This is a genomic window from Gottfriedia endophytica, from assembly GCF_017814275.1.
Taxonomy (GTDB): domain Bacteria; phylum Bacillota; class Bacilli; order Bacillales; family Bacillaceae_G; genus Gottfriedia; species Gottfriedia endophytica.
The window spans coordinates 1-115,343 of the sequence record NZ_JAGIYQ010000008.1; the positions used below are offsets into that span (position 1 = coordinate 1).

At 34.5% G+C, this 115,343-nt stretch carries 101 protein-coding genes, 1 pseudogene, 1 riboswitch and 1 other annotated feature (1 of these 104 running past the window's edge); of the genes and pseudogenes, 65 read left to right on the top strand and 37 right to left on the bottom strand.

What is annotated here, in order from left to right:
* The first annotated feature begins 720 nt into the window (after positions 1-720).
* Positions 721-822, top strand: a riboswitch (purine riboswitch).
* A 114-nt stretch (positions 823-936) separates the two neighbouring features.
* The 12 genes from purE (at position 937) to purD (ending at position 13,698) form a co-directional block, all read left to right on the top strand.
* A complete protein-coding gene (gene purE / locus J5Y03_RS12490; protein ID WP_209406144.1) occupies positions 937-1,422 on the top strand; it encodes a 5-(carboxyamino)imidazole ribonucleotide mutase in 486 nt (161 codons plus the stop codon).
* Entirely contained in the window at positions 1,419-2,567 is a 1,149-nt protein-coding gene (purK, locus tag J5Y03_RS12495; RefSeq protein ID WP_209406146.1) for a 5-(carboxyamino)imidazole ribonucleotide synthase, read from the top strand. The genes purE and purK overlap by 4 nt, the downstream gene beginning before the upstream one ends.
* On the top strand, positions 2,564-3,862 hold the full coding sequence (gene purB, locus J5Y03_RS12500) for an adenylosuccinate lyase (protein ID WP_209406148.1): 1,299 nt from the start codon (positions 2,564-2,566) through the stop codon (positions 3,860-3,862). Before purK ends, purB begins: the two co-directional genes overlap by 4 nt.
* A gap of 29 nt (positions 3,863-3,891) precedes the next feature.
* Positions 3,892-4,614 (top strand): phosphoribosylaminoimidazolesuccinocarboxamide synthase, encoded by a 723-nt coding sequence (gene purC / locus J5Y03_RS12505; protein WP_209406150.1) that lies wholly within the window; start codon positions 3,892-3,894, stop codon positions 4,612-4,614.
* On the top strand, positions 4,602-4,856 hold the full coding sequence (gene purS, locus J5Y03_RS12510) for a phosphoribosylformylglycinamidine synthase subunit PurS (RefSeq protein WP_209406152.1): 255 nt from the start codon (positions 4,602-4,604) through the stop codon (positions 4,854-4,856). Before purC ends, purS begins: the two co-directional genes overlap by 13 nt.
* Positions 4,853-5,536: a phosphoribosylformylglycinamidine synthase subunit PurQ gene (gene purQ / locus J5Y03_RS12515; RefSeq protein ID WP_209406154.1), complete on the top strand. Its 684-nt coding sequence runs from the start codon at positions 4,853-4,855 to the stop codon at positions 5,534-5,536. The genes purS and purQ overlap by 4 nt, the downstream gene beginning before the upstream one ends.
* Entirely contained in the window at positions 5,520-7,739 is a 2,220-nt protein-coding gene (gene purL, locus J5Y03_RS12520) for a phosphoribosylformylglycinamidine synthase subunit PurL (RefSeq protein WP_209406156.1), read from the top strand. The genes purQ and purL overlap by 17 nt, the downstream gene beginning before the upstream one ends.
* Positions 7,724-9,136: an amidophosphoribosyltransferase gene (gene purF, locus J5Y03_RS12525; RefSeq protein ID WP_209406158.1), complete on the top strand. Its 1,413-nt coding sequence runs from the start codon at positions 7,724-7,726 to the stop codon at positions 9,134-9,136. Before purL ends, purF begins: the two co-directional genes overlap by 16 nt.
* A gap of 82 nt (positions 9,137-9,218) precedes the next feature.
* A complete protein-coding gene (gene purM, locus J5Y03_RS12530; protein ID WP_209406161.1) occupies positions 9,219-10,256 on the top strand; it encodes a phosphoribosylformylglycinamidine cyclo-ligase in 1,038 nt (345 codons plus the stop codon).
* Positions 10,256-10,822 carry a phosphoribosylglycinamide formyltransferase gene (gene purN, locus J5Y03_RS12535; RefSeq protein ID WP_209406163.1) on the top strand — a complete coding sequence of 189 codons (567 nt, stop codon included), beginning with the start codon at positions 10,256-10,258 and terminating at the stop codon, positions 10,820-10,822. The genes purM and purN overlap by 1 nt, the downstream gene beginning before the upstream one ends.
* Before the next feature lie 55 nt (positions 10,823-10,877).
* The gene (gene purH / locus J5Y03_RS12540) at positions 10,878-12,413 is read left to right on the top strand and encodes a bifunctional phosphoribosylaminoimidazolecarboxamide formyltransferase/IMP cyclohydrolase (RefSeq protein ID WP_209406165.1); all 1,536 of its coding nucleotides are present in this window, start codon (positions 10,878-10,880) and stop codon (positions 12,411-12,413) included.
* A gap of 19 nt (positions 12,414-12,432) precedes the next feature.
* A complete protein-coding gene (purD, locus tag J5Y03_RS12545) occupies positions 12,433-13,698 on the top strand; it encodes a phosphoribosylamine--glycine ligase (RefSeq protein ID WP_209406167.1) in 1,266 nt (421 codons plus the stop codon).
* A gap of 142 nt (positions 13,699-13,840) precedes the next feature.
* On the opposite strand, the gene J5Y03_RS12550 is transcribed toward purD, so the two are convergent.
* Positions 13,841-14,092 (bottom strand): YgaP family membrane protein, encoded by a 252-nt coding sequence (locus J5Y03_RS12550; RefSeq protein WP_245208885.1) that lies wholly within the window; start codon positions 14,090-14,092, stop codon positions 13,841-13,843.
* Between the two features lie 282 nt (positions 14,093-14,374).
* Here J5Y03_RS12550 and pcrB point away from each other — a divergent pair, with 282 nt between their 5' ends.
* The 9 genes from pcrB (at position 14,375) to gatB (ending at position 26,768) form a co-directional block, all read left to right on the top strand.
* Positions 14,375-15,070: a heptaprenylglyceryl phosphate synthase gene (gene pcrB, locus J5Y03_RS12555; RefSeq protein ID WP_209406171.1), complete on the top strand. Its 696-nt coding sequence runs from the start codon at positions 14,375-14,377 to the stop codon at positions 15,068-15,070.
* Entirely contained in the window at positions 15,071-17,251 is a 2,181-nt protein-coding gene (gene pcrA / locus J5Y03_RS12560) for a DNA helicase PcrA (protein ID WP_209406173.1), read from the top strand.
* A gap of 13 nt (positions 17,252-17,264) precedes the next feature.
* Positions 17,265-19,271 (top strand): NAD-dependent DNA ligase LigA, encoded by a 2,007-nt coding sequence (ligA, locus tag J5Y03_RS12565; RefSeq protein ID WP_407648426.1) that lies wholly within the window; start codon positions 17,265-17,267, stop codon positions 19,269-19,271.
* Positions 19,272-19,277: 6 nt separating this feature from the next.
* Positions 19,278-20,471: a CamS family sex pheromone protein gene (locus tag J5Y03_RS12570; RefSeq protein ID WP_209406177.1), complete on the top strand. Its 1,194-nt coding sequence runs from the start codon at positions 19,278-19,280 to the stop codon at positions 20,469-20,471.
* 537 nt (positions 20,472-21,008) lie between these two features.
* The gene (pruA, locus tag J5Y03_RS12575; RefSeq protein ID WP_209406179.1) at positions 21,009-22,556 is read left to right on the top strand and encodes an L-glutamate gamma-semialdehyde dehydrogenase; all 1,548 of its coding nucleotides are present in this window, start codon (positions 21,009-21,011) and stop codon (positions 22,554-22,556) included.
* Positions 22,557-22,629: 73 nt separating this feature from the next.
* Positions 22,630-23,151 (top strand): deoxycytidylate deaminase, encoded by a 522-nt coding sequence (locus tag J5Y03_RS12580; RefSeq protein WP_209406181.1) that lies wholly within the window; start codon positions 22,630-22,632, stop codon positions 23,149-23,151.
* A 410-nt stretch (positions 23,152-23,561) separates the two neighbouring features.
* Positions 23,562-23,852, top strand: a complete 291-nt coding sequence (gene gatC, locus J5Y03_RS12585; protein ID WP_209406183.1) for an Asp-tRNA(Asn)/Glu-tRNA(Gln) amidotransferase subunit GatC — start codon at positions 23,562-23,564, stop codon at positions 23,850-23,852.
* 15 nt (positions 23,853-23,867) lie between these two features.
* Positions 23,868-25,322, top strand: a complete 1,455-nt coding sequence (gatA, locus tag J5Y03_RS12590; RefSeq protein ID WP_209406185.1) for an Asp-tRNA(Asn)/Glu-tRNA(Gln) amidotransferase subunit GatA — start codon at positions 23,868-23,870, stop codon at positions 25,320-25,322.
* Positions 25,323-25,337: 15 nt separating this feature from the next.
* Positions 25,338-26,768 (top strand): Asp-tRNA(Asn)/Glu-tRNA(Gln) amidotransferase subunit GatB, encoded by a 1,431-nt coding sequence (gatB, locus tag J5Y03_RS12595; RefSeq protein WP_209406187.1) that lies wholly within the window; start codon positions 25,338-25,340, stop codon positions 26,766-26,768.
* A 236-nt stretch (positions 26,769-27,004) separates the two neighbouring features.
* Here the strand turns inward: gatB and J5Y03_RS12600 are convergent, their stop codons facing one another.
* Positions 27,005-27,742, bottom strand: coding sequence for an MIP/aquaporin family protein (locus J5Y03_RS12600; RefSeq protein WP_209406189.1), 738 nt, complete (start codon positions 27,740-27,742; stop codon positions 27,005-27,007).
* Positions 27,743-27,944: 202 nt separating this feature from the next.
* On the opposite strand from J5Y03_RS12600, the gene J5Y03_RS12605 reads away from it, so the two are divergent.
* From J5Y03_RS12605 to J5Y03_RS12620, 4 genes are all read left to right on the top strand, one after another.
* Positions 27,945-28,826: a diacylglycerol kinase gene (locus J5Y03_RS12605; protein ID WP_209406191.1), complete on the top strand. Its 882-nt coding sequence runs from the start codon at positions 27,945-27,947 to the stop codon at positions 28,824-28,826.
* A 529-nt stretch (positions 28,827-29,355) separates the two neighbouring features.
* Positions 29,356-30,735, top strand: a complete 1,380-nt coding sequence (gene rlmD, locus J5Y03_RS12610; protein ID WP_245208886.1) for a 23S rRNA (uracil(1939)-C(5))-methyltransferase RlmD — start codon at positions 29,356-29,358, stop codon at positions 30,733-30,735.
* A 149-nt stretch (positions 30,736-30,884) separates the two neighbouring features.
* Positions 30,885-31,346, top strand: a complete 462-nt coding sequence (locus J5Y03_RS12615; protein ID WP_209406195.1) for a putative iron-sulfur cluster-binding metallochaperone — start codon at positions 30,885-30,887, stop codon at positions 31,344-31,346.
* Positions 31,347-31,367: 21 nt separating this feature from the next.
* Entirely contained in the window at positions 31,368-31,886 is a 519-nt protein-coding gene (locus tag J5Y03_RS12620) for a class I SAM-dependent methyltransferase (RefSeq protein ID WP_209406197.1), read from the top strand.
* 251 nt (positions 31,887-32,137) lie between these two features.
* Here J5Y03_RS12620 and J5Y03_RS12625 read toward each other — a convergent pair whose 3' ends face one another.
* Positions 32,138-32,605 (bottom strand): DinB family protein, encoded by a 468-nt coding sequence (locus J5Y03_RS12625; protein ID WP_209406199.1) that lies wholly within the window; start codon positions 32,603-32,605, stop codon positions 32,138-32,140.
* Positions 32,606-32,640: 35 nt separating this feature from the next.
* On the bottom strand, positions 32,641-33,069 hold the full coding sequence (locus J5Y03_RS12630) for an SRPBCC family protein (protein WP_209406201.1): 429 nt from the start codon (positions 33,067-33,069) through the stop codon (positions 32,641-32,643).
* A 176-nt stretch (positions 33,070-33,245) separates the two neighbouring features.
* Here J5Y03_RS12630 and J5Y03_RS12635 point away from each other — a divergent pair, with 176 nt between their 5' ends.
* Positions 33,246-33,587: a rhodanese-like domain-containing protein gene (locus J5Y03_RS12635; RefSeq protein WP_209406203.1), complete on the top strand. Its 342-nt coding sequence runs from the start codon at positions 33,246-33,248 to the stop codon at positions 33,585-33,587.
* Between the two features lie 130 nt (positions 33,588-33,717).
* Here the strand turns inward: J5Y03_RS12635 and J5Y03_RS12640 are convergent, their stop codons facing one another.
* Positions 33,718-34,329 carry a hypothetical protein gene (locus J5Y03_RS12640; protein ID WP_209406205.1) on the bottom strand — a complete coding sequence of 204 codons (612 nt, stop codon included), beginning with the start codon at positions 34,327-34,329 and terminating at the stop codon, positions 33,718-33,720.
* 258 nt (positions 34,330-34,587) lie between these two features.
* On the opposite strand from J5Y03_RS12640, the gene J5Y03_RS12645 reads away from it, so the two are divergent.
* Together J5Y03_RS12645 and J5Y03_RS12650 are read left to right on the top strand one after the other, a co-directional pair.
* The gene (locus J5Y03_RS12645) at positions 34,588-36,057 is read left to right on the top strand and encodes a protein adenylyltransferase SelO (RefSeq protein ID WP_209406419.1); all 1,470 of its coding nucleotides are present in this window, start codon (positions 34,588-34,590) and stop codon (positions 36,055-36,057) included.
* A 493-nt stretch (positions 36,058-36,550) separates the two neighbouring features.
* The gene (locus tag J5Y03_RS12650) at positions 36,551-38,632 is read left to right on the top strand and encodes a methyl-accepting chemotaxis protein (RefSeq protein ID WP_209406207.1); all 2,082 of its coding nucleotides are present in this window, start codon (positions 36,551-36,553) and stop codon (positions 38,630-38,632) included.
* 43 nt (positions 38,633-38,675) lie between these two features.
* Here J5Y03_RS12650 and J5Y03_RS12655 read toward each other — a convergent pair whose 3' ends face one another.
* Genes J5Y03_RS12655 through J5Y03_RS12665 form a run of 3 tightly spaced genes read right to left on the bottom strand, consistent with a single transcriptional unit; the run spans position 38,676 to position 40,777 of the window.
* A complete protein-coding gene (locus J5Y03_RS12655; RefSeq protein ID WP_209406209.1) occupies positions 38,676-39,332 on the bottom strand; it encodes an amino acid ABC transporter ATP-binding protein in 657 nt (218 codons plus the stop codon).
* 12 nt (positions 39,333-39,344) lie between these two features.
* A complete protein-coding gene (locus J5Y03_RS12660) occupies positions 39,345-39,986 on the bottom strand; it encodes an amino acid ABC transporter permease (RefSeq protein WP_209406211.1) in 642 nt (213 codons plus the stop codon).
* Positions 39,987-40,000: 14 nt separating this feature from the next.
* The gene (locus J5Y03_RS12665; RefSeq protein WP_209406214.1) at positions 40,001-40,777 is read right to left on the bottom strand and encodes an amino acid ABC transporter substrate-binding protein; all 777 of its coding nucleotides are present in this window, start codon (positions 40,775-40,777) and stop codon (positions 40,001-40,003) included.
* Between the two features lie 172 nt (positions 40,778-40,949).
* Positions 40,950-41,211, bottom strand: a binding site (T-box leader).
* Between the two features lie 551 nt (positions 41,212-41,762).
* Between J5Y03_RS12665 and J5Y03_RS12670 the strand changes: the two genes are divergently transcribed.
* The gene (locus J5Y03_RS12670) at positions 41,763-43,025 is read left to right on the top strand and encodes a hypothetical protein (RefSeq protein WP_209406216.1); all 1,263 of its coding nucleotides are present in this window, start codon (positions 41,763-41,765) and stop codon (positions 43,023-43,025) included.
* Positions 43,026-43,110: 85 nt separating this feature from the next.
* On the opposite strand, the gene J5Y03_RS12675 is transcribed toward J5Y03_RS12670, so the two are convergent.
* The 7 genes from J5Y03_RS12675 to J5Y03_RS12705 all read right to left on the bottom strand — a co-directional run bounded on the left by J5Y03_RS12675 (position 43,111) and on the right by J5Y03_RS12705 (position 47,834).
* Positions 43,111-43,365, bottom strand: coding sequence for a hypothetical protein (locus J5Y03_RS12675; protein WP_209406218.1), 255 nt, complete (start codon positions 43,363-43,365; stop codon positions 43,111-43,113).
* Between the two features lie 121 nt (positions 43,366-43,486).
* Positions 43,487-44,809 (bottom strand): hypothetical protein, encoded by a 1,323-nt coding sequence (locus J5Y03_RS12680; protein WP_209406220.1) that lies wholly within the window; start codon positions 44,807-44,809, stop codon positions 43,487-43,489.
* Complete coding sequence (locus tag J5Y03_RS12685) at positions 44,806-45,378, bottom strand: RNA polymerase sigma factor (RefSeq protein WP_209406222.1); 573 nt, start codon at positions 45,376-45,378, stop codon at positions 44,806-44,808. Before J5Y03_RS12685 ends, J5Y03_RS12680 begins: the two co-directional genes overlap by 4 nt.
* Before the next feature lie 282 nt (positions 45,379-45,660).
* Positions 45,661-46,104 carry a GNAT family N-acetyltransferase gene (locus tag J5Y03_RS12690; protein WP_209406224.1) on the bottom strand — a complete coding sequence of 148 codons (444 nt, stop codon included), beginning with the start codon at positions 46,102-46,104 and terminating at the stop codon, positions 45,661-45,663.
* Positions 46,105-46,225: 121 nt separating this feature from the next.
* The gene (locus J5Y03_RS12695) at positions 46,226-46,849 is read right to left on the bottom strand and encodes a DUF2238 domain-containing protein (RefSeq protein WP_209406226.1); all 624 of its coding nucleotides are present in this window, start codon (positions 46,847-46,849) and stop codon (positions 46,226-46,228) included.
* A 199-nt stretch (positions 46,850-47,048) separates the two neighbouring features.
* Entirely contained in the window at positions 47,049-47,267 is a 219-nt protein-coding gene (locus J5Y03_RS12700) for a hypothetical protein (protein ID WP_209406228.1), read from the bottom strand.
* Positions 47,268-47,405: 138 nt separating this feature from the next.
* The gene (locus tag J5Y03_RS12705; protein ID WP_209406230.1) at positions 47,406-47,834 is read right to left on the bottom strand and encodes an EamA family transporter; all 429 of its coding nucleotides are present in this window, start codon (positions 47,832-47,834) and stop codon (positions 47,406-47,408) included.
* A gap of 517 nt (positions 47,835-48,351) precedes the next feature.
* Between J5Y03_RS12705 and J5Y03_RS12710 the strand changes: the two genes are divergently transcribed.
* The 3 genes from J5Y03_RS12710 (at position 48,352) to J5Y03_RS20195 (ending at position 51,172) form a co-directional block, all read left to right on the top strand.
* Complete coding sequence (locus J5Y03_RS12710; RefSeq protein ID WP_209406232.1) at positions 48,352-49,686, top strand: cytochrome ubiquinol oxidase subunit I; 1,335 nt, start codon at positions 48,352-48,354, stop codon at positions 49,684-49,686.
* A gap of 19 nt (positions 49,687-49,705) precedes the next feature.
* Positions 49,706-50,722: a cytochrome d ubiquinol oxidase subunit II gene (locus J5Y03_RS12715; protein WP_209406234.1), complete on the top strand. Its 1,017-nt coding sequence runs from the start codon at positions 49,706-49,708 to the stop codon at positions 50,720-50,722.
* A 291-nt stretch (positions 50,723-51,013) separates the two neighbouring features.
* Entirely contained in the window at positions 51,014-51,172 is a 159-nt protein-coding gene (locus J5Y03_RS20195; RefSeq protein WP_407648432.1) for an IS3 family transposase, read from the top strand.
* 28 nt (positions 51,173-51,200) lie between these two features.
* Here J5Y03_RS20195 and J5Y03_RS12720 read toward each other — a convergent pair whose 3' ends face one another.
* Positions 51,201-52,562 carry an amino acid permease gene (locus tag J5Y03_RS12720; protein WP_209406236.1) on the bottom strand — a complete coding sequence of 454 codons (1,362 nt, stop codon included), beginning with the start codon at positions 52,560-52,562 and terminating at the stop codon, positions 51,201-51,203.
* Between the two features lie 557 nt (positions 52,563-53,119).
* On the opposite strand from J5Y03_RS12720, the gene J5Y03_RS12725 reads away from it, so the two are divergent.
* Positions 53,120-53,755, top strand: a complete 636-nt coding sequence (locus tag J5Y03_RS12725; protein WP_209406421.1) for an FMN-dependent NADH-azoreductase — start codon at positions 53,120-53,122, stop codon at positions 53,753-53,755.
* A gap of 174 nt (positions 53,756-53,929) precedes the next feature.
* Positions 53,930-55,183, top strand: a complete 1,254-nt coding sequence (locus J5Y03_RS12730; protein ID WP_209406238.1) for an ATP-binding protein — start codon at positions 53,930-53,932, stop codon at positions 55,181-55,183.
* 76 nt (positions 55,184-55,259) lie between these two features.
* On the opposite strand, the gene J5Y03_RS12735 is transcribed toward J5Y03_RS12730, so the two are convergent.
* Positions 55,260-55,646: a DUF2500 domain-containing protein gene (locus tag J5Y03_RS12735; protein ID WP_209406240.1), complete on the bottom strand. Its 387-nt coding sequence runs from the start codon at positions 55,644-55,646 to the stop codon at positions 55,260-55,262.
* 278 nt (positions 55,647-55,924) lie between these two features.
* Between J5Y03_RS12735 and megL the strand changes: the two genes are divergently transcribed.
* From megL to pheA, 3 genes are all read left to right on the top strand, one after another.
* Positions 55,925-57,103, top strand: a complete 1,179-nt coding sequence (gene megL, locus J5Y03_RS12740) for a methionine gamma-lyase (protein WP_209406242.1) — start codon at positions 55,925-55,927, stop codon at positions 57,101-57,103.
* A gap of 211 nt (positions 57,104-57,314) precedes the next feature.
* Positions 57,315-59,051 carry a ubiquinone-dependent pyruvate dehydrogenase gene (gene poxB / locus J5Y03_RS12745; RefSeq protein ID WP_209406245.1) on the top strand — a complete coding sequence of 579 codons (1,737 nt, stop codon included), beginning with the start codon at positions 57,315-57,317 and terminating at the stop codon, positions 59,049-59,051.
* A 175-nt stretch (positions 59,052-59,226) separates the two neighbouring features.
* A complete protein-coding gene (gene pheA, locus J5Y03_RS12750; RefSeq protein ID WP_209406247.1) occupies positions 59,227-60,075 on the top strand; it encodes a prephenate dehydratase in 849 nt (282 codons plus the stop codon).
* Positions 60,076-60,198: 123 nt separating this feature from the next.
* On the opposite strand, the gene J5Y03_RS12755 is transcribed toward pheA, so the two are convergent.
* Positions 60,199-61,611, bottom strand: coding sequence for a sigma-54 interaction domain-containing protein (locus J5Y03_RS12755; protein WP_209406249.1), 1,413 nt, complete (start codon positions 61,609-61,611; stop codon positions 60,199-60,201).
* Between the two features lie 211 nt (positions 61,612-61,822).
* On the opposite strand from J5Y03_RS12755, the gene J5Y03_RS12760 reads away from it, so the two are divergent.
* The 3 genes from J5Y03_RS12760 to J5Y03_RS12770 all read left to right on the top strand — a co-directional run bounded on the left by J5Y03_RS12760 (position 61,823) and on the right by J5Y03_RS12770 (position 65,930).
* Entirely contained in the window at positions 61,823-63,034 is a 1,212-nt protein-coding gene (locus J5Y03_RS12760) for an ornithine--oxo-acid transaminase (protein ID WP_209406251.1), read from the top strand.
* Between the two features lie 16 nt (positions 63,035-63,050).
* Entirely contained in the window at positions 63,051-64,334 is a 1,284-nt protein-coding gene (locus J5Y03_RS12765) for a Glu/Leu/Phe/Val family dehydrogenase (RefSeq protein WP_209406253.1), read from the top strand.
* Positions 64,335-64,568: 234 nt separating this feature from the next.
* Positions 64,569-65,930: an amino acid permease gene (locus tag J5Y03_RS12770; RefSeq protein WP_209406423.1), complete on the top strand. Its 1,362-nt coding sequence runs from the start codon at positions 64,569-64,571 to the stop codon at positions 65,928-65,930.
* 150 nt (positions 65,931-66,080) lie between these two features.
* On the opposite strand, the gene opp4A is transcribed toward J5Y03_RS12770, so the two are convergent.
* The 6 genes from opp4A to J5Y03_RS12800 all read right to left on the bottom strand — a co-directional run bounded on the left by opp4A (position 66,081) and on the right by J5Y03_RS12800 (position 72,472).
* Positions 66,081-67,844 (bottom strand): oligopeptide ABC transporter substrate-binding protein, encoded by a 1,764-nt coding sequence (gene opp4A, locus J5Y03_RS12775; RefSeq protein ID WP_209406255.1) that lies wholly within the window; start codon positions 67,842-67,844, stop codon positions 66,081-66,083.
* A gap of 14 nt (positions 67,845-67,858) precedes the next feature.
* A complete protein-coding gene (locus J5Y03_RS12780) occupies positions 67,859-68,764 on the bottom strand; it encodes an ABC transporter permease (protein WP_209406257.1) in 906 nt (301 codons plus the stop codon).
* Between the two features lie 16 nt (positions 68,765-68,780).
* Positions 68,781-69,746, bottom strand: coding sequence for an oligopeptide ABC transporter permease (gene opp4B / locus J5Y03_RS12785; protein WP_209406259.1), 966 nt, complete (start codon positions 69,744-69,746; stop codon positions 68,781-68,783).
* Between the two features lie 15 nt (positions 69,747-69,761).
* Entirely contained in the window at positions 69,762-70,688 is a 927-nt protein-coding gene (locus J5Y03_RS12790) for an ABC transporter ATP-binding protein (RefSeq protein WP_209406261.1), read from the bottom strand.
* The gene (locus J5Y03_RS12795) at positions 70,669-71,694 is read right to left on the bottom strand and encodes an ABC transporter ATP-binding protein (protein ID WP_209406263.1); all 1,026 of its coding nucleotides are present in this window, start codon (positions 71,692-71,694) and stop codon (positions 70,669-70,671) included. The genes J5Y03_RS12790 and J5Y03_RS12795 overlap by 20 nt, the downstream gene beginning before the upstream one ends.
* Before the next feature lie 631 nt (positions 71,695-72,325).
* On the bottom strand, positions 72,326-72,472 hold the full coding sequence (locus J5Y03_RS12800) for a hypothetical protein (RefSeq protein WP_209406265.1): 147 nt from the start codon (positions 72,470-72,472) through the stop codon (positions 72,326-72,328).
* Between the two features lie 390 nt (positions 72,473-72,862).
* On the opposite strand from J5Y03_RS12800, the gene J5Y03_RS12805 reads away from it, so the two are divergent.
* From J5Y03_RS12805 to J5Y03_RS12815, 3 genes are read left to right on the top strand one after another with little or no spacing between them, the layout of a single operon-like run.
* A complete protein-coding gene (locus J5Y03_RS12805) occupies positions 72,863-73,339 on the top strand; it encodes a low molecular weight protein-tyrosine-phosphatase (protein WP_209406267.1) in 477 nt (158 codons plus the stop codon).
* Positions 73,340-73,352: 13 nt separating this feature from the next.
* Positions 73,353-73,844, top strand: coding sequence for a YtxH domain-containing protein (locus tag J5Y03_RS12810; protein WP_209406269.1), 492 nt, complete (start codon positions 73,353-73,355; stop codon positions 73,842-73,844).
* Between the two features lie 15 nt (positions 73,845-73,859).
* Positions 73,860-74,708 carry a YihY/virulence factor BrkB family protein gene (locus J5Y03_RS12815; RefSeq protein WP_209406272.1) on the top strand — a complete coding sequence of 283 codons (849 nt, stop codon included), beginning with the start codon at positions 73,860-73,862 and terminating at the stop codon, positions 74,706-74,708.
* 631 nt (positions 74,709-75,339) lie between these two features.
* Here J5Y03_RS12815 and J5Y03_RS12820 read toward each other — a convergent pair.
* Positions 75,340-75,552 (bottom strand): hypothetical protein, encoded by a 213-nt coding sequence (locus tag J5Y03_RS12820; protein ID WP_209406274.1) that lies wholly within the window; start codon positions 75,550-75,552, stop codon positions 75,340-75,342.
* Between the two features lie 358 nt (positions 75,553-75,910).
* Positions 75,911-77,830, bottom strand: coding sequence for a heavy metal translocating P-type ATPase (locus tag J5Y03_RS12825; RefSeq protein WP_209406276.1), 1,920 nt, complete (start codon positions 77,828-77,830; stop codon positions 75,911-75,913).
* A gap of 426 nt (positions 77,831-78,256) precedes the next feature.
* On the opposite strand from J5Y03_RS12825, the gene J5Y03_RS12830 reads away from it, so the two are divergent.
* The 4 genes from J5Y03_RS12830 to J5Y03_RS12845 all read left to right on the top strand — a co-directional run bounded on the left by J5Y03_RS12830 (position 78,257) and on the right by J5Y03_RS12845 (position 83,064).
* A complete protein-coding gene (locus J5Y03_RS12830; RefSeq protein WP_209406278.1) occupies positions 78,257-79,201 on the top strand; it encodes a DMT family transporter in 945 nt (314 codons plus the stop codon).
* A gap of 177 nt (positions 79,202-79,378) precedes the next feature.
* Positions 79,379-80,335 carry a phosphotransferase enzyme family protein gene (locus J5Y03_RS12835; protein ID WP_209406280.1) on the top strand — a complete coding sequence of 319 codons (957 nt, stop codon included), beginning with the start codon at positions 79,379-79,381 and terminating at the stop codon, positions 80,333-80,335.
* A 269-nt stretch (positions 80,336-80,604) separates the two neighbouring features.
* Positions 80,605-82,266 (top strand): PTS transporter subunit IIBC, encoded by a 1,662-nt coding sequence (locus J5Y03_RS12840; protein ID WP_209406282.1) that lies wholly within the window; start codon positions 80,605-80,607, stop codon positions 82,264-82,266.
* Between the two features lie 3 nt (positions 82,267-82,269).
* Positions 82,270-83,064 (top strand): endonuclease/exonuclease/phosphatase family protein, encoded by a 795-nt coding sequence (locus J5Y03_RS12845; protein WP_209406284.1) that lies wholly within the window; start codon positions 82,270-82,272, stop codon positions 83,062-83,064.
* Positions 83,065-83,325: 261 nt separating this feature from the next.
* Here the strand turns inward: J5Y03_RS12845 and pstA are convergent, their stop codons facing one another.
* The 3 genes from pstA to J5Y03_RS12860 all read right to left on the bottom strand — a co-directional run bounded on the left by pstA (position 83,326) and on the right by J5Y03_RS12860 (position 86,070).
* Positions 83,326-84,213: a phosphate ABC transporter permease PstA gene (gene pstA / locus J5Y03_RS12850; protein WP_209406286.1), complete on the bottom strand. Its 888-nt coding sequence runs from the start codon at positions 84,211-84,213 to the stop codon at positions 83,326-83,328.
* Entirely contained in the window at positions 84,210-85,106 is an 897-nt protein-coding gene (gene pstC / locus J5Y03_RS12855; RefSeq protein WP_209406289.1) for a phosphate ABC transporter permease subunit PstC, read from the bottom strand. The genes pstA and pstC overlap by 4 nt, the downstream gene beginning before the upstream one ends.
* 73 nt (positions 85,107-85,179) lie before the next feature.
* Complete coding sequence (locus tag J5Y03_RS12860) at positions 85,180-86,070, bottom strand: phosphate ABC transporter substrate-binding protein PstS family protein (protein ID WP_209406291.1); 891 nt, start codon at positions 86,068-86,070, stop codon at positions 85,180-85,182.
* A 305-nt stretch (positions 86,071-86,375) separates the two neighbouring features.
* Here J5Y03_RS12860 and J5Y03_RS12865 point away from each other — a divergent pair, with 305 nt between their 5' ends.
* Positions 86,376-87,056, top strand: coding sequence for a response regulator transcription factor (locus tag J5Y03_RS12865; protein WP_209406293.1), 681 nt, complete (start codon positions 86,376-86,378; stop codon positions 87,054-87,056).
* A 109-nt stretch (positions 87,057-87,165) separates the two neighbouring features.
* On the opposite strand, the gene J5Y03_RS12870 is transcribed toward J5Y03_RS12865, so the two are convergent.
* Positions 87,166-87,312 carry a BH0509 family protein gene (locus J5Y03_RS12870; RefSeq protein WP_209406295.1) on the bottom strand — a complete coding sequence of 49 codons (147 nt, stop codon included), beginning with the start codon at positions 87,310-87,312 and terminating at the stop codon, positions 87,166-87,168.
* 320 nt (positions 87,313-87,632) lie between these two features.
* On the opposite strand from J5Y03_RS12870, the gene J5Y03_RS12875 reads away from it, so the two are divergent.
* From J5Y03_RS12875 to wecB, 4 genes are all read left to right on the top strand, one after another.
* Entirely contained in the window at positions 87,633-89,360 is a 1,728-nt protein-coding gene (locus tag J5Y03_RS12875; RefSeq protein WP_209406297.1) for a phospho-sugar mutase, read from the top strand.
* A 240-nt stretch (positions 89,361-89,600) separates the two neighbouring features.
* Entirely contained in the window at positions 89,601-90,509 is a 909-nt protein-coding gene (gene tagU / locus J5Y03_RS12880) for a polyisoprenyl-teichoic acid--peptidoglycan teichoic acid transferase TagU (RefSeq protein WP_407648430.1), read from the top strand.
* 68 nt (positions 90,510-90,577) lie between these two features.
* Complete coding sequence (galE, locus tag J5Y03_RS12885) at positions 90,578-91,564, top strand: UDP-glucose 4-epimerase GalE (protein WP_209406299.1); 987 nt, start codon at positions 90,578-90,580, stop codon at positions 91,562-91,564.
* A gap of 430 nt (positions 91,565-91,994) precedes the next feature.
* Complete coding sequence (wecB, locus tag J5Y03_RS12890; RefSeq protein ID WP_407648431.1) at positions 91,995-93,125, top strand: non-hydrolyzing UDP-N-acetylglucosamine 2-epimerase; 1,131 nt, start codon at positions 91,995-91,997, stop codon at positions 93,123-93,125.
* 416 nt (positions 93,126-93,541) lie between these two features.
* Here the strand turns inward: wecB and J5Y03_RS12895 are convergent, their stop codons facing one another.
* The 3 genes from J5Y03_RS12895 to J5Y03_RS12905 form a co-directional block, all read right to left on the bottom strand.
* Positions 93,542-95,854 carry a bifunctional glycosyltransferase/CDP-glycerol:glycerophosphate glycerophosphotransferase gene (locus J5Y03_RS12895; RefSeq protein WP_209406303.1) on the bottom strand — a complete coding sequence of 771 codons (2,313 nt, stop codon included), beginning with the start codon at positions 95,852-95,854 and terminating at the stop codon, positions 93,542-93,544.
* 377 nt (positions 95,855-96,231) lie between these two features.
* Entirely contained in the window at positions 96,232-97,257 is a 1,026-nt protein-coding gene (locus J5Y03_RS12900) for a ribitol-5-phosphate dehydrogenase (RefSeq protein ID WP_209406305.1), read from the bottom strand.
* Positions 97,254-97,967, bottom strand: a complete 714-nt coding sequence (locus J5Y03_RS12905; protein WP_209406307.1) for an IspD/TarI family cytidylyltransferase — start codon at positions 97,965-97,967, stop codon at positions 97,254-97,256. Before J5Y03_RS12905 ends, J5Y03_RS12900 begins: the two co-directional genes overlap by 4 nt.
* Positions 97,968-98,444: 477 nt before the next feature.
* On the opposite strand from J5Y03_RS12905, the gene J5Y03_RS12910 reads away from it, so the two are divergent.
* The 6 genes and pseudogenes from J5Y03_RS12910 to J5Y03_RS12935 all read left to right on the top strand — a co-directional run bounded on the left by J5Y03_RS12910 (position 98,445) and on the right by J5Y03_RS12935 (position 105,095).
* Positions 98,445-99,662: a glycosyltransferase family 4 protein gene (locus tag J5Y03_RS12910; protein WP_209406309.1), complete on the top strand. Its 1,218-nt coding sequence runs from the start codon at positions 98,445-98,447 to the stop codon at positions 99,660-99,662.
* Positions 99,655-100,983 carry a glycosyltransferase gene (locus J5Y03_RS12915; RefSeq protein ID WP_209406311.1) on the top strand — a complete coding sequence of 443 codons (1,329 nt, stop codon included), beginning with the start codon at positions 99,655-99,657 and terminating at the stop codon, positions 100,981-100,983. Before J5Y03_RS12910 ends, J5Y03_RS12915 begins: the two co-directional genes overlap by 8 nt.
* Positions 100,984-101,360: 377 nt before the next feature.
* Entirely contained in the window at positions 101,361-102,644 is a 1,284-nt protein-coding gene (locus tag J5Y03_RS12920) for a nucleotide sugar dehydrogenase (RefSeq protein WP_209406313.1), read from the top strand.
* Positions 102,641-103,441 (top strand): ABC transporter permease, encoded by an 801-nt coding sequence (locus J5Y03_RS12925; protein ID WP_209406315.1) that lies wholly within the window; start codon positions 102,641-102,643, stop codon positions 103,439-103,441. Before J5Y03_RS12920 ends, J5Y03_RS12925 begins: the two co-directional genes overlap by 4 nt.
* A 16-nt stretch (positions 103,442-103,457) precedes the next feature.
* A pseudogene (gene tagH / locus J5Y03_RS12930) lies at positions 103,458-104,234 on the top strand (teichoic acids export ABC transporter ATP-binding subunit TagH); the annotation flags it as partial.
* A gap of 357 nt (positions 104,235-104,591) precedes the next feature.
* Positions 104,592-105,095: a VanZ family protein gene (locus J5Y03_RS12935; protein ID WP_209406319.1), complete on the top strand. Its 504-nt coding sequence runs from the start codon at positions 104,592-104,594 to the stop codon at positions 105,093-105,095.
* 292 nt (positions 105,096-105,387) lie between these two features.
* On the opposite strand, the gene J5Y03_RS12940 is transcribed toward J5Y03_RS12935, so the two are convergent.
* Positions 105,388-105,651, bottom strand: a complete 264-nt coding sequence (locus J5Y03_RS12940; RefSeq protein ID WP_209406321.1) for a hypothetical protein — start codon at positions 105,649-105,651, stop codon at positions 105,388-105,390.
* A 375-nt stretch (positions 105,652-106,026) separates the two neighbouring features.
* Between J5Y03_RS12940 and cax the strand changes: the two genes are divergently transcribed.
* From cax to J5Y03_RS12955, 3 genes are all read left to right on the top strand, one after another.
* Positions 106,027-107,085 carry a calcium/proton exchanger gene (cax, locus tag J5Y03_RS12945; RefSeq protein WP_209406323.1) on the top strand — a complete coding sequence of 353 codons (1,059 nt, stop codon included), beginning with the start codon at positions 106,027-106,029 and terminating at the stop codon, positions 107,083-107,085.
* Between the two features lie 181 nt (positions 107,086-107,266).
* Positions 107,267-107,875 (top strand): YczE/YyaS/YitT family protein, encoded by a 609-nt coding sequence (locus J5Y03_RS12950; protein ID WP_209406325.1) that lies wholly within the window; start codon positions 107,267-107,269, stop codon positions 107,873-107,875.
* 352 nt (positions 107,876-108,227) lie between these two features.
* The gene (locus tag J5Y03_RS12955) at positions 108,228-109,028 is read left to right on the top strand and encodes a YfkD famly protein (protein WP_209406327.1); all 801 of its coding nucleotides are present in this window, start codon (positions 108,228-108,230) and stop codon (positions 109,026-109,028) included.
* A gap of 127 nt (positions 109,029-109,155) precedes the next feature.
* On the opposite strand, the gene J5Y03_RS12960 is transcribed toward J5Y03_RS12955, so the two are convergent.
* Together J5Y03_RS12960 and yfkAB are read right to left on the bottom strand one after the other, a co-directional pair.
* The gene (locus J5Y03_RS12960) at positions 109,156-109,326 is read right to left on the bottom strand and encodes a hypothetical protein (RefSeq protein WP_209406329.1); all 171 of its coding nucleotides are present in this window, start codon (positions 109,324-109,326) and stop codon (positions 109,156-109,158) included.
* 112 nt (positions 109,327-109,438) lie between these two features.
* Positions 109,439-110,554, bottom strand: a complete 1,116-nt coding sequence (gene yfkAB / locus J5Y03_RS12965; protein ID WP_209406331.1) for a radical SAM/CxCxxxxC motif protein YfkAB — start codon at positions 110,552-110,554, stop codon at positions 109,439-109,441.
* A gap of 221 nt (positions 110,555-110,775) precedes the next feature.
* Between yfkAB and J5Y03_RS12970 the strand changes: the two genes are divergently transcribed.
* A complete protein-coding gene (locus tag J5Y03_RS12970) occupies positions 110,776-110,943 on the top strand; it encodes an SE1561 family protein (RefSeq protein ID WP_209406333.1) in 168 nt (55 codons plus the stop codon).
* Between the two features lie 58 nt (positions 110,944-111,001).
* Here the strand turns inward: J5Y03_RS12970 and J5Y03_RS12975 are convergent, their stop codons facing one another.
* Positions 111,002-111,544 (bottom strand): DUF1572 family protein, encoded by a 543-nt coding sequence (locus J5Y03_RS12975; protein WP_209406335.1) that lies wholly within the window; start codon positions 111,542-111,544, stop codon positions 111,002-111,004.
* A gap of 185 nt (positions 111,545-111,729) precedes the next feature.
* Between J5Y03_RS12975 and J5Y03_RS12980 the strand changes: the two genes are divergently transcribed.
* From J5Y03_RS12980 to pdaA, 3 genes are all read left to right on the top strand, one after another.
* Positions 111,730-112,671 (top strand): 3-oxoacyl-ACP synthase III family protein, encoded by a 942-nt coding sequence (locus J5Y03_RS12980; protein WP_209406337.1) that lies wholly within the window; start codon positions 111,730-111,732, stop codon positions 112,669-112,671.
* Between the two features lie 318 nt (positions 112,672-112,989).
* A complete protein-coding gene (locus tag J5Y03_RS12985) occupies positions 112,990-114,540 on the top strand; it encodes a fumarate hydratase (RefSeq protein ID WP_209406339.1) in 1,551 nt (516 codons plus the stop codon).
* 175 nt (positions 114,541-114,715) lie between these two features.
* On the top strand, positions 114,716-115,343 hold the 5' portion of the coding sequence (gene pdaA, locus J5Y03_RS12990) for a delta-lactam-biosynthetic de-N-acetylase (RefSeq protein ID WP_209406342.1). It continues 179 nt past the right edge of the window; only the first 628 of its 807 coding nucleotides appear in the window; the start codon lies at positions 114,716-114,718; its stop codon lies off the right edge, out of view.

Here is a 115,343-nt window from a genome sequence, read left to right on the forward strand (position 1 = left end):
CTTAAAAGTCTATATCAAAGATATGAATTTCTGCGTCAGACTTAATTTGAACCGCCGTATACGGAACCGTACGTACGGTGGTGTGAGAGGTCGGGAGTTAGTCGCTCCCTCCTACTCGATTTCACAATAAATAAGGCTACCCTGAAAATAACATCTTAAAAGACAATAATTATAGGATGAATTTAATTTTTTATGAATCATGGTGCGAAAGTAATTAGCATGGATGTCTCTTTTCTAAAAGATTGTTGCTTAGATTTTTAATTTTAAAGACAGAAGTTGATTCGGGCGGAAGGTGCGAGACTCCTGTGGGAATAGCGGGAAGATGAGTCCCGCAGGCTTGCCGAGGAGGCTAGCTCACGCCACGCGGAAAGGGAGCAACCTGGAGTTGTAATCAACTATCGCATTCTAAAATAGCATCTGTTTACTAAGGGGATATTTAGTTGTTTTAAAAAAATCCTTTTGATTATAGTAGTCCAGTTACTTAAGTTGATAAATTGATTAAATGAGTAACCTTAATGGTTAAAAAAATAATTGTTTACTTTATTCATTAAATCCCTATACTAATATAGTAAATAGTAGTATGTTTTTATAAGAATTAGTGAAATGTAAAGCATAATTAGTATAAATAGGATATTTATTACCTAAAACACGAACATTAAATAAAGAATTCAAATAAAATATTCATTTTTTCTTGAAAAGAAGCTGAATCCTTGTTAAGATAAAAGTGAAGATAGCAAACCTCGTATAAAGTTGGGAATATGGCCCAAAAGTTTCTACCCAGTGACCGTAAATTACTGGACTATGAGGGGAAGTTAATCGCACGTATACTTGGAGTATGCGCCTAGGTAGATTATCTTTCTCATTATAGAGAGGAATACTACACTAGGCTTTTTTTATGGATAAAAGATGACTTTTACCGTTTTGGGGGATGAGGATATGAAACCGATCGTTGGCGTTATCATGGGGAGTAAGAGTGATTGGGAAACGATGAGTCATGCATGTGAAATATTGGATGAGTTAGGTATACCTTATGAAAAGAAGGTAGTATCTGCACATCGTACTCCTGATTTAATGTTTGAATATGCCGAATTAGCTAGAGAACGAGGAATTCAGGTCATAATTGCAGGAGCAGGTGGAGCAGCACATTTACCAGGTATGGTGGCGGCTAAAACAACATTGCCAGTAATAGGTGTACCAGTTCAATCGAAAGCGCTTAATGGTCTTGATTCATTACTGTCAATCGTTCAAATGCCGGGGGGAGTTCCTGTTGCAACAGTTGCAATTGGAAAGGCAGGAGCAACTAATGCCGGTTTACTTGCGGCTCAAATACTCAGTATCCAAGACAAAGAAATCGAAAAAAAATTAGAGATCAGACGTGAAGATACAAAAAATCAAGTGCTGGAAAGTAGTGATCAGCTATGAGTAATAAAGTTATCTTACCAGGTCAAACAATCGGGATAATTGGTGGAGGACAACTTGGTCGTATGATGGCTATCTCAGCAAAAGAGATGGGATTTAATGTAGCAGTTGTTGATCCGACTCCAAATTCACCTTGTGGCCAAGTAGCAGATATTGAAATAATCGCTGCTTACTCTGATTTGGAAGCTATTCAAAAATTAGCTGAAGTAAGTGATGTCATTACTTATGAGTTTGAAAATATCGATGTAAAAGCTTTGCAATATCTTGAAGAACACGCATATTTACCTCAAGGTAGTGAGCTGTTAAAAATAACAAGAAACAGATTTACAGAGAAAAACGCGATTCAAAGCTTAGGAATATCAGTTGCACCATTTCATCTTGTTGAAACTGAAAATGATTTTTACGATGCAATTGACATGTTAAGTTTACCAGCTGTACTTAAAACTACTACTGGTGGATATGATGGAAAAGGTCAGGTTGTTGTAAAGTCAGAAGCAGATTATAGTGAAGCAATTGCATTACTGAATCAACATTCTTGTATCTTAGAAGCTTGGGTTCCATTTGAAAAAGAGATTTCGATTATCGTTGCAAGAAATCCTAGAGGGGAAGTAACTACTTTTCCAATCGCAGAAAATGTTCATGTAAATCAAATTTTACATACATCAACTGTACCAGCGAACATATCAAATGATGTTGAAACGAAAGCTCATCAATTCGCTGAGAAGATCGCAAATGCTTTCCATTTAGTAGGGGTGCTTGCCATTGAATTGTTTGTCACAAAAGATGGTGAAGTGTTTGTAAATGAATTAGCTCCAAGACCACATAATACAGGACATTATAGTATGAATGCTTGTGAAACTTCACAATTTCAACAGCATGTGCGTGCTATATGCAACTGGCCTCTAGGAAGTACAAACTTACTTAAGCCGGTTGTGATGGTAAATGTATTAGGCGAACATGTGGAGAAGGTACTTAACGCCATACCGTTTTACAAAGAATTACATGTTCATCTTTACGGAAAAGCAGAATGTAAAACTGGCCGTAAAATGGGACATATTAATATAATAGAAGAATCTACAACTTCAGCAATGCAAATTGTAGAAAAATTAGAAATCTGGAAACACAACAGTATGGAGGTACATTCATGATTGAACGTTATTCTCGCCCTGAAATGGGTGCAATTTGGACAGAGGAAAATAAATTTAAAGCATGGCTAGAAGTTGAAATTTTAGCTTGTGAAGCTTGGGCAGAACTAGGTGATATTCCGAAAGAAGATGTTAAGGTTTTACGTGAGAAAGCATCTTTTGATATCAACCGTATTAATGAGATTGAGAAAGAAACACGTCATGACGTAGTAGCTTTTACTCGTGCAGTGTCTGAAACATTAGGCGACGAAAAGAAATGGGTTCATTACGGCTTAACATCAACAGACGTAGTTGATACAGCTCTTTCATATATCTTACTTCAAGCTAATGACATTTTATTAAAAGACATCGAGAATTTTATTACGATTCTTGAAAATAAAGCAAAAGAACATAAATACACAGTAATGATGGGACGTACACATGGTGTTCATGCAGAACCAACAACATTTGGTTTAAAACTTGCACTTTGGACAGAAGAAATGAAACGTAACCTAGAACGTTTTAAACAAGCTACAGAGAGTGTACGCGTTGGAAAAATTTCTGGAGCTGTTGGGACGTATGCTAACATTCCTCCATTTGTTGAAAGTTTTGTATGTGAAAAATTAGGTTTAGCAGCATCACCAATTTCAACACAAACATTACAACGTGATCGTCACGCACACTACATGGCGACACTTTCATTAATCGCTACTTCAATCGAAAAATTTGCAACTGAAGTTCGCGGTTTACAAAAGAGCGAAACTCGTGAAGTAGAAGAGTTTTTCGCAAAAGGACAAAAAGGTTCTTCTGCAATGCCACATAAACGTAATCCAATTGGTTCTGAAAATATGACTGGATTAGCGCGTGTGATTCGTGGACATATGGTAACAGCTTATGAAAACGTGTCATTATGGCATGAGCGTGATATCTCACACTCTTCAGCTGAACGTATCATCTTACCAGATGCAACAATTTTACTTAACTATATGTTAAATCGCTTTGGAAATATCGTGAAAAACTTAACGGTATTCCCTGAAAATATGAAGCGCAACATGGAAAGAACATATGGCCTAATTTACTCTCAACGAGTATTACTTGCTTTAATTGATAAAGGTATGTCTCGTGAGGAAGCATACGATACAGTTCAACCAAAGGCAATGGAAGCTTGGGAATCACAAGTACAATTTAAAGACCTAGTAGAAGCAGAAGAAAAGATTAACTCTCGTTTATCACAAGAAGAAATTGATCGTTGCTTCGATTATAGCTATCACTTAAGTCAAGTAGATACAATTTTTGAACGTCTTGGATTAAATTCATAAGCAAGCTAAAAATAGGGGGGCATTGTAACATGAATGAGCAAGTACTGTTGTATGAAGGAAAGGCAAAACGAATATACGCTACGGACAATCCTGAGATTGTCCGCGTCGTATACAAAAACTCTGCAACTGCTTTTAATGGGGAGAAGAAAGCAGAAATTGCGGGCAAAGGCCGTTTAAATAATGAAATTACTAGTTTACTATTTAAAAAGTTAATGGATGCTGGCATTTCTACTCACTTTGTTGAGAAAACGTCAGAGCTAGAACAATTAGTTAAACGAGTATCAATTATTCCTTTAGAAGTTGTAGTTCGTAACATTATTGCTGGTAGTCTTTCAAAACGTATGGGTCTTGAAGAAGGTACACTTTTAGCAAAACCAATTGTTGAGTTTTACTATAAGCGTGACGATTTAGGAGATCCAATTGTAAACGAAGATCACATTTCGGCGTTATCATTAGCATCAACAGAAGAACTTCAACAAATTAAACAACTTGCTCTTCGTGTAAACGATGAATTAGTAGCACTTTTCAATGAGTGCAATGTTCGGTTAGTTGATTTTAAACTAGAGTTTGGAAAGTTAGAGGATGGAACGATTCTTTTAGCAGATGAAATTTCACCTGATACTTGCCGTCTTTGGGATAAGGATACAAATGCAAAATTTGATAAAGATGTGTTTCGCAGAGATTTAGGTAATTTAACTGATGGATACGAAGAAATTTTAAAACGCTTAGGGGGATTATTATGTTCAAAGTAAAAGTTTTTATTACATTAAGAGAAAGTGTATTAGATCCACAAGGAAATGCAGTTAAAAACGCACTGCATAGTATGAACTTTAGCGAAGTACAAGATGTTCGTATCGGTAAATATATGGAATTACAAATCGATAAAAATGTAAAAGATTTAGATGCATCTGTAAAAGAAATGTGTGAAAAGTTATTAGCAAACATTGTTATTGAAGATTACCGTTATGAGGTTGAGGAGGTAGTCGCACAGTGAAGTTTGCAGTAATTGTATTCCCAGGATCGAATTGTGATGTTGATATGTACCATGCAATCAAAGACGAACTAGGTGAAGAAGTAGAATACGTATGGCATGATGCAACGAATTTAGATGAATTCGATGGTATTTTACTACCTGGTGGATTCTCATATGGAGATTATCTACGCTCAGGTGCTATTGCAGGCTTTGCAAATGTAATGGAAGCTGTTAAAAAAGCAGCTCAAGAAGGAAAACCAGTTTTTGGAGTATGTAATGGTTTCCAAATTTTAACGGAAGCAGGTTTACTTCCTGGTACACTTCGTCGTAACGAAAAATTAAAATTCCTATGTGGCCAAGTTAAATTAGTAGTTGAGAACAATGAAACAATGTTTACAACTGGCTATGAAAAAGGTCAAGTAATAACAGTTCCGATTGCACACGGTGAAGGAAATTACTACTGTGATCAAGAAACTTACGAATCACTTACGAATAATAATCAGATTGTTTTCCGTTATCAAAATAATCCAAATGGTAGTTTAGATGATATTGCTGGAATCACGAATGAAAAAGGAAACGTATTAGGAATGATGCCACATCCAGAACGTGCGGTTGATGCGTTACTTGGTAGTGCTGATGGTTTACAATTATTTCGTTCAATTGTAAGAAACTGGAGGGAAAATCATGTCGTTACTTCTTGAGCCAAATCCAATGCAAATTGAGGAAGAAAAAATTTATGCAACAATGGGTTTAACTGACGAGGAATTCCAATTAGTTAAGAAGATTATTGGCCGTCAACCAAACTACACTGAAATTGGATTATTTTCAGTAATGTGGTCAGAGCATTGTAGCTATAAAAACTCAAAGCCTTTATTACGTAAATTCCCAACAAGTGGAGAGCACGTTTTACAAGGTCCTGGAGAAGGTGCAGGAATTGTTGACATCGGCGATGAGCAAGCAGTTGTTTTCAAAATCGAAAGTCATAATCACCCTTCAGCAATTGAACCATACCAAGGAGCGGCAACTGGTGTAGGTGGTATTATCCGTGATGTATTTTCAATGGGTGCACGTCCTGTTGCAATGTTAAACTCTCTTCGTTTTGGAGAATTAGAGACTCCTAGAGTGAAATACTTATTTGAAGAAGTAGTAGCAGGGATTGCTGGCTACGGTAACTGTATTGGTATTCCAACAGTTGGTGGCGAGATTGCATTTGATCCTTGTTATGAAGGAAATCCATTAGTAAACGCAATGTGTGTTGGCTTAATTAATCATAAGGATATTAAAAAAGGTCAAGCACATGGTGAAGGAAATACAGTAATGTACGTTGGTGCTTCAACTGGTCGTGACGGAATTCACGGTGCTACTTTCGCATCAGAGGAATTATCAGAAGCATCTGACGAAAAACGACCTGCTGTTCAAGTTGGTGATCCATTCCTGGAAAAACTTTTACTTGAAGCTTGTTTAGAGGTTGTTCAAAATGATGCACTTGTAGGTATTCAAGATATGGGAGCTGCAGGTTTAACATCTTCATCAGCTGAAATGGCTTCGAAAGCAGGAATGGGAATTGAGATGAATCTTGATTTAGTTCCACAACGTGAGCCAGGAATGACAGCTTATGAAATGATGCTTTCTGAATCTCAAGAGCGTATGTTATTAGTTGTTGAAAAAGGTAGAGAACAAGAAATTGTTGATCTATTTGAAAAATATGATTTACACGCTGTTTCGGTTGGACGCGTAACGAATGATAAAATGCTTCGCTTACTTCATAAAGGTGAAGTAGTTGCTAATTTACCAGTTGATGCTTTAGCAGAAGAAGCACCAGTTTATCACAAGCCTTCAAGTGAGCCTGCATATTATGGCGAGTTCCAAGCAATGGATGTAAAAGCTCCAGAAATTGCAGATGTTAAACAAACATTAAAGCAATTATTAGCTCAACCAACGATTGCAAGTAAAGAATGGGTTTATGGCCAATATGATTACATGGTTCGTACAAATACAGTTGTAGCTCCAGGTTCAGATGCAGCAGTTATCCGTATTCGTGATACAAAGAAAGCATTAGCTATGACTACAGACTGTAATGCTAGATACTTATATTTAGATCCAGAAGTTGGCGGTAAGATTGCGGTTGCTGAAGCAGCACGTAACGTAATTTGTTCAGGTGCACGTCCACTTGCGATTACAGACTGCTTAAACTTCGGTAATCCAGAAAAACCAGAAATCTTCTGGCAGTTAGAAAAAGCAACTGATGGAATGAGTGAAGCTTGTAATGTACTAAGTACGCCAGTTATTGGTGGTAACGTATCGCTTTACAATGAAACTGTTGGTGAAGCTGTTTATCCAACTCCAGTTGTTGGAATGGTTGGTTTAATTGAAGATATCGATCACATTACAACACAACACTTTAAAACTGCTGGGGATCTAATCTATTTAGTTGGTGAAACGAAAGAAGAGTTTGGAGGCAGTGAGCTTCAAAAATTACTAAACGGTAAAATTTTCGGTGCAGCACCAAGTATTGATTTAGCAGTTGAAGCAAACTATCAATCACAAATTCTATCAGCTATTCAAGCAGGCGTTGTCGCATCAGCTCATGATTTATCAGAAGGTGGATTAGGTGTTGCTTTAGCTGAAAGCACATTTGGTTCGTCTAACGTTGGTGCATCAATTACTATAGAAGGAAATGAAGTAACTGCATTATTTAGTGAATCTCAATCACGTTTCTTACTAACAGTAAAACCTCAAAACAAAGAGCAATTTGAGGCACTAGTTGAAGCAAAATTAATTGGAACAGTAACAGAAGAAGCGTCTGTAACAGTTCGTAATGGAGCAAATGAAACAGTTCTTCATGCACCAGTTGAAGAATTAAAACAAGCTTGGAAAGAGGCGATCCCATGCTTGCTGAAATAAAAGGATTAAATGAAGAGTGCGGAATTTTTGGGATTTGGGGACATAGAGATGCAGCACAAATTTCCTACTATGGTCTACACAGCTTACAGCATCGTGGCCAAGAGGGTGCTGGGGTCGTTGTAACTGATGGTGAAAAGCTTGATGGATACAAAGGTTTAGGTCTAATTACTGAAGTATTTGCGAAAGGTCAGTTAAATGATTTAAAAGGTAAAGCTGCAATTGGTCATGTTCGCTATGCAACTGCTGGTGGCGGAGGATATGAAAATGTCCAACCACTACTTTTCCGTTCTAACACTGGTAGCCTAGCACTTGCTCACAATGGTAATTTAGTGAATGCTAACCGTTTACGCATGGATTTAGAAGTACAAGGTAGTATTTTTCAAACAACTTCGGATACTGAAGTTCTTGCACATTTAATTAAACGAAATGTTTCAGCTCCATTAAAAGACCGCATCAAAGCGTCATTAAATATGATTAAAGGTGCTTTTGCTTATTTAGTCTTAACAGAGGATGCAATGTATGTAGCGTTGGATCCAAATGGATTCCGTCCACTTGCACTAGCGAAACTTGGTAATGCGTATGTTGTTGCATCAGAAACATGTGCTTTTGATGTCGTAGGTGCGAAATATATTCGTGATATCAAACCAGGAGAAATGTTAGTCATTTCAGATGCCGGTATTGAATCAGAGATGTATACATCAACAATTGACCACACAATTTGTAGTATGGAATATATTTATTTCTCTCGCCCAGATAGCAACATCGATAATATTAACGTTCATGCTGCTAGAAAAAATATGGGTAGAGTGCTTGCAAATGAAGCACCAGTTGAAGCGGATGTTGTAATAGGTGTACCAGATTCAAGTATTTCAGCGGCTATTGGTTATGCTGAAGAATCTGGCATTCCATATGAAATTGGTTTAATAAAAAATCGATATGTAGCTCGTACGTTTATTCAGCCTTCACAAGAATTACGTGAACAAGGGGTTAAAATGAAATTATCACCTGTTCGTTCGATTGTTGAAGGAAAACGAGTTGTTATGGTAGATGATTCGATCGTTCGCGGGACTACAAGTCGTCGAATTGTTCAAATGTTACGAGATGCTGGAGCAAGTGAAGTACATGTTCGAATTGGTGCACCACCTATCAAAAATCCTTGTTATTACGGAATTGATACTTCAACAAGAGAAGAATTAATTGCAGCAAAAAATACAAATGAAGAAATTTGTAAGGAAATTGGTGCAGACTCTCTAGAGTTTATCTCATTAGATGGTTTGTTAGGTGCAATTGGTCGTAATCAGGAAGGACCTACAAGAGGACAATGTACAGCTTGTTTCACAGGTTGTTATCCAACAGTGATTTACGATGAACAAGAGCTTGTTCACAATCAGAAATAATACAAAAAAAGAAGGTGACGTTCTAAGAGTTTCGTCGCCTTCTTTACTAAATGAAATGTACAGGCCGAAAGGGGATCGTCACATGGCGAATGCATACAAACAAGCTGGAGTAGATATTGAAGCTGGTTACGAAGCCGTAAACCGCATGAAAAAACACGTTCAGAGAACAATGCGTCAGGAAGTTCTAGGAGGATTAGGTGGATTTGGAGGAATGTTTGATCTTTCAAAGTTTAACTATAAAGAGCCAGTCCTTGTTTCAGGAACAGATGGTGTTGGAACTAAATTAAAATTAGCGTTTCAAATGGACCGTCATGACACAATTGGTATTGATGCAGTCGCGATGTGTGTAAACGATATCGTTGTGCAAGGGGCAGAACCATTATTCTTCCTTGATTATTTAGCAGTAGGAAAAGCAGATCCTGAGCGAATTGAAAACATTGTTAAAGGTGTAGCAGAAGGTTGTGTTCAAGCAGGATGTTCACTAGTTGGCGGGGAAACTGCTGAAATGCCTGGCATGTATCCAGAGGATGAATACGACGTTGCAGGTTTTGCAGTAGGTATTGCTGATAAATCTAAGCTGGTAACTGGCAAGACAATTAAAGAGGGCGATATTTTACTAGGATTATCATCAAATGGTATTCATAGTAATGGTTTTTCATTAGTTCGTAAAGTTTTACTTGAAAAAGGTGGGCTATCACTTAAGCAAGAGGTTGAACAACTTGGTCATACATTAGGTGAAGAGTTACTTCGTCCAACAAAGATTTATGTAAAACCAATCTTAAATACATTGAAAAAACATGAAATTAAAGGAATGGCTCATATTACTGGTGGTGGTTTTATTGAAAATATACCAAGAATGCTTCCAGAAGGTATTGGTGCAGTCATTGATTACGGTTCTTGGCCAATTCAACCTATCTTTGATTTATTAGAAGAAGTTGGAGAATTAAGTCGCGAAGAGATGTTCAATATTTTTAACATGGGAATCGGAATGGTTCTTGCAGTAGATGAAAAGAACATGCATGATGTGATTCATCAATTAGAAGAAGCTGGTGAAAAGGCTTATATTATCGGACGTACAACAGCTGGTAATGGTGTTACTTTTAGCGGAGGAAAGCTGTAATGACAAATCTTGCTGTGTTTGCATCTGGAAATGGTAGTAATTTTCAAGCCATTATCAATGCAATTAACGCTAATGAGTTAAGAGCTAAAATTTGCTTGTTAGTATGTGACAAGAGAGATGCTTATTCGATCGAACGTGCCAAACAAGCTGGAATACCAACCTTTGTTTTTACTGCGAAAGAGTATGAAAGTAAAGCTGCATATGAGCAAGAAATAGTAACCATTTTACAAGAGAATAAAGTTGACCTTATTGCTCTTGCAGGCTTTATGAGACTAATAGGACCGACATTATTAGAGGCATTTCGCGGGAAAATCGTCAATATTCACCCTTCTTTTCTACCATTATTTCCAGGGAAAGACGCAGTTGGACAAGCTTTGCACGCAAATGTAGAAAAGACTGGTGTGACAGTGCATTTTGTCGATGAGGGAATGGATACTGGCCCAATTATTTCTCAGCAGGAAATTGACATTACACTTGGTGAAACAAGAGAATCACTAGAGAAAAAGATTCATGATGTAGAACATGAATTATATGTAAAAACTTTACAATCATTGATTCATATATAGAGAAAAGTAATTTACAAGCTACCAATCAATCATTTTCATTTAAGGGGAGAGCAAGATGAAAAAACGTGCATTAGTAAGTGTTTCTGATAAAAATGGAATTATTGAGTTTGTAACTGGTTTAATTGGGCAGGGGTTTGAAGTAATTTCAACTGGTGGTACACATAAATTACTTCAAGATGCTGGCTTGGACGTAATTGGAATTTCAGACGTAACAAAATTTCCAGAAATAATGGATGGCCGTGTGAAAACATTACACCCAAGTATTCATGGTGGATTATTAGGTGTCCGTTCAAACGAAGAGCATATGCGTCAAATGAATGAACTTGGAATTCAACCAATTGATTTAGTCTGTGTAAATTTATATCCATTTAAAGAAACAATTATGAAATCGGATGTCACTTTTGAAGATGCAATTGAAAACATCGATATCGGTGGACCAACAATGCTTCGTTCAGCTGCTAAAAATCATGAGTTCGTATCTGTGGTTGTTGATCCAGCTGACTATGAAGTGATTTTAAATGAACTGAATGAAAATGGTGGCGTTTCTCTTGAAACAAATCGTCGTTTAGCTGCTAAAGTGTTCCGTCACACTGCAGCTTATGATTCATTAATTTCAAATTACTTAACTGAGCAAGTAGGGGAAGAAAATCCTGAAAGCTATACAGTTACTTATGAATTAAAGCAATCTTTACGTTACGGAGAAAACCCTCATCAAAAGGCAACTTTCTATCGTGCACCAATGCCAACTACATCATCTATTGCATATGCTAATCAGCTTCATGGAAAAGAACTTTCTTATAACAATATAAATGATGCAAACGAGGCATTAAATATTGTTCGTGAATTTGAAGGTCCTGCAGTTGTAGCAGTTAAACATATGAATCCATGTGGAGTTGGAGAAGGAACTACGATTGAAGAGGCTTATGACCGTGCATATGCAGCTGATCCAGTATCAATTTTTGGAGGGATTTTAGCAGTCAATCGCGAAGTTGATGAGGCAACTGCTCGTAAAATGCATGAGTTATTTTTAGAAATCATCATTGCTCCTTCATTCTCGAAAGAAGCGTTAGAAGTATTAACAAGCAAAAAGAACTTACGTTTATTAACAATCGACTTAGACACTACACCTAAATTTGCTTCAAAATTAACAACAGTTCATGGTGGATTACTTCGTCAAGATATGGATACACTTGGTTTTGAAGATGCAACGATTACAATTCCAACAAAACGCCAACCTACTGAAGAAGAGTGGGAGAACTTAAAGCTTGGTTGGAAGGTCGTTAAACATGTTAAATCGAATGCAATTGTACTTGCAAAAGATCATATGACGATTGGTGTTGGTGCTGGTCAAATGAATCGTGTTGGAGCAGCGAAAATTGCAATTGAACAAGCTGGTGAAAAATCAAAAGGTTCTGCTTTAGCATCAGATGCATTCTTCCCAATGGATGATACTGTTGAAGCGGCAGCAAAAGCTGGAATTACTGCAATTATTCAACCTGGTGGTTCAGTTCGTGATGAGGATTCAATTAAGAAGGCTGATGAATATGGAATCACAATGGTCTTCACAGGAATTCGCCACTTTAAACATTAATTCTTAAGGAGGACACAAAATGAAAGTATTAGTAATTGGTCGCGGTGGTCGTGAGCATACGATAGCATGGAAAGTCAGTCAATCAGATCAAGTAACTGAAGTATTTGTAGCTCCTGGAAATAATGGGATGACGGATGTAGCGACATTACTTAATATAGATGAATCGAATCATAAAGAGTTAATCGAATTTGCAAAGAAAGAAAAGATCGATTTAACAATCGTTGGTCCAGAAGTACCTTTAATGAATGGAATCGTAAATGATTTCCAAGAAGAAGGGTTACTAATTTTTGGTCCAACAAAGGAAGCAGCAATTATTGAAGGAAGTAAAAGTTTTACAAAGGATTTAATGAAAAAGTACCATGTTCCTACTGCAAATTATGAGACATTTACTGGATTTGAAGCAGCAAAAGCTTATGTTCAAAAAGTAGGCGCTCCAATTGTTATTAAAGCTGATGGACTTGCAGCTGGAAAAGGCGTAGTTGTTGCAATGACAGAGGAAGAAGCAATTGTTAGTTTACATGATATGTTGTTAGATGAAAAATATGGAGATGCTAGTGCATCTGTTGTTATTGAGGAATTCTTAGAAGGTGAAGAAATTTCATTAATGGCGTTTGTTAACGGAGAAACTGTCTATCCGATGGTCATTGCACAGGATCATAAACGTGCATATGATGGAGATAAGGGTCCGAATACTGGTGGTATGGGAGCATACTCTCCGGTTCCTCAAATTCCTACAGAGGTGATTGAACAGTCAGTTGAGACAATTGTACTTCCTGTTGCGAAAGCAATGGTGAAGGAAGGACGTTCTTTTACAGGAATTTTGTATGCTGGTTTAATACTAACAAAACAAGGACCAAAAGTTATCGAGTTTAACGCTCGATTTGGTGACCCGGAAACTGAAGTTGTTTTACCTCGATTAGAAAGTAATTTAGCTGAAGTTATGATTAGTATTTTAAAAGAGGAGCCAGTTTCATTAAAGTGGTCTCCGAATGCAGTAGTAGGTGTTGTTTTAGCTGCGAACGGATATCCTGAGACTCCTGAAAAGGGTGCAGTAATTAGTGGATTAGAAGAAATCGATAAAGATACAATGGTATTCCATGCAGGAACAAAATTACAAAATAATCAATTTGTTACGAATGGTGGACGCGTACTATTAGTTGCTAGTCAAGGGGAATCCATTGAATCTGCTTGCAACGAAGTGTATAAACAAATTGAAAAAATCCAATCAAATGGGTTATTTTATCGACATGATATTGCCCATAAAGCATTGAAAGTTAATCAATAACATAAAGAAAAAGATAGCATACAAAAGTGTGCTATCTTTTTCTCTGTATATAGATGTTTTTCTTTATTAAAAATGTCTATATTTTTTAAGAACAAACGTTCTGTTGTTTCTGTACTTTTCTAAACAAATTTGATAAAGTTAATTATGAAGGTTGTACAATTTCTTCTATATCATCTTCTGATTTGTCCATCATAACCATACATCTTTTACAGAGAGCCGTCATTGGACAGAAGCGAAGAATTCCTTCCCCAATTCTCATCGCACTCATTATAACCAAGAATAGTACAGAAAAATTACAATTTCGACGTGTTAATTTTGAGGAAGCATAGGCTAAAATAGTAAAGCCGATTGTAATACGAATAAGTGCATTAAAAATACTAATGTTAGGTTTCAAACTATTCACTCCTATTCCAAAGGTCAAGTAATTCATTTATTACTCTAGAGTAGTTTAGCCTACCGAAATAAAAATATGCTCAACCTATCCATTTCCATATATAATAAGAAAGTTGGAATTTCATCTATCATAGCTGAAGTGGAAACCTACAAACTCCTTTTTAAATGACAACTACGTTTACAAAAACGGCTAAAATGTAAGATGAAATTACTTGAAATTTAATATAAATATCAATTAATAAAATAGAAAATGTAATAAAATCGAAAAGTACGGAGGATTAAGATGTACGATTATAGACAATGGAAGCATGTCTTCAAATTAGATCCCAACAAAGAAATATCAGATGAAGTGTTAGAGCAACTATGCGAATCAGGTACCGATGCAATAATTGTTGGAGGTACAGATGGAGTGACATTAGATGATACTCTTTCATTGTTAGTAAGAATTCGCCGTTACGCAGTACCTGTCGTACTTGAAGTTTCAAATCTCGATGCAATAACACCTGGTTATGATTTTTATTTTATCCCTTCAGTTTTAAATAGTTTTGAATCAAAATGGATTATTGGAAATCATCAACAAGCAATGAAAGAATTTGGCCATCTTGTACACGACGATGAAGTTGTGATGGAAGGTTACTGTATCTTAAATCCAGACAGCAAGGTTGCGAAATTAACAAACGCAAATTGTGAACAATCAATAGAAGACGTTGTCGCATTCGCTCAGGTAGCTGAAAAACTATTAAATTTACCTATTTTTTATATAGAGTATAGCGGTACATATGGTTCCGTTGAATTAGTAAAAGAAGTATCGAACGAGTTAAATAAGACAACTTTATTTTATGGAGGCGGAATTACTACTCCAGAACAGGCAATTGAAATGAGTCAGTATGCAAATACAATCGTAGTTGGTAACGTTATATATAGCAACCTAAAGGCAGCATTACAAACAGTACAAGCTATTAAGAAAGGAGAAAACTAGATGAAGACGGTAGAAGAACTATTAAGTGGCTTAAATCCTATGCAAAAAGAAGCAGTAAAAACCGTTGATGGCCCATTATTAATTATGGCGGGTGCAGGTAGTGGAAAAACGCGTGTGCTGACTCACCGTATTGCATATTTATTAGGAGAAAAGCGAGTAGCACCATGGAATATTTTAGCCATCACATTTACAAATAAAGCTGCTAGAGAAATGAAAGAACGTATTTCTCATTTAGTTGGTCCTGATGGAGAGGATATTTGGGTTTCAACCTTCCACTCAATGTGTGTTCGTATTTTACGTAGAGATATTGACCGTATTGGATTTAATCGAAGTTTTTCAATCCTTGATACAACCGATCAGCTGACTGTTATTAAAAATATTTTAAAAGAGAAAAATTTAGATACGAAGAAGTTTGATCCTAGAAGTATTTTAGGGTCAATGAGTAGCGCGAAAAACGAACTGCAAACGCCAAAAGACTATCTAAAGGAAGCATTCACCCCTTATGAGAAAATTGTTGGTGAGGTTTATTCAGTGTACCAAGAGAGACTTCGTAAAAATCACTCGTTAGACTTTGATGACTTAATTATGATGACAATTACATTGTTCGAACGAGTACCAGAAGTATTGCAATTTTATCAAAGAAAATTTCAATATATTCATGTTGATGAGTATCAAGATACGAACCATGCTCAATATAAAATTGTTAAAATGCTTGCAGAACAATATAAGAACATTTGTGTTGTAGGGGATTCAGATCAGTCAATTTATCGTTGGCGTGGAGCGGACATTTCAAATATTTTATCGTTTGAAAAAGACTATGACAACGCAAGAGTGATCCTATTAGAACAGAATTATCGTTCAACTCAAACTATCCTAGATGCTGCAAATGCGGTTATTTCAAATAATTCAAACCGTAAACCTAAAAAACTATGGACTGATAATGGAGAGGGAAAACAAATTCATTATTTCCGAGCAGCATCAGAACAGGATGAAGGTCATTTTGTTGCAGGTAAGTTAACAGATTGGAAAAAAGCAGGAGTATTTAATTATAGTGATGTTGCAATTTTGTACCGTACTAATGCTCAATCACGTGCCATGGAGGAAGTTTTAGTAAAATCTAATATTCCTTATAAAATGGTTGGCGGGGTTAAGTTCTATGACCGCAAGGAAATTAAGGACTTGTTAGCGTATTTACGTTTAATAGCAAACCCAGATGATGAAATTAGTTTTGGACGAATTATTAATGTTCCAAAAAGAGGTGTCGGGGCAGCTTCGGTTGATAAAATCTTAAACTATGGTGTTGCAAATGATTTATCACTTTCAGATACACTTGAACAAATTGATTTTGTTGGTGTTAGTGCAAAAATCACAAATGCGATTAGTAATTTCCATAGCATGACAAAGAATTGGCAACAAATGCAAGAATATCTTTCAGTAACAGAATTAGTGGAAGAGATACTTGATAAAACAGGATACACCCAAGCATTGAAAGATGAAAATACAATTGAAGCAGCTTCTCGTATTGAGAATATAGAGGAATTTTTAACAGTTACAAAAGCTTTTGAAGAAAGCAGTGAAGATAAAAGCTTAGTTGCATTTTTAACAGATTTGGCATTAATTTCAGATATTGATCGAGCAGACCAAGAGGAAGGTTCATCAGATGAAGTTATCTTAATGACTCTACATTCTGCAAAAGGTTTAGAGTTTCCAGCGGTATTTTTAATTGGATTAGAGGAAGGAATTTTCCCTCATAGTCGATCATTAATGGATGAAGAAGAAATGGAAGAAGAACGTCGTCTTGCCTATGTAGGGATTACTCGTGCTGAAAAAGAGTTATATATTACGAACGCACAATCTCGAACTCTATATGGTCGTACAAGTGTAAACCAAGAATCTCGTTTTATCAGAGAAATACCAGAAGAACTATTAGATCGCGCGAATAAAAAACCACTTGAGCGTCGAGCAATTTCTAGACCAGTTGTTAGAACAACTGTTAAATCAACTGGGGGAGAAACATTAGGATGGCGAGTTGGAGATAAAGCATCCCATAATAAGTGGGGTATTGGAACAGTCGTTAGTGTAAAAGGTGAAGGAGAAGCAATGGAACTAGACATAGCTTTCCCTAGCCCAACAGGTATTAAGCGCTTATTGGCAACGTTAGCGCCAATTACGAAAGTGTAAGGGGATGATGAATTTGGATCAATCGACTAAGGAAAGAGTCAACCAACTAAGAGATTCGTTAAATCAATATAATTATGAATACCATGTTTTAGATAAACCATCAGTTCCTGATGCAGAATATGATCGATTGTTAAAGGAATTAATCGATATTGAAATGCAACATCCTGAGTTGATTACTCCTGATTCACCTTCTCAGCGCGTAGGTGGACAACCAATTGATTTATTTGAAAAAGTTGCCCATACGTATCCTATGCTTAGTCTGGGTAATGCGTTTGGTGAAGAAGATCTAAGAGATTTTAATCAACGCATTATACAGGATATAAGCGAAGTTACGTATGTATGTGAGTTGAAAATTGATGGATTAGCTGTATCATTACATTATGAAAATGGTTTATTTGTTCGAGGAGCTACACGTGGTGATGGAACCGTTGGTGAGGATATCACCCATAATCTAAAAACAATTAAAGCAATTCCATTAAAACTACCAGAACCAGTTACGATGGAAGTACGTGGCGAAGCATTTATGCCGAAAGAAAGCTTTGAAAATGTGAATAAGCTACGTGAAGAGAATGGTGAAGAATTATTTGCGAATCCACGAAATGCAGCGGCAGGATCACTACGCCAGTTAGATCCAAAGATTGTAGCAAAACGAAATCTTTCATTTTTTGTTTACAATATTCCAAATGCATCTGACCTTAATCTAGGAAAGCATAGCGAAAGTTTAGACTACCTAGAAAGACTAGGCTTTAAAACGAATCCGTTCAGAAAAAAATGTCATTCAATTGATGAAGTTATTCAATATATTGAAGAATGGAAAGAAAAGCGTCCAACACTACCATATGAAATTGATGGTATTGTTATTAAAGTAGATGAATTAGCTATTCAAGAGCGATTAGGAACAACTGCAAAAGTTCCTCGTTGGGCGATAGCTTTCAAGTTTCCTGCTGAAGAGGTAGTGACAAAATTAATCGATATTGAGTTAAGCGTCGGTCGAACAGGAGTTGTAACACCAACTGCAATATTAGAGCCAGTTCGTGTTGCGGGTACAATTGTAAGAAGAGCATCATTGCATAATGAGGACTTAATTAAAGAAAAAGACATCCGCATAGGCGATCAAGTTGTGATTCGTAAAGCAGGAGACATTATTCCAGAGGTTGTGAATGTTCTTTTAGACAAACGTACTGGTGAAGAACAACCATATTCAATGCCAACGCATTGTCCATCATGTAATAAAGAATTAGTTAGAATAGAAGGAGAAGTTGCACTACGCTGTACAAATCCGTTCTGCCCATCTCAAATTCGTGAAGGATTGATTCATTTTGCATCCCGTGATGCGATGAATATTGAAGGACTAGGAGAGCGTGTTGTAACACAATTATTCGAGGCTGATTATATTCATTCAGTTGCAGATTTATACATTTTAACAAAAGATCAGTTATTACAGTTAGAGCGATTTGGAGAGAAATCTGCGGAGAAACTAGTTTCTGCTATTGCAACTTCAAAGGAAAATTCATTAGAGAAGTTATTATTCGGGTTAGGTATTCGCCATGTTGGAGCTAAAGCAGCTAAAACATTAGCACAGCATTTTGGATCAATGGATGCTATTATGAATGCTTCAGAGGATGAAATGAGAGAAATTAATGAAATTGGAGAAAAGATGGCACAGTCCATTGTATCTTACTTTGATAAGAGTGAAGTACAGGAACTAATCCAAAAGTTAAAATTACAAGAAGTTAATATGTCCTATAAAGGTATACAGCCTTCTTCAATTAACATGGAATCTCCTTTTGCTGGTAAAACAATAGTACTTACTGGTAAACTTGAACAGATGACGAGAAGTGAAGCAAAAAAACAACTAGAAGCGCTAGGAGCCAATGTTGCTGGTAGTGTGAGTAAAAATACAGATTTAGTGATTGCAGGTGAAGCTGCAGGATCTAAACTAGAGCAAGCAAAAAAACATAATATTGAAGTTTGGAACGAAGAACGTATGCTTCAAGAGTTAAAGAAACAAGAGGTGTAAAATTTAATGAAGAAGTTTGTAGGAATACTACTCGGCTTAGTTTTAGTACTTTCAGGATGTTCAACCTCATTGCAAGATAATAATAAGGTTGTTCAAGACAATAAAAATAAACAACAAAATGCGATCATACCGAAATACTCAATTTCGAGCGATTATTATAAAACGATCTTACCTTATAAACCAAGTACGACAAGAGGTTTAATTGTAAGCGATATTGGAAATCGATTAGATATTGATGAATTTGAACAAGGATTAATGAGAATTTCGAGTCAGCAGTTTCCAATAAAGGACTATCTTTATCAAGATGGCCAATTATTGGATAAGAGCGTAGTCCAATCATGGTTAAAAAGAAAATATACTCCTCAAGAGTATAAGGCTGACTTAGCTAATTTAAAAAAATTTGATCCAACTGCTACACTTATTAACGATGGATTAAACCCAATTTCAACAGATACAGTAAAACTATCAGCGGATCAACAAGCACAAAAAGCACCAATTTATTTAAATCATATATTAGAACAAGATTATTTAAAGAAAAATGGTAATGAGGTTAAAGTAGCAGGTGTATCAATTGGACTAGCGATGAACTCAATTTATTATTACACAGAAGAGCATGGTTATCCTCGTGAACGCGATATTCCTCAATCAGAGATGTTAAAACAAGGAAAAGACATGGCGCAGCAAATCTTAACAAGATTACGTAGTATGCCGCAGTTTAAAGATATTCCAATCACATTCGGTATTTTCCGCCAATCGAGTCGAGACTCTGTAGTTCCTGGTTCATTTATCGTTAAAACGGATGTATCTGGTTCTGACAGTACGATTGGAAGCTGGGATAAAATAGATGAAAAATATTATTTATTCCCTTCAGCTCAGGCAACTGCAGATCATCGTGATGATGCAATGAAAATAATGAATTTTAAAACTGACATTGAGTCTTACTTCCCTAACTACACAGGTGTTGTAGCTAAAGGATTTTATAAAGATAATGAATTAGCCAATCTGACGATAGACATTCCGATGCAATTTTATGGAAAATCAGAAGTAATTGCATTTACTCAATACGTAACAGGGCTAGTAATGGAGTACTTCCCTTCGTATTTGAAGGTGCAAGTAAATATCTCATCAGTAGACAGACCAGAAGCGTTGATTGTAAAAGATGTTAATGCTGATAAACCGTATGTTCATATCTTTGATTAATTAAGAAGAAAGAGAGAGATCTCTTTCTTTTTTTTGTCTGTTTTCGTATACATTGTTGCTATTACAGTATGTGTAAGTTGATTGGAACGTAGGGATGCTCGCTTTCCTTGGGGCGTGAGCTGAGCCTCCTCGTCTCAAAGGCTCCTGTGGGGTCTCAGCCTTCCCGCATCTCCCACAGGAACCTGACATCCTTCCGTTCCAATCAACTTCTGTCTTTTAAATTACATAACCTAAAAGAACCAATCTTTAAAAAAGAGCCTTTTTTTGATTAGATTCGGATAATTTCACAAATAATTGGATAGGTAAATATTGCCATTCCGAAATTATTTCTCCAATGCCTGTCGGGGATAAGCAGGTTACTTTCGCATTTCTTATTATTTTACAAAAATTGAAAGCGCTTATCCATTGAACAAATTTACTTAATCATGTAAGATGTGATTGTGAAGTTTTTTTATTTTTTGGGGAGAAAGAAAAACTAGCTCATGATTAGATAAATTACTAGGTTGCTAGTTTCATTTTGAGAGGGGGATTTTTACAATGGTAGTACCATACAAACACGAACCATTTACAAATTATGGTTCACAAGAAAATCAAGACTTATATAAAGCTGGATTAGAAACAGTATCATCTTACTTAGGTGAAAAGTACCCATTAATCATTGGTGGAGAGCGTATTTTCACAGAAGACCAAATTGTTTCTGTAAATCCATCAAATCATAAAGAAGTAATTGGATCAGTTTCAAAAGCTAGCCGTGAGTTAGCTGAAAAAGCAATGCAAGTTGCTGATACTACATTCAATACTTGGAAGAAAGTAAAAGCAGAAGTACGTGCTGATATTTTATTCCGAGCTGCTGCTATTATTCGTCGCCGTAAAGAAGAATTCTCTGCTCTTTTAACAAAAGAAGCTGGTAAACCTTGGAATGAAGCAGATGCTGATACTGCTGAAGCTATCGACTTTTTAGAGTTTTATGCTCGCCAAATGCTATCTTTAAAAGATGGTATTAAAGTTGAAAGCCGTCCAGGTGAATATAATCGTTTCAACTACATTCCATTAGGTGTTGGTGTTGTTATTTCACCATGGAACTTCCCGTTTGCTATTATGGCTGGTACAACTGTAGCTGCTGTAGTTACTGGTAACACAGTACTATTAAAACCTGCAAGTACAACTCCTGTAGTTGCTTATAAATTTATCGAAGTATTAGAAGAAGCTGGATTACCTGCTGGCGTAGTAAACTTCGTTCCAGGAAGTGGAGCTGAAGTTGGAGATTACTTAGTTGATCATCCACGTACACGCTTCATCAGCTTTACAGGTTCAAAAGATGTAGGTCTTCGTATTTACGAACGTGCTTCTAAAGTAAATCCTGGTCAAATTTGGTTAAAACGTGTAATCGCTGAAATGGGCGGTAAAGATACAATCGTTGTAGATAAAGAAGCTGATTTAGAATTAGCTGCTAAATCAATCGTTGCATCAGCATTCGGTTTCTCTGGTCAAAAATGTTCTGCATGTTCTCGTGCAGTAATCCACCAAGATGTATATGACCAAGTGTTAGCTCGTTCAATTGAATTAACAAACGAATTAACTATAGGTAACCCTGAAGAACGCACTATTAACATGGGTCCTGTAAATGACCAAGCTGCATTTAACAAAGTAATGAGCTATGTGGCAATTGGTAGAGAAGAAGGACGCGTTGTTACTGGTGGAGAAGGAGACGACTCTACAGGCTGGTTCATTAAACCAACAATCGTTGCTGATGTAGCTGAAGATGCTCGCTTAATGAAAGAAGAAATCTTCGGACCAGTTGTTGCATTCTGTAAAGCAAATGACTTCGATCATGCTCTTGAAATTGCAAACAACACTGAGTACGGTTTAACTGGAGCAGTTATTACAAATAACCGTGCAAATATTGAAAAAGCACGTGAAGAATTCCACGTTGGTAACCTTTACTTCAACCGTGGATGTACTGGTGCAATCGTTGGATACCAACCATTTGGTGGATTCAACATGTCAGGTACAGATTCTAAAGCTGGTGGCCCTGACTACTTAGTACTTCACATGCAAGGTAAAACAACATCTGAAATGTTATAAGATTAAGAGTAAAGGCTCTTCCATTTGGAAGAGTCTTTTTTTATACTAAGATAAAAAAGGTGGCGAAATGAATATGAGTATATTAAGAAAAATTATTGACTTAACAGAATCGATTCCTCTTGGCGAAAGGGACGACTGGGATCAATACTTTTTAGGACAGGCTTATATTACTTCGTTACGTTCTACTTGTGGTAGTCGCCGGGTAGGTGCAGTGATCGTAAGTAATAATCGAATCATTGCGTCCGGTTATAATGGTTATCCAAAAGGAGCAAAGCATTGTATTGAAGGTGGATGCCCACGTTTTGTTGCTCGCCAAGAAGGTTTGATCGAAAGTGGAAAGTATTCGGAAGACTATCCATGTGATGCGTTTCATGCGGAGGAAAATGCCATTTATCAGCTAGTTCAATCTGGTATCCAAAAAACAAAAGAAGATGAATGGATAATGTATTGTACAACTGCACCATGTAGAGCATGCGCAAAAATGATTAATGGAGCGGGAATTACTCGCGTTGTTTACTTTGAAGGATATCCAGATACTTATTCGATCAATTATTTTGAACAGTATAATGTTAAGTTGGAAAAAATTGAGTGTTAAATAAGTTAAGAATTCAAACAAACGTTTGAATGAAATTGGTGTCGCTAGTGTCGCAAAGTTCTATTTAATTTCAGTGAAAATTAGGGTCCGCAACATGTAATTAAAAAATTGTTGCTTTGAGATTTTTAATTATAAAGATAGAAGTTGATTACAATGGAAGGTGCGAGACTCCTGTGGGAATAGCGGTAAGGCAGAGACCCCACAGGCTTGCCGAGGAGGCTCAGCTCACGCCCCACGGAAAGGGAGCAACCTGGAGTTGTAATCAACCAACGCATTCTAAAATAGCAACAATGTATATATTAATAAAGTATTTTTTTATAGGTACACTTAGTATTGTTGCCGATATGCCTTGAAATTTGGTATTATCAGTATATTGTATGATGTGCGAAATAATATGGAGGTGCAAGTTAATGTCAAAGATTACAATGGATGAAGTAAAGCACGTTGCTCATTTAGCACGTTTAGCAGTTACTGAAGAAGAAGCGGAGAAGTTTGCAAAACAGTTAGGCGCAATTATTGAATTTGCTGAGGAATTAAATGAATTAGATACAACGAATGTAAAACCAACTACGCATGTCTTAAAAATGCGTAATATTATGCGTGAAGACAAGCCGGCTAAAGGTTTACCTTTAGAAGACGTACTAAAAAATGCGCCAGACCATCAAGATGGCCAAATTAAAGTGCCAACAATTTTAGAATAAGGGAGGGAATACGTCATGTCATTATTTGAATATACGGTTTCAGGATTACATAGTAAGCTAAAAAATAAAGAAATCAAAGTTGAAGAATTAGTAAATGAATCATTTGATCGTATTTCTTCTGTTGATGGAGAAGTAAAATCATTTTTAACGCTAAATGAAGAGCAAGCGCATTTGCAAGCGAAGGCTTTAGATGAAAAACCTTGGGATGAGTCTCGCGGTTTATTAGCAGGTATGCCAATTGGTGTGAAAGATAATATCGTAACTAAAGGTTTACGTACAACTTGTGCGAGTAAAATTTTAGAAAACTTTGACCCAATTTATAATGCAACAGTTGTAAATAAATTAGCGCAAGCTGAAGCAATTACAATTGGTAAATTAAACATGGATGAGTTTGCAATGGGATCTTCTAATGAAAATTCTGCATTTGGCGGAACTCGCAATCCCTGGAATACTGATTACGTGCCAGGAGGAAGTAGTGGTGGTTCAGCAGCATCAGTTGCAGCTGGAGAAGTATTATTTTCTTTAGGATCTGATACTGGTGGTTCTATTCGTCAACCAGCATCATTCTGTGGCGTAGTTGGATTAAAACCTACATATGGCCGTGTTTCACGTTTTGGATTAGTTGCATTTGCATCATCCCTTGATCAAATTGGTCCAATCACACGTAATGTAGAAGACAATGCGTTATTATTAGAAGCAATTTCAGGATTAGATGCAAGTGATTCTACTTCTGCAAACGTAGAAGTACCTTCATTTATAAAAGCATTAACTGGAGATGTTAAAGGTTTACGTATTGCTGTTCCAAAAGAATACTTAGGTGAAGGTGTTGGCGAAGCGGCTCGTGCATCTGTAATGGCAGCGTTAAAATTACTAGAAAGCCTTGGAGCAACTTGGGAAGAAGTAACGTTACCACATTCTAAATATGCATTAGCAACTTACTATTTATTAGCATCATCTGAAGCTTCAGCTAACTTAGCTCGTTTCGATGGTATTCGCTATGGTCACCGTTCTGACAATGCAGAAAACCTTGTAGATTTATATAAACAATCAAGAAGCGAAGGCTTTGGTGATGAAGTAAAACGTCGTATTATGCTTGGAACTTATGCATTAAGTTCAGGTTACTATGATGCGTATTATAAAAAAGCACAACAAGCTCGTACGTTAATTAAAGAAGACTTCGAAAAAGTTTTCGAAAACTATGATGTAATTATTGGACCTACAACTCCAACACCTGCTTTCAAAGTAGGAGAGAAGTCTAGTGATCCATTAACAATGTATGCAAATGATATTTTAACAATTCCGGTTAACCTTGCAGGTGTTCCAGCGATTTCAGTTCCATGTGGTTTCCATGAAGGTTTACCACTAGGATTACAAATCATTGGTAAACATTTTGATGAGTCTACAATTTACCGTGTTGCACATGCATACGAGCAAGCAACTGATTTTACAAAACAAAGACCACAACTGTAAGGAGGCGCGGAAAAGATGAACTTTGAAACGATTATCGGTTTAGAGGTACACGTTGAATTAAAAACAAAATCAAAAATCTTCTCACCAAGCCCAAATGAGTTTGGTGCAGAACCGAATACAAACACTGGTGTAATTGACCTTGGTTATCCTGGGGTATTACCAGTTTTAAATGAAGAAGCAGTTAACTTCGGAATGAAAGCTGCGATGGCATTAAACTGTCAAATCGCAACCGAAACAAAATTTGATCGTAAAAACTACTTTTATCCTGATAACCCAAAAGCTTATCAAATCTCTCAATTTGATAAACCAATCGGTGAGCATGGGTGGATTGAAATTGAAGTAGATGGCAAAAAGAAACGTATCGGTATTACACGTGTTCACTTAGAAGAAGATGCTGGTAAGCTGAACCATACAGACCAAGGCTATTCTTTAGTTGACTTTAACCGTCAAGGTACACCGTTAATCGAGATCGTATCTGAGCCAGACATTCGTACACCTGAAGAAGCATATGCTTACTTAGAAAAATTAAAATCAATTATTCAATATACTGGGGTTTCTGACGTGAAAATGGAAGAAGGATCATTACGTTGTGATGCAAACATTTCATTACGTCCATTTGGCCAAGAAGAATTTGGAACAAAAGCAGAGTTAAAGAACTTAAACTCATTTGCTTATGTTCAAAAGGGTCTTGAGCACGAACAAGTTCGCCAAGAAAAAGTATTATTATCTGGTGGTATGATTCAACAAGAAACACGTCGTTATGATGAAGCAACAAAAACAACGATTCTAATGCGTGTTAAAGAAGGATCTGATGATTACAGATACTTCCCAGAGCCAGATTTAGTAGAGCTTTATATTGATGATGAGTGGAAAGAACGCGTTCGTCAAAGCATTCCTGAGCTTCCAGATGCCCGTAAAAAACGTTATGTTGAAGAGTTAGGCTTACCTGCCTATGATGCAATGGTTCTAACATTAACAAAAGAAATGTCTGATTTCTTCGAAGCAACAATCAAAAATGATGCAGATGCAAAATTAACTTCAAACTGGTTAATGGGTGGAGTATCAGAATACTTAAATAAACATCAAAAAGAATTACATGAAGTAGCGTTAACTCCAGAAAACTTAGCGAGCATGATTAAGCTAATTGCAGATGGAACGATTTCATCTAAAATTGCGAAAAAAGTGTTCACTGAGCTAGTTGAAAAAGGTGGAGACGCAAACGAAATTGTAAAAGCGCAAGGACTAGTACAAATTTCTGACGAAGGCACTCTTCGGACAATTGTCAATGAAACTCTTGACGCAAATCCACAATCCATTGAAGACTTTAAAAATGGTAAAGACCGTGCAATCGGCTTCCTTGTTGGTCAAATGATGAAAGCAACAAAAGGCCAAGCAAACCCACCATTACTAAATAAGATCTTAATGGAAGAAATCCAAAAAAGATAGAATAGAAAAGCGGAAGAGCCCCGGTTGTCTCCGAAAGGCGTTGGAGCAACTACCGAGAGAAGGGATGATCTAACCCTTCACTCGGTGGTTGTGAAACGTCCGAAGAGGTAGCCCATGAAGCTAGACAGATAGAAAAGCGGAAGAGTTTATCTCCGTTATCCATTAAAATTAAAAAAGCGTGCTCTTTATAGGGAGCACGCTTTTTTGTCATATAAAGAATATTTTAAAGTCATAATTTAAAGTTTATTAAATAAATGAAACCACGTATATACAGCTATTGTTGATCCAAGAATAGGTGCAACAATTGGAACCCAAGCATATCCCCAATGAGAGCTTCCTTTTCCTTTAATTGGCAGAATTGCATGTGCTAAACGTGGCATAAAATCACGAGCAGGATTTAAAGCTGGACCAGTTGGCCCGCCTACTGATAAGACGATTCCCCAAACTAAAAAACCAATTGCAATGTGAGCAATCAATCCAGTAGCACCATCTGCATTTTTCATAAAAGGTGAGTGGGTAATTCCTAATGCACCAAACACTAAGATGAATGTACCAATCAATTCTGTGATAAATGCATTTATATAGTTTTTTTTATAAGAAGGGACAGAACCGAAACAGCTAAAAACATCAATTTTATCGTCAGTTTCATCCATAAATGGTTTATACATTGCCCAAACTAATATAGCACCTATAAAAGCTCCTATAAGCTGGGCGATAACGTATGGCCCAACATCACTCCAAGGAAACTGACCGTTTAAGGCAAGCCCAATTGTGAAAGCTGGATTAATATGATTTCCGCAAATCCAACCAAAAATAGCAGCGGGAATCATTACAGCAAATCCCCAGCCCGTAGCAATTCCCATCCAACCAGTCTTGTATCCTTTTGCTCCTTTTAAATGGACATTGGCAACAACTCCATTTCCAAGAGTAACCATCAAAGCTGTGGCAAATACTTCTGCTATATATTTTGTCATCATGGCTACAATAACCCTCCATTAATACTATTATCTTTCTCAAAATACGTGGAAAGTATAACATAGTATATTAGAAGGAATTGGTCCTAAATATGACAAATTTATTAAATGGGGAAAATTGTCAAACAATTTACTATAAAAAAATTTTAATATAAGATATGATGATAGAGGATATTAAATAAAAATAGTAGGATGGTTAAAGATGAAACGTGCTAGAATAATCTACAACCCTACTTCTGGTCGTGAAATTTTTAAAAGGAAATTGCCAGAAGTGTTGCAGAAGTTTGAGCAAGCTGGTTATGAAACATCCTGTCATGCTACAACAGGAGCTGGAGATGCCACAATTGCTGCTAGAGAAGCATGTAAACGAAAATATGATATAGTTGTTGCTTGTGGTGGAGATGGAACGTTAAATGAAGTCATTAGTGGATTAGCTGAACAGGAATATAGACCAAAGCTTGGTTTAATTCCAGTTGGTACGACCAATGATTTTGCTCGAGCTATTGGTGTAAATACCACTATAATGGATGCTGTTGAAGTCATTGTGAATGGAAATACTGTACCATTGGATATTGGTTACGTAAATGGAAAATATTTTGTTAATATTTTAGCAGCTGGAAAAATTACAGAGCTAACCTATGAGGTTCCAAGTAAGCTAAAAACTGTTCTTGGACAATTAGCATACTATTTAAAAGGCTTTGAATTACTTCCTCGTGTTAAACCAACATATGTCACAATTGAATATGATGGGAAAATATTTGAAGGGGAGATCATGCTTTTCCTTCTATCAAACACAAACTCTGTTGGTGGATTTGAAATGATTGCTCCAGAGGCTAGTATTAACGATGGCCAGTTTGACTTACTTGTGTTAAAAAAATCAAATATTGCTGAAATTATTCAGGTCTGTGCACAGCTATTACGCGGTAAACATGTGCATAATGATCAAGTACTTTATACGCGTGCTAGTCACTTGAAAATTTCTTCAAATGAAAAACTACTTTTGAATATTGATGGCGAATATGGTGGAGACACACCATGTACCGTTGAAATGCTTTACCACCATTTAGAAATTTTTGTACCATAATTTAAAAGAAAAAAAGTTATGACCTCTTGCTTTGCAAGGGGTTTACTTATTGTTAATAGCTAATAGTCTCAAATTTATTAATCTCAACCCATCTAATGAACTAATTAAATTGGGAATACTAAAAAAAATATACTCTTTTTTTAAAGATTGTTACTTTTAGGTTTTATAAATTAAAAGACAGAAGTTGATTGGAATGGAAGGTTGCTCGACTCCTGTGGGAGATGCGGGAAGGCTGAGACCCCGCAGGAGCGATAGCGACGAGGAGGCTCAGCTCACGCCCCTAGGAAAGCGAGCATCCTGGAATGGAAATCAACTTACATATACTAAAATAACAACGCTAAGAAATACTAAGAGATTTTCAATAAAGAATAATGGTTTCAATCTACTTATTAAGGTAATATAGAAGATGCTTTATCTATTAACTAATTATAGATTAGCTCTATTAAAAAATAATGAAAATAAACTTAAAAATCTATGTTATTTTGTAAAGTTTTGTAAAGGTTTAGTGTTAGAAAGGAAGGTAAGGGACTTGTCGAAAAGAGTGTTACCTGTTGAAAAAAATGATTTTGTAGATGTTGAGTTTGTTGATTTAACTCATGAGGGCCATGGCGTTGCAAAAATTGATGGATATCCAATTTTTGTTCCAAATGGTTTACCAGGCGAAAAGGCTAAAATAAAAGTAATAAAAGTTAGTAAAGGGTTCGGATTTGGAAAATTAATCGAGCTTTATGAAGAAAGTTCTGTCAGAGTGGATCCTATTTGTTCAATTTATCATCAATGTGGAGGATGCCAGTTACAGCACATGAGCTATGAAGGGCAACTTCAAGCAAAATTTAATCAAGTTTCAGAAGTGATGAAACGAATTGGAAAACTTGAGAATGTAACAATTCATCCTGTTCTTGGTATGAGCGATCCTTGGAACTATCGAAACAAAGCCCAAGTTCCAGTTGGAGAACGTGAAGGTGGACTAGTTGTTGGCTTTTATCAAAAAAGTAGCCATGACATTATTCCAATGGAAGAATGTTTTATTCAAGGGAAAGAAAATGATGCTTTAGTTCAAGGCATAAAGGATATTTGCCAAGAGCTTCGAATTCAGCCATATGATGAAAGTGAGCATAAAGGTATTTTAAGACATATCATGTCTAGATATGGTCATTATACTAGTGAATCAATGCTTGTGATTGTTACGAAAAAAGCTAACTTCCCACAAAAGGAAGAGTTGGTAAAACGAATTGTTGAGAAATATCCTACTATTACAAGTATCATTCAGAACGTAAATAATGAAAAAACAAATGTCATTTTAGGTAATCAAACGTTTGTTTTACATGGTAGTGAAACGATTAAAGATAAAATCGGTGATATTACATTTGAAATTTCATCTCGTTCATTTTATCAAGTTAATCCAGTTCAAACAAAGGTTCTTTATGATAAAGCTTTAGAGTATGCAAATTTGAACGGAAACGAAACAGTTATTGATGCTTATTGCGGAATAGGATCTATTTCTCTATTTTTAGCTCAAAAGGCAAAAATGGTTTATGGAGTAGAAATTGTACCTGAAGCAATTGAAGACGCAAAACGAAACGCAGCTTTAAACAATATGACAAATGTTGAATTTGAAGTTGGAAAAGCTGAAGAAGTTATTCCAAATTGGTATAAACAAGGGATTAAGTCAGATGTATTAGTTGTCGATCCTCCGCGTAAAGGCTGCGATGAAATGTTATTACAAACAATCATTGCAATGAAGCCTAAAAAAGTAGTTTATGTTTCATGTAATCCTTCAACACTAGCTCGTGATTTACGAATTTTAGAAGATGGTGGATACAAAACGACAGAAATACAACCAGTGGATATGTTCCCACATACTTCGCATTGCGAAGCTGTTGCTAAAATTGAATTGAAGGATAACTAAAATAGTATTTTTATGAGAAATGGGAGGAATCCTATTTCTCTTTTTTTAGGGCTAAGAATATAGTAAGAATAAACTTATTCATTAAACTAGCAGTTTAATAAGAAATGATATAATTTATATACAAGACCATTCTAAAGGAGCGTTTTATCATGAGTGATTGCTGTAAATCAAATGACTTGAGTTCTGAAACGAGTAAATTAGAAGTCTGTCCATCATGTAATGTAGATGGTAAAAAAGTAAAAATAATTACACTAAAATCATTGTTAAAACCAATGGCATTGAATTCTCTTAACGCAAATTTAGACCATTATTTTTGTTCAACGTCTAATTGTGAAGTCGTCTATTTTGATTCGGAAAAGAAATCATACTTTAAATCGGATATTAAGGTTCAAGTTTTCCAAAAAGATTCTTCACTTGATGTGCCTGTATGCTATTGTTTTGATTGGACAAAAGGAAAACTTCAACAATCTGTTCAGAACGAATTAGCATCTCAACCAGTTGAACAGATTCGAAAAAACATAAAAGCCAATCGATGTGGTTGTGAAGTTAATAATCCTCAAGGTAGTTGCTGTTTGGCAAATGTCACAACGTTTATTGATCAATTATCATAGAGGTTAGAAGGAGATATGGAAGTGGAAGAAAATAAAGGTCTCTTAGGTGAGCAACAACCATATTGGGAAACGAATTTTTCAAATCGAGTAGAAATGTTTGGTGAATCACCAAGTGAAGCTGCTATTAAAGCAGCTGAAATATTTGAAAAACAAGGAATAAAAACCATTCTTGAATTAGGGGGTGGGCAAGGAAGAGACACGCTCTATTTTGCACAAAAAGGTTTCAAGGTATATGTGCTAGACTATACACATAGTGGCATTGAAGCAATAAAGAAAAAAGCGAAAAAACTAGGTTTATTTAATTCTGTAGAAGCACTTCAACATGATGTAAGAAATCCTCTATCCTTTGAGGATGATATGATTGAAGGGTGTTATTCGCATATGTTGTTTTGCATGGCTTTTACTTCTGAAGAAATTACATTTTTAGCCCAAGAAGTAAAAAGAGTGTTGAAACCAAATGGACTAAAAATTTATTCAGTACGAAATCTTAACGATCCTCATTATGGAACAGGTATTCATCGAGGGGGAAAAAAGGTATGAGGTCGGAGGCTTTATCGTTCATTTTTTTGACAAAAAAATGATAGAAGAATTATCAGAGTGATATAAAATCCTAGAAATTCACGAGTTTGAAGAAGGCGGAATGCCAAGAAGACTTTATCTAGTTACTCAACAAAAAGAATGATAGTGCTATTTGAAAAGGAGAAGTAAAACGACTGTCCAAAGAGTGAACAGTCGTTTAGAATTTAAAATATCAACACTTCTCCTAAAATTTATTTATTCTAGGAATGGAATTAGATTGTAGTAACAACGCGTGTTAAACCATTAATTACACCTTGATGTAATCCTTCATGCCACAAACAGAATGTTAATGCATCACGTACTGTTTCAAGCTTAAGTCCAGCAATTTCTTTTGATTGCACTAACTTCTCGTCAAGTGAATTTTGGAAAGTCTCAACAATTAATTTTCCATGTTTTTCAAGCTCTTCAGCAATTTCCTCTAAAGAAGGAGCTTCTGTCTTCCACTCACTCGGTTTTGTACCCCCTCCAAAAAATTCAAAAAACCTTGGATCTAGTTTGCTTCCTTTTCCGGATAATTGAAACATTAAACCATCATAGGCAGTTAAAATATGCCCATAGTTCCAACGTAGCGTGTTATTAAAGCCAGCTGGTTGTATGTCAGCATGCTCTTTCTTTAGTTTTTGTAAGTTGTTTAGAGTGAATCCACGAAAAAATTGAAGTTGTTCAAAGACTTTGTCCATTATTATTCCTCCGTATCCATATTCATTATTATTTCTTATGCTTCATGCCAAACACCTAGATTTTTGCCTTCTACATAATGTTTCAGGAGGTACATTAGAGTTCCCCATGTTGTATTAATCATAGCATAGGGACCATCCATCGATTCAAATCCCATATGATTAAAATTAACAATTGTAGCTCCGTTTTCATTTACACTTAGTTCGAAACGAATTTTGGTGCCTTTCCATGCTGGCATATCATGCATAGAAGTCCATTCTACTAATTTTCCTGGTTCAAGTCGATCAATATGAAATTGGAAAATTGCTCGACGATTATAAAAAGCAACCTCTGCAATGCTTCCAACTTCTGGCTCGAAATTAGCGTCTGTTGACCACCAGCCTTTAATTCCATTTGTTGTTGTAATGGCTTCAAAAACAGTCTCAGGAGTTTCGTTAATCAAAATTTGATGTGGCATGTTTATCATCTTATTTTCCTCTATTCTTCAAATGATTTTTTCAACATTATTGTCCTCGGTAGATTTAGATTAATACATAAAGATTCAATAAAATTTAATCTTTCCAAATCTTAATAAGAATCCTGTACAATAATAGTAATAAAGCATTTGCCTTTAAGTCCCTTTAAAATGGAGGATAAATCAAAATGACACTTAAAAAGATTTCACCTGAAGAATTATATGAGAAACTGAATAAACAAGAAAAGGTCGTTCTATTAGATGTAAGAGCAGAGGAAAAATATAGCGACTATCATATCGAACATTCAACTATTGAGAATCTAAATATAAATAAAAATGATATTTTTAATCTAGTGGAAAATAAGCAAGATTCAATTACTTCATTGCCAAAAGAAAATGAAATTATTGTAACTTGTACAACTGGAAATTCTGCTACAAAGTGTGCAACAATTCTTTCTGAAAGGGAATATGATGTTACTGTTTTAGATGGCGGGATTACTGCATGGAAAGAGTTTTTAAAAACAAAATAGATTATTACTATTTTTTTCATTATTGAAGCTCTACTTTTATAGGAAGTAGGGCTTCGATTATATACGAGAATGTATTGTATGAGATAACAAAAGACAGCTGAGATCAGCTGCCTTTATGTAAATATTCATCCTATTTGCTTGCAGTAAGTTCTTTTTGTAATTCTTGATTAGATTTTTGTAATTGTTGATCAAATTTTTCTAATGCAGCATTAATAGCTGATTTGTCTTTCTTTTGAATAGCAGTTTTCAATTCTTTGAAAATACCACGTTCGCCATTTTCCTTACCTTTAAATTTATCTTTGTCTTTATCATGGTCTCTACCTTCATGATTTCCAAAGATTGCATCTAATTTTTTATGTGCTTCCTCTTTTGTTATTTTGCCATCTTTTATTTGTTGTTTAATAGACATAATTTCTTGTTTATTAGCTTCGTAAACAGCTTTGTGATTTGTTTTTTCTTGTTTCTCTTCTTTTTGGAAACTACCGTGTTTGTGTAATTGACTCTCTAAATTTTTATGTGTTGTTAAATCTTGTGTAAGTTGATTTTTTAAATCAGGAGTAGCGTATTGATTAATAACATTCATAAGATCCTTCTCACGTTGCCCCTTATGATGATGTTCTGAGTTTTCATGAGTAGCTGTTGTGTTCATTTTATTGGAATGATTCATTGCTGCACTCCCTGCTGCAGGAGCTAATATTGATGCTGCTAAAACAGGTACAATTAAACTTGATCTAATTTTCATTTGAATTTCCTCCTATAAAATAATTATTGGTGTTACATGTAGGATTATCGTACAAGTTTCTTAACTTTTCCTTAATAGAAAAAATACACTAATCGAAAATTTTTTAATAAGAGCAGTGCTCTAAAATAGGCGTTATCTGTGAATAGAAGGGTATAATAAATTGGTAGAAGTAGACAGTATGTGGAACTACCTGTGTTTAGATCAACAAATAGTATTTTATGTACATAAACTAAGATAAAAAGAAGGGAAGGAGATATGATGACAAAAGAAATAAATGAACAAGGATGGAACTTTGATAATAGTTACGCCCGTTTACCACAAACATACTTTTCTAGCCAAAACCTTAATCTTGTCAGTTCACCGAAATTAATTATTTTTAATGAAAAGTTAGCAAAGAGTTTAGGGTTAGATATCGAGACTCTCCAAGGTGAAGATGGTGTGGCAATGCTTGCTGGTAACAAGATTCCCGAAGGTGCTTTTCCTCTTGCACAAGCCTATGCAGGGCATCAATATGGACATTTTACGAGATTAGGGGATGGCCGTGCACTGCTTCTAGGTGAACAGATCACTCCTATAGGTGAACGGTTTGATATTCAGCTCAAGGGGTCAGGTAGAACAGCATACTCTAGAGGGGGAGATGGCCGGGCTGCGCTTGGACCGATGCTTCGAGAATACATCATTAGCGAAGCCATGTACGCACTTGGAATTCCTACTACTAGAAGCCTAGCTGTAGTGATAACTGGTGAGTCAATCATTCGCGAAACTACTTTGCCTGGTGCAGTTTTGACCCGCGTGGCTGCCAGCCATATCCGCGTTGGAACATTTCAATACGTTGCAAAATGGGGGACTGCCATGGATCTTCAGGTTTTGGCTGACTACACAATTAATCGCCACTATCCACATATTGAAGCTGATGAAAATCGTTATCTTTCTTTCCTTAAAGAAGTGATCAAGCGTCAGGCTACTCTAATTGCTAAATGGCAGCTAGTTGGTTTTATCCACGGGGTGATGAACACAGATAATATGACTATTAGTGGAGAAACGATTGATTATGGCCCTTGCGCATTCATGGATACGTATGATCCGGAAACAGTATTTAGTTCAATTGATATTCATGGCCGTTATGCATATGGTAATCAGCCGTATATTGCCGGGTGGAATCTCGCAAGATTTGCTGAAACCCTATTACCACTACTACATGATGATCAAGAAATTGCTCTCGAATTAGCTCAGGCTGAGATTTCGAATTTTATTGAATTATATAAGCGTAATTGGATAGCGGGAATGAGAGCAAAACTTGGAATATTCAATGAAGAAACACAGGATGAGGCTCTTATTGAAGACCTCCTTAATATGATGAAGAAGTATGGTGCTGACTACATTAATACTTTCCGCGCATTAACTTTGGACACTACTGAGGATACGCTCTTATTTGGAAAACCTGAATTTTCTAAGTGGAATGAACAGTGGAAGGGAAGATTAGGGAGACAAGAGGAATCGAAAGACAAATCGATCCAGTTGATGCAAAGCAGCAACCCAGCAATAATCCCTAGGAACTACAGGGTAGAAGCTGCACTAGAAGCAGCGGTGGAACGAGGAGACTATTGCGTGATGGATAAGCTTCTTACGGTGCTTTCAAATCCATACGCCTACATTCCAGAACAGGATGAATACTCGGCACTTCCTCCGTCGTCAGATGGTCCTTATCGAACTTTTTGTGGTACATGATTATAGAAAAAACGTGTGGAAGAATTTTTCCGTCCATCTACGTGAGTTGACTTATAAGTATATTAAAAAAAAATGCTGCCTCGTTTCATGAGGCAGCATTTTTTTTAAAAGAATTAATGAAAAGGTATGACATCTTTCCATTAATTCTTTCGTATGAAGATATAGAAATATTTATAGTTCGAAAGTACATCTTTTATGATGAAGTATAAATAAAAAAAATCTTTTGCCGATAAAAAAAACGACATATTTCGCATTTGTCGATTAGAAATCCATAAGTTAGTGAACCAATTTTACTAATTATTTAACAGAATCATAGCCTTCTGAGGAATCAATTGTCTGACATGACAGTCAACAATTCTTTAGTCAAGTTTGATTAACTTTGAAAGAATGCTTACACCATCAGATTAGAAATCTAATTCAACACCATATGGATGAAGAGAAATAGATAAATGAATTGGATGAAAATTCAGCTTGTAAAAAGGAGATCAAATAGATGCAGGAAGTAATGATTGATAAAAAAAATCGTACTAAAAAGAAAAAGAGAGTTTCTATTCGAACGAAGTTAATGGCAGGTATTGGAGCGGTTGTGTTTTTAACACTCGTTATTACATCATTAGTTTTTTATATGTATTCTAGTAATGTTTTAAAGAATAAGTATGAAAATGATAATAAACGCTTTGTTGCTACCTCAAGTAAAAATATTGAAATGTACATGTCTAAGTATGAAAAATCAATTAATGAATTGTCGTTAGAAATTGAAACAGTATTCGATGGAAATGATAAAAACCCTGCAATAACTGGATTCTTGAGAAATATAAAAGAGAATGATCCTTCAATTGCAGCTACATATTTTATTAGTGCCAAAACAGGTTATATGAATATTTATCCTTGGGTAGACTTTGGAAATGCTCTAAATACGAGAGTATTCAAGGAGACAAAAGAAAAAGATAAAATGTATTGGATGGAAGTTTATAAAGATGCGATTTCAAATAAGATGATGACATCAATTGTAATGCCAGTTAAAAAAGACGGTGAATTAATCGGTGTGCTTGGTTACGATATTAGTCTTGAAGGCATTAGTAGCATTCGAAATCAATTACAAGACGGGCTAGATGAAAAATTAATGATCTTAGACAACAAAGGAGTAGTTGTAAGTACGTTTATTCCGGATCAAATAGGAAAGAATCTCTCCCTTCAAAATAGTGGGAAAGAAAAGAATGTAGACGACTTTTTTGCTAGCCAAAAACAAATGAAAAAAGAATATGGATGGATTGATTCACTCTATACAAATCAAAAACTGACAAACAATCAATATACTTTTAATGGAGATACATACTTTGTTAATGGGCAAACATTGAAAAATACGGATTGGAAAGTAATCGCTGTAACACCTGTAGCAAGTATTTCTGCAAAATTATCAGGATTTAAATATATATCCATTTTTACTTTAATAGGTGGATTGTTACTTGGTGGAATTTTAGTTTACTTTATTTCAAGAATTATCATTAGAACTTTACGCAAATTTAGTGATGTGTCCAGAAAGACGGCTAGTGGAGATTTAACGACAATTGTAGATGTTCCTAATAATGATGAAGTAGGAGATTTAGCAAACGACTTTAATTTAATGATTACGAACGTGAATGATTTAATTAAAAAAATCGTTGAAGATTTTGGAGCAATTAATCAAACGGCAACTGGTTTAGATGAAATTGCTAAAAATAACAGCACAACCATTGTAGAAGTTACAAAATCAATTGAAGAAATTGCATCTGCAAATATGAGTCAATCTGAAGAGGTAGAGACGGGTGCAACAGCTGTCCATTCTGCAAATAACGTGATTGGACAATTGGCTACTCAAACAGAAACGATTAAAGATGTATTAAAAGATGCAACTGCCAACATGGATGCTGGAATAAAAGATGTAAACAACCTTGAAGTTACTTACCAAAAGTTAGAAGAAACAATCGAGAAAGTGGCTGCGATTGTAGAAGATTTAAATAAAAAATCAACGAGTATTTCTCAAGTAACAGAAGTGATTGCAAATATTTCAGACCAAACAAATTTACTTTCTTTAAATGCTTCAATTGAAGCGGCTAGAGCTGGTGAACATGGAAGAGGTTTTGCAGTTGTAGCTGGAGAAGTGAGAAAATTAGCTGAACAATCAAGAGAATCTGCAAAAAATATACAAGACATTATTTCTTCTATTATTGAAGATACAAATTCTGCTGTAGCTGTTATGGCAGAAACGAACACAATCAATCGCACTCAAAAAGAAGCTGTTGATCATGTGGGGCAATCGATTAAAGCATTAACAAGTGCATTAGAAGAAATTATAAATGAAGTATCTGGGTCAACTATTCTTGTTAATCGTTTAAATGAAAGTAAAGACAGTATTGGAAGCGTAATGGATGGTCTATCAGCTTCAGCTCAACAAGTTGCAGCGTCGACAGAGGAAATCTTATCTTCGATGGAAGAACAAAGCTCGTCAACCGAAGAAGTAAGTCAATATGCGATGAAACTGACGGAACTAATGAGTCATTTAGAAGTAGAATTAAAAAAATTTACAACAGACTAATACATGAAGAGGCTCCCACCAATTTTGATGGGAGCTTTTTTGTTTATTGATTAGAATCTATTACTGTTCCGTCTTTAACTAGCAACGTACGAGTCGCAACTTTGTCTGCAAATTCCATATCATGTGTAATAACAAGAATGCTCATTCCACCATCAGCAAGTCGTTTCATAATTGAAGCAACTTCACCAGTTAGCTCGGGATCAAGTGCTGCTGTAGGTTCATCAAAACAAAGAACTTTTGGCTTAAGGGCACAGGCTCTCGCAATGGCAACTCGTTGTTGTTGACCACCAGATAATTCAAAAGGATAAGCGTCAGCCTTATCTGCTAAACCAACACTCTCTAGTAATTCAGTAGCTCGCTTTTTTGCTTCTTCTTTATTCATTCCAAGTACAAGAATTGGCGCTTCAGTAATATTTTCTATTACTGTTTTATGAGGAAATAAATTATAGTTTTGGAATACTAGTCCAACATCTTTTCTTACTTTTCGAAGATCTTTTTGTGAAGTAATGATCTGTCCGTCAACTTCAATCGTTCCACTATCAAATGACTCTAGTCCATTTACGCAGCGAAGGATTGTTGTTTTTCCCGCACCAGATTGACCTAATAACGTTACAATTTCACCTTTATTTACTTCAAATGAAACGTTACCCAGTACTTGTTGTTTTCCGAAACGTTTAGTTAATGAGTTTACTTTTAGCATGTTCACACCGCCTTACTGATAATAGGAATAACGTTTTTCAATGCGTTTAAATACATTTGTTAAAATGGCTGTTAATATTAGATAGAATACACCTACTACAACAAGTGGGATGAGTGTTGCATCTGAATTTGAAGCAATTTGTGCTACTCGAAGCATATCATCAAGTCCAACAACATAAACAAGAGCTGAATCTTTAATAAGTGTAATCACTTCATTTGCCACTGGTGGTAAAATTCGTTTGATCATTTGTGGAAGAATGATTCGTTTAAATGTTTGAGCGGGTGTGAGACCTAATACTTCTGCACCCTCATATTGACCTTTATCAATAGACTGGATACCTGCTCTGAATGTTTCACCAAAATATGCCGCATAATTAAAAGTGAATGCGATGATAACAGTTGTAAATCGGTCAAATACAATTCCGATCAAAGGTAATCCAAAGAAAACAAAAATTAATTGTAAAAGCAGTGGTGTTCCTCTCATTACAAGAATATAAGATTCAATGATTACTCTTAAAGGTTTCAATTTTGATAGTCTACCAAGAGCAACCATAATCCCTAAAGGGAGAGATAACGCTAATGTAATGAAGAATACTTCTAGCGTTATCTTTAACCCATCTAACATAGATCCGATTAAAGAAATTAAATAGTCCATTTATAGCGCTCCTCTTATTTTAGTGTTCCAAACCATTTTTTATAAATTTTGTCGTACGTTCCATCTTTTTTCATTGCATCGATTTCTTTATCAATTTTTGCGCGTAATTGATTATCATCTTTTCTGACACCAACACCGTATTCTTCTTCTCCGAAATTATCTTGAAGAATTTTGTACTTAGATTCGCCTCTTTTGTTGATGTAGTAACGTGCTAATGTTTCATCCGCTACTACTGCGTCAATTCGTTTTGATTCTAAGTCCATTAAAGCTTCATTGTTATTGTCATATAAAACTGGCTTTCCACCAGAAAATGAGTTCACTAAGTTTTTATCTTTGTTAACAGCATCTAGAGAACTTGAACCATTTTGAACTCCAACACTTTTACCTTTTAAATCGCTTTTCGTTTTAATCTGTGAATTAGCAAGCGTAATGATAACTTGTCTGTTTGCTAAATAAGGCTTCGTAAAATTTACTTGTTTCTTTCTATTGGCATTTATTGAATACCCATTCCAAATCGCATCGATGTTTCCTGCTCTTAATTCTGATTCTTTCATAGACCAATCAATAGGTTGAAATGTTACTTTCATTCCTTCACGTTTAAAAACTTCATTTGCAAGATCAATATCAAAACCAACTAATTTTCCATTGCTATCTTTAAATCCCATTGGGACGAATGTATCGTCTAATCCAACAACTACTTCATTTTTATTTTTTTTGTTTGTAGAACATCCAGAAATAACTAACATTGAAATCATACACATAATAATGGCTGTAAAAAATTTTCTTTTCATTGTTCTTGCTCCTTTTTTTTAGTAGGACACTTTGTCGCCTCTGATTTGTAAGTTTTCTATTAGAACTCTAATTTCCACGGCCGTTGGAAATTAAATGATTGTTGAAACTAACCGGTTAGTTATTTTGGAAAAAATTTCTTAACAACAAAAAACTCCCGCCTCTAGCAATATGCTAGAGGACGGGAGTATATCTCACGTGGTTCCACCTCTATTTATTGATACCTCACGATACCAACCTCTTCAAGTACAGTAATCATCTTACGTATACTCTAGCACGGTAACGGGTGCAGGGATTCCGGAAACAGTCTACTACCAATACGGGTTCGGTGTTCAGCTCAGAGATGTGTTCAAAATATCGTCTTATTCCCTCGCACCAACCGGGAACTCTCTGAAAAGAACTTGATATTTTTACTATTTCTCATCATAGCTTTTAATGGAAGTGGCTGAAACCACTTCTTCTATTCATCTATTATAAAAACGTTGTTGTTTTTTTGTTGTATCAAAATCATAAAACAAAGAAAAATAAAAGTCAACACGTTGATTGAATTATATTTTATTTTCTAAAATAGTATTTTACCTGAATTAATAGTAAGATTGTAGAGCTATTTATCTACTCAAATATTGATTTGAAAAAATTTTTTAATAAATATTTCGCTAAATTTTAATGTTGTTTTTTAGATGATTTGAAGAAAGAGAAATAGTGTCACTCCTGAGGAAAGGGAGCGAATTCTCTAGAAACAATGTAGTTTATAGCCTTATTTGCAAATAAAATAGAAATATTTACATATTAAAATCAATTTTCTGAATTTTTAGATTTTAACAGAAGGAAAAATGCAAATTAAGTCGAATAAAATAATAATACTGGCAAATTTTAGTAGAGATCACAATGGATAATCATACTACTAAATTAAAAGTCTGCCTTTTAATTTGATTAGTTAATGTAAGATATGAACTTTTTCCATTAAAGCTTGAAAGGAAAATTACGATGAAACTGTATAAAAGTTTATTAGTTTCTACAGTATCTATATTTTTACTATTTAATAGTTTGGGTTTAACTGTACATGCTGAAGAAACTTATTATGATAGAGACACAATGGATAGTGTAGCGGATATGGCTAAACAGCCTCAAACCATTACAGGAAGTACAACTTATTTTAATCAAGATGATTATGCAATTTCAGGGGAAACAGATGTTACTGGTTATGAAGATATTAAAGTAAAAGAGGAAATGATCAATACTAGAGAATTAGTTCCAATAACTGAAATGAATAGGAGTGAACAAACTATTCCAGAGGCGCAATATAAGAAAGTCTCTTATATTGTAAAGGAAGATGTTTATCAAACTACTTATACATATTCTACCAATCAATCTTCTCAAGCATTCACAACTACAGATACTAAAAATAAACTAACTGCAAGAGATAGTAAAGGGAATGTTTACAATGTCGTCATAAATAAAGGGACGCTATTAACAAAAGTAAAAGATTTTTGGTATAAAGCATTTATTCATTATACAAATTATATTAAAAAAGCATATAAGAAAAAAGTAAAACAAGGTAAAAAGTATTTTTATATAACAAAACAAGTGTGGCTAAAACAAGATTTAGCTAAAACTGCTTATGTTGTTAGTGATTATCTTTTACCTGTTGTAAAAAAGGTGAAAATTGGTACAAAAGATGTCGTTAAATATAAATTGATTCCAGTAACTGTCGAAGTTCCCTCAAAAGAACAAGTACCATATACGATTCAGAAAGAGGTAGTTACTCCTCATACAAACTATATTCGATCAATTAATGGTCCAAAGATCGTCACTGAACAGTACTCTTATCAAAAATATGTTATCCAAAAAATTAATACAAATCACATTAGCTACAAATACTTACCAGCTGGTGAAGAGTATTCTACAGATGAAAAATTACAAAAATTATTTGATGTTATTGGCCGCTGGAAAATGTTATCAGAAAACGACTTATATTATATGCTTAACAGTGCAAATATAAAGTTTGAAATAGTCTATCTAAATTATTCCTCAAATCATGGAGGAGTAAGGAACAAGCTTAATGGAGAAAATTTAGACACTATCTATTATGATGCACCTGAAAAACTAATTAAGCTTGAAAATGGTGACTATATTAGCTATAAAGATATCATTTATTGCGCTCAATATATTGATACATTAAATAAAACGGATCTATATCATAATTATATAAAGATTAAAAAGGACAAAGTTTCAGAAGCGAAAAAATAAAGAGTAAAAGGCAATGTACTTAATCATTTTTTGTATGTTGCCTTTTTTATTTTTTGAAGGGATTAAATGACTTCATATTTTTTGCTTAGATTGGTAGGGTTACTTTTGTTCCAGTATATACCTCATTGAGAAGTGCTTTCTTTGCTTGAAGATCATTAATTTTGTTGTCCGTTAATTCTTGATATACTACTAAATCTTCGTTAGAAATGACATTTTCATTATAAAAGGTTACAAACTGCTTCTTTTTAGTTAGTAGGATTTGTATTTCTTTATCGATTCTCTCAATCTCTTTTAAGATTTGTCGCTTCTTAAAGTTTAGCTTATTTAAGATTGTATACATAAGGCTGTTTCTCCCTTCATTTTATTTTGCTTACTTATTTATCCCGCATTAACGGGCATTAAGACCCTCCCATTGATGGAAGTTTCACTTTATTCTGTGGAGAATAGTAAATTGTGTAGTGCTAATTATTCGTTAATGAAACATCAGTTTGAAGCAAATCATTTATGATGTTGTTCTTATCAATCAATAATTGTAAAAATATCTCACCAGAGAAGTTGTTTTCTTTTTTATATTCTTGTTCAATGGTTAATTTTTGGTCACTATTGGATGTTTTTTTTGTTTGAATAAGTGATGCAAAAACCCCTTTTTCGTCTTGGATAGTAAGAAACGGGTGTTGTGTTGATGGACTTCCCATGATCTCAAAAGTTACTTTTACAGAACTATCCGTTTCTTTAATGGATTGAATTGTGATTTTTTGGTCCTCTGTCCCTGACACATCAATTGGATAAGAATCATGATTACTGAATTGATATTGATTTATGGACTGACCAATGTTTTTAGAGGAATCTTCGGTTTTAATCATTCTTAAAATAAAATGGTCAGGTAAGCTGTTGATTTCAGGAAAAGAAACGATAAATTTTCCATTGTCTTTTAGAGTAGGGTACTTATAATCTTGGCTTAGTATGTTTCCCTTAAGATCAAATAAAGCTATTTTTGTGTTTAGTAAGGAAATAGATTCTTTTCCTGACTCGTCTTTTTGCGAGAGAACGATGTCAGTATGACCAGATTTAATTTTGACCTCTTCAACTGTTACAATGTTATTTCCGTTTTCCCATTTAGTTTGTTTATTTGGTTTATAGGATTTAGTTTCAGCAACTATTGATTGATGTACATTTGGGCCAATGAATGACCGTTCTCCTTGATTTTGAAATAGCCCATTTAAATTATATTGAAGTAGCATTGGGTCTGGAATATTTATTGTAAAATTCATATCTCGTTTTAAATTATTAAAGGTTCCATCGAAATCTCTAAAGATCATTGAAAAACTTTGATCTTTATCAGCCTGTTTAAGTTGTGGTTGAGAGTAAGAAGGGGAAGTTTTCTTTTCTTTTGTACTATTATGTAATGCTAAAGAATATCCAGTTGAATCAGAAATTTCATTTGAACGGACAGTAGGATTTTGTTTTTCAGAACTAGCTTCTATCTGCACTTTTTTGTCTTCTTTTATAGCTTCCTTTTTTACCCCATTATGGCTTGTGATTGGGAACAGTAAACTAGAACTAACAATTAGAGCCAATGCTGCAACGGCTGAAGAAGCCATTTTGATGAAGTTGGGAAAAGTCAGTTTCTTTTCTGGTAAGTTCATAGATTGAGATTGTTCTCGTAAGCTTTTTGTTTCTTCTATCTCAACCATATAAGGGACATTATTGGCGAATTCATACAAAGATTTAGGTGCTTTAATTTTATTTAAGGAATTATGGATATAATCTTTTGTTGATTTCATTTTATTTCACCAACTTTCTTAAATGGGAGAACGTTACTTTTATAAAGCGAATGTAATTTATTTCTAGCACGGAATAACTTTGTTTTTACAGCTCCTTCTGTCAAATTGACCAATAAAGAGATTTCTCTAATACTGAGATCCTGGTAGTAATATAGAATAATCAACACTCTATCCATATCCGGTAACGCTAAAATTTTCTCTAGTAGTCCAAGTTTTTCTTCTTTTTCTATGATGACTTCTAAAGGCAGGGAAGTTTGGTCTACTGTGTCAATTGTATCTACATATTCTGAATTTGTTCTTTCTTTGCTAGATCGCCTTACGATATCAAGAGAACGTGAAGTTACTAAAGAAAAGAACCAATTTTGAAATGATCGAAATTCCTTTCCAGCCATGATATTTTTATAGGATTCAAGCAAAGAATTTTGAACTGCATCTTCTGCGGACTCTTTTGATTTTAAAATACTAAAGGCAATTGCATACGCCTTTTGAATAAAAGGAGTAACAAGCTGCCCAAATGCTTGTTTATCGCCACTTCGACATTGGATGATTAGTTCTTGTGTATGATCCATTCTATACACCTCTTTTGCAAACCATTATGAAATGTCTTCTATAATAAGACGTATGAGTCCGTCATTTAGTTTCAGTTTTTTTGAAATTTTTTAGGAAAAAAGTAAAGTTATTAAGGAAAAGTGGACGTATCGAAAATCAGAGTGTAATGTTCCGTAACATTCTGAGAGTAATTAATGTGCAATATCACTCTTTCTAAGAAGATGAACGAAATTCCTTTTTTTAAGAACAAAAAAAATCGCTTGGAAAAAGTTAATTTCGAAGCGACAAAAAGCTCTGTTTAGTTATAAGGGGAATTTTGCTAATTGTTCACCCCAAGGTGCTAGTTCAGTTTCTATGAAACCAGCCTTTTCATAAGTAACTTTTGCAGCGATATTTGTTGGGTTATAACCAATCATAATATTAGGAATACTGGTTTTGTTCATGTGCTTTATTTTTTCAATAACACAATGAATAGCCTGCTTGCCGATTCCTTTTTCTTGATATTTTTCATCAATCATTAATCGATAAATCCAGTAGTTGTGATCGTCAGAATCAATCCCAAACATTGTAAATCCAACCATTTGGTTTTCAAGATAGATTCCCATTGCATAAAAGTCTTCTAAAAATTGACCCTCTGCTATGGAATAGAGATTAGAAGCGATAAATGGTTGTTGTTCTTTTTTTACTGATAAGGATATAGCTTCTTTCCAATTATCCTTGTCAATCGATCTCAATGTTATGTTCAACTGAAAAATCCTCCTCTAAATTTAGCTAACTTTTTAGGGTTTTCTATATATTTCAATCACTAGGATAAAAAAACCTTTTATTAAATTAGCTAAATTAAAAATGGAGGTGTTTGATAGAGAATTAGTTGTTGTTTAATTGATTTAAAAAGCGATCATGTAATCTAGAAAGGAATAGTAACGCTAAAATTGATCCAATTAAAGCAAGAGACATGTCCCACTGTGAATCCCAAAAATCTCCTTGGGTTCCTAAAAAGTCTTTCCCAAGTTTTGTTCCCTTTACTAGTTTTGCAACAACAAATTCGCCAATTTCATACAATGCAGCAATTGAAAGTGAAATACTTAAAGTAATACCAACTAACCATGATCCTCTAGTTAATGGTGTTTTCCGGATCAATATTTCTCTAATAACAATTGCTAACAATCCTTTAAGAAAATGTCCGAATCGATCATAGTTATTTCGATGTAAATGAAAATGATCTTTTATCCAATTAAAAAGAGGGACTTCTCCATATGTATAATGCCCTCCGATGAACATTAATATCGGGAGAAACGCTATGATTATATAGGAAAGAGTTGTGAAACGAAATTTATTGTATGTGGCAATGAAAATAATTAACACAATTAATGCAGGAGTAGATTCTAATGTCCAAATAAGGTATCCTGCTGGCTTAATTAAAGACCAAATTATAACAGCAATCACAATTAATAGTAAAAATAGATTAACGACTGAGCTATTCCATTTCATTTTATTTTATTCACTCCAAATAAAGATTCCTTTATTTAAAGTATTTGAAAAAAAGTTAATTTCATTCAAATTACTCGGTTAGATGTGAAAAAGAGATTAGAATTTGGCTGTGCTCATACTGCTTTAACAAAATCTTTTTTTAAACAACAAAATATAGAAAGAGCCTAGATTTTTCATCCAAGCCCTTTCAACGTAAAACTTATCTTTTTTTCTTTTTTTGTTCGATTGCAGTTAACTGAGTTTTTTTGACTACTTCTAATTCTACTTGGACATGAACGTGTTTGTCGTTAATTTCTTTGACACTTAAGACCTTTCCTTTTCTCCCTTTAATAGTTACTGGGTCCCCAACTGCAGGAGCACTGTTATGCAATTGATTTAGCAATTCAACATTCTTTTCAAGATAGTGAACAACAACCATATTTCATTCTCTCCCTTTTAAAATTAGTTGATGAACAGATAAGATTCAGAATCTGTTAATAAACACCTTATTTTAAAAGGGAAAATTTATGACCAAATTGATTGAATTTATGAAAGAATTCTTGTAAATAATTGAAGTTCAATTAAATGCTATACATAGTACACCAGCTGTAATGAGTCCAACACCTATTCCAGCTTGCAAATTAATTTTTTCATGTAGAATAACGAGTGCAAGAAGAATGGCGATTACAACACTTAGTTTATCAACAGGTGCAACTTGAGAAACTTTTCCTGTCTTTAGTGCGATAAAATAAAACAGCCAAGAACATGCTCCTGCAATTCCACTTAATGATATAAATAACACTGCTTTTCGATTAACTAAAACCTCTCCGATATGCCCAAGTTTTCCTTGTACCGTAATTACTCCAATCATAAACAGTGCCATAATGATTGACCGAATAGTGGTAGCGACGTTTGAGTCAATTCCATTTAATCCAATTTTTCCAAAAATCGATACGAATGCCGCACTTATTGCGGATAATAATGCAAATATCAGCCATGAGCTCATAAGAAACCTCCAATTAACCTTTATATTTACTAACTAAATTGTAAGATGTTTTGTTATCAAATTACATATAGAATATCTTTATTTTATGATTTTTGGTGAAATTAATTTATTTTAATTGATGGAATAGGAGAACGGTTGAATTAATCAGTAAAACGGCTGAATTAATACAAAGCCACTCAACATACAAATCATAGTTCTATAAGAATTCACCATTCTGCCAAAATGCTTGTGTATAAATTCTTTTTTTATTGAATAGTTTAAAGTGATATTCGATCCTTTATCCTTTTGATAATTTCGTATAGGTTTGTACTATTACGCACATACTTTTATTAGTAGTACCGTATTTTGTTTGTTTTGGGAATGTTTGTCACATGACATCAGTATATGAGACTACATACATAAGTAATCGAGTATTTTTGTATTAGATTCTCTCGTTATTAAAAGAAACACCCTTTTTGTTTACTAACACAACTAAATCACATAGCTTTTTATCTTAAAAACTTAGGGGGTATTTGTAATGGATATGGACAATGTCACACTTAGTAGATTACTCATTGCGATGACATTTGTTTTTCACATTATTTTTGCAACCATCGGGGTTGGAATTCCTGTGATGATTGCGATTGCTGAAGGATTGGGAATTTGGAAGAAGGATAATAACTACCTGTTGATGGCAAGACGATGGGCTCGAGGTTATACAATTACTGTTGCTGTTGGGGTTGTAACTGGAACGTGTCTTGGGTTACAGCTGTCCTTACTTTTTCCAAGCTTTATGAGGGTAGCAGGGCAAGCAATTAGTCTACCTCTATTTATGGAGACGTTTGCGTTCTTTTTTGAAGCAATTTTTCTTGGTATTTATTTATACACTTGGGATCGATTTAAAAAACGAACATCTCATTGGTTGTTTATCTTTCCGGTTATTATAGGAGCTAATTTATCTGCATTCTTTATTACAACAGTAAATGCTTTTATGAATACACCTCAAGGTTTTACGCTTAAGAATGGGGTAATTAAAACAATTGATCCAATTGCTGCAATGTTTAATCCTGCGACACCAGCTAAATCGATGCATGTCATTGTAACGGCTTATACAGCTTCAGCTCTGATTTTAGGGTCTATTGCTGCTGTCCAATACCTACGTGGAAAGAGAAGCGAGTACATAACAAAAAGTCTTCGTTTAGCGGTTACGATGGGATTGATTTTTGGAATATTAACGGGTATTACAGGCGATTTTTCTGCTAAATTTTTAGCCAAACATCAACCTGAAAAACTAGCAGCAATGGAATGGCATTTTAAGACAGAAAGAGGAGCACCGTTCATATTTTATGGAACTTTAAATAAAGATACGGAAGAAGTAAAGTATGCGATTAAAATACCTAAACTTCTTAGCTTTCTTTCTTTCTCAGACTTTAATGCAAAAGTGATCGGGTTAGATGAGTTTCCAAAAGATGAGACACCACCTTTGTATATTCACTATTTATTTGATGTGAAAATGACATTAGTTGGATTAATGCTTTTTATGGCATTTATTTATGTATTATGTTCGAGATTGAAAAAGGAATGGATGCATAATAAATGGCTATTAGTTGGCTTGTCCTGTGCTGGTCCATTTGCAATGGCCTCTATTGAACTCGGTTGGACCTTAGCTGAGGTTGGTAGGCAGCCATGGATTTTAAGAGGGTATATGAAAGTGGCGCAAGGGGCTACTACTGCTAGTGGTCTAGGTAGTATGTTCTGGTTATTCTTAGTCTTATATTTATTGTTAGCAATTTTCAGTATAGTTGTCATTCGAAAAATGTTTATACAGAATCCACCTGAAGATGAAATGAAATATCGCTTTAATAACATATAGAAGAAAAGGAGGAAGAGAGGTGAATATTCAATTATTAGGTATGATTGTTTTGTGGACTTTTCTATACGGCTATATTATCGTAGCATCGATTGACTTTGGAGCTGGATTTTTTGCTTATTATGGAAAAATGACAAAACAAGATCATGTTATTAATAATATCATTGACCGGTATTTAGCTCCTGTGTGGGAAGTAACCAATGTATTTTTTGTCTTTTTCTTTGTAGGTCTAATCGGTTTTTTTCCAAGTGTAGCTTACTATTTAGGAACAGCATTGCTAATTCCTGGAAGTATAGCGTTAGTCTTATTATCTATTCGTGGATCGTTTTATGCTTTTTCAAATTATGGGTCCAAGGACAATAAAGTCTATTTATTCTTGTATGGTGCAACTGGACTTTTAATTCCTGCCGCATTATGTACTGTCCTCACAATTTCTGGAGGAGGGTTTATTACAGAAAAGAATGGAGCCGTTCAGTTTTTAGCAGGTAAGCTTTTTTCAAGCTTATATTCGTGGAGTGTTGTCATTATTGCGATTATTTCCGTCTTATATATTAGCGCTACATTTTTAACCTATTATGCAAATCGCGCGAAAGATTATGGTGCACTTGCTATTCTAAGGCGCTATGCATTATTCTGGAGTATCCCAACTATCCTTGCAAGTTTTTTAGTATTTGTTGGATTACGTGATAATAATGTTCATTTCTATCAAAGAATTATTGATAAATATTGGTGGATGTTTGCTCTATCGCTAGTCTGTTTTATCGTAGCTTCTCTTCTGATATTATTTAAACGCAATTATGGAACGGCATTTATCTTTGTCATGCTACAATACTTCTTTGCTTTTTATGGTTACGGAGCGTCACATTTGCCATATATTTTGGATCCATATATTACAATCTATAGTGGATTTACAGTTCACACGGCAGCGGTTGCACTCGTTATCGTATTCATATTAGGTTTAGTATTGTTAATCCCGTCCCTTATCATATTAATGAGATTATTTTTATTCAACGCTGACTACATTCAGGGGAAAAAGTAATGAAGGATAAAGGACGATCTCACACGTCTGCTAAACAAGAAAAGAAGCTTGTAATCACATGTTTTATCGTGGCATTTATCGTATTGTTATCGATGATTGGAAAATTGTTTAGGTGATACGGTGCCGATGATACTGGTGCCTGTGCCTGTCACTTTTTAGAGTGTGAATAAAGTGTGGAAAAAGTCGAGGGTAACTCGACTTTTTATTTTGGAGTTTAATTAAAAAATCAGTCTGAGTTACTTTATATGAAAGGGTTTCAAAGTATAGAGCATTTTAAACTAAAAATATTCAATATTTAATCACAAACGAATTAAGGCAAAATTATATGGCATGAGCTCGGTTCAATACCGAAAATCATGCCAATATAAAGTTGCCGAAATATCATGTTTAACTTTTTTGGATTCAGCACATATTGATCAACGAAATGTACTGTTTTATTATCCTTTATGATTAAGAAGTAAAGAGGGAATCATCTCTACTAAGAGTGACCCCATTTTCTATAAATCAAATACACACCCATTCCTAAAACTAGCCAAACTAAAAATAAAATCCAAGTTGTAAGTGGTAAATTAATCATTAATCCAATACAGCAAATAAGTGTAATCAAAGGCAATATTGGAACAAACGGAACTTTAAATGATCTTTTCAGCTCTGGCTTGGTTTTACGAAGGATCATTAACGAAATTGTTACCATAATGAATGTCAATAATGCACTTATATTTACTAAGTTTGTTAATAGTTTTAAATCAATGAAACCTGCAAGAATGGCTCCAATCGTTCCAACAGCATAAGTTGAAAAGGTAGGTACATTTGATTGGGCATGTACTGATGAGAACTTTCTAGGAAGAAGCTGATCCCTACTCATTACGAAAAGTATTCGTGTAGAGGCATAAATACATGCAAGAATGACTGCTAACATTCCGATAATAGCCCCGAGTGAAATAATTTCTGAAACTAAGTTAGCTCCGGATATTTTAAGAACATATGCCATTGCGTCAGGAACGTTTAATTCCTTGAAAGGGACTACACCTGTCATAACTAGACATACTCCTATATATAACACGGTGGAAATTAATAAAGAAGCGATAATTCCAAATGCAAGATCACGCTGTGGATTTTTTACTTCTTCAGCAGATGTTGCAATTGCATCAAACCCAATAAATGAAAAGAAAACAGAAGCTGCTCCTGTTATTACGCCATGTATTCCAAATGGGAAAAATGGCGTCCAATTACTCGGCTTTACATAAAAAGAACCAACGACGATAAATAAAAAAATTACACATAATTTTACTAAAACCATTAAATTGTTAACTTTTTTACTTTCTTTTGTCCCTCTTGAAACAAGCCACGTAATGAGTAGAACGACACAAATGGCCGGTAAATTCATTATTCCACCTTTTCCAGGTATATTCGTCAAATTTTTAGGAATTGAAAGATTAAATAAGTCCAAGAAATTTCCGAAATAGGAAGTCCAACTATTTGCAACAGCTGCAACAGATAATAGATAAATGGACAATACACACCATCCAGTTAAAAAGGCTACAAACTCACCAATACTTACATATGTATACGTATAAATGCTCCCAGAGATTGGCAGAGCAGATCCGAGTTCTGCGTAACAAAGTGCTACAATCCCACAAATGATCCCGGCGAGTATAAATGAAAAAATAATAGAAGGTCCAGCATTTTTTGCAGCAACTATTCCTGTTAATACCATAATACCAGTGCCAATAATGGTGCCAATTCCCATGAGAGTTAAATCAAATGAGCCTAATGATTTCGTTCCGCTAGTATGGGTTAATAAATCAGATATTTCCTTTTTTTTAAATAAGTTGTCCATTTTAATACCTCGGAAAATGTTTAGTAGATTATCTATTAGTAGTATGTTCAAAAATAGAGATCTTAACTAAGAAGATTGGTAATAGTGGACAATTAATGAATAAAACCAAGGTATTCAACAGACAATATCTCTATTAACAAAGGTAAGGGAAATATGTGGAAAGCATAATACCTTTTAATTTTGTTATTGGAGGTGGTTTAAAGAATATGGCTCTTTTCTAAAAGATTGTTGCTTTTGAGATTTGAAACTTAAAGACAAAAGTTGATTACAATGGAAGGTGCGAGACTCCTGTGGGAATAGCGTGAAGGCTGAGACCCCGCAGGCTTGCCGAGGAGGCTAGCTCACGCCACGCGGAAAGGGAGCAACCTGGAGTTGTAATTAACTAACGCACTCTAAAATAACAACAAAAATAGAAAACAGTCAAAAATATTAGATAGAGAAAATGCCCTTAATACATAGTTAAAGCTTGAGAAAGTGAGTTACTAATCATGGGAAAATTTATGGATTCATTTAAAAAAATGTTCGCGCTAGACGATTCAGAAGGTGAGGAAATAAAAATGACAACCGTTTTATATATTACTGCTCATCCAAATGATGCTTCTACTTCTTATAGTATGGCTGTTGGAAAAGAGTTTATCGAAGCATATAAACAAAACCATCCAAATGATCAAGTTGTTCATATTGATTTGTATAAAGAAAGCATTCCACATATTGATGCAGATGTATTTTCAGGGTGGGGAAAACTTCAATCTGGTCAAGCGTTTGATAATCTTTCAGAGACTGAGAAAGCAAAGGTTGGTCGTTTAAATGAGCTTGTTAACCAATTCGTTGAAGCAGATAAGTATGTTTTTGTAACACCTTTGTGGAATTTCTCTTTTCCTCCAATTATGAAAGCATATATTGATTCAGTAAGTGTTGCAGGAAAAACATTTAAATACACTGACCAAGGTCCTCAAGGGTTATTGCCAAATAAGAAAGCTTTACACATCCAAGCTCGTGGTGGAGTTTATTCTGAAGGACCAGCTGCAAATCTAGAAATGGGGCATCGTTATTTAAGTGTTATCATGAGTTTCTTCGGTATTACTGATTTTAAAGGATTATTTGTTGAAGGTCATAATCAGTTCCAAGATAGAGCACAGGAAATTAAAGAGAAAGCAATCCAACAAGCGAAAGAAATGGCAAAAGATTTTTAATTTAAGCTTTATCCAAAAAAAGTCATTCCCGGTCAAAGGAATGGCTTTTTGTTTCGTCTTCTTTTTAATTTAATGTCGTTTTATGACGATTTCAGAATTATTAAAAAGAAAACAAAAGGATTATACTACTTTTTGTTGAATGTATTGTATAAAACTTGTTATGGAGTTAAAAAAATGCTGACAGAGAAACTACTTTTGCATGTACTTGTAAATATGGCACCTGTTTTGTTTTTTAGTATCTTACTAGATAAAAAGGGGATTAATAATCGTCCAGTCTTATTTGGTGTTTTACAAGGAATAGTAGGTGCTACATGTCTTTTTTTTTCATATAATAGCTCTGGATTGTTTTGGGATTTGCGATATGTTGCTTTAACGATTGCTGCACTTTATGGTGGGCCACTATCTGGTTTAATTACATTATTATTTTTACTTATAGCAAGGGCCATTCTTGGTGGGGATGCACTATATTTTGGTTTTGTTTCTTGTATACTTTCTTCAATTGGCCCAATTATTATGTCAAAATGGTTTTGGTGCTTTAGGAAAAAAGGTAGATTGTTAATAGCACTACTAATTGGATTATGGCCAATGATCGTCCAATTTACGATCTTGTTCTCTTATTTGTACTTTAAAGGAAATTCAGCATTGGGAATAGAAATAACAGTTCCATTGATTGGCGTATTTGTTTGTATCGAAATGGTTGCGATGATTTTAGTCGTCTTGTTGATTGAAACTGTTGTAGAAAAGGATTTAATGCAGCAAGAAATTCAACGAGCTGAAAAGCTAAATACAATTGGTGAGCTAGCAGCTTCTATTGCACATGAGGTTCGAAATCCTCTGACGGTCGTAAAAGGCTTTTTACAGCTCATGCAAAAAAGTGAAGAAAAAAAGGGATTGGAATATTTACCATTGGTATTGAGTGAATTAGGACGTGCGGAAGTCATCATTAATGATTTTTTAAATTTTGCAAAACCGCAATTAGATAAAGTTGAAGAATTTCCATTAGATAAACTTTTGATAGATATCGTAACGTTAATCGAACCATTAGCTGTAAAACAAAATGTTACGTTAATACAAGATATCAATTCGGAAGTGTCGATTGTAACTGATCGAAATCAATTAAAACAAGCATTACTGAATTTTGTTAAAAATGCAATTGAAGCAACAAGTGCAGAAGGAAAAGTAACGGTTTCAATGTTTGGTAAAAAGGATGAAGTAGAAATTATTATTAAAGATAACGGTAAAGGGATGACAAAAGAACAATTAGCACGTATTGGGACGCTATTTTATTCGACTAAAGAAAAAGGAACTGGGTTAGGAACTACAGTGTCTATTCGTATCATTGAAGCGATGGGTGGAACTGTTCAATTTGAGAGCGAACAAAATATAGGAACAATCGTAACAATAAAACTACCAGTAAATTCAACTTAAGAATTTTCCATAAGAGAATGAAAGAGCTATGTCGAGAATTTTTTGATGATTTAGCTCTTTTTCTTTTAAAGATATTTCATCTTCCTCTTTCGAAGCCTATAAATCTAGTACCTTGGAAGGTTAGTTTTCCGTTGTCTCCTTCACTCATTTGTCCGTATTGATACCCTTGAATAGTAAATTCGATTCGATCGCCACTCTCTACTTCAAATGTGACGAAATAACTGTTTGTCGTATGAATCGCATGATGATTGTTATGATTATGTTGATGATGATGAGTTTCTGTTCTTTTTGAAACAATCTTTGCTGGAACAATTAGCTCAGGCTGTTTGTTATTGAAATTCCATTGTTTTACTCCATGCAGAATATTTATGAAGATACCTATGAACGCGATGATGAATAGAATAGGGAATATGATAGATAAGACTGAAAATACATCAAAACCTGAATTTATTTCTGGCCCCATTAATCCACCTCCTAATAGTGTCTTACAATACATTTTATTGAATAGTTAGAAAATTTACTATACTTTTATAGTTAGAGAGTATATATTTAATAAAAAGATAGCGCTTTCATTTTATCTCATTTTTCATATGATATAGTAAGTCATTTTTCCCGCAATTACCGGCAGTAAAATCCCCATATTTGAAAAAAATGTGAAGGATAACTGCCCGAAAAATAACCATAAGCGGGAATGAAGAAAGCTCCCACTTATAGAAGTTTCACTTAAATGGAGGAAAAGAAATGGAAAGTAATCGCTTTGAAACAAAAGTTATTCATCATGGTTATGAAGCAGCTGAGCATAAAGGTAGTTTAGCAGCACCATTATATCAAACCTCAACATTTGTATTTGACTCTGCTGAACAAGGAGAGGCGCGTTTTGGTGGAATGGAGTCTGGCTTTATTTATTCACGATTAGGAAATCCAACAGTTAATATTCTAGAGCAAAAAATGGCCTTACTTGAAGAAGGTGAAGCAGGTTTAGCTTTTGGTTCTGGGATGGCTGCTGTTTCATCTGTGTTAATTTCATTAACAGGAGCTGGAGACCATATTCTTTGCTCTCAAGGAGTTTATGGTTGTACGTTTGGGTTATTGAATCTATTAGAAGAGAAATATTCAATTACACATGGTTTTAGTCATATGAATAATGAAGAAACCGTTCGGAAAGGAATTACACCAAAAACGAAGGTTATCTATGTTGAAACCCCTATTAATCCAACTATGCAATTAATTGATTTAGAAATGGTAAGTAAAGTTGCAAAAGAATATCAAATTCCGGTTGTTGTAGATAACACATTTTTATCACCTTACTTACAGAGACCACTTACACTAGGCTGTGACGTTGTTATACACAGTGCAACAAAATATATTTGTGGTCATGGTGATGTAATTGCGGGTATCGTTGTCGGGAAAGATGAATTCATCAAGAAAATGGCTTTGACAACCCAAAAGGATATTGGCGGAGTCATGGCACCGTTTGACGCATGGTTACTTATTCGGGGGTTAAAAACGCTACCTGTTCGGATGGAGCGCCATTGTGAAAATGCACTAAAAATAGCTACATCATTGAAAAATCATCCAAGCATAAAGAATGTCTATTATCCAGGAGACCCAGATCATCCTCAAAAGGAAATCGTTGAGAATCAGATGAAAAATGGCGGTGGAATTATATCGTTTGAACTGTATGGTGGTAAAGAAGAAGCCCAGCAATTTATGAATCGATTAAAACTCATAAAAATTGCGGTAAGCTTAGGGGATGCAGAGTCACTAATCCAACACCCTGCAACGATGACCCATAGTCCTGTTCCTAAAGAAATTAGAGAACAAATGGGTATCTCAGATTCTCTTCTTCGACTTTCAGTAGGATTAGAGCATTGGGAAGATGTATGGGATGATTTAGAAGCTGCGTTAAACCATAAATAAAAGTAATGAGAAGAAGGATAGGGAAGCAGATTGCATTCTGCTCACCTATCCTTCTTTTTTCTAGAAGCCCTCTCCAATTTTATCCACAATATATCCACACTTCAAATGTGACAGGCACCAATTTCGGTATAACGACACCATAATTTGCAAAGTATACATTTTGAGAGAAGTGCATTTCTATTTACCAAACTTTTTAAGTAAGGAGAATAATATGAGGAAAACAATTGCTGATTTACTGGTCGAGTCATTAGTTCAAGCGGGTGTGAAAAGAATTTATGGTATTGTTGGTGATTCTTTAAATGCTGTTTTAGATGCAATTAAAAATTCTAAAAAAATAGAGTGGATTGGTGTTAGACATGAGGAAGTAGCTGCTTTTGCGGCTGGTGCTGATGCTTTTCTAAGCGATAGTATTGCTGTTTGTGCAGGAAGCAGTGGACCTGGTAATCTCCATCTCATAAACGGATTGTATGATTGTCACCGAAGTCGTATTCCTGTTCTTGCGATTGCAGCCCATATTCCTAGCGGAGAAATAGGGAGCGATTACTTTCAACAAACTCGTCCAGAACAAATATTCAAGGATTGTAGTCACTTTTGTGAGACGGTTTCTACTCCAGAGCAAATGCCGCGTATGGTAACAATAGCTATGCAACATGCCATTTCACGTAAAGGGGTTTCTGTACTTGTTTTACCCGGAGACGTTGCCTCAGATGAGGATAAAGAAAAAGTTCCAGATCAGGTAATCCATGTTACGAATCCGTTAGTTAGACCATCTGATTCAGAGCTAGAACGGTTAGCAGAGTTCCTTAATAATGGAAAACGAGTCACATTACTTTGCGGTGCTGGCTGTGAAGGTGCTCATTCTCAGTTGATGGAGCTTTGTTCAAAATTAAAATCACCTATGGTCATTGCACTTAGAGGAAAAGAATTCCTTGAATACGACAATCCTTATTACGCTGGATTAACAGGTTTAATTGGCTATTCTTCAGGATATCATGCAATGATGGAATGCGATGTTTTATTGATGCTCGGTACGGACTTCCCTTATAGACAGTTCTATCCAAAGGATGCAATTATTTTGCAAGTGGATATAAGGGCAGAGCATTTAGGAAGAAGAGCATCCGTGACATATGGACTTTGTGGTGATGTAAAAGAAACGATTAAACATTTGTTACCTCTTTTAGAAGGAGAGAGGGAATCAAAGCATTTAGAAAAATATGTATCAGCTTATGAAAAGGTACGTGAAGGTTTAGATAGTTATGCAGTTGGTAAACCAGGACGTGTACCTATACATCCTCAGTATCTTACAAAGGTCGTAAGTGATCTTGCTGCTGAAGACGCTATATTTTCATGTGATGTAGGTACTCCTACACTTTGGGCTGCCCGATATTTACGCATGAACGGCAAAAGAAGACTTCTAGGTTCTTTTAATCATGGGACGATGGCCAATGCTTTACCTCAAGCGATTGGTGCGCAGTTTTCAAAACCGGAACGACAGATTATCGCATTATCTGGTGATGGGGGGCTGTCAATGCTAATGGGAGATTTATTGACACTCCATCAACATAAGTTACCTGTAAAAGTTATTGTCTTCAATAACAGCGCACTAAGTTTTGTTGAATTAGAAATGAAAGCGGCAGGTTATTTAGAATCGGGCACACATCTAGACAATCCAAACTTTGCAGAGGTAGCACAAGCAATGGGGATTGAAGGAATTCGTGTTGAGGATCCTGCTGATTTAGAGTCGGCCGTGCTCAGAGCGTTTAAACACAATGGACCATCCTTGATTGATGTCGTAGTAAATCGTCAAGAATTAGCAATGCCACCAAAAGTAAGTATAGAACAAGCTCAAGGTTTCTCATTATGGACACTTAAAGCTGTATTGAATGGTCATGCGAGTGACGTGATTGACCTTGCAAAGACGAATTTAATGGATAAATTCCATTTTTGAATCTACTTACCTGTAGTTAAGACCAAAAGAGTTGCCTCGGCAGCTCTTTTATTTTTTTTTTAAAATAGCAGGATAGTGAAAGTAGCAGGTTGAATAAATTTATAAATTAATAAAAAAGTGTTAAAAAACATTAACTAGTTAACGACGATTTTACGTAAAAGGGGAAGAGGCAGATATGAAAGTAGGTTTTTTAGGACCAGAAGCAACATTTACTCATGTGGCAGTTCAATCATTTTTTGAGAAGGAAGAACATCTAGCCTATACAAGTATTCCTGCATGTATGGATGGCCTAGCTGAAGGTGAAGTAGATCTAGCAGTTGTTCCAATCGAAAATTCAGTGGAAGGTTCTGTTCCAATCACGATTGATTATTTAGTGCATGAGCAACCACTTCAAATTGTTGGGGAAATCATAATGCCAATCCGTCAGCATTTAATCGTTTCAAAAAAGAATGCTGAAAAATGGAAAGATGCAAAGGTCATTTATTCACATTCACATGCGCTCGCACAATGTCATCCATTTTTACATGAGCATTTTAAATCGACTAGACTTGAACCAATGACGTCAACAAGTGCAGCGGCAAAGTTTGTTAGTGAAAATGAACATGAAAATATAGCAGCAATTGCAAATGAATATGCAGCTAAAGCATATGGTTTACATATTGCAGTTTCAGATATTCATTCAAATACATACAATCGTACGAAATTTGTCATCCTTCAGAGGGAAAATACTGCGAAAGAGTACGGTCTATTAAAAAAGGAAAATCAAAAATCAACATTTGTTGTGATGATGCCAGAAAATAAAGCAGGGGCGCTACATCAAGTATTATCAGCGTTTGCCTGGAGAAAAATAGATCTTTCAAAAATTGAGTCGAGACCAATGAAAACTGGATTAGGGAATTATTTTTTCATTATTGATGTTGAAATGGGATATGATGAAGTACTACTCCCAGGAGTGAAACAGGAGCTTGAAGCGCTTGGGTTTACTGTTAAAATAATTGGTAGCTATTCGACATACAGTAAGTAAGGGGACAGGGAAACAAGGGAAATAGGGAACAAGGAAAAAAGGAAAGACAGGGAAAAGGAAAATAAGGGAAAAGGCAATTCCTCGGAATCAATGACGAGGATTGCCTTTCTAGTTTATAGTGAACTAATTTAGTTTGAATTTTTTTAAGCGGTATTGTAGGTTTTGTCTGCTAAGGCCAAGTTCTTTTGCTGCGCGTGTGATATTTCCATTATGATTTTCAAGTACTTGAAGAATATATTCTTTTTCCATCTCTTGTACTTTTTCTTTTAATTGGCCTTTATTCTGTTTTTCATTTGAGATTTGATCATCCACTAGTTGCACGTCAAGAGTTTGAATATGTGTTGTTTGATAAATTTGATTTGAGAAGCGGGTTGGTAAGTGAAAAGAAGTAATCATCTTCTCGTCTTCTATTAAATTCATTGCTCCCTCAATCATATGCTCTAATTCACGCACATTCCCTGGCCAAGTATGAGTTAAAAAGAAATCCGTCACTTGGTCATCTAATCTTTCTACTGAGAGACCAAAACGGCTATTATATTTATTCAGAAAATAAGCAGATAATAGGAAAATATCGTTTTTTCGTTCTCTTAGTGGAGGTAAAAATAATGTGACAACACTTAATCGGTAATAAAGGTCTTTTCGTAGACGATTATTGGCAATTGCTTCAATTGGGTCTTCATTAATCGTTGCAATGACCCTAACATCTAATTCTTTTTCAACAAAATCTCCAATTCGTCTTACCTTTTGATCCTGAAGCACACGTAATAATTTCGCTTGAAGAGTAGGATTAAGTGAGTTAATTTCATCAAGGAGGATTGTTCCCCCGTTTGCTTCCTCAAACAGACCTGGTTTATCAATTGCTCCTGTAAATGCCCCTTTTTTTGTACCAAATAAGATACTTTCAATGAGTGAGTCAGGAATAGCTGCACAATTTTGTGAAATAAATGGTTTGTTCGAACGCTTGCTTTCATGATGAATACTCTGAGCGAATAACTCTTTTCCTGTACCAGTTTCTCCGACAATTAAGACAGAAGAAGAAGTTTTAGCTGAGCGTTTTGCTTCTTCAATCACTGATTTAATCGCAATGGATTCTCCAATAATTTGATCAAATGTAAAATGTGTATTTCGTTGTTGATTCAGATCATTCTTCATCAGCTGATTTATTTTTGATACATCGTTTACAATTTCGATTGCTCCAACAATTTGACCATTCTTAATAATTGGTAGGGTGTCATTAATGGTCGTTACTTCTTTTCCTTTATTATTAAAATAAGTTTGTTTTATATGTTTACGAGTTTTCCCGTATTTTAAGGCTTCTAGCAAAGTACTGTGCTGATTCTCTTTAAATGTGAACACGTCTAATAAATTTTTGTGTAATACATCCTCTTGATTCATTGATTCAATTTCCATCATTTTATGATTGTAAATGACAGTTTTTCCATCTAGATTAATGACATGAATTCCAATATCTATTTCATCTAAAATAATTTGTAGTAAATCATCTGTTAAGTGTAGATCATTCAGTTTGTTTCCCATAGGTTATTTCTCCCTATTATCAAATTGTAAACTTCCCTATGCAAATATTTTAAACGTTTTTTGCACTTTGGCGCAAAATATTTTTGCGTAAAGGGCAAAAATATTTCTACAAATGTATATTTCTATTAGAATTTCATTTTGGCACGGTTCTTGCTTAATAATAAGTAAGATAGTAAATTACTATGTTTCATACAATAGGGGGAGAATTTTCATGACAACAACATCAGAACGTATTATTGAACAAACAAATTTATACGGTGCAAAAAACTATCATCCACTACCAGTTGTTATTTCAAAAGCAGAGGGTATTTGGGTATATGATCCAGAAGGTAACCGTTATTTAGATATGCTAAGTGCTTATTCATCTGTTAACCAAGGTCATAGACATCCTAAAATTATCCAAGCATTAAAAGACCAAGCAGATTTAGTTACACTTACTTCACGTGCATTTTACAGTGAAAACATGGGTGAGTTTTATAAAAGAGTAGCTGATATTACAGGTAAAGATATGATTTTACCAATGAATACAGGAGCGGAAGCTGTAGAAACTGCATTAAAAGCAGCTAGAAGATGGGCATATGATGTAAAAGGTGTAGAAGACGATCAAGCAGAAATTATTGCGTGTATTGGTAACTTCCATGGACGTACAATGGGAGCAATTTCTCTATCATCTGAAGCAGATTACAAACGTGGGTTTGGACCATTTTTACCAGGTATTAAACTAGTTCCATTCGGTGATATCGAAGCACTTAAGAAAGCGATTACAAAAAATACTGCAGCATTTATATTTGAACCAATTCAAGGTGAAGCAGGAATTAATATTCCTAAAGATGGCTATTTACGTGAAGTTGAAGCTTTATGTAAAGAAGAAAATGTTTTAGTTATTGCTGATGAAATCCAAACAGGTCTTGGACGTACTGGAAAAATGTTTGCATGTGATTGGGAAGGCTTAACACCTGACATGTATATCTTAGGAAAAGCGCTTGGTGGCGGTGTATTTCCAATTTCATGTGTGGTAGCAGACCACTCAATCTTAAATGTATTTGAGCCAGGTTCTCACGGTTCTACTTTTGGTGGAAATCCATTAGCTTGTGCTGTATCTGTTGCTGCACTTGATGTAATTAAAGAAGAACGTTTAGCTGAAAGATCAATGGAACTTGGTGAATACTTTGTTGCAAGATTAAAAGAAATTAACCATCCTCATATTAAAACAGTAAGAGGAAGAGGATTATTTATTGGGGTAGAGTTAAATGTACCTGCTCGAGTTTATTGTGAAGCGTTGAAAAAACAAGGCTTATTATGTAAAGAAACACATGATACAGTTATTCGTTTTGCACCACCATTAATCATTGAAAAAGAAGAGTTAGATTGGGCAATCGAACAAATCTTTGCAGTGTTTAATGAACAAAAAGTAACTATCTAATTAGAGGGTGAAATTCATGAGTACAATCGGAACAGTGGATAAAAAAGAAGCTATAAAAGCAGAGGGAAAAGAGCTAATTACCTCTACTCAATTAATTATTCAAGAAGCGATCGAAAAACTAGGATACTCAGCTGAAATGTATGAGCTGTTGAAAGAACCATTACGTCTTTTAACTGTTCGAATTCCAGTGAAAATGGATGATGGATCTACAAAAATTTTCACAGGCTATCGTTCACAACACAATGATGCTGTAGGTCCTTCAAAAGGTGGCATTCGTTTTCATCCAGAGGTTAATGAAGATGAAGTAAAAGCTCTTTCAATGTGGATGAGTTTAAAATGCGGCATTGTTGACTTACCTTATGGTGGAGGAAAGGGAGGCATTATTTGCGACCCTAAATCAATGTCAACAAATGAGCTTGAAAGACTTAGTCGTGGATATGTTCGTGCAATTAGCCAAATTGTTGGACCGACAAAAGACATTCCAGCTCCAGATGTTTACACAAATCCACAAATTATGGCATGGATGATGGATGAATATAGCAGAATCCAAGAATTTGATTCTCCTGGTTTTATTACTGGGAAGCCAATCGTACTTGGTGGATCACAAGGACGTGAAACTGCTACTGCTCAAGGTGTAACAATCTGTATTGAAGAAGCGGCTAAGCGAGAAGGAATTACCCTTCAAGGAGCAAGAGTAATTATTCAAGGCTTCGGAAATGCTGGTAGCTTTTTAGCAAAATTCATGGTTGAAGCAGGTGCATTAGTAATTGGTATTTCTGATGCTCATGGTGCACTTTATAATCCAAAAGGTTTAGATATTAACGATCTATTAGACAGACGTGATAGCTTTGGAACAATTACGCCACAATTCACAAATGTCATTTCAAATAAGGAATTACTAGAAAAAGAATGTGATATTTTAGTTCCAGCAGCAATTTCGAATCAAATTACAAAAGAAAATGCTGCGAATATTAAAGCAAAAATTGTTGTTGAAGCTGCAAACGGACCAACAACATTAGAGGCTACGAAAATATTAACAGAACGTGGCATTTTACTAGTTCCAGATGTTCTTGCGAGTGCTGGAGGAGTATCTGTTTCTTACTTTGAATGGGTACAAAATAATCAAGGATATTATTGGACAGAAGAAGAAGTAGCAGAAAAATTACGTATGAAAATGGTTGTTTCTTTTGAAAGTGTTTATTCAACGTCTAAAAATCGTAATGTAAATATGCGACTTGCTGCTTATATGGTCGGAATTAAGAAAATGGCAGAAGCTTCACGTTTTAGAGGATGGGTGTAAAATTATTTTAATATTAAAGAATTATCGGTAAAATTTAACAAAACATATTTTTCGCACAACTCTTTATTTTCTGTTATTATATTGTTAGAATGTAAACTCTTTGTGACTATTTTTAGGGGAAAATAGTCACAAAGAGAATTTTGTTTCGATTTGAACTTAAGCGCTTACATCAGAGGAGGGGTTATTTTGTTAGAGCAAGAATTAAAGCGTGAATTGAAAAGCCGACATCTATTTATGATTGCCCTTGGTGGTATTATTGGGACAGGCTTATTCCTTGGATCAGGTTATACCATTCATGAGGCAGGTCCTGGGGGAGCAATGCTATCCTTTTTAGTTGGCGGATTAGTAATGTACTTAACAATGCTTTGTTTAGGAGAATTAGCGGTATTAAATCCAGATGCTGGTTCTTATCAAACATATGCTACGAGAAATATTTCACCAGCAGCTGGGTATGTAGTTGGCTGGATGTCTTGGCTAAACTGGTCCGTTACAATAGGGTTAGAATTAACTACAGTTAGTATTTTAATGAAAAGATGGTTTCCAGATGTACCATCATGGATTTGGTGTGTAGTCTTTGGTGTGATATTATTCTTGATTAATGCATTGTCTTCTAAAAGCTTCGCTGAAGTAGAGTTCTGGTTTGCTAGTATTAAAGTTGTAACCATTATTGCGTTTATTGTATTAGGTGCCGCTGCAATGTTTGGAATCATTCCTATGCATGGACATAAAGCACCAATGCTATCAAACTTTACTGACCACGGAGGACTATTTCCGAAGGGGATCATGGCAATATTAGTTACAATGATTGGGGTAAACTTTTCATTCCAAGGAAGTGAATTAGTTGGAGTTGCTGCGGGAGAAAGTGATGATCCAGCTACAGCAGTACCAAAAGCAGTTAATAGTACTGTATGGAGAATTTTAATATTCTTTATTCTTTCGATTTTTGTTCTTGCAGGTCTGTTCCCTTGGGAAAAAGCGGGACTAGTTGATAGTCCATTTGTTGTTGTATTTGACAGAATAGGGATTCCTTATGCAGCTGATATTCTGAATTTTGTTATTATTACAGCTGTTCTATCAGTTGCAAATTCAGGATTATACGCAACTTCTAGAATGCTATTTTCGATGTCCAAAAAAGGAATGGTTTCACCTCTGTTTGGAAAGTTATCAAAAAGAGGAGTTCCTCTTAATGGATTAATTTTTAGTATGATTTTTGGTTGCTTATCACTTTTAAGTGGAATCTTTGCACCAGGTACAGTATATGTATGGTTAATATCAATAGCTGGTTTTGGATGCGTATTTGTATGGGCATCAATTGCCTTATCAAACTATTTAGGTAGAAAAAAGTACATCCAAGAGGGTGGAAAAGTAGAGGATTTAAAATATAAAACACCACTTTATCCATTCGTTCCGTTACTTGCATTTGCTTTAAATATGCTCACTATGATTAGTCTAGTGTTTATTCCAGATCAAAGAATGGCGATCTATTGTGGGGTTCCATTTGCAATTGCTTGTTATGTTTTTTACCATTTGGTAGCGAAAAAGAAAAATATCGATTTAGCAGATACAAAAGAAGAAGTTTCGAAGGTTGCTAACTAGAATAAAGAAAGAGTAAAAACCTATTTAAAACAACCGAAAGTGAATTGTGTCACTCTCGGTTGTTTTTTTGAAATTTTCTAACAACTAGTTTAAAAAGGTACTTACGATTAATAACTCGTAAGTACCTTTTTAAGATCTAATTTTAGTGGATTATTTCACTGGATTTTCACTTGTTAAAGAAACATCAGGTAGATAGTTTTTACCATTAGTTAAATCCCAACCTTTTACGCGCTTATTAACGCCTACAGTTGCATAACGATAAAGTGTAGGAATCATTGGTACTTCATCATGAATTAATTGTTGCCATTTGTTGTACACATCTACACGGTACTTACTATCAAATGCTTTAGGTGAAGTACCTTCTTGAAGTAATGTATCATTTTCAGCATTTGTCCAACGTTGATAGTTAAACATAGCATCTTTTGACCAAAGACCTGATGGGTCTGGATCAGAACCAGTTCCCCATGCACCTGCGAAAACATCTACTTTTGGATCATCTTTTTCAACTCTGTCATAGAATGAGTTCATTTCGGCTAATCTGCCATCTACTAATTGCGCGTTTAAGCCAATAGCTATCCAAGATTGAATATATAATTGTGCTAATGGTTGTGCAATATCACTACCACTTTTTGCAAGGAAGTTGATTACAAAAGGTTTACCATTTGGATCTTCACGGAAACCATCACCATTGGTATCTTTGTATCCTGCTTCATCTAATAATTTTTTAGCTTTATTAACATCTTTTGTAAAGCCTTTTACGTCTTTATCCCAATATTTAGGGAATGATGGTGGAATAACTGTGTTTGCGGCGAAACGAAGCCCTCTATACATTTTATCCCCGATTTCTTTTGTATCAATTGCATATGCCATAGCTTCACGAACGCGTTTATCTTGGAATTTAGGATTATCCATTACGTTTAATTCTTTCTTTGCATCATAGTGACCTAGTTTAAAACCAATATAGTCATATGCTAAATCAACTTTCCCAAGAATTTCGATGTTTTTCAAAGATCTAGCTTTATCGATTTGCTCAGCTGGGAAATCAGCTACATCAAGGTTTCCGTTTTCTAGAGAAGCGGTAGCTACCGTAGGATTCACTACTTTTAATAATACGCCATCTAACTTCGGAGCACCTTTCCAATAGTCTTTGTTCGCTACGAATTCAACTGATTCTCCAGGAACAATATTTTTGATTTTAAATGGTCCAAATCCAATTGGATGTTTACGAATTTGATCAGAACTTACTAATTTAGCAATTGGCACATTTGCTAAATATTTTTTAGGCATTGGATTTGTATTTAATCCTGTTAATAAAGAAGGGTTTGCTTGTGTAAACGTAATTGAAATTGTTTTAGGATCAATTATTTTTATACCTGAAATTTTATCCGTCTTTCCTGCGTGATAATCAGCCATACCTACAACCTGTTGCATAAGGGAGTCATAACGAACGCTTGTATAATCTTTATTCCCTACTACAAGATATGTGTACTCTAAATCTTCAGCTGTTACAGGGTCACCATTTGACCAATTTACATTATCTTTAATTTTAATTGTAATTGTTTTATTGTCATTGCTTAATTCATATGTAGCAGCACCACTTTGGTCATACATATAGTTCTCATCAGTTCCTAAAAGTTGCTCATCAAAAAATTGAAGTACGTCAGAATCTGGTGAACTTTCAAAAAAATTGGCGTTCAACTTTCCTTCAAACGCAGTATCAGAAATTAACCCGTACTTAAGGATCCCACCCTGAATAGATTTGTTGTCGTTTTTCATTTTTAAAGGGAATGCTGATGCATCAACTTTAGCAGCTGGTTTAGTACTTGTTTTATTACCTGTTGAACAAGCTGATAATAATAATGATGAAATAGCTAATGCACTAATTACTTTTGAAATCGTCTTTACCTTTTTCATCTTAATCACTCTCCTTATCCTCTTCTTTGTCTTGCATCGGCAGCACGTTTAACCGCTTCGCCGATAAAATTTATACTCAGCATGAGCATTAAAATCATGCCCGATGCAGGTAACCAAATCCACCATTTATTTTGTAAAACATCAGGGTTCGTAGCATAACTAACTAGCGTCCCTAAGCTTGGGGTGCTTTCAGGAAGACCAAATCCTAAGAAAGTTAAGCCAGATTCAATCCCAATATTTCCAGCTAAATTCAATGTAAAAGCTACAATAATTAGTGAACTAACATTAGGCAATAAATGAGAGAATAGTATTTTGGCATTTGAAGTTCCGAGCGCTTTGGCAGCAGCTATATAATCTAGTTCACTTTCAGATAAAACCTTAGAACGGATCAGCCTAGCTTTACCTGTCCATAAAAATGCACTCATAATTAAGATGAAATTTAATATCGAAAATTTAGGAACCAATGTAACAAATACGATAACCATCATCATGAAAGGTAAAATAAGGATAAAATCAATAATCCTCATAATAATTGAATCAATGACACCACCAAAATAACCAGCGATTAACCCAACCACTAACCCTACACAATTTGTAATCAAGGTGATAAATAAACCAATTGTGAAAGAGTTCCGAGTCCCAATAATTAATTGACCAAATATATCACGTCCACCATAATCGGTTCCAAGCCAATGTTCAGCAGAAGGTGGTAGATAAATGGATAGAATATCTACCGTTGTAATTTGACCTTGATTTAAAAAGAAAGAAGTTACGTAAACTGCAATGACTAGTAAAGTTAAAAATATGAGTGATCCCATTGCTAGTTTATCTTTAAGAAATTCATTAAAAACAACAGAAAAGCCAGATGGACTTTTTTCAGTTTTGACGATTGAATTATTTTTATTAACTTGTACTTCCATCCTATTCACCTACCTTTTATTCTATTCTGATACGTGGATCAACTATACTTAAAATAATGTCTGAGAGAAGGGTACCTATTAGCGTTGCAAAGCTTGTCATCATAATAAGAGCTGTTACAACAGAATAATCCCTCTGCATAATTGATTTAATGAATAGTTGTCCAAGACCAGGATAACTAAAGATAGATTCTAAAAACACTGAGCCGCTAATTAGATTAGTAAGTTCATAACCTAAAAATGCTGCAATTGGTAAAAATGAGTTTCGCAAAATGTGTCTTGCATAGATCCTAGATTCAGGGACACCTTTTGATTTTGCTGTTCTTACAAAGTCTTTTACTTTTGTATCAATGATTTCACTGCGTAAATATTGTGATATACCAACTGTAGAAATCAATGCACCAGATAAAGTTGGAAGAACTAAATGATTAATTTTGCTAATGTAATAGGCAAACGTACCATTATCAATAGTAGGATCGATACTTCCTCCAGTTGGGAAGAGGTTTAAATAAAAACCAAAAATAAATAGCATGACGATCGCAAAGATAAATAAAGGTGTTGCAAATCCTAAATAGTTATATCCAGTAACGAGTCTATCTGCCCATGTATCATTCCACCGACCACTTATTACCCCTAGTGGAATGGCTAGTATGTATGTAACGATTAAAATGGAAAAAGATAAGAGGACTGTATTACTAATTTTTTCACCAATTACGTCTTTAACTGGTATTTGTTGTGTATAGGAAATACCAAAATCTCCATGTAGTGCATTCTTCATCCAGCGAACATACTGAACATAAGCTGGGTCATTTAAGCCCATTTTTTCACGTATGGCCTCGGTTTGTTTTGGATCTGCTTTTGGATTAGCTGCTCTTCCAGTTAAGGCATCACCAGGCATTCCTTTTGCTAGTATGAAAATTAAAATACTTAAAATAAAGAGCTGAGGAATCATAATAAGTGTACGACGAATAATAAATTTCCACATCGCTTAACATCCTTTCTACGGTAAAGCTACTCTGTGTGAGTCTGTGAATTTTTTTAAATCGTATGGTCTGCCTGTATGATCAAAAAATGTAGCAGAATTTTGTTCATACTCTCTTTTTACTTCTTGTCTTATTTTAAGTTTTTCATCTCTGAACTCTGGGCGAATGTCTGGTATTGCTGCAACTAAGCGTTTTGTATAAATGTGTTGAGGATTTGATAAAATGTCCTCAGAATTTCCTTCTTCAACTAATCTTCCTCTATACATTACGCCGACTCTGTCACATAAATGACGAATAACACCTAAATCATGTCCAATAAATAAATAAGTTAAATTGAATTCTTCTTGTAAATCCTGTAAAAAGTTTAATACTTGAGCTTGTACAGAAACATCAAGTGCAGATACTGGTTCATCTGCAATAATTAGCTTCGGTTTTAATGTTAATGCACGTGCGATCCCAATACGCTGGCGTTGACCGCCTGAAAATTGATGAGGGTATTTATGGATTGATTCAGGAGTCAATCCAACTTTATCTAAATACATTTGTACTCTTTTCTTTTCTTCACTTGGTGATAATCTTTCATAATTGCGTAAAGGCTCTGCAATTAAATCAAGAACTCTCTTCTTAGGGTTAAGGGAAGAGTATGGATCTTGGAAGATCATTTGAATGTCTTTTCTATATACCCTCATTTCAGATTTGCTAAGCTTTACTAGATTTTTCCCTTCGAAATAAACTGAACCTGCTGTAGCTTTTGTTAATTGGAGGATTGCTTTTCCTGTAGTAGATTTCCCACTACCTGATTCTCCAACTAAACCATAAGTTTCGCCTTGTTGTAGCTCAAAGGAAACACCGTCTACAGAACGAACATAATCGACAACTGTTCGGAAGATTCCTCCACGTATTGGATAATGAACTTTTAAGTCTTCAACTTTTAGAAGTGACATTGATTGCTGGTCCTCCTTTCTTGTTTTTAAACTCAAATGTTTTATAACATGTACAACGTACAAAATGACCAGGACTAACTTCATGTAATGTTGGATGTTCTTCGTGGTGATGTTCACTAATCCAAGGGATTCGTGGACTAAAACGACAGCCTGTTCTTTGTAAACGATCTAATGAAGGAACGGTTCCTTCGATAACGTGTAAACGATCTTTGTTATTATTATTCGATGGAATTGAGTTTAATAATGAACGAGTATACGGATGTAAAGGATTTTTCATAATTTCAGTTACAGTACCTGTTTCAATAATTTGCCCAGCGTACATAACGAAAACTCGATCAGCAACCTCTGCAACAACACTAAGATCATGTGTAATTAGAATGATTCCAAGCTTTGTTTCCTTTTGAATGTCTTTTAATAAGTCTAGAATTTGCGCTTGGATAGTAACGTCTAATGCTGTTGTTGGCTCATCTGCAATTACTATAGAAGGACTGCATGCAATTGCGATCGAAATCATGACACGTTGTCTCATTCCACCAGAAAGTTCATGTGGATATTGTTTATATGTTACAGCCGGCTTAGGAATTCCTACCTGTCCTAGAAGCTGCAGCGCTCTCTCTTTTTTTTGTGATGAAGAGAGTTTTGTATGTAAATCTAAATTTTCTTCAATTTGTTTACCGACTGTCATAAGAGGATTAAGGGCAGTTAAGGGTTCTTGGAAAATCATTCCTATTTCTTTGCCGCGTATTTTATTCATTCCTGAATCAGTGAGGGATAATAAATCTTGTCCTCGGTAGTTGATTTTGCCTTTTAATTTTGTTCTTTTAGTATTGTGGAGACTTAGTATGGATAATGCTAATGCACTTTTTCCACATCCTGACTCCCCAACAATGGCAACAATTTCATTTTCATATACTGTTAATGAAACATCATCTACAGAAGGATAAAATTCATTACTTATTTGGAAGGATGTTGTTAAGTTTTCAATTTGTAATATAGGTTTATTCATAGAATCACTTCCTTTTCATTAAATTAATTAAATATTTTGTATATTTAGTATAATATGTAAATTACGAAATTTACAATATCTTAAAAAATCTTAAAAAATATAACAAAAAGGTAAAAAATATAACAAAAATAGTATTTTGTTAGAAAAAATAAAAGAAAAAGTCCATAAAATTAAGGAATAGAGGGCTTACTTAGAACTAGGGGACAGAAATTAGAATAATATTGGGAAAGTAGAATTATGTCGGATGACAAATTTTTATGTAAAAAAATATTTCGTTTTAAATGCCCTTAACCTTGTATTTTAAAGCTTGGCCATTAATATAAAACAAATATAATTCTTGCTATTTTTTTATAAAAATCTTTTCGAAAAACAACCAAAACCAACAAAAACTTTTATTAGTTCTTCGTAATGTAAATAATTAAAGAAAGATACTCTAAAATCAATGAATGAAAATAGGTGACTCGAATTGTTAGCAGTTTTGAGAGTCACCAATTACTTTATCCCACTATTCGCGAGCAGTAAGAGCCTACCTCAAGATTGAGAGAGACAAAGAAGATAGGTGGGGGATAACTGCCCGTAAAAATAACCATCAGTGGGGATAAAAATAACTCCAACTGATGGAAGTTTCACTTTATTCTTCTGAAGGATTTTTAGGTTTAGGATCAATAGATATAGCATCTTTTAAGTTTAAACTGGACTTTAATATATAAAAATATCCTGTAATTCCAAAGAGAACAAACAAAATAAAAAATATAACCTTTCCAAGAAAAAGTGCCATATACTGATTCCTCCTTCACATCCAAAGTTAACTAATATATATGAGAGAGGAAGATAAGATATCCATGTAATAGGAAATAAGATTAGTACTTAGTAAACAAGTTATCATTCGTTAATTCAAATTAAATTTGGATATACTATGACAGACAGAGAACAGGAAATAGGGGACAAGGAATAGGGAACAAGGACAGGGAAAAGGGAACGAGGAGCATTTCATCGCCTACCCCACGTAAAGCGAGCATCCCTACGTTCCAATCAACTTACACATACTGAAATAGTAACAATGTATACGAAAGCAACCTTTTTCTTTCAAAATGTTTGATGGGTTTGCACCTGAACATGGTAAAATATACTTAATTAGTTAAGTATAGATAGTAGAAGGGATAGACACATGATAAAAGTATTGTTTGTTTGCTTAGGTAACATATGTCGTTCACCGATGGCTGAAGCGATTTTCAGACATATTGCTACAGAAAAAGGGCTAGGGCAAGATTTTATAATTGATTCTGCTGGAACTGGTGATTGGCATATTGGTCATCCACCACACGAGGGGACCAGACAGTTATTAGATGATAAAGGAATCAGCTATGAGGGCATGCAAGCTCGACAAGTTTGCGACAAGGATTTTAATGAATATACATATATTGTCGCTATGGATGCAAAGAATAAAGAGGATTTACTAAAGTTAAGTAGAAAGGAATGTAAAGGAGAAATCTCGCTTCTAAGTGATTTTGTTCCCGCTTCTTTATGGAAGGATGTACCAGATCCATATTATACTGGTAACTTTGATGAAGTGTACAACATTATAGAAGAAGGTTGTTCTCATTTACTTCAATATATTCTTAAGCAACACCAATTAACTGTTTAGAGGAGGAAATGCGATGTCAAGAGGTAGAAAAACGTTACGCAATGTTCTAGTCGGAGTAGCAATTGGTGCAGGGATTTCACTACTAGATAAGGAAAACCGTGAAAAGATTTCTCGAAAAGGTAAAAAACTTACAAAAAAAATAACTGAATGGAAAGAAGATCCTCAAAGTGTAAAAGATGTTGTAAAATCACAATTAAAAGTTGTACAAAGTTCAGTTGAAAAATTAGAAGATAATGTACAATCTGTTAAAGATAAATGGATCGAGATTAAAGATTCAGTACCAGGATTTAAATCTCCAAAATCTGCTATGCAAGAGTTTGTACAAGAAAAAGTTGTGGAAAAAGTAGAAGAAAAAGTTCTGTTTCCTTCAGAAAATAAGCAAGATAGCATTGTGAAAAGTTCTGAAGCTACAATAGAAGTAAAAGATGAAACTGATGCAAAATTAAAAGAAAAAATGGAAGAAATTTTTGATGATGTAGTTCTTTCAAAGAATAAAGAAGAATGATTTGAAGGTGTTTAATTGATCAAATTTACAACAAGGTGTTGGACATTTATTAAAGATTTGGTGAAAAAGTGTATAGCAGATGAAATAACGACTCGCTCAGCAGAGCTAGCCTATTATTTCATGCTTTCACTTTTTCCTTTCCTTCTTGTATTAACGCAATTAACAGCATTTATACCAATTTCAAACAACGATTTTTTTACCTTTTTAAAAGGATATGCCCCGCCCGAAGCAATTGCCATCATTCAAAGTAATCTTCAATTAATCGTTGGTCAGTACAGCGGAAGCACGTTATCTATTGGGGTAATTGCTACTATTTGGGCAGCTTCCAATGGAATTGATTCGATTATTCGAGCTTTCAATAAGGCCTACGAAATCATAAATACAAGAAACTATTTTATTTCCAGAGCCATTTCAGCACTTTTGATGTTTATTATGATTTTTGTTATTATATTTGTTCTCTTAATTCCTGTTTTCGGAAAAGTAATAGCAGGGTTAATCGTGAAGTACATACCTGGATTAGCACATTTATTACATAATTGGAGTATTATCCGGTGGGCAAGTAGTTTTATTGTATTGTTTATCGTATTCACTGTGCTCTATTCTATTGGACCTAATAAAATAGTCCGGATTAAGTATGTAGTTTTTGGAGCACTTTTTTCAACAATTGGTTGGATTGTTTCTTCCTTTGGGTTTGCCATATACGTTGAAAACTTTGGGAATTTCACAGTTCAATATGGTAGTCTTGGCGGAATTATTATTTTAATGATATGGTTCTATATTTCAGCCATAGTCATTATCATTGGTAACGAAATTAACGCGTTATTAATGAAATACCGATTATCAAATGAAGAAAAACCAGTGTAATTGATTTGATTTCCTTACAAAAATTGTCATTACTATCCTTAAAGAATTTGGTCAAAATATTAAAGATCAATGATTTGGAGGGATTCATTAATGTCAAAAAGTAAATCAAATCACAACGACAAAAGTAATAAAAAACAAAAAAGTAGCAGCCATCCTAAAGGAAAAACAAGTGGCTCAGCTAATGGAAGTAATGATTATCATTAATTAATCATGAATGAAAAACAACTCCTTGCAATTGTAAGGAGTTGTTTTTATTAATTATATAACAATGAGAGAAGTTTTTTTAATAATATCTTTGATAAAACAAGGCTGTTTTCGTATACATTGTTGTTTTTTTAGTATGTGTAAGTTGACTTCCACTCCAGGATGCTCGCTTTCCTAGGGGCGTGAGCTGAGCCTCCTCGTCGCATACGCTCCTGTGGGGTCTCAGCCTTCCCGCACCTCCCACAGGAGTCGAGCACCCTTCCGTTCCAATCAACTTTTGTCATTTAAATACCAAACCTAAAAGAAAAAGAGCTTATCTATTTAAATAAGAGTTTTCTTTAAAGGTTATTTAATCTCAGGTAAATCACACATTTTTATTGCATCAGAAATCTGTATTTTAATACCCTCTCTAATCTCTTCATATTACTCAGTATTGTTCAGGTGAAATCGACGTTTGCCAAGCAAATTGGTAATGAAAAATAGCATCTTTTTCAATTTTTTCTAATGGATTTAACGCCATACCGCCTTTAGTTATTCGAGCATTTGTTTGAGCAGATAAGTTAAGGAATAGTACTTCAAGAATTTTGATTTCACGTTCATTCAAGTTATGATGTTCCATTGTTATTTTTACATCAACCATAGCAATTTTAAAAATACCTCCTTTTCTTAATTCACTTCTATAAAAGCCTTCATTAGCGTAAGGTTATCTTTAAATTAATTCTCTTTTCTAAAAGATAGTTGTTCTTGAAAAGATTTGGTTAAGCAAACTGGTGATAAATAAGTTGGTTGGAGTGTAAGGTGTGAGACTCCTGTGGGAGCAGCGGGACAGGTGAGACCCCGCAGGAGCGATAGCGACGAGGAGGCTCACCGCACGCCCCACGGAAAGCGAGCATCCTGGAGCGGAAATCAACTTATCTCATTATTAAATAACAACAAGGTTACTAAAACAGAAAAGACACCTCCTACAATTAGAAGGCGTCTATAACGTAATAAGTTATTTATTTCTTCAACAGTCTAAGTGAATTAAGAATAACAAGAATTGTGCTACCTTCATGACCGATAACGCCATAAGGCAAATCAATTATTTGTAAAAAGTTAGAGCAGATTAACAATGCTATAACTGATAAAGAAAAAATAATATTTTGTTTTACAATTCGATTCATTCGTTTAGAAAGCTCAATTGCATCTGCGATTTTTGTTAGATCATTTTTCATTAATACGACATCTGCTGTTTCAAGTGCGACTCCAGTTCCACCGCCCATTGCAATTCCAACAGTTGCCGTTGCAAGAGCGGGTGCGTCGTTTATACCGTCACCTACCATTGCCACTTGTTCATATCGATTTTTAAGCGTGTTTACAACATCTACTTTTTTATCTGGTAAGCATGATGCAAAAAATTCATCAATTTGACTTTCTTTTGCGATTACCTTAGCAGTTTGTTCAGTATCGCCAGTAATCATAACGGTTTTAACACCCTGTTGCTTTAATTTTTGTAAAGCAGTTTTTGTTTCATTTCGTACTAAATCTCTTAAAGCAAACATTCCAATTACTTCATCATTTTTACCTACGTAAACAATAGTATTTCCTTCATTCTGCCAGCTTTTTTCAACGTGAGCTAAAGGGTGTACAGCAGATGAGATAAAATCAAGTTTTCCAACTTTATATTGCGCACCTTCGTATGTTGCAAGTACACCATTTCCGGCAAAATCCTCTACATTCTCAAAAGAATGATACGTAGAAATTCCTTGTTCAGTTGCAAAATTTACAATTGCTGTTGCAAGTGGGTGAGTTGAATAACGTTCGATTGAAGCAACTAATTGTAATAAATTCTTTTGTTCGAATCCCTCAATTGTTTCATAGTGAGTAACTAAAGGTTTTCCTTTTGTAAGTGTTCCTGTTTTATCAAAAGCAATAGCCTTTAATACTGCAAGGCGTTCCAAATGGATACCACCTTTAAATAAAATTCCTTGTTTAGCTCCATTTGAAATTGATGCTAAAATCGCAGGTGTGATTGAAGCAACGAGTGCACATGGTGAAGCAACAACTAACAGAATCATTGAACGATAAAATGTAATTTTCCATGACCAATCTAATAAAAAGTGCGGTAATACCATCATTAGTGCAACTGCGATTAAGACACCTTTTACATATGTCCCTTCAAAACGTTCAATAAATTGCTGAGAAGGTGTTTGTTCACTTTGTGCAGATTGAACAAGATTAATGATTTTCTGAAAAAGTGTTTCATCACTATGTTTAGTAATCTCTACAAATAATGTTCCTTTTAAGTTAATTGTTCCAGCAAAAACTTCATCTTGGACTGTTTTCATTACTGGAATCGATTCGCCAGTTAAAGCAGCTTCATCTACGGATGTTTCACCTTTTGAAATGATTCCGTCAGCTGGGATTCGTTCTCCAGCTTTTATTAAAATTGTGTCGCCGATTACAAGTGCCTTAACACTTACTTGTTCTTCTTGCCCATTTCTGACACGGATAGCTGTTTGTGGCTGTAAGGTCAAAAGAGACGAGATTTCTTGGTTTGTTTTATTAAGAGTATAAGTTTCAAGAGCGCCACTTAATGCAAAAATAAATATGAGAATTGCACCTTCTGTCCAATAACCAATTGATGCAGATCCAACCGCAGCAATAATCATTAACATTTCAACATTTAATTGCTTTTCTGAAATCGTATCCTCAATACCTTCTTTGGCTTTTGCGTATCCACCAATGCAAAAAGCAAGAATATATAATGCAACGGATAAAGTAGAATGAGAATGCTCAGTAAGATAAGCGAATAAAGTTAATCCACCTGCTATAAGTGCTGCAATCAATTCACCGTGTTTTTCTAAAAATGTTATATCAAATTCTTCTTGAGAGTATTCATTTTGTTTAATAGTAGATAATTCAGAACCTGCACCCATTTTAATTCTCCTTTTCTATTGTAATTGAGAAGAATAATCAAATTCACAACCCCTATAAAACGACGAAAGCTGCCGTCCGAAGACAGCAGCAAACTTTATATATATCGATATGTTTAATTATGTGAATGAATTTTTCTCTACCCACATTATAACATATTCTACTTTATATTAAATAATAATTTGTCTAAATAAATTTTTTGCTAACAGTTCATGTAGATCGAAGTTTTTATCCCGCATTAACGGTCAGTAAAACACCAACCTCAAGATCGAGAGAGACGAAGAAGATAGTTGGGGGATAACTGCCCGTATAAAAGCCCGATTGGGCGGGCTAACCATCAGTGGGGATGAAGAACCCCCCCACTGACGGAAGTTTCACTTTATGTTAGTATGATATGGTTATTGTTTTTTGAGGAGAGAGGGAATAGGATGGATGCAAAAAAATTTTTTACACACCCTCTAGGGGTAATTGGTTCTGCTGTTTTGACAACATTTTTGTGGGGAAGTGCATTTCCGTTTATCAAATTAAGTTATGTAAGATTACATATTGGTAAACATGATTACTGGGATCAAATGGTATTTGCTGGATATCGTTTTCTTTTAGCTTCAGTTTTTATCTATTTATTTTTCTTTTTGATTAAGCGGAAGCTAACATTCCGAACTAATACTTGGAAACAAATTGGTAAGGTTGGGTTGTTTCAAACGTTTTTACAATATGTTTTATTTTATATTGGCTTAAGTTTATCGACAGGCGTACAAGGTTCGATCATAGCAGGAACTACGTCATTTTTTCAGCTATTGACGGCCCATTTTATGTACAAAAACGATCGGTTAAATAGTAAGAAAGTAATTGGTGTTTGTATTGGTTTCACAGGTGTAATTGTTGTTAATATGACTAAGGGGACTCTCTCACTTCACTTAGGAATAGGAGAGTTTTGTTTATTGCTGGCCATGATGTTCGGCGGATACGGTAATGTATTAGCTAAGGAAGCATCAAAAGAGTTAGACGTTCCATATCTTACAGCCTACCAAATGCTATTTGGTGCACTCGGATTACTTCTATTAGGTAGTTCACAAGTTGGTATCGTACCATTTTCATTTGATTGGGTTTCTATTGGAATGTTAATTTATTTAGCATTATTAAGTGCAATAGGTTTTATCCTTTGGAATAATGTCATGAAATACAATCAAGTCGGTAAAGTTTCGATGTATTTATTCTTAGTACCTGTGTTTGGAGTATTTCTTTCTTCCATTCTATTAAATGAAGCACTGTCCTACTTAGTGTTTATTGGTTTAGCTTGTGTTACTGCTGGTATTATTATTGTAAATTATCAGCCTAACGCAAAAAAGGGGAAAGTAAAAAGGGCTTCGTGATTGCTTGGTTGCCTGCTTGGGTGCCTGTCAAATTTTGAAGTGTGAATATACTGTGGACAAAGTCGAGGAGAGATCCTCGGCTTTATTTGTTTTTAAAAAAGAGGAATCTAAAGAAATAGGTGGAATAAAGTGTAAAGGTTAATCCTACTAGTAAAATAAGGCAATGGGGGAATAGAGATGGAATTAGCAGTCGAAAAAGTATACTCTAAAGAAATTTTATATACAGCTGCGGAATTATTTGAAGTTAATGTAGAAGAAAAGCCATTAGGTGATTTTGAAAATTATTTGTATAAAGCAAAAATGAGTAATGGACAAAATTGTGTGTTAAGAATTACGCACTCCTCTCATCGAAATGAACAGGAGATTTTGGCAGAGTTATCCTTTTTAAAATATGTATGTGATAATGGAGCAAATGCAGCGGCTCCTTATTTTTCAAAACAGGGAAATTTAGTTGAATTACTGCCTGCAAGTGATGGCACAACTTTTTTTGCCTCTTTATTTGAATGGGCAAATGGGAGTCATGTGAAAATCGATGATCCTTCGATTTGGAATGATGAGCTTTTTTACGTATGGGGAAAAACGATTGGAAAGCTTCATGCTTTGACGAAAAATTATCCTCATACTTCAAACCGAAAAAAATGGGATGAGGAACAATACGTGATAGACTTACAAAATGACTCAGCATATGGCGAGTATGCAAAGCGATTGACTCATCAACTAAATTCATCAGAACAAACAAATGATACATATGGTTTAATTCATTCAGACCTTCATCATTGGAATTTCTTTTATGACAAAGGCGTAATCACTGCATTCGATTTTGATGATTTACAGTATAATTACTTTGTTCATGATTTGGCTATGGTTCTCTACTATTCCAAGCTAAGCATAAAAGGAACAGAAGAGGAAAAAAATCAATTTTATGAACACCAACTAAGTGTATTAAGAAAAGGATATGAAACTGAGAATAAACTAGATGAACGATGGTATGATTCAATTCCTTTATTTATGCAAAAACGTGATCTTGAGTTATATCAAGTTTTAACTGTTAAATTAGATGGGAAAGAAATGTCTCCTAGTACAAAATCATTATATGATACAGTAAAGCAAAGAATTGAAAGTGCTATGTTATAAGATGTTTACTAATAGTTAGGTAAAATGAACAAATTTGGCCCTCCATATAATAAAAAGGAGGGTTTTAACATTTTTAGGGGCATATTTATAAATGTTTAAATTGTCCGAAAAATATATTGCAATTTGAAAACGGTTACTATAAAATAGCAAGTGTAAACGGTTGCACTAATTAGTATACTTTAAATTATCAGTATTTTTAATTAATAGTTTAATATGTTGCAGTAGATTTATTTGAGTTTTTACAAGTAGGCTTCATAGGGGGAGTACTAATGAAAAAAAGGTTAGGTTCATTCGACTTTTGGCAAAAATTAGGTAAAGCTTTGATGGTAGTAGTAGCAGTTATGCCAGCTGCTGGGTTAATGATCTCATTTGGTAAATTAATCGGAATGGCGACAGTGGACATTCCATTTATGCAATCGGTTGCAAATGTGATGCAAGACATTGGTTGGGCCATTATTGTCAATTTACATATTCTATTTGCAGTTGCGATAGGTGGATCGTGGGCTAAGGAACGTGCTGGGGGAGCATTTGCTGCATTATTAGCCTTTATTTTAACGAATCGTATTACAGGAACAATTTTTGGTGTAACTGGTGATATGTTAGCTGACCAAAATGCAAAAGTGCATTCATTATTTGGTCATAGTTTGCTAGTAAAAGATTACTTTACTTCCGTTCTAGGTGCACCTGCGTTGAATATGGGTGTATTTGTTGGGATTATTTCAGGTTTCTTAGGAGCCGTATTATTTAACAAGTTCTATAACTTTAATAAACTTCCAAAATCGTTGGCTTTTTTCAACGGTAAACGCTTTGTACCATTTGTAGTTATTCTAGGTTCTGTTGTTTCAGCTATGGTCTTATCAGTTCTTTGGCCATTTGTGCAAACAATTTTAAACGACTTTGGAAAATGGATTGCTACATCGAAAGATACAGCTCCAGTTCTTGCACCATTTGTATATGGAACACTTGAACGTTTATTATTACCGTTCGGTTTACATCATATGTTAACGATTCCGATGAACTATACTCCACTTGGAGGAACGTATACAATTCTTACAGGTTCATCAGCTGGTTCAGTTGTAGCTGGACAAGATCCACTATGGTTAGCGTGGGTAACAGATTTAATTAATTTAAAAGATGCAGGTAACATGACTGCTTATCATCACTTATTAAATACTGTAGTTCCAGCGCGTTTTAAAGAGGGACAAGTTGTGCTTTCAACAGCTTCATTAATTGGAGTAGCTTTCGCAATGTTCTACTCTGTAGATAAATCAAAACGTGATAAATATAAACCAATGTTCTTTTCAGCAGCATTAGCAGTATTTTTAACTGGTGTTACTGAACCAATTGAATTTATGTTCATGTTTGCTTCACCACTTCTTTATGTTGCATACGCAATTATGACAGGATTAGCATTCGCATTAGCAGATCTAATTCACCTTCGTGTTCATGCATTTGGTTTTATTGAGTTATTAACTCGTACGCCAATGATGATTAAAGCAGGTTTAGGAAGAGATTTAATTAACTTTGCATTAGTATGTATTGGATTCTTTGCACTAAACTTTACAGTATTTAAATTCTTAATTTCTAAATTCAATATTCCTACTCCAGGTCGTAATGGTAACGAAATTGAAATGGAAGGGGAAGATCAAGCAGTAGAATCATCTTCAACAAACAAAGTTCAATCAAGTGGAAATCAAGAGGCAATCGCGATTATTTCCCTACTTGGTGGACAAGATAACATTGAAGATGTAGATGCTTGTATGACTCGTCTTCGTGTAACAGTTAAGGATCCATCTCTAGTAGCAAGTGAAAAAGAGTGGAAGGCAAATGGGGCTCTTGGGTTAATTTTAAAGAACAACGGTGTTCAAGCAGTTTATGGACCAAAAGCTGACGTATTAAAATCAGATATTCAAGATGAGATTGGAGCATAATTCATGAAATTGTTGACGCTAAACTGCCATTCATGGCAAGAGGAAAATCAACGTGAAAAAATTCAATGTTTAGCTGAGACGATTAAAGAAAAATCCTACGATGTTATCGCATTACAAGAAGTGAGTCAACATATTGACTCGCTTCTTTGTGCTAATGGATTAAAAGAGGATAATTTTTTACTCGTTTTACTAAATGAATTGAAAAAAATAGGTGTAACAGGATTTGAATATGTTTGGGATTTATCACATATCGGCTTCGAAGTATATGAAGAAGGATTAGCGATATTATCCAAATATCCTATTCTTAAGAAAGAAAGTTTTATTGTGACAAAAAATGAAGAGATTAATGCATGGAAAACGCGCCGAATTGTGGGGGCAACAATTGAAGTAAAGGGTAAACCAGTTACGTTTTACTCATGTCACTTAGGGTGGTGGCATGATAAGGAAGAGCCTTTCACGGAACAATTCGATCAACTGATTTCATATGCAAATAAACATGACCATTTTTTCCTAATGGGTGATTTTAATAATAATGCCTATGTAAGAAATGAAGGTTATGACTATTTAAAAGGAAAAGGATTAATAGATACATTTGATATGGCTCTAAAGAAAGATAGCGGCGATACAGTAAAAGGGAAAATAAAGGGATGGGAGGAAAACAAGGAGAACCTTCGAATTGACCTGATAGTAACGAATAAACAAGTTAATGTAAAATCATCAAAGGTCATTTTTAATGGTGAAAATAAACTAGTAATATCGGATCATTTTGGAGTAGAGATCGAAGTGGATCTATTCTAATTGGTACAAAAAGGACATACTCGAGCTATGAGTATGTCCTTTTGGGTGGAAGGTTCTTTTCTAAAGGCTCTTTTCTAAAAGATTGTTACTTTTGAGATTTTTAATTTTAAAGACAGAAGTTGTAATCAACTAACGCATTCTCAAATAGCAAAAATGTTTACGAAAACAAGCATTTATTAAAGAAAAAAGGGACATATTTTTTTAAGCACAATTTTGTAGCTCAAAAAAATATGTCCCTTAAATTAGGTTGCTATTATCTATTTATCTTTTCGCGCCTGTAAAACGTCTATGAATGAACTTTGCAAATAATCTTGCAACAAGGTTAAATACTAGTACCATTACAATTAGAACCGCAGCAGATTTTGCCGCAATTGCTTGTGCATCTGGAACAATTCCCTCAGAATTTAATTTCCAAATGTGCACAGCTAATGTTTCTGCTGGTCTAAAGATATTGAATGGATTCATTGGTGTATTTATTGGCGCTTGAGTATTTAAGAAAGGTGTTGTTAAGCCAGCAGTATAAATTAAAGCTGCTGCTTCACCAAATATTCTACCAGCTGCTAAAATAATTCCTGTGATTAATTGAGGAATTGCAGTTGGAATACTAATTTTAACGATCGTTTGCCATTTTGTTGCTCCAAGTCCAAGACTACCTTCTTTACTGTTTTTTGGAACATTTAACAATGCTGTCTCACAAACCCTCGTTAAACTTGGAAGATTTAAGATTGAGATCGCTAAAGCTCCACCAATTAATGTATAGCCCCATCCAGTCATCGTAACGAAGACTAATAATCCAAATAAACCAACAACAATTGAAGGTAAAGAAGCAAGTGTTTCAATACATAGTCTTAAAAATCCTAAGAAGCGACCAGGCTTTGCATATTCTGCTAAATAGATCCCTGCACCTAATCCAATAGGAACCGAAATAATTAAAGTTAGTACTAAAATATAGAAAGAGTTAAATAACTGTGGTCCAATTCCCCCGCCAGCTTGAGTATTACTTGGATTTCCAAACAGAAAATTAATATCCCAAAAGCCCCAACCTCTAGAAATAATTTCACTTACTAAAAATAAAAGTAAAATCACAACAAATGAAGCGATTAGATAAAAAATTCCTGTCCAAACTTTGTTCATTGTTCTTGCATTCATGCTTGTTTACCTCCTTTTCTTCCAATTAAGCGTATGATGAGAATGAAGAAGAAGGAGATAAATAGTAGAATCATAGCAAGAGTCCATAAAGCATTATTCCATGGAGTACCATTCATCGTATTTGCCATATCCATCGTTAAAATACCAGTTAACGTAACCGTTGGATCGAAAATACCATTAGGGAACTTAATTGTATTTCCAATAACCATCTGTACAGCAAGTGCTTCACCAAATGCTCTAGCTAAACCTAAAACAACTGCCGTTAAGATATTCGTTTTTGCTGCTGGAACAATAGCTAATTTAATTGCTTGCCATCTTGTAGAGCCTAAACCGTAAGAGGCTTCCAAATAATCCTTTGGAACGGCACGTACTGCATCTGAAGCAATACTTGCAATCGTAGGTAAAATCATAATACTAAGTACGATAATACCAGCTATTAAACTAAATCCAACTCCGCCGAATGTATTTCGGATGAATGGAACGAGTATTGTCACACCAAGTAATCCGTAAACAACAGAAGGGATACCTACAAGTATCTCTAAAACAGGAACTAATATTTTTTCACCAAACTTTGGAGAAATATAATTCATAAAGACAGCTAAAGCAATTGCAATAGGTGCAGCAATTATGACAGCACCGACTGAAACAAGAATAGATCCAACAATGAATATTAGAGATCCATAAGTAGGATTCGTTGCATCATTTGGACTCCATTTTTTTGAAAATAACATATCAAATAAAGAAATATGGCTTTGAGTAAATGACTGGATTCCTTTGCTAACAATAAAGCCAATAATGGCAATTGTTATACCAATCATTAGTAAGCCACATAAAGTAACAAGTGTTCGTCCAAGGTATTCACTTAGAAAGAAGTTTCTATTTTTGAACTTCATGATAAACCCCTATCTTTTATATATATAATAGTTATGAGAGTTGGTGTTAAACCAACTCTCATTTAATATGAAATTATTTTAAGCCATTCATTTTTGAAGCTGGGATGTAGCCCATTTCTTCTAATTTCTTAGCGAATTCATCGCCTTTCACGAAATCGATATATTCTTTAACTGGTGATTTCGCTTCACCTTTTGTAATCATATATTCATATGAGTAGAATGGATATTTACCAGCAGTGATATTTTCAGTAGTAGGTTCTACGCCATCAATTTTAATTTGTTTTAATGCGCCTTGTTTCTTACCAGTTAAGTAAGAGTTTGCTAGATATGAAATTGAACCAGGTGTACTGTTAATCGCTGTTTCTACTGAACCAGTTGAATCTTGAACAGTTCCAATGCTGTCATTAATTTTTACATCTTTCATAACTGTTTTCGTAAATGCTGCACGAGTTCCAGATGAAGCTGGACGGTTAATTACATTAATTTTTTCATCCTTACCGCCTACATCTTTCCAGTTAGTAACTTTTCCAGAGAAGATATCTTTTATGTTTTGTAATGTAAGTGAGTCAACGCCTACATCTTTATTTGTTGTAAGTGAGAAGCCAATACCAGCTACTTTTGTTTCGACTAAGTCTTTTGCTAAAGATGGATCAGTTAATTTTTCAGCCGCAGGTACATCTGAGTTACCAATTTGTACTGCTCCAGCTGTAACTTGGTTAACACCAGTTCCGCTTCCGCCACCTTGAATTGTAATTGAAACTTGTGGATATTTTGACATAAATTCTGTAGCTGCTTCATCAGCAAGTGGTTGTAGAGCTGTTGAACCAGCTGCTGTTACCGTACCAGATAGACTAGCTTGTTTTGCATCTGAAGAAGAAGCTTTCTTATCAGAATTGTTACTACATCCTGCCATAACTCCTGTTACTAGCATTGCTGCAAATGTTAATTTCAAACCACGTTTCATTTTAGTCCTCCTAAAAAGTCGATTAATTTTTCTACATTTCTTACTTTAAATGAAGAAAGTTAACTGACTTTTAACGTAACGTAAAGAATTTGTAAATCTATTTAGAAAACTATCCATTTTTGAAAACTACACTATACAATGTTGAAAAAAGGGGAAAAACAGAAAGCAGCTTAATTAGGCTCTTTTCTAAAAGATTGAAACTTTTTTAGATTAGTAATCAACTACCCATTCTAAAATAGCAACAATGTATACGAAAACAGTCTTTAATTAAGAAATTGCCCTCAGATAAATAAAGGAGGAGGCCTATGGAGCAAATTGTCATAATAGAAGAACATAATGATCTATTTACCCGTTTACAAGAAAATAATCGATATGGCCAATATAGCTATTTGAACTATCGATTTAGAGAATTTATGCAACAACTTCACATGAAGATGATTATTGGATGTCTATTAATCTATAATAAAGCAAACGAAACAGATCTATTAACAATGTGTATGAGAATAAGAGAAAAAGGAAATGTTCCTGTCATTGTGGTAACTGATAAATATGATTCGTATGAATCGGCAGCTTGTTTAGAGATAGGCGCTGATGATTACGTTGAAGCAACAATCCATCCTAGAGATTTACTTGCGAGAATAAAAGCAGTGAGAAGAAGAGGGTATTCACTACTAACTACTAATTTTAAGGAACATCCTATTCAGGTTGGTCCAATCTCCATTTATACTTCAAGAGAAACTGTCTATAAAAATAAGCAACTTGTTGATTTAAATAGAAGAGAGTATACAATTTTACTTCATTTTGTAAATCGAATAGGAGAAATTGTCACGCGCGAAGAGTTGATGGAATTAATTCGTGTAAATAAAAATAGAAGATTGATTGACATTTACATCCATAGTATGAGGGCAAAACTTGAGGAACATCCTGATTTTCCAAAATTAATAAGAACGGTTAAAGGAAAAGGGTATCGTATGGATGTGGAATGATTAAAGTTATTATTCTAAAAAAATATATAACAACAAAAAGGAAGTCCTAAAATGAAGAGACTTCCTTTTTTACAGTTTGGCTTTTTTAATTTTTATTATTGATTTTAAACTATTCAGCTAAAAGTTCCATAAGATTATAAGTTGTATCATAAATATGTTCTAAATCACCATCTGTCATATAGACAAATTGCTCTTTATTTATCCCTTTTACTTGCTCTAAAAATAGGATCATATTAATACGTTCTTCTCGACTCATTTAAATCGCTCCCTTTTTTAATGATTTCTGTTTTAATACAGTTTATTTATCTAATAACTATTATATAACAGAATATTCAGAATGTGCCATTTTTTATAAAAACAGTATTAATTATTTTGGAATAATTTCTATATTTCAAGATACTAGTTATTAGTAGATTCTTATAAGATATTATTCTTAAATCACTAACAAATATATAATGATTAAGCTTCTTATCTTATTGTAATAAATCCATATTTGCATCAACCATAATTCGACAGAAACTGTAAAAGAAGTTGGATATAATTAGGGAAATCATTCAATATGAGAGGAGTTTATTTATGGCATACCAAACAAATTTTGAAAGATGGTACAACCATCCATCTCTAGATCCAGAATTAAAATCTCAATTAGAAGAACTAAAATCAAATGATAAGTTAATAGAGGATAGTTTTTACAAAAATTTAGAATTTGGTACTGGTGGTATGCGTGGAGAAATAGGACCTGGTACAAACCGTTTAAATGTGTATACGGTTCGTAAGGCTTCTGAAGGTCTTGCTCGATTTATTGAAGATCAAGGTGAAGAGGCAAAACGTAAAGGTGTTGCCATTGCTTATGATTCTCGTCATAAGTCACCTGAATTTGCCATTGAAGCTGCTACAACACTTGGTGCGCATGGAATTAAAACATACATATTTGAAAGCCTTCGCCCAACACCAGTTTTATCATTTGCTGTACGCTATTTAGGTGCTTTTAGTGGAATTGTTCTAACGGCTAGTCATAATCCACCTGAATACAATGGCTATAAAGTATACGGTGAAGACGGTGGCCAATTACCTCCTGCTGAGGCAGATCAATTAATTACATATGTGAATAATATTAAAGACGAGTTAACTGTTCTAGTTGCTTCGAACGATGAATTAATAAAAAAGGGATTACTAGAAATCATTGGTGAAGCTGTAGATATAGCTTATCAAGAACAGTTAAAAACAGTTGTTGTAAATAAAGAAATAGTTGAGAAGCATGGAAAGGATTTGAATATAGTTTTCTCTCCTTTACATGGTACCTCTAACATTCCTGTCCGTAGAGGATTAAATATGTTAGGTTATACAAATGTGACAGTTGTAAAAGAACAAGAATTACCTGATCCTAATTTTACAACTCTAAAATCTCCTAACCCAGAGGAGCATGCTGCTTTCGAATTAGCTATTCAATATGGTGAAAAAGTGAATGCAGATGTGCTAATTACTACTGACCCTGATGCAGATCGTTTAGGTGTCGCTGTTCGAAATTTTGAAGGTGAGTTTACAGTTTTAACAGGTAATCAAACAGGTGCATTGATGCTGGATTATTTATTTAGTCAAAAGAAAGCACTTGGTATATTGCCTGAAAATGCAGTAGTGTTAAAAACAATTGTTACGTCTGAAATGGGCCGCGAGATTGCGAAAACATTTGGTGTCCATACAGTTGATACGCTAACTGGCTTCAAGTTTATTGGGGAGAAAATTAAAGAATATGAAACGACTGGAGAATACGAATTCCAGTTTGGATATGAAGAAAGTTATGGTTATTTAATACGTGATTTTGTACGTGATAAAGACGCAGTTCAGTCTGTACTTTTTGTTTGTGAAATGGCAGCTTTTTATAAGTCACAAGGTAAAACACTTTACGATGGTTTGTTGGAGATTTTTGAGAAATATGGTTTCTTTAAAGAAGATTTATTGTCAATCACCTTAAAGGGGAAAGATGGAGCAGAACAAATTCAAGCAATGATGAGCAACTTCCGTACGAATCCACCAAATGAAATAGCGGGAATGCAAATTAAAATAATTGAAGATTACAAAAATAGCACACAGACGATTGTAGAAGATGGTGTAATAAATGACATTCATCTACCAAAATCAAATGTATTGAAATACATTCTTACAGATGACTCATGGTTTTGCTTACGTCCTTCTGGTACTGAACCAAAGATCAAATTTTATTTTGGTGTAAAAGGTAATTCTTTTGAAAATAGTATTGATAAATTAGAATCAATTAAAAAAGATATCGTAACTATGCTTTCATAACAATCTAGCAGGACAATCCGTTCGAATATGAATATATTCGTAAAGGAATCCTGCTTTTATTCATTAGGTTCAGTTATATTTTGTATTGTTTTTAAATAGTTTATTTTAGACAGGGTATCAACAGAAAGGGAGCGGATTTTCGTGAATAGTAATAATGTTGGTTAAAAGAGTCATTAATTAAGAATGTATCCTTTTCTTTTCAGAAGTTGAGATAATAAATAAAATAGAGGAGAAGGAATAATGTCAAAAATGAAGAAGGTTTTCATTGCATTTATTGTTTTTATTGGATTAATCTTAGTAGGTGTTGGTGTATATGCTTATACAATTTATACTGACATTCAAAAAACAACTGAAGTGATTCATAAACCAATTAAGAAGAGCGATAAACGTGAGGAACAGGTAAGTGTAGAGAAAAAACAACCTTTTTCAATTTTATTACTGGGGGTTGATCATCGCCCTGGAGATGTAGGACGTTCAGATTCAATGATCTTAATGACTGTAAATCCAACTGATAATAGAACGGAAATGGTCAGTATTCCTCGGGATACAAGAACAACAATTGTTGGAAAAGGAAAAATAGATAAGATTAACCATGCATATGCTTTTGGTGGTGTACAAATGGCTGTTAATACTGTGGAAAATTTCTTGAATATTCCAATTGATTATTATATTAAAGTTAATATGGAAGGTTTTAAAGATATTGTTAATGCAGTGAGTGGCGTAGATGTAGACAATGATCTTGATTTTACTTATGAAGGTAATCATTTTAAGAAGGGCAAACTTCATTTGAACGGGAATGAAGCCCTAAGCTATTCAAGAATGCGTAAGCTAGATGCACGTGGTGATTTTGGACGTGAAATGCGCCAACGACAAGTGATAGAAGCAGTTTTAAAAAAAGGTGCTTCAGTCTCAACCCTTACTTCTTATAATGATGTTTTAAAAGCAATACAAAACAATATCGAAACGAATCTAACCTTGAATGACATGATTGCAATTCAAAAGGACTACAAGGATGCAGCTTCAAATGTGAATGAAGTCCAAATTACCGGTAAGGGTACAAAAATTGACGGTATTTACTATTTACAAGTACCTAAAGAGGAACAAGATCATATTGCAACACAGCTTCGTCAACAATTGGCGTTACAATAGAATTAGATAAGTTAAAAAAAATCAAAGGTTGTATTAATGAAAAAAATCGATAGAAAGAGATGAAAAATATGATTCTAGTCGTAGGTGGAGCAGGGTATATTGGTAGTCATTCAGTAAGAGAATTATTAGATCAACAGTATCAGGTTGTCGTGTTAGATAATTTATCAACAGGGCATCGAGATGCAGTTGACTCGCGTGCTGTATTTGTTGAAGGGAATCTAGGAGATTTAGAGGTATTAAATCACGTATTTTCAACTTATCAAATTGAGGCGGTAATGCACTTTGCTGCTAATAGTTTAGTAGGAGAGTCAGTAATAAACCCACTTAAATACTATCAAAATAATGTATCAGCAACATTAACCTTATTAGAAGTTATGCTGCAACACGACGTGAAGAAGTTTATCTTCTCATCAACTGCTGCAACATATGGAATTCCAAATGTTGATCTAATAACAGAAGGTACAGAAACAAATCCTATCAATCCATATGGACAATCAAAGTTAATGGTTGAGAAAGTGATACACGATTGTCACTTAGCTTATGGACTTTCTTATGTAGTGTTACGCTATTTTAATGCAGCCGGAGCACATGTAACAGGTGAAATTGGAGAAGACCATACGCCTGAAAGTCATTTAATTCCAATCATTTTACAGCATTTATTAGGACAACGAGAAAATATTACGGTCTTCGGTGATGATTACTCAACTCATGATGGTACTTGTATTAGAGATTATATTCATATCACGGATTTAGCGGAGGCTCATATCCTTTCCTTAAAGAGCTTATTAGAAAATAATCAATTAACAGAAACATATAATTTAGGAAATGGTCAGGGCTACTCTGTGAAAGAAATAATAGAGATGTGTGAAAAAGTAACAGGAATAAAAGCTAATGTAATAATAGGTGATCGTCGCCCTGGAGATCCTGCGAGTTTAATAGCTTCTTCAGAAAAAATATACAATAACTTACACTGGAAGACGAAATATAATCTAGAAGAAATAATTCAAACTGCTTGGAACTGGCATAAGAATAATCCAATTGGATTTCAGAAATAAACATTAAGGATCTTTTTTAATAGATTATTTTTTTTAAAAAGATTTTGTTTAAACAAACTGTTGATTAAGAAGTTGATTGGAGCGGAAGGTGCGAGACTCCTGTGGGAGCAGCGGGACAGGTGAGACCCCACAGGAGCGATAGCGACGAGGAGGCTCACCGCACGCCCCACGGAAAGCAAGCATCCTGGAGCGAAAATCAACTTGTCATATTGTTAAATAGCGACAAACTTTACGAAACAGTTAATAGTATATAGGAAAAAGCAAAAGGCTACTTTATGGTTTACAAGGTAGCTGATTTTTTTGTGTTTTTATGAGGAAGGAAGAATAGGTATACTGTAATAGTTACTATTTCTGTTGTTAGTATATAACGGGATGTAGAAAAGATAAGATTTCATTCATTTTGAGTTTGGAGTAAAATAATAACTAGTAAATGCATAAAGGAGTTTCCACAATGACAATTAAAGTTATGACCATTTTTGGGACAAGACCGGAAGCTATCAAAATGGCACCTCTTGTTCTGGAATTAGAGAAATATAATGATCAAATTGAATCAATAGTGACTGTTACTGCACAGCACCGTCAAATGCTTGATCAAGTACTTGAAATCTTCAAAATTACTCCTGATTACGATTTGAATATTATGAAGGACCGTCAAACACTAATTGATGTAACAACAAGAGGTCTTGAAGGATTAAATTCAGTCATGCAAGAAGTGAAACCTGATATTGTCCTTGTTCATGGTGATACAACGACAACTTTTATCGCAAGCTTAGCAGCATTTTACAATCAAATTGCGATTGGCCATGTAGAAGCTGGTCTACGTACATGGGATAAGTATTCTCCATATCCAGAGGAAATGAATCGTCAATTAACTGGTGTAATGGCAGATTTACACTTTTCACCTACGAAAATGGCTGCTCAAAACTTACTTAATGAGAATAAAAAGGAAGAAACAATTTTTATAACTGGGAATACAGCAATTGATGCATTAAAAACAACTGTAAAAGAAGAGTATTCACATCCTGTTTTAGACAAATTAGGAAATGACCGACTTGTATTAATGACTGCTCATCGTCGTGAAAATTTAGGCGAGCCAATGCGAAACATGTTTAGAGCGATTAAACGCCTTGTCGAAAAATATAGTGATATTCAAGTTGTCTATCCTGTCCATATGAATCCTGTTGTTCGTGAAATTGCAAATGATATTCTAGGGAATGATTCACGAATTCATTTAATTGAACCATTAGATGTAATTGATTTCCACAACTTTGCTTCACGTGCTTATTTAATCCTAACTGATTCAGGAGGCGTTCAAGAAGAAGCACCTTCACTTGGTGTACCTGTTTTAGTATTACGTGATACAACAGAACGTCCAGAAGGCATTGAAGCGGGTACACTAAAACTTGCTGGTACAGACGAAGAAGTAATTTTCTCGCTTGCAGATGAATTATTATCAGATGAGGAAGCGCATGCGAAAATGGCAAAAGCTTCAAATCCTTACGGTGATGGTGAGGCATCAAGAAGAATTGTTGAGGCTATTTTACAACACTTCAAAAAATAATAAAAAATAAGACCATTTCAGTTGTTCGAGAGTCTATCTAACTCGAATGATTGAAATGGTCTTTTTTTATGCTCTTTTCTAAAAGATTGTTGCTTTTAGACTTTTAATTTTAAAGATAAAAGTTGATTACAACGGAAGGTGCGAGACTCCTGTGGGAAAAGCGGGAAGGCTGAGACCCCGCAGGCTTTCCGAGGAGGCTCAGCTCACGCCCCACGGAAAGGGAGCAACCTGGAGTTGTAATCAACCAACGCATTCTAAAATAACAACAATGTTTATGAAAATAGCCTTTTTTGTCTAGTTCCGTAGACTAGCTCCTCGGCCATTTCGCAATAACCAGTTGAAGTGAAATGCGCACTTCATCTGGTTATTGCTCCAATGTCTTTCGGAGCTAAGCGAGTCTACTACACTTTTCTAGTTTATTTAATTAATGTTTCAACAAAGCGTTTTGAAGATTGTCCATCTTGGTACTCGTTAAAGCGTCTATTAAATTCTTTAACTTTTTCTAAATCAAACTCATTTTTTTGAACTAATTCAATGATTTCGCCTGTTGTTTTTGCGATTGGTCCTGGAACGAAGTCTTCATAATCGTAGAAGAATGCACGTTCTTTCATATAATTTTCGTAATCATATGCATAGAAGATTAATGGTCTTTCTAAAGTTGCATATTCGAATACTAATGAAGAATAGTCACTGATTAAAATATCTGTCATCATCAGAACTTCATTAATATCTTGATCACTTAAGTCGATTACGAAGTTTCTTGCTTTATCAGGGATAATCACGTTTTTCTTAACTGCAGGATGCAATTTTAATACTAAAACGTAGTCTTTACTTAATTCTTGAGCCATCTTTGATAAATCTAGCTGTAAATTAAATGCTTTTCTTTCTTTTGGATTTCCACGGAATGTAGGAGCGTACGTAATGACTTTTTTGTTTTTCAGTAGCGGATAAGAACCAAGGAATTTATCAGTAACAAATTCTCTTACTTCTTTATCATAAAAAACATCAGTCCTTGGCAATCCAAGAGGAAGAACATTTTTAGGATCAACTTTAAAAGCTTCTGCATAAAATGGTACAACTTCTTTAGACGATACAACAACTTTTGTATAAGATTGATGTGCACGGTTTTCAAATTCAGTTGTATTACTATCTGCATATCCAACAGCACTATGACCAAACTTTTTAAATGCCCCACATGCATGCCACATTTGAATAACTTCTGTTTCTTTACGCAGCTTCATTTTATAAAGTTGGCGGTGATAATCATTTAAAATAACATATTTTGCACGTCCAAATTGATAGTAAGTACGACATAATCCTTTAAAATCACGCTTTTTAAAGAAATCATCAACTACTTTGTATGATGGACGAAGTTGTTTAATTTGTTCGTAAACAAATGGATATGAATCATCTAATCCTTTTGATTTATTCGAAGCAAAAACAATTGTATTTTTTACAGGTAACATACTTGCAAGTCGGAAAACAATATGACGAGCAAACGAGCTTTGAAAACGACTTGTCACCCGTTGGATTTTTCTACGTAATCTGAATTTACGAGTATAGTTTTCTAATGGACTAATACTATTTTTTTGAACAGCTTTTAGACATAGAAAAACTTCTTTGGATTTGTTTGAGTTTTTTAAGCTATGCATTGTTCCTGGGTCGGATAACTTCTCCCAAACTTTAAGCCATTGTAAATGAAGTTGTTTCGCTTCATTGCTTAGCATTTCATAACGCATAGCAACCTCAAAAGTTAGAATACGCGGTAAAGAAGGCACTTTATTAAAGAGGCTGCGATCTAATGATTTAATCCAATCAAGCATTAGTTCAAAGGTTTCTTTTTGTGCTGCACTGTCTTTGTTTCTAATACCACTCATTAAGGCTGGCCACATATCGGCAATGATAATGCGATGGTAATAAGCAGACATTAATTCAATACGTTCTACTTCATTTTTTATTAAGCTTTTCCATAGTGCATCAGAATAAGAAAGACTTGTTAAAATGTTTTTCATAACCCTTGGAGAGTTAACTCGAACAATTTGGGATAAAGATAAATTATCGTCCTCTTCACGTGAGCGATATTTATAAATCACTTTATCAACAGTGTAGATTTTATTAGCACGAAGATAAGCTTCTATAATAAAAGGATGGTCTTCTGTAACGTGAACATCTGCTGGGAATGAAATAGATTTAACTAGGTCAGTTTTAAACATTTTGTTACATGGCCCTAGTGAATATAATAATTCTGGGTTACGTACTAGGCTTTTTTCACCTGGAGTATATACGCCATTATCATAATGACTAGCGATATACCAAGTTCGAGTGCTGTTAAAGCTTAGAGATGCACCAGTGACAACCTCTGCATTTTCTCTTATTGCAGCGGTATACATTTTTTCTAAAGCATTTTTAGGTAGTAAATCATCCGAATCAACAAAGCTTATAAATTCACCTGTAGCTAATTCAATACCTCTATTTCTAGCTTGCCCTGGTCCAGCATTCTTTTGCTTTACGAAGGTTATGTTTGAATATTTTTTTGCATATTCAATAATAATATCAGCACTACGATCAGTTGAACCATCATCAACTAAAATCAACTCAATCGGTGTTAATGTTTGAGTTAAAAGTGATTCTAATGTTTCTTCTAAATATGCTTCTACATTGTATACAGGTGTAATTATACTTACTTTTGCATTTTCAACTGTAGATTGAATGACAACTTCAAAGTTCATTACTTATTTTCTCCTCTATAAAAAATCAATATAATTATGTTTCAGAAATTATTTAAATAATTTCTTGCTTGTAAAACAACGATCTGTATTATTTATATAATTTGCTATGCATAAATAATCATACGATAAAGTGGAACTTCCATAAATGGGGAAGTTTCATCCCACACTTATGGTTAACCCGGCCAATCCCTTTTACGGGGAGTTAATCCTTCTTCGTCTATCTCAATCTTGAGGAGAAGGTATTACTCCCCGATAATGTGGGATAAAAGATAAGTCCTTAAAAAAGAGGGGAATGTTTCCCCCCCTCTTTTTGTAGAGAGATGTTTTTGTAATAGTATCCGATATGCTTACATCTCTATACATGAATTATTATGGAATTAAATCTTCCACTCCATCACAGTTTTTCCCCAATTGCTTGTTAAATCACGTTCAAAAGCATTTTGAATGTCTGTAATATTTTTCACTTCACTTACTTGTCCAATAAGTGTTTCTAAATAATCAACAACATCACGATGTTGATCTAAGAAATTGACTGTTTCAACAAAGTCAACTCGACCACTACGACTGCTACCGATTAATGTTAGGCCCTTTTCAAGAACCATACGAGTATTAACCTCTACAGGATATTCTGAAACACCAAGTAAAGCAATTGCGCCTTCAGGGTGTATATAATCAATAATTTGCTCAACTGCATATTGACTACCTTGACCACCTACACATTCAAACGCGTGATCAAATTGAACAGTTGGTGGAATTTCATCAATTTGATAAACTTCATCCACAAATGAGAAGTAACTAAGTTTAGAATGGTTTTTTCCAAATACATACACTTTACTTTCTGGATAACGTTTTTTCAAAATTAATGAAGTGATAAAACCTAAGTTTCCGTCACCCCAAATTCCGAAAGAGCTTCGACGTTTATGTGATCTTTCTTCGAATCGGACAATCGCATGCATACTTACACTAATTAATTCCAAAAATGCAGCAACCTGAGGGTTGATTCCTTCAAATAATGGGACAACTCTGTCACGATCTAAGAATACATAGTCCTGCATGAATCCATCAAATCCACTCGAACGGAATTTGCTAGAGCGAAGATAATTTTCTGCAATCACATCATCTACTTGAGTTGGTGTGTTTGGGATCATAACGACTTGTGTCCCTGTTTTAAATTCACCTTTTGGATCATAAACAACTTTTCCAATCCCTTCGTGAATGAGAGACATAGGTAATTTCTTAGCCATCGCTTCTTTTCCGCGAGTTCCCGTATAATAGCGTTGGTCTGCAGCACAAATTGAAAGATGTGTTGGACGAACAACAATACTATCTGATTGGAGAGATTGTTCTTTGTACGTAATTTCAATTTGTTTAGCAGAAACTAAACGATAAATTTGGTTTATCATTTTGCCACCTGCTCCTTCAATAAAGCACTCGCTACTTTTAGATCGTATGGTGTTGTAATTTTAATATTGAATACTTCACCTTTAACAATCTTAACTTTGTCACCTTTTAATAAACAAATCTTACAAGCATCAGTTAAAATTGCTTTTTGCTCATCACTTAATTCATTGTAGTGAGTAGTTAGTTTTTTTATGTTAAAGCTTTGAGGCGTTTGACCTTGGTACATTGTATTTCGAACTGGAATGTCACTAATTGAGTCACCATCATTCGATTGAATAATTGTGTCAACTGCTTCAATTACTGTGTCAACCGCACCATATTTCAGAGCAGCTTCAATATTTTCTTCAATAATACGATGAGTTAAAAATGGACGAACAGCATCATGTGTAATAACTACATCATCATCATTAATCCCATGGTTTTTTTCAATATAGCGAATACCGCTCATAATTGATTCGTTACGATCATGCCCGCCTTCAACAACGACTACACGATCTTCTACACCAATGTGTTTTTTTATAATATCTTTCGTATGTTGAATCCATTCTTTTGGAGAAACAACAATAATTTTTACAAAGTTTTCATTTAAAAGAAACTTTTCGATTGTATGGATAATAACTGGTCGGTTGTTTAATGTTAAGAATTGTTTTGGCATGCTCACATTACCCATGCGCGTTCCTTTTCCACCTGCAAGTATTTCTGCATAAATCATAAAAGGTTCACCTACTTTTTTTAGTTGTATAAAGTACGATGCTCAAACGTCTTCTATCTCCACTGTATAATGTTAGAGGTACTCGACATTGCTCGTCAAATTAGAATTTTATATTTTTTCGCCAAGATGGTTAAATATAGAAGAAATAGAGTATTCTATTTTAAAATCCCCCTACTTTCACACATTCAGCCAATCACAAGATTAGATTATAAAATAAGTTAATAATATCAGAAGAATCTCCTCTAGTCGACATTTTATCATATTTTTAAAGATAAACTAACTAGGACATTGTATCTAAGAGAAAAAAATTAGCAATTCATGGTACGTTCATTCTAATTATGTTAAAATAGCACTTGTTTTGTAAAAAAAAGTGAGCCTTGAAAATTAAATTTATTACGATTGATATTTATAGAGTTCAATAGGATTAATGGAAATCAATTATTTGTTCTATAAAGTTTTTTACGGGGGTGAATAGGGATGAGTCAAAAAAAACAAAAAGTATTGTTAATGTCTCAGCATTTCTATCCGGAAATTGGAAGTGCTGCTAACAGGATGAAAAATATATATTTAGAGCTAAAAGAGAAGCAGTATGATGTGAAGGTACTCACATTACATCCTAGATATCCAAATCCTGAAATGTATCAAGATGAACGGTTTTGGAATGAAGAGATGATCGATGAAGAAGAAGTTATTCGTATTGATCCTTCTATAAAAAGTCACTCAGGTAGTATTGTCAAAAGACTAGTACTTTATTTAGAGGTAATGCTACGTTTTATTGCTGAGATTTTTAAATTAAAAAAAGAATATGATGTTATATTTGTGACATCTCCACCTATTTTTGTAGGAGTAGCAGGATTAATAGCTAAATGGAGACTAAAAACAGATTTAATTTTAGATGTAAGGGATTTATGGCCAGAGTCATTAACAGGAGTAAAAGTTTTTACAAATCGTTTCATTTTATCGACTGCATATAAAATAGAAAGCTTACTTTATCGTAAAGCAACGAGAATTATTGTAAATAGTCGTAGTTTCATCAATTATATGACTTCAAAAGGTGTACCTCAGGAGAAAATTAGCTTCATGCCAAATTCATTAACGGAAGAAGAGCTATCTCACAATTCATTTATTGATGAAAAAGAAAATACGATTGAAGTTATCTATACAGGAAATTTAGGTCTTGCTCAAGACATTCAAAAGTTGATTCAAGTTGCAGTAGCTTTAAAAGAAGAAAAAGCAATTCGATTTACAATTGTAGGCTATGGTCATCATGTAAAAGAATTACAAAATGTAATTGAAGAAAAAGAATTACACCATGTCACATTACATTCTGCTAAATCTAGAAAAGAGACAATGGATCTCGTAGCAAAGTCAGACATTGCGTATGTAAGTCTTGTTGATCAAGAAGTATTTAAGACGGTACTTCCTGGTAAAATTATTGATTATATGTGCGTTAAAAAGCCGATCATTGGTGACGTTTTAGGCTATGCAAAAGAGATCATTACAACTGCAAATTGTGGGATTGTCTCTGAAAGAAATACAGTAGATGAATTAGTGCAAAATATTATGAAGCTAGCAAAGGACAAGCAATTAAGAAAAGAGCTTGGCGAAAATGGCTACAAATATGCTTATGAGCACTTAAGATGGAAAACAAATATTAATGTGTTAATAAATGTAATGGAGGATATCCATGAGTAAGAAAGTTTGTGCTTTTGTTTTTAACCACTTTACCAATGATGCACGTGTACTAAGGGAGAATTCAGCATTAGTTGAAGCAGGGTATGAAGTAGATTTAATTGCACTTCATGATTTTGAAAATCCTGATCTGCCAAAACGTGAAATGCGTGAGGAAGGGTTTCAAGTCATTCGCGTAAATAGTAAATTACCTGGCTTGCTGCATTTTCCTTTTACATTGTGCGATAACATAATGAAATATGTTAAGTTAAATATCTTTACAAAATTAATTGCTTTATTACTTGTGATTGCAAGTGTATTTTATATTTCACCTTGGATGATTCTAGTTGCAGCGTTAATCTTCATATTAGGAAATCGATATGTACGAATTGCTTCAAATAGAGGGTATAGCATACTAGAGATGATGTATTATGGTTTAAGGAAAAACTATGATGTATACCATAGCAATGATTTAAACACTCTTCCACAAGGTGTTGTTTGTGCAAAACTTTTTAAGCGTAGTAAGTTAATCTATGATTCTCATGAAGTTCAATCTAGCCGATCAGGTTATGAGAATCCGATCTTCGGAAAAATTGAGAAATTTCTTATTAAGTATATTGATATTATGATTCATGAAAATAATACGCGAGCAAAATACACGCAAGAATTATACGATATCCCTTATCCAGAGGTTATTCACAATTATCCTTTTGTTTCTAGACCAGAGGAAAGCGCAGCAATTAACCTACACAAAGAATTAGGAATTGATGAAAGCGAACCAATTCTTCTTTATCAAGGTGGCATCCAAAAGGGCCGAGGATTAGAATTAATCGTAAAAGCTACGCCACTTTTTAAACGTGGAAAAGTTGTTTTTATTGGTGATGGAAAAATTAAACCCGATCTTCTTAAACTTGTTGATGAATTGAAATTAGAAGACAAAGTGAAATTTATTTCGAAAGTACCAGTTGATGAATTATTGAACTATACTCGCAATGCTTATTTAGGATTTCAAGTTTTAAATAACATTAACTTCAATCACTACTCAGCTTCATCAAATAAGTTATTTGAATATATGATGAGTGGTGTCCCAGCTGTTGCTTGTAGCTTCCCTGAAATCCAAAAGGTAGTTGAAGGAGAGTATACTGGGGTTTGTGTAGATTCCCATGAGGTTACATCAATAGCAGATGGTGTCAATTATTTATTAGATCATCCCGAAACTCGAGAAGAAATGAGCAGAAACTGCTTGAAAGCTCGTGATAAGTATAATTGGAATGAAGAAAAGAAAATTTTTATAAAAATTTATGAAAAAGTGCTTTACGGCAAAGACAAAGCTGTAGCACAATAAATTTCAGGACATATGATTAGTTTAAGGTAAAAAGTAAGGGAATATTCCACTGCTTTTTACCTTTCTCTGCATATAGGAAAAAAGTCAGTTTAATGGTTATTTTACTGATAAATTTTCATAAGTAGATTTGTAGCAAACTCTAAAATTCGTAGATTTCTGTTGAAAAGTAAAAATGACTCAATTACAATGAAGAATGGTATTGACTTTGTAAGGATGTCTCTATTAATTGGATATAATATAGTAGATAAACTACATTTCAAGCCAAATAGATAACTAATTTTTATTTTTCTTTATTCGATTTACATGAAGTATTTAGTTCTCTACTTAGTTCATAATAGAAGGAACTAAGTAATTATGTTGAAAGAGGTAGTTTATAAATGAAAATCGTAACAATGGGTTTAGGCTATATTGGACTTCCTACATCTGCTATGTTTGCAAAATATGGTGCACACGTTGTTGGTGTGGATCTTCAACAAAACGTTATTGATAAATTAAATCATGGAGAAATTCATATTGAAGAGCCTGGTCTAGGTGAAGTTGTAAAGGAAGTAGTAGAGAGCGGAAACTTTAGAGCTTCATTAACACCGGAAGAAGCAGATGTATTTATTATTGCAGTGCCAACTCCAAATCTTAATGATGTACATTTGTCTTGCGATTTATCTTATGTACTAAGTGCAACTAAATCAGTTATTCCATTTCTTAAAAAGGGTAATGTGTTAATTGTAGAATCAACAATTGCTCCAAGAAGTATGGATGACTTTGTCAAACCACTTGTTGAAGAGGCTGGTTTTGTAGTTGGTGAAGATATTTTCTTAGTGCATTGTCCAGAGCGTGTATTACCTGGACAAATCATGAACGAACTGATTTACAATAATCGCATTGTTGGTGGAATTACAACTGCTTGTGCAAATGCAGGAGCAGAAGTGTATAGTTTATTTGTAAAAGGTGAAATTGTTAAAACGGATGCAAAGACTGCTGAAATGTCTAAGTTAATGGAAAATACGTTCCGTGATGTTAATATTGCACTTGCAAATGAATTAACAAAAGTATGTAATTCATTAGATATTAATGTGTTAGATGTTATTAATATGGCAAATAAACATCCACGTGTAAATATTCACTCGCCTGGTCCTGGAGTAGGAGGTCATTGTCTAGCGGTAGACCCTTATTTCATCGTTGCAAAGGCACCAGGGCTAGCAAGTATCATAAAACTTTCTCGTGATACTAACGTATCGATGCCATCTTATGTTGTTGAAAATGTAAAAAAATTAACAAAAGGATATACGAATCCAAAAATTGCTGCATTTGGCGTTACTTATAAAGGAAATGTAGATGATATGCGTGAAAGTCCTTCAATGGAAGTAATTAAACTTTTAAAAGAAGAAGGACTAACTGTTTCAATACATGATCCACATGTAGTGAGTGATCGAATTGAATTAGTTTCTGCTGAGGAAGCAGTAAAAGATGCACATCTAATTGTTATTTTAACTGACCATGACGAATTTAAACATGCAGATTACAATACTTTAGCAGATTTGATGGAGCAGCCTGTTCTGTTTGATACACGTAATTGTGTTAAACAAATAGGAGATTCAAAAATGCAAGTAGTGAATTTTGGAAACTTATATTTAGCTGTTAACGGAGACGAGGATTCAAAATGAGAGCAATGACAACTGTAATAAAAGAACAATTTAAAAACTTGTATCTAATTGGACGATTATCAGCATATGAAACAAAGAAAGAATACGCTGATAGTCAATTAGGTATGGTTTGGGTATTTTTAAACCCACTTCTTCAAATTGCTGTTTATTGGTTCGTATTCGGTGCAGGAATTCGTAAAGGACATGCTGTTAATGGAATTCCATTCTTAACTTGGATGCTTTGTGGTTTGATTCCTTGGTTCTATATTAGTGCCGCTATTCTTCAAGGTTCAAACTCAATATACGCTCGTTTAGGGACTGTATCAAAAATGAACTTTCCATTAAGTATCATTCCAACGTATGTTGTTATGTCCCGTTTCTATACGCATTTATTCTTAATGGTTGTCTTATTTATCGAAGTGATTTTGACAAGAGGAATTTCTTATATTTCGTTCTGGGGATTGGCATATTTTGCAATAGCAAATACGATTTTGTTAATTGCACTTTCGTTTTTAACTTCTACATTGTCGACAATGTTAAGAGATATTCATTTGCTCATTCAATCAATAACGAGAATGCTGTTATATTTAACACCAATTCTATGGGCACCACATTCTAACTCACTAGCAGAGAAGCTGATGAAGATAAATCCGTTTTATTATATCGTTGAAGGGTATCGGAAAGTGTTATTATATAATGAACCTTCATATATTCTCTCCAAATATTCACTCTATTTTTGGGGCGTTGTAATCGTGTTATTTATTGTTGGAGCAGCTGCTCATGTGAAATTTAGAAGGCAGTTTGTAGACTACTTATAAAAGGTGAATGTACAATATGGAATATAAAGTAAAATTTACGAACGTAACGAAAAAATTTAAAATGTACAATAAACCAACTGATCGAATTAAAGACTTATTCTTTGGCGGTAAGTCAGGTGAGTATCATTATGCTTTGCGCAATGTCTCTTTTGAAATTGAAAAAGGTGAAATCGTTGGGATCATTGGATTAAATGGTTCTGGTAAAAGTACTTTGTCTAATTTAATTTCAGGGGTAACATTGCCAAATGAAGGAGAAACAGAGGTTAATGGTACTGCAGCACTTATTGCCATAGCAGCTGGTTTAGATATTCGATTAACTGGTTTAGAAAATATTGAGCTAAAAGGCTTAATGATGGGGCTTACGAAAAAGGAAATTAAAGAAATTATCCCTAAAGTTATTGAATTTGCAGAAATTGGGAAATTTATGAATCAGCCTGTTAAAACATATTCAAGTGGTATGAAGTCTCGATTAGGCTTTGCAATTTCCGTAAATATTGACCCAGATATTCTTGTAATTGACGAAGCATTATCTGTAGGGGACCCAACATTTACAAAAAGATGTTTAGATAAAATGAATGAATTTAAAGAAGAAGGAAAAACGATTTTCTTTATTAGTCATTCATTAGGACAAGTTAGAGATTTCTGTACAAAAGGTTTGTGGATTCATTACGGAAAAGTAAAAGAATTTGGTGAGATAAATGATGTAGCAGATCATTACCAAGAATTCTTAACACATTATAATAAATTGACACCTGCTGAAAGAGAAAAAGATCGTGAATTAGCTCTAACACAAGAAAGTTGAAATAAATGATAAAAAGCTGATAATTTAACGATTATCAGCTTTTTTCTTGGTTTTTAAGTATGTGTAAGATTGGAACGTAGGGATGCTCGCTTTCCTAGGGGCGTGAGCTGAGCCTCCTCGTCGCATATGCTCCTGCGGGGTCTCAGCCTTCCCGCATCTCCCACAGGAGTCGAGCAACCTTCCGTTCCAATCAACTTCTGTTTTTTAAATTACAAAACCTAAAAACAACAATCTTAATGTATACGAAAACAGTTTTTATTTTTTTACAAAAAGTAAAGAAAGCTACATTCAAGTGCTATAATTAACCAGATAATTTAATAGAAATAAAAAAAACTATAGGAGTTTACAATGTCCAAATTAAAAGTATTTTTTCTTTATTATGCTCCAGTTCTGTTTATAGCAGGACTTATTTTTTATTCTTCTTCTCAACCATATGGGAAACAGGATATTCGTCCAGAATTAAGCCATTTATCGTTCTTAGCTGGGATAGTTAAACATTTTAATTTTGTTCATTTTACATATGCTAAAGAAGTTGTAAGTATTGATGCCCTTGGCGTACCAGGGTTTACAGAATTTTTTATTCGAAAGTTATCGCATTTTACAATCTATCTTTTACTATGCTTTTTTACAACTAGATTAATTAACTTCTATAAACCATCGATTAAATATCTTGGATTTGTATTTTCTGTGGTATATGCATCTTCGGATGAATTTCATCAAATGTTTACAGCAGATCGAACACCTCTTGTTCAAGATGTTATTCTTGATTCAATTGGAGCGCTAGTTGGGTTTGTATTATTTAATATGCTGTGGAAAAAAGTTAAGAAGCAAAAGAAAAGTGTGAATAAGTAAGACCATTTTTAACGTGTTCTAAGATTATTCACAGGTTTAATCAAACATCCTACATCAAAAATGAAAAATGACATTTTTTGTGTGGATAAATTAGTGTATAAAACAAAGGTTATCCATATAAATTATTAAATGTGGATAACCTTTTAATATTATTTCTACTTATTAACGTTGGATCTATCCTCGTTTTTGAATGAAAGAAAAATTATTAGAAATTAGTCACTATGAGTGAGAAGGGGAAAGAGCATATCTATACATGAACAAGACCTCTCTTCAGGATTAATATCCTTTATTTCTAATGCACGTAATCCTTCTTGAATAATCCTATTAATAAAATTATCAAACCATTGATAAAAGTTACTAACCCAAAAAGAACCCCAGCAGCTCCACCGCCAATTCCACCATATATAAAAAGAGTAGTGAATAACACAATTGGTGCACACAAAAACATTACTGTATTTCCAGATATAATTAACATTTTTTTTGGTTCTTTTTGTGATATTAAAGAAACAATTATATTAATAATACAAATTACAATAAATATAATATAGAATGACAATTTTTTATCCCCCTTTAGAAATTTTGGCTTTAAGCATTTCTTCAGAATCTTGAATACTTTTTCCATTTCTACCAAATTCCAAATCCTTTATATCAAACCTCCTTTTGTATAAGCCGGTTAAGTTGAAAAAAGCAAACAGTTGTTTGAAGATTTCGAATAAAATAATTTTAATTATAAAGGTTTAAAAAGTATTTACAATACCAACTATTTTTTAAAAGAAAAGTAAACTAATTTTTTTTGAATTGTATAAGCTAGAAGGTAGGAGAATCATTTTGATTAAAGTGATTAACGAGAATCGTATGTCAGCTTATTAATCCAAAATTAAAAGTATTAGTAACGGGTGTTGAAATAACTGCTGGTTTTAGGAGGATTAGAATGGTTAACCGTATATTTTTTATTTTAACTATAATAGGGGTGCCAATTTCGGTCATAGGAAGTTATTTGCATTGGAATGAGGTAGTCTTATTTATCATATATTGTATTACAATTATTGCGCTTGCAGGAATAATTGGACGGGCAACTGAAAGTTTAGCGATTCTTGCTGGTCCCCGTATTGGAGGATTATTAAACGCAACATTTGGGAATGCAGTTGAACTCATTATTTCATTGTTTGCTTTACAGGCAGGGCTAGTCGAAGTAGTATTGGCATCATTAACGGGATCTGTAATTGGAAACTTATTGCTTGTAGGTGGCCTGTCATTTTTTACTGGAGGGTTAAAATATAAGCGCCAAAACTTTAATGTGTATGATGCTAGACATAATTCTGGTTTATTAATTTTTGCGATTGTATTGGCTTTTGTTATACCAGAAATTTTTTCAATGGATATGAATCTAGATAGGACGATGACATTAAGTATTGGGGTTTCGATCATTTTAATGATTCTTTATTTAGCTGCACTCTTCTTTAAATTAGTGACCCATCGTGGTGTATATGCGAAGGAACAGGAAAAAAAAGAGGAAGAGCATGAAGAAGCTGAATGGTCAAAAGGAAAAGCAACTCTTATTTTGCTCCTAGCAACTGTTGCAGTCGCTTATATCTCAGAACATCTAGTACATACATTTGAAACGGTTGGTCAGAAATTTGGATGGTCAGACTTATTTATCGGAATTATTGTGGTAGCTATTGTTGGAAATGCAGCAGAACATGCGTCAGCAGTGGTTATGGCATATAAAAACAAAATTGGAGTTTCGGTTGAAATTGCAATAGGTTCATCCTTACAGGTGGCGATGTTTGTTTCTCCTTTACTTGTTATTTCATCGTTGTTTATGAATTATCAAATGCCATTAGTCTTTTCATTCCCAGAACTAATCGCAATGATCACATCTGTATTTTTAACTGTATCGATTACAGGAGATGGAGATACGAACTGGTTTGAAGGTTTAACACTTTTATGCGCGTATTTTATAATGGCAATTGGTTTTTATTTATTGTAAGACAGGGAACAAAGGGATAGGGAATAGGGGACAAGGGACAAGGAATAAGGAAATAGGGAACAAGGACAAAGGGAATAGGCGGTTCTGTACGCCCCACGGAAAGTGAGCATCCTATGTTCCGAAACCATAATTTTTTAGAAAAAAGCCATTGTAAAATTAAAGAAATGTAGGGGAAGTAATTATGCGAGTAGTTCGTCGTGTTCTTTTTTTCATTGCCGGCATTTTTATCTTAACTTTAGGGGTTAGTTTAACAATTAAAGCAGGATTAGGAGCTGGAGCATGGGATGCATTATCTGTAGGCGAATCAAAAACATTTGGATTATCGGTTGGTAAATGGGTGATTATTAATGGGATCATCCTTCTATTTGTTAATGCATTCTTACAAAAACGACGTCCAGAATGGTTAGCCATTATTACGTTCACTTTAATCGGGCAATTCATTGATTTTTGGTTATATGTTGTTTTAGAGGATACCTCATTTTCAAGTTTCTTTATTCGTTTCTGTATTTTAATAATAGGAATGCTTCTTCTCGCGATAGGTGTAGCAACCTACCTTCAACCAAAGTTCCCAACTAATCCCATTGATAATTTAATGTTATCTTTGCATATACGGTTTGGTCTAAGTCTCGGCGTTGCTAAAACAATTGGGGAAGTTTTTGCTTTTGTATTGGCATTCCTTTTACATGGTTCAATTGGAGTAGGGACTGTCATTATCACTTTATTTATTGGTCCCATTATTCAATGGTTGAACATAAAATTATTAAGCTTATATAAAAAGTGGACTAGATAGAATTTCTACAAGAATGTAGAGGTTCTTTTTTTAGACTCTTTTAAAATATTGTTGCTAATGATTTTGTAATTTAAAAGACAGAAGATGATTGGAACGGAAGGGTGCTCGACTCCTGTGGGAGATGCGTGAAGGCTGAGACCCCACAGGAGCGTATGCGACGAGGAGGCTCAGCTCACGCCCCTAGGAAAGCGAGCACCCTGGAGTGGAAATCATTACACATACTGAAATAGCAACAAAGTATAAGAAAACGGCCTTTTTTATGAGTCTGCAGTACTTTTTTATACATAATTTTTATTTAACAGTTAATGCTAAGCATAGAAAAAAACTTTCTATAATTGAAAGGAGCACAACTATGCTCAGATGGGGTAAATACATTTTAACCATAAGTTTGATCTTTATGTTCAGTATTCTTAACATTCAACCAACTAAAGCGACTACACACAATTTTAAAGTGCCTGGTTCAGTAATGAATATATCAAAAGAAAATACATATCCAAATCCTGATCAAAATATACCGAGTCTTCAACCAGGAAGTTTTGCAAAAAAACTGATTGAATCATCTAATGTTAAAATTGATAATCAAGTATTAATTCGGATGTTAAATGAATCATCTGTTTCAAATGCACCACTTGCTATTGGTTACAGAGCTAAAATATTTTTAGGATTATGGCCGTTAAATTATGAATCTAAAGAAACGACAGTAAATTGGCAATACCAAAAGGTGAATACAAATCTTCTTGATAATCGAGGAGAAATCTCATACAATCGTTTAATGTTTTTCCAAAATACACAAAGAATTATAAGAGGTGGCCTAACATCAAAAATTCGTGATACTGAAGATGTGAAAAGTATGATGATGAAAAAGGCAATGGAAAAAACACAACTACCACTTGCTTTCCACACTGTTATCGGTCCTGGTACGAAGAGTGAAAGAGTATATAATGTACCACCAAAACAAATTGGCTATTTATATGCTTATTGTCCTGCAGTAAATGAAAAAGGAAAAATTACTTTTGGTGAAGTCTATTTAATTTTAAAAGGGAATAAAAGAAGTTTACTCGTAAAAAATGTTATTTCACAAGGCATTGGGGCTTGGATTCCTGTACAAGATCATCTTTCATTGGGTTATCTTGCAACTAGCCACCCGAAATAGACTATATGTTGGTAAGAAACTTTCCATCGTTTTGGAAAGTTTTTTATGTTGTAATCAAAAAAATAGAAACAGCTAAGCCATTTAACGCTTAGCTGTAATACATTGAATTTCATTATACATCATCTTTTTAAAATGTTTCAGGTTCGTATCCATTATTTTTACAATATTCTAGATAAGTATCAAAGAATTGGTTACGAAAATGTTCATATTGCTCACTACTTATATGGCTTTCATGTAAATCGGGATATTCAGAACTTAGATATTCACCATACCAATATATATCCTTTGCAAATTTCATGCTATCACTCCAATCTAGCGATAGTATCCACGAAAAACAAAATAGTATGCATAATTCTGTTTGAACAAATAAAAATTCTGGCTTAACATAAGCCAGAATTTGAAAGATAAGATTAGATTCTTGTAGAAAGCTCTTTAAAGTTTGTAGATGGATAATAGCTATTTTTAACTAGTATATTTGGACCTAAGCACTGAACAGATGGACAATGACAGCTGAGTTCTTTTGCTGTGTTAGAAGCAGTCCATGTGTCGTAAGCTTCTTGAAGTGTATGAGTTTGAATGTTTCCTAAGTTAGGGACATCTCCAAAATCAGTTACGATGACACTTCCATCAAAAATATTAACGTTAAGTCTTGAGCGGCCATCTGGATCATTTCGTAAAGTTACATTTTTACTGTTGTATAATCGCTTAATCATTTTTAGGTCTTCGTCATCTTGGCTACAAGCATAGAATGGCAAAGTACCAAATAGCATCCAAATGTTTTCATCTCGTGTATTTAATAAAGTTGAAATTGCTTCTCTTAACTCTTCTTTTGTTAGTACTTCAAGATTACTTGCAAAGTCACTCGGATACATAGGATGCACTTCATGACGTTGGCACTTCATTTCCTCTACGATTTGACGATGGATTGTTTCTAAGTAAGGCAGTGTTCGTTTATTTAACATTGTTTCAGCAGATACCATAACACCTGCTTCAGATAAACGACGGCTGTTTTCAATCATATTGTAGTACAGTTTTGCACGTTGCTCATAAGAAGGTTTTCGATCCATCATTGCGAAACCTGCTTCGACAAATTCATCAACAGTTCCCCAGTTATGAGAGATATGTAGTACGTCTAAATATGGAATAATTTTTTCATAACGATCAAAATCTAATGTTAAATTTGAATTGATCTGCGTGCGGACACCACGCTCATGTGCATATTTTAAAAGAGGCACAACATAACCATCTAACATTTTATTTGAAAGCATTGGTTCTCCACCAGTGATACTAATTGCTCGTAGATGCTCTATTTCGTCAAGTCGTGATGTCAGTAAATCAAGAGGCAATGGATTTGGATCTTTTGGCTGGAGTGTATAGCCTACTGCACAGTGCTCGCAGCGCATGTTACATATAGTAGTAGTTGTAAATTCTACATTACTTAAAATATTTTTCCCGTGCTCTTTCACATCTAGATAAGCTTCCCACGGATCATAAGTAGGTGTGATTTTTTGTAGTAAATTTTTCATTTCTGCTCTCCTTTACTGATTGATTTTCAATTCAATCAGAACGAAACAAAATTAGTCGAATTTTGTCATTTATATAGTTCTTATCCTATTATAATGAAAGAACTTAAGAGATGCACAGTTTTTTCGAATAAGTAAAAAAATGAATTAAAAAAGTCAAGCATTCAGTTTGCTACAAAAGAAGGGTATAATATAATAAATTGCTGATTGAAAGGATGAGCTCCATGGAAGCAACAAATCAAAAGGATCAATTATCATATATTAAAGAAAAATTTTCAGCTGTAATGGAAACAATTGAATCACTAGAAGCAGAAGAATTAAATCTTGAAGAATTAGATCAGCTTATCTCAGTGTTAGATGATATAGAAACTAAATGTAAAGAAATTCAATAAGTAAGTAAAGGAGAAGTGCAGATAACTGTGCCTCTCCTTTTTTACATATCTTCAATACCTATTCATTTTTTATAAATCTATCTTTGATACTTTGAGTAAATCGGTCAGACTTTCCTCTTGGAACGCTTAGGGTTTTCCAACCATCATTTTTTATGAGCTTTCCTATGTAGAGGATTTGGCCGATGTGAAGTGAATAATGGGAGATTTGTCTTTGAAGTGCTTCCATTACTGAGTGGGGTTCTGATCTTATATAGACAGTTTTTAAAATATCTTCTTCTTTTAAGTCAGACAAAGCTTTAAACAGTGTTTCCCATCCGAAATTCCATGCAGCCAAAAGTTCTTCTTTTGAAATATATCCATCTTCAAATTCGGTATCCCTATTTCGATTAGGTTTTTCCCCGTCTGAAGTTAAAAATGACGTGAACCTTGAAATCATGTTCCCGCTAATATGTTTTACCAATATTGCAACGCTGTTTGATTCTCTATTTGGTAAAAAATGAAGCTCCTCAAAAGTTAATTGCTCTATTGCACCTTCTGCCAGTGTTTTCATGCTTTTAAAGTTTTGGTGAACTACATTTAAATAAGCTTTTTCTGTGTTCATCATTTTCACCTCAGTTTAAGTATTCTTTTCTTTTATTGCATCATTACTAATTTCTTCATCGTAAATAAAAGAACCTTTATTCAACATTTAATTGTAAAAAAATGGAATTTTCCCTTCATTCTGACAATTTTTTTATTTTTTTTGTGTTATATTCAAAAAAAACACAGAAATTGGAGGAGAAGGTAATGGACTATAGCGTTGGTATTTTAGGGATTGGATCAAATGTTCCTGAACAAGTCGTAACGAATGAAGAAATGGCGAAACGATTTGATGTTTCAGAACGAGCAATTGTCAGAAAAACTGGCATTATAGAAAGACGTTATGAATCTCCTGACACTTCACTTACAGATATGTGCGTAGTTGCAGCACTTCGAGCAATTGAAGATGCTGGCGTCAGGGCAAGCGAAATTGAGATGGTTATCATTGGAACGAATACTCATGATACGTTTATCACATCAGCTCTTGTGCAAGATAGAATTGGGGCAACAAAATGTGCAGGATTAGACTTAATTGCAGGGTGTTCAAGTTTTATTACTGCATTCGCTACTGGCGCCCAATTTGTTCAAACAGGATTATACAAAAATGTATTGGTTGTTGCAGTCGATAAGTGTTCATCACTTATTAATCCAATGGACAAGCAAACGGCTCTACTATTTGCAGATGGTGCATCCGCTGTTGTAGTAGGAAGAGTTTCAAAAGACAGAGGGATACTTGGTATCGACATGCAAATGGACGGAAGCGGAGGAAAACATCTTCATTTAGATGAAAATCACCAAATTTTTATGAATGGCGATGCAGTGTATGAATTTGCCACAGAGCGATTGCCAAAAGCAATTAATACGATTCTTGAAGTATCTAATATTGATCTATCGGATGTTGATTACATTGTTCCTCATCAAGCAAATTTAAAGATTATTGAAAAAGGAATGAAAGAATTAGATTTTCCAATGAAAAAAGTACATACATATACTATTCAATACTACGGTAATTCCTCTGCACCAACGATACCTATTGGACTTGACCATGAAGTAAAAGCAGGAAACATAAAAGATGGTGATGTCGTTGTTCTTGTTGGCTACGGAGCTGGTCTTGGTTGGGGTTCAATCGCACTTCGCTGGGGAAAATAGTAGATATAAAACAATAAAAAAGCAATTCTTCTCTTACTATATACTCCAAATTCAACCTAGTCCACTTTATGTCTCTATTTTTCAATGCAAACCAATCCACTCACGTATTTCTAACTGTCCAGCTACAGCGACCAGCTCTTCGGTCATTTCACAAATAACAATTGAAGCGAAGGGCATGCTTCATTTGTTATTTGTTCCAATGCCTTTCAGAGCAAAACGGGTCGCTTTCGCATTTCTAACTGGCTCTCTTATTCCAAGTGTATTATAATTGGAAGGGGAAAATTCTGTCTTTTTTAATGTATAAGGGGGAGAAAAGGGATGCAACAAGTGGAACAGAAAGTTAGTCAATTACAGGAAAGTATTTATGAATTAATTGTTGAAACGTCTACGAATTTACCAAAGGATGTACGTAAGGCGGTTAAGCAGGCAAAATTAAATGAAACGGCTGGTACTCGTAGTGCGATGGCACTTGAAACAATTACAAATAATATAACGATGGCTGAAACAGATGTTTCACCAATTTGTCAGGATACTGGTATGCCAACATTTAAAGTTAAGACTCCTGTTGGTGTAAATCAGCTTGAAATTAAAGATGCAATTCATCATGCAATTGTACGAGCAACAAAAGACGGTAAGCTTCGTTCTAATTCTGTTGACTCGCTTTTTGGAAAGAATAGTGGAAACAATTTAGGCCCAGGTACTCCTGTTATTAAATTTGAACAACATGAAAATGATTATATCGACATTCGTTTAATCTTAAAAGGTGGCGGATGTGAAAATAAAAATATTCAATACAGCTTACCTTGTGAATTAGAAGGTCTTGGAAAAGCTGGTCGTGATTTAGACGGTATTCGTAAATGCATTTTACACAGTGTATACCAAGCACAAGGTCAAGGATGTAGCGCAGGATTTATTGGTGTTGGAATCGGTGGAGATCGTACAAGTGGTTATGAATTAGCAAAAGATCAATTATTCCGTTTAGTAGATGATGTAAACCCAATTGAAGAGCTTCGTCTAATGGAAGATTATATTATGGAAAATGCTAACAAACTTGGCGTAGGTACGATGGGATTCGGTGGAGAAACAACTCTACTTGGCTGTAAAATTGGTGTGATGAACCGCCTACCAGCAAGTTTCTTTGTATCAGTAGCTTATAACTGTTGGGCATATCGTCGTTTAGGTATGAAATTAAATGCAGCAACTGGTGAAATTACTAGTTGGTTATATAAAGACGGTGAAGATATTTCCTTTACAAAAGATGCTGGGCAAGAAACAACTGAAAAAACTCGTGAAGTAAAATTAGTTGCTCCAATTACTGAAGAGCAAATCCGTGAGCTTCGTGTAGGGGATGTTGTATCAATTAGCGGCATGATGTACACAGGTCGTGATGCAATTCATCACCATCTATCAAGTCATGATGATGCACCTGTAGACTTAAATGGTCAAGTTATCTATCATTGTGGACCGGTTGTAGTAAAAGATAAAGACGGTAAATATGAAATTAAAGCTGCTGGACCAACGACAAGTATTCGTGAGGAGCCTTACCAAGGTGATATCATGAAAAAATTTGGTATTCGTGCAGTAATCGGTAAAGGTGGAATGGGTGCAAAAACCCTGAAAGCATTAGAAGAACATGGTGGAGTGTACTTAAACGCAATTGGTGGAGCGGCACAATACTACGCGCGTTGTATTAAAGAAGTAAAAGGTGTAGATTTCTTAGACTTTGGTATTCCAGAAGCAATGTGGCATCTACAAGTAGAAGACTTTAAAGCAGTTGTTACAATGGATTCTCATGGAAATAGCTTACACAGAGAAGTTGACCAAGATTCATTACAAAAACTTGCAACAATGGCTGAACGAGTATTCTAAGACCGAAGTAAATCGAGTAGGATAAAATAAACGAAAAACTGAACTCATTAGGGTTCAGTTTTTTCTTTGTAAGTGAGTAGAAATCAACTAATCTTTCCTACCTAAGTTTCTCGTATTTTTTAGATAAGGTAGCAAATACTAAACAAAAAATGGGAAAGGTAGTTGATTGTAATAGATGAAATGTAGTTTAAAATTGCTTTTATTTATTGCTGCCTTGTTATTTAGTTCTCCATTGTCTGCTTTTGCATACAGTAATGCACCGCAAAATTGGGGAATTGTACGTGCCAAAAATGAAGTACCTCCTGATGCGGGAACTTTCTTTAATCAAATGCTCGCAAAAAATGGTGGGATTTATTTAGGAGATACGAGAAAAAAAGATATCTATTTAACTTTTGATAATGGATATGAGAATGGTTTTACGCCAAAATTTTTGGACGTGCTGAAAAAACATCATGTTCCTGCAACTTTTTTTATTACTGGACATTACATAAGAGCAAACCCTGAATTAGTAAGAAGAATGGTAGCGGAAGGGCATATTGTGGGGAATCACTCTTGGAGCCATCCAGATATGACTACTATTAGTGATTCGAAAATTGAGGAAGAATTAGAAAAAGTAAAAATGGCATACGAAGAATTAACTGGTCGAAGTGATATGAGGTATTTCAGGCCTGCAAGGGGAGTGTTCAGTGAAAGAACGCTTGCACTTGTTCACAAGCTAGGATATGAAAATGTTTTTTGGTCTCTAGCGTATGTTGACTGGAAAATTGATCAACAAAGAGGATGGAATTATGCTTATGATAATG

Bases quoted from the DNA above. Each gene is read 5' to 3' on its own strand.
- purD (WP_209406167.1), top strand. From the start codon at position 12,433: ATGAAAGTATTAGTAATTGGTCGCGGTGGTCGTGAGCATACGATAGCA.
- J5Y03_RS12580 (WP_209406181.1), top strand. From the start codon at position 22,630: ATGAGTATATTAAGAAAAATTATTGACTTAACAGAATCGATTCCTCTT.
- J5Y03_RS12720 (WP_209406236.1), bottom strand. From the start codon at position 52,562: ATGGACAACTTATTTAAAAAAAAGGAAATATCTGATTTATTAACCCAT.
- J5Y03_RS12870 (WP_209406295.1), bottom strand. From the start codon at position 87,312: ATGAGTCGAGAAGAACGTATTAATATGATCCTATTTTTAGAGCAAGTA.
- purK (WP_209406146.1), top strand. From the start codon at position 1,419: ATGAGTAATAAAGTTATCTTACCAGGTCAAACAATCGGGATAATTGGT.
- opp4A (WP_209406255.1), bottom strand. From the start codon at position 67,844: ATGAAAAAGGTAAAGACGATTTCAAAAGTAATTAGTGCATTAGCTATT.
- J5Y03_RS12665 (WP_209406214.1), bottom strand. From the start codon at position 40,777: ATGAAAAGAAAATTTTTTACAGCCATTATTATGTGTATGATTTCAATG.
- purC (WP_209406150.1), top strand. From the start codon at position 3,892: ATGAATGAGCAAGTACTGTTGTATGAAGGAAAGGCAAAACGAATATAC.
- J5Y03_RS12915 (WP_209406311.1), top strand. From the start codon at position 99,655: ATGAGTAAGAAAGTTTGTGCTTTTGTTTTTAACCACTTTACCAATGAT.
- J5Y03_RS12910 (WP_209406309.1), top strand. From the start codon at position 98,445: ATGAGTCAAAAAAAACAAAAAGTATTGTTAATGTCTCAGCATTTCTAT.
- J5Y03_RS12825 (WP_209406276.1), bottom strand. From the start codon at position 77,830: ATGGGTGCAGGTTCTGAATTATCTACTATTAAACAAAATGAATACTCT.
- J5Y03_RS12655 (WP_209406209.1), bottom strand. From the start codon at position 39,332: ATGCTAAAAGTAAACTCATTAACTAAACGTTTCGGAAAACAACAAGTA.
- J5Y03_RS12725 (WP_209406421.1), top strand. From the start codon at position 53,120: ATGACAACCGTTTTATATATTACTGCTCATCCAAATGATGCTTCTACT.
- gatA (WP_209406185.1), top strand. From the start codon at position 23,868: ATGTCATTATTTGAATATACGGTTTCAGGATTACATAGTAAGCTAAAA.
- J5Y03_RS12845 (WP_209406284.1), top strand. From the start codon at position 82,270: ATGAAATTGTTGACGCTAAACTGCCATTCATGGCAAGAGGAAAATCAA.
- J5Y03_RS12790 (WP_209406261.1), bottom strand. From the start codon at position 70,688: ATGTCACTTCTAAAAGTTGAAGACTTAAAAGTTCATTATCCAATACGT.
- J5Y03_RS12570 (WP_209406177.1), top strand. From the start codon at position 19,278: ATGAAGAAGTTTGTAGGAATACTACTCGGCTTAGTTTTAGTACTTTCA.
- J5Y03_RS12650 (WP_209406207.1), top strand. From the start codon at position 36,551: ATGCAGGAAGTAATGATTGATAAAAAAAATCGTACTAAAAAGAAAAAG.
- J5Y03_RS12755 (WP_209406249.1), bottom strand. From the start codon at position 61,611: ATGGGAAACAAACTGAATGATCTACACTTAACAGATGATTTACTACAA.
- J5Y03_RS12900 (WP_209406305.1), bottom strand. From the start codon at position 97,257: ATGATAAACCAAATTTATCGTTTAGTTTCTGCTAAACAAATTGAAATT.
- J5Y03_RS12810 (WP_209406269.1), top strand. From the start codon at position 73,353: ATGTCAAGAGGTAGAAAAACGTTACGCAATGTTCTAGTCGGAGTAGCA.
- J5Y03_RS12950 (WP_209406325.1), top strand. From the start codon at position 107,267: ATGCGAGTAGTTCGTCGTGTTCTTTTTTTCATTGCCGGCATTTTTATC.
- purE (WP_209406144.1), top strand. From the start codon at position 937: ATGAAACCGATCGTTGGCGTTATCATGGGGAGTAAGAGTGATTGGGAA.
- poxB (WP_209406245.1), top strand. From the start codon at position 57,315: ATGAGGAAAACAATTGCTGATTTACTGGTCGAGTCATTAGTTCAAGCG.
- cax (WP_209406323.1), top strand. From the start codon at position 106,027: ATGGTTAACCGTATATTTTTTATTTTAACTATAATAGGGGTGCCAATT.
- galE (WP_209406299.1), top strand. From the start codon at position 90,578: ATGATTCTAGTCGTAGGTGGAGCAGGGTATATTGGTAGTCATTCAGTA.
- J5Y03_RS12605 (WP_209406191.1), top strand. From the start codon at position 27,945: ATGAAACGTGCTAGAATAATCTACAACCCTACTTCTGGTCGTGAAATT.
- pcrB (WP_209406171.1), top strand. From the start codon at position 14,375: ATGTACGATTATAGACAATGGAAGCATGTCTTCAAATTAGATCCCAAC.
- J5Y03_RS12800 (WP_209406265.1), bottom strand. From the start codon at position 72,472: ATGGCACTTTTTCTTGGAAAGGTTATATTTTTTATTTTGTTTGTTCTC.
- J5Y03_RS12830 (WP_209406278.1), top strand. From the start codon at position 78,257: ATGGATGCAAAAAAATTTTTTACACACCCTCTAGGGGTAATTGGTTCT.
- opp4B (WP_209406259.1), bottom strand. From the start codon at position 69,746: ATGTGGAAATTTATTATTCGTCGTACACTTATTATGATTCCTCAGCTC.
- purB (WP_209406148.1), top strand. From the start codon at position 2,564: ATGATTGAACGTTATTCTCGCCCTGAAATGGGTGCAATTTGGACAGAG.
- J5Y03_RS12935 (WP_209406319.1), top strand. From the start codon at position 104,592: ATGTCCAAATTAAAAGTATTTTTTCTTTATTATGCTCCAGTTCTGTTT.
- pheA (WP_209406247.1), top strand. From the start codon at position 59,227: ATGAAAGTAGGTTTTTTAGGACCAGAAGCAACATTTACTCATGTGGCA.
- J5Y03_RS12985 (WP_209406339.1), top strand. From the start codon at position 112,990: ATGCAACAAGTGGAACAGAAAGTTAGTCAATTACAGGAAAGTATTTAT.
- J5Y03_RS12680 (WP_209406220.1), bottom strand. From the start codon at position 44,809: ATGAAATCAACAAAAGATTATATCCATAATTCCTTAAATAAAATTAAA.
- pstA (WP_209406286.1), bottom strand. From the start codon at position 84,213: ATGAATGCAAGAACAATGAACAAAGTTTGGACAGGAATTTTTTATCTA.
- J5Y03_RS12705 (WP_209406230.1), bottom strand. From the start codon at position 47,834: ATGAGCTCATGGCTGATATTTGCATTATTATCCGCAATAAGTGCGGCA.
- J5Y03_RS12765 (WP_209406253.1), top strand. From the start codon at position 63,051: ATGAGTACAATCGGAACAGTGGATAAAAAAGAAGCTATAAAAGCAGAG.
- yfkAB (WP_209406331.1), bottom strand. From the start codon at position 110,554: ATGAAAAATTTACTACAAAAAATCACACCTACTTATGATCCGTGGGAA.
- purM (WP_209406161.1), top strand. From the start codon at position 9,219: ATGGCGAATGCATACAAACAAGCTGGAGTAGATATTGAAGCTGGTTAC.
- J5Y03_RS12700 (WP_209406228.1), bottom strand. From the start codon at position 47,267: ATGGTTGTTGTTCACTATCTTGAAAAGAATGTTGAATTGCTAAATCAA.
- J5Y03_RS12735 (WP_209406240.1), bottom strand. From the start codon at position 55,646: ATGGGGCCAGAAATAAATTCAGGTTTTGATGTATTTTCAGTCTTATCT.
- purL (WP_209406156.1), top strand. From the start codon at position 5,520: ATGTCGTTACTTCTTGAGCCAAATCCAATGCAAATTGAGGAAGAAAAA.
- J5Y03_RS12675 (WP_209406218.1), bottom strand. From the start codon at position 43,365: ATGTATACAATCTTAAATAAGCTAAACTTTAAGAAGCGACAAATCTTA.
- J5Y03_RS12865 (WP_209406293.1), top strand. From the start codon at position 86,376: ATGGAGCAAATTGTCATAATAGAAGAACATAATGATCTATTTACCCGT.
- J5Y03_RS12660 (WP_209406211.1), bottom strand. From the start codon at position 39,986: ATGGACTATTTAATTTCTTTAATCGGATCTATGTTAGATGGGTTAAAG.
- J5Y03_RS12685 (WP_209406222.1), bottom strand. From the start codon at position 45,378: ATGGATCATACACAAGAACTAATCATCCAATGTCGAAGTGGCGATAAA.
- purN (WP_209406163.1), top strand. From the start codon at position 10,256: ATGACAAATCTTGCTGTGTTTGCATCTGGAAATGGTAGTAATTTTCAA.
- J5Y03_RS12920 (WP_209406313.1), top strand. From the start codon at position 101,361: ATGAAAATCGTAACAATGGGTTTAGGCTATATTGGACTTCCTACATCT.
- J5Y03_RS12840 (WP_209406282.1), top strand. From the start codon at position 80,605: ATGAAAAAAAGGTTAGGTTCATTCGACTTTTGGCAAAAATTAGGTAAA.
- megL (WP_209406242.1), top strand. From the start codon at position 55,925: ATGGAAAGTAATCGCTTTGAAACAAAAGTTATTCATCATGGTTATGAA.
- J5Y03_RS12955 (WP_209406327.1), top strand. From the start codon at position 108,228: ATGCTCAGATGGGGTAAATACATTTTAACCATAAGTTTGATCTTTATG.
- J5Y03_RS12860 (WP_209406291.1), bottom strand. From the start codon at position 86,070: ATGAAACGTGGTTTGAAATTAACATTTGCAGCAATGCTAGTAACAGGA.
- J5Y03_RS12770 (WP_209406423.1), top strand. From the start codon at position 64,569: ATGATTGCCCTTGGTGGTATTATTGGGACAGGCTTATTCCTTGGATCA.
- J5Y03_RS12925 (WP_209406315.1), top strand. From the start codon at position 102,641: ATGAGAGCAATGACAACTGTAATAAAAGAACAATTTAAAAACTTGTAT.
- J5Y03_RS12820 (WP_209406274.1), bottom strand. From the start codon at position 75,552: ATGGTTGATGTAAAAATAACAATGGAACATCATAACTTGAATGAACGT.
- J5Y03_RS12710 (WP_209406232.1), top strand. From the start codon at position 48,352: ATGGATATGGACAATGTCACACTTAGTAGATTACTCATTGCGATGACA.
- J5Y03_RS12895 (WP_209406303.1), bottom strand. From the start codon at position 95,854: ATGAACTTTGAAGTTGTCATTCAATCTACAGTTGAAAATGCAAAAGTA.
- J5Y03_RS12980 (WP_209406337.1), top strand. From the start codon at position 111,730: ATGGACTATAGCGTTGGTATTTTAGGGATTGGATCAAATGTTCCTGAA.
- tagU (WP_407648430.1), top strand. From the start codon at position 89,601: ATGTCAAAAATGAAGAAGGTTTTCATTGCATTTATTGTTTTTATTGGA.
- J5Y03_RS12630 (WP_209406201.1), bottom strand. From the start codon at position 33,069: ATGATAAACATGCCACATCAAATTTTGATTAACGAAACTCCTGAGACT.
- gatC (WP_209406183.1), top strand. From the start codon at position 23,562: ATGTCAAAGATTACAATGGATGAAGTAAAGCACGTTGCTCATTTAGCA.
- J5Y03_RS12625 (WP_209406199.1), bottom strand. From the start codon at position 32,605: ATGGACAAAGTCTTTGAACAACTTCAATTTTTTCGTGGATTCACTCTA.
- purH (WP_209406165.1), top strand. From the start codon at position 10,878: ATGAAAAAACGTGCATTAGTAAGTGTTTCTGATAAAAATGGAATTATT.
- J5Y03_RS12960 (WP_209406329.1), bottom strand. From the start codon at position 109,326: ATGAAATTTGCAAAGGATATATATTGGTATGGTGAATATCTAAGTTCT.
- purS (WP_209406152.1), top strand. From the start codon at position 4,602: ATGTTCAAAGTAAAAGTTTTTATTACATTAAGAGAAAGTGTATTAGAT.
- J5Y03_RS12695 (WP_209406226.1), bottom strand. From the start codon at position 46,849: ATGAAATGGAATAGCTCAGTCGTTAATCTATTTTTACTATTAATTGTG.
- pstC (WP_209406289.1), bottom strand. From the start codon at position 85,106: ATGAAGTTCAAAAATAGAAACTTCTTTCTAAGTGAATACCTTGGACGA.
- J5Y03_RS12905 (WP_209406307.1), bottom strand. From the start codon at position 97,967: ATGATTTATGCAGAAATACTTGCAGGTGGAAAAGGAACGCGCATGGGT.
- J5Y03_RS12615 (WP_209406195.1), top strand. From the start codon at position 30,885: ATGAGTGATTGCTGTAAATCAAATGACTTGAGTTCTGAAACGAGTAAA.
- J5Y03_RS12670 (WP_209406216.1), top strand. From the start codon at position 41,763: ATGAAACTGTATAAAAGTTTATTAGTTTCTACAGTATCTATATTTTTA.
- J5Y03_RS12875 (WP_209406297.1), top strand. From the start codon at position 87,633: ATGGCATACCAAACAAATTTTGAAAGATGGTACAACCATCCATCTCTA.
- J5Y03_RS12795 (WP_209406263.1), bottom strand. From the start codon at position 71,694: ATGAATAAACCTATATTACAAATTGAAAACTTAACAACATCCTTCCAA.
- J5Y03_RS12835 (WP_209406280.1), top strand. From the start codon at position 79,379: ATGGAATTAGCAGTCGAAAAAGTATACTCTAAAGAAATTTTATATACA.
- J5Y03_RS12640 (WP_209406205.1), bottom strand. From the start codon at position 34,329: ATGAAAATTAGATCAAGTTTAATTGTACCTGTTTTAGCAGCATCAATA.
- J5Y03_RS12645 (WP_209406419.1), top strand. From the start codon at position 34,588: ATGACAAAAGAAATAAATGAACAAGGATGGAACTTTGATAATAGTTAC.
- wecB (WP_407648431.1), top strand. From the start codon at position 91,995: ATGCATAAAGGAGTTTCCACAATGACAATTAAAGTTATGACCATTTTT.
- J5Y03_RS12635 (WP_209406203.1), top strand. From the start codon at position 33,246: ATGACACTTAAAAAGATTTCACCTGAAGAATTATATGAGAAACTGAAT.
- purF (WP_209406158.1), top strand. From the start codon at position 7,724: ATGCTTGCTGAAATAAAAGGATTAAATGAAGAGTGCGGAATTTTTGGG.
- J5Y03_RS12730 (WP_209406238.1), top strand. From the start codon at position 53,930: ATGCTGACAGAGAAACTACTTTTGCATGTACTTGTAAATATGGCACCT.
- J5Y03_RS12780 (WP_209406257.1), bottom strand. From the start codon at position 68,764: ATGGAAGTACAAGTTAATAAAAATAATTCAATCGTCAAAACTGAAAAA.
- J5Y03_RS12760 (WP_209406251.1), top strand. From the start codon at position 61,823: ATGACAACAACATCAGAACGTATTATTGAACAAACAAATTTATACGGT.
- J5Y03_RS12805 (WP_209406267.1), top strand. From the start codon at position 72,863: ATGATAAAAGTATTGTTTGTTTGCTTAGGTAACATATGTCGTTCACCG.
- J5Y03_RS12600 (WP_209406189.1), bottom strand. From the start codon at position 27,742: ATGACAAAATATATAGCAGAAGTATTTGCCACAGCTTTGATGGTTACT.
- pcrA (WP_209406173.1), top strand. From the start codon at position 15,071: ATGAAGACGGTAGAAGAACTATTAAGTGGCTTAAATCCTATGCAAAAA.
- J5Y03_RS12975 (WP_209406335.1), bottom strand. From the start codon at position 111,544: ATGAACACAGAAAAAGCTTATTTAAATGTAGTTCACCAAAACTTTAAA.
- pruA (WP_209406179.1), top strand. From the start codon at position 21,009: ATGGTAGTACCATACAAACACGAACCATTTACAAATTATGGTTCACAA.
- J5Y03_RS12970 (WP_209406333.1), top strand. From the start codon at position 110,776: ATGGAAGCAACAAATCAAAAGGATCAATTATCATATATTAAAGAAAAA.
- gatB (WP_209406187.1), top strand. From the start codon at position 25,338: ATGAACTTTGAAACGATTATCGGTTTAGAGGTACACGTTGAATTAAAA.